The organism is Photorhabdus cinerea (assembly GCF_011189575.1).
In the GTDB taxonomy this organism is placed as follows: Bacteria; Pseudomonadota; Gammaproteobacteria; order Enterobacterales; family Enterobacteriaceae; genus Photorhabdus; species Photorhabdus cinerea.
Map to the genome: position 1 here is coordinate 115,344 of NZ_PUJW01000006.1, position 110,877 is coordinate 226,220.

The 110,877-nt window shown below is 41.5% G+C and carries 106 protein-coding genes and 4 pseudogenes (1 of these 110 cut by a window edge); 57 read left to right on the forward strand and 53 right to left on the reverse strand.

Annotated elements, in window-relative coordinates:
- On the forward strand, window positions 1–607 hold the 3' portion of the coding sequence (gene cysE / locus C5469_RS07535; RefSeq protein ID WP_166304504.1) for a serine O-acetyltransferase. Its footprint begins 215 nt before the window's first position; the window shows 607 of its 822 coding nt (coding positions 216–822); its start codon lies off the left edge, out of view; it ends in the stop codon at window positions 605–607.
- Between the two features lie 108 nt (window positions 608–715).
- On the opposite strand, the gene trmL is transcribed toward cysE, so the two are convergent.
- A complete protein-coding gene (gene trmL / locus C5469_RS07540) occupies window positions 716–1,204 on the reverse strand; it encodes a tRNA (uridine(34)/cytosine(34)/5-carboxymethylaminomethyluridine(34)-2'-O)-methyltransferase TrmL (RefSeq protein ID WP_166304507.1) in 489 nt (162 codons plus the stop codon).
- A 174-nt stretch (window positions 1,205–1,378) separates the two neighbouring features.
- Here trmL and C5469_RS07545 point away from each other — a divergent pair, with 174 nt between their 5' ends.
- Complete coding sequence (locus C5469_RS07545; RefSeq protein ID WP_166304510.1) at window positions 1,379–1,636, forward strand: type II toxin-antitoxin system RelB/DinJ family antitoxin; 258 nt, start codon at window positions 1,379–1,381, stop codon at window positions 1,634–1,636.
- 3 nt (window positions 1,637–1,639) lie between these two features.
- Entirely contained in the window at window positions 1,640–1,906 is a 267-nt protein-coding gene (locus tag C5469_RS07550; RefSeq protein WP_166304513.1) for a type II toxin-antitoxin system RelE/ParE family toxin, read from the forward strand.
- Window positions 1,907–1,941: 35 nt separating this feature from the next.
- On the opposite strand, the gene galE is transcribed toward C5469_RS07550, so the two are convergent.
- The 10 genes and pseudogenes from galE to C5469_RS07600 form a co-directional block, all read right to left on the reverse strand.
- On the reverse strand, window positions 1,942–2,961 hold the full coding sequence (galE, locus tag C5469_RS07555; RefSeq protein ID WP_166304515.1) for a UDP-glucose 4-epimerase GalE: 1,020 nt from the start codon (window positions 2,959–2,961) through the stop codon (window positions 1,942–1,944).
- A gap of 36 nt (window positions 2,962–2,997) precedes the next feature.
- Window positions 2,998–4,878: a polysaccharide biosynthesis protein gene (locus tag C5469_RS07560; RefSeq protein WP_166304518.1), complete on the reverse strand. Its 1,881-nt coding sequence runs from the start codon at window positions 4,876–4,878 to the stop codon at window positions 2,998–3,000.
- An 8-nt stretch (window positions 4,879–4,886) separates the two neighbouring features.
- Window positions 4,887–5,498: a sugar transferase gene (locus tag C5469_RS07565; RefSeq protein WP_166304521.1), complete on the reverse strand. Its 612-nt coding sequence runs from the start codon at window positions 5,496–5,498 to the stop codon at window positions 4,887–4,889.
- Window positions 5,499–6,656 carry a DegT/DnrJ/EryC1/StrS family aminotransferase gene (locus C5469_RS07570; protein ID WP_166304524.1) on the reverse strand — a complete coding sequence of 386 codons (1,158 nt, stop codon included), beginning with the start codon at window positions 6,654–6,656 and terminating at the stop codon, window positions 5,499–5,501. It abuts the gene before it with no gap.
- Window positions 6,657–6,681: 25 nt separating this feature from the next.
- Entirely contained in the window at window positions 6,682–7,449 is a 768-nt protein-coding gene (locus C5469_RS07575) for a glycosyltransferase family 2 protein (RefSeq protein WP_166304527.1), read from the reverse strand.
- Between the two features lie 107 nt (window positions 7,450–7,556).
- Window positions 7,557–8,723: a nucleotide sugar dehydrogenase gene (locus tag C5469_RS07580; RefSeq protein ID WP_166304530.1), complete on the reverse strand. Its 1,167-nt coding sequence runs from the start codon at window positions 8,721–8,723 to the stop codon at window positions 7,557–7,559.
- A 283-nt stretch (window positions 8,724–9,006) separates the two neighbouring features.
- Entirely contained in the window at window positions 9,007–9,789 is a 783-nt protein-coding gene (locus C5469_RS07585) for a glycosyltransferase (protein WP_166304533.1), read from the reverse strand.
- A 586-nt stretch (window positions 9,790–10,375) separates the two neighbouring features.
- Window positions 10,376–11,467 carry an EpsG family protein gene (locus C5469_RS24425; RefSeq protein WP_422615854.1) on the reverse strand — a complete coding sequence of 364 codons (1,092 nt, stop codon included), beginning with the start codon at window positions 11,465–11,467 and terminating at the stop codon, window positions 10,376–10,378.
- 1,008 nt (window positions 11,468–12,475) lie between these two features.
- Window positions 12,476–12,679, reverse strand: a pseudogene (locus C5469_RS07595) (transposase); the annotation flags it as partial.
- 219 nt (window positions 12,680–12,898) lie between these two features.
- Window positions 12,899–14,494 (reverse strand): phosphoethanolamine transferase, encoded by a 1,596-nt coding sequence (locus C5469_RS07600; RefSeq protein WP_166304539.1) that lies wholly within the window; start codon window positions 14,492–14,494, stop codon window positions 12,899–12,901.
- A 425-nt stretch (window positions 14,495–14,919) separates the two neighbouring features.
- Between C5469_RS07600 and C5469_RS07610 the strand changes: the two are divergent.
- A pseudogene (locus C5469_RS07610) lies at window positions 14,920–15,929 on the forward strand (IS630 family transposase).
- 181 nt (window positions 15,930–16,110) lie between these two features.
- Here the strand turns inward: C5469_RS07610 and C5469_RS07615 are convergent.
- From C5469_RS07615 to cpxR, 18 genes and pseudogenes are all read right to left on the reverse strand, one after another.
- Window positions 16,111–17,664, reverse strand: coding sequence for a lipopolysaccharide biosynthesis protein (locus C5469_RS07615; protein WP_166304542.1), 1,554 nt, complete (start codon window positions 17,662–17,664; stop codon window positions 16,111–16,113).
- Window positions 17,665–18,205: 541 nt separating this feature from the next.
- A pseudogene (locus tag C5469_RS07620) lies at window positions 18,206–18,307 on the reverse strand (sugar phosphate nucleotidyltransferase); the annotation flags it as partial.
- Between the two features lie 754 nt (window positions 18,308–19,061).
- On the reverse strand, window positions 19,062–20,021 hold the full coding sequence (locus C5469_RS07625; RefSeq protein ID WP_166304545.1) for a DMT family transporter: 960 nt from the start codon (window positions 20,019–20,021) through the stop codon (window positions 19,062–19,064).
- Window positions 20,022–20,308: 287 nt separating this feature from the next.
- Window positions 20,309–22,183 carry a polysaccharide biosynthesis protein gene (locus tag C5469_RS07630; protein WP_166304548.1) on the reverse strand — a complete coding sequence of 625 codons (1,875 nt, stop codon included), beginning with the start codon at window positions 22,181–22,183 and terminating at the stop codon, window positions 20,309–20,311.
- Between the two features lie 9 nt (window positions 22,184–22,192).
- Window positions 22,193–22,804, reverse strand: a complete 612-nt coding sequence (locus C5469_RS07635; RefSeq protein WP_207628826.1) for a sugar transferase — start codon at window positions 22,802–22,804, stop codon at window positions 22,193–22,195.
- Window positions 22,805–23,962 (reverse strand): DegT/DnrJ/EryC1/StrS family aminotransferase, encoded by a 1,158-nt coding sequence (locus C5469_RS07640; protein ID WP_166304551.1) that lies wholly within the window; start codon window positions 23,960–23,962, stop codon window positions 22,805–22,807.
- Window positions 23,955–25,145 carry a glycosyltransferase family 4 protein gene (locus C5469_RS07645; protein WP_242689412.1) on the reverse strand — a complete coding sequence of 397 codons (1,191 nt, stop codon included), beginning with the start codon at window positions 25,143–25,145 and terminating at the stop codon, window positions 23,955–23,957. Before C5469_RS07645 ends, C5469_RS07640 begins: the two co-directional genes overlap by 8 nt.
- A gap of 44 nt (window positions 25,146–25,189) precedes the next feature.
- Window positions 25,190–26,260: a non-hydrolyzing UDP-N-acetylglucosamine 2-epimerase gene (gene wecB / locus C5469_RS07650; protein WP_166304557.1), complete on the reverse strand. Its 1,071-nt coding sequence runs from the start codon at window positions 26,258–26,260 to the stop codon at window positions 25,190–25,192.
- Window positions 26,261–26,265: 5 nt separating this feature from the next.
- Window positions 26,266–27,354, reverse strand: coding sequence for a glycosyltransferase (locus C5469_RS07655; RefSeq protein WP_242689413.1), 1,089 nt, complete (start codon window positions 27,352–27,354; stop codon window positions 26,266–26,268).
- Between the two features lie 11 nt (window positions 27,355–27,365).
- A complete protein-coding gene (locus C5469_RS07660; protein ID WP_242689414.1) occupies window positions 27,366–28,238 on the reverse strand; it encodes a hypothetical protein in 873 nt (290 codons plus the stop codon).
- 346 nt (window positions 28,239–28,584) lie between these two features.
- The gene (locus tag C5469_RS07665) at window positions 28,585–29,697 is read right to left on the reverse strand and encodes a D-glucuronyl C5-epimerase family protein (RefSeq protein ID WP_166304566.1); all 1,113 of its coding nucleotides are present in this window, start codon (window positions 29,695–29,697) and stop codon (window positions 28,585–28,587) included.
- A 1-nt stretch (window position 29,698) separates the two neighbouring features.
- Window positions 29,699–30,922, reverse strand: a complete 1,224-nt coding sequence (locus tag C5469_RS07670; RefSeq protein WP_166304569.1) for a lipopolysaccharide biosynthesis protein — start codon at window positions 30,920–30,922, stop codon at window positions 29,699–29,701.
- 5 nt (window positions 30,923–30,927) lie between these two features.
- Window positions 30,928–31,998, reverse strand: coding sequence for a DegT/DnrJ/EryC1/StrS family aminotransferase (locus C5469_RS07675; protein ID WP_166304572.1), 1,071 nt, complete (start codon window positions 31,996–31,998; stop codon window positions 30,928–30,930).
- Between the two features lie 14 nt (window positions 31,999–32,012).
- Window positions 32,013–32,600 (reverse strand): acyltransferase, encoded by a 588-nt coding sequence (locus C5469_RS07680; RefSeq protein ID WP_166304575.1) that lies wholly within the window; start codon window positions 32,598–32,600, stop codon window positions 32,013–32,015.
- 18 nt (window positions 32,601–32,618) lie between these two features.
- Window positions 32,619–33,668 (reverse strand): Gfo/Idh/MocA family protein, encoded by a 1,050-nt coding sequence (locus C5469_RS07685; RefSeq protein ID WP_166304577.1) that lies wholly within the window; start codon window positions 33,666–33,668, stop codon window positions 32,619–32,621.
- Window positions 33,669–33,682: 14 nt separating this feature from the next.
- Window positions 33,683–34,993: a nucleotide sugar dehydrogenase gene (locus tag C5469_RS07690; protein ID WP_166304580.1), complete on the reverse strand. Its 1,311-nt coding sequence runs from the start codon at window positions 34,991–34,993 to the stop codon at window positions 33,683–33,685.
- 401 nt (window positions 34,994–35,394) lie between these two features.
- Window positions 35,395–36,765, reverse strand: coding sequence for an envelope stress sensor histidine kinase CpxA (gene cpxA / locus C5469_RS07695; RefSeq protein ID WP_166304583.1), 1,371 nt, complete (start codon window positions 36,763–36,765; stop codon window positions 35,395–35,397).
- The gene (gene cpxR, locus C5469_RS07700) at window positions 36,762–37,457 is read right to left on the reverse strand and encodes an envelope stress response regulator transcription factor CpxR (protein WP_166304586.1); all 696 of its coding nucleotides are present in this window, start codon (window positions 37,455–37,457) and stop codon (window positions 36,762–36,764) included. Before cpxR ends, cpxA begins: the two co-directional genes overlap by 4 nt.
- 157 nt (window positions 37,458–37,614) lie before the next feature.
- Here cpxR and cpxP point away from each other — a divergent pair, with 157 nt between their 5' ends.
- Complete coding sequence (gene cpxP, locus C5469_RS07705) at window positions 37,615–38,106, forward strand: cell-envelope stress modulator CpxP (protein WP_166304589.1); 492 nt, start codon at window positions 37,615–37,617, stop codon at window positions 38,104–38,106.
- A 220-nt stretch (window positions 38,107–38,326) separates the two neighbouring features.
- Here cpxP and C5469_RS07710 read toward each other — a convergent pair whose 3' ends face one another.
- Together C5469_RS07710 and C5469_RS07715 are read right to left on the reverse strand one after the other, a co-directional pair.
- Window positions 38,327–39,310: a phage integrase gene (locus tag C5469_RS07710; protein ID WP_166304592.1), complete on the reverse strand. Its 984-nt coding sequence runs from the start codon at window positions 39,308–39,310 to the stop codon at window positions 38,327–38,329.
- 66 nt (window positions 39,311–39,376) lie between these two features.
- Window positions 39,377–39,670, reverse strand: a complete 294-nt coding sequence (locus C5469_RS07715; protein WP_023043964.1) for a helix-turn-helix domain-containing protein — start codon at window positions 39,668–39,670, stop codon at window positions 39,377–39,379.
- A 131-nt stretch (window positions 39,671–39,801) separates the two neighbouring features.
- On the opposite strand from C5469_RS07715, the gene C5469_RS07720 reads away from it, so the two are divergent.
- The 7 genes from C5469_RS07720 (at window position 39,802) to C5469_RS07750 (ending at window position 44,225) form a co-directional block, all read left to right on the forward strand.
- On the forward strand, window positions 39,802–40,074 hold the full coding sequence (locus C5469_RS07720) for a Cox family DNA-binding protein (protein ID WP_023043965.1): 273 nt from the start codon (window positions 39,802–39,804) through the stop codon (window positions 40,072–40,074).
- Window positions 40,075–40,084: 10 nt separating this feature from the next.
- The gene (locus C5469_RS07725; protein ID WP_023043966.1) at window positions 40,085–40,291 is read left to right on the forward strand and encodes a hypothetical protein; all 207 of its coding nucleotides are present in this window, start codon (window positions 40,085–40,087) and stop codon (window positions 40,289–40,291) included.
- A gap of 143 nt (window positions 40,292–40,434) precedes the next feature.
- Complete coding sequence (locus C5469_RS07730) at window positions 40,435–40,794, forward strand: DUF5347 family protein (RefSeq protein ID WP_023043968.1); 360 nt, start codon at window positions 40,435–40,437, stop codon at window positions 40,792–40,794.
- Window positions 40,795–40,867: 73 nt separating this feature from the next.
- Window positions 40,868–41,062, forward strand: a complete 195-nt coding sequence (locus C5469_RS07735; RefSeq protein WP_166304595.1) for a DUF2732 family protein — start codon at window positions 40,868–40,870, stop codon at window positions 41,060–41,062.
- The gene (locus tag C5469_RS24220; RefSeq protein ID WP_166304597.1) at window positions 41,055–41,276 is read left to right on the forward strand and encodes a TraR/DksA C4-type zinc finger protein; all 222 of its coding nucleotides are present in this window, start codon (window positions 41,055–41,057) and stop codon (window positions 41,274–41,276) included. The genes C5469_RS07735 and C5469_RS24220 overlap by 8 nt, the downstream gene beginning before the upstream one ends.
- A 4-nt stretch (window positions 41,277–41,280) precedes the next feature.
- The gene (locus C5469_RS07745) at window positions 41,281–42,096 is read left to right on the forward strand and encodes a DNA adenine methylase (RefSeq protein ID WP_339413924.1); all 816 of its coding nucleotides are present in this window, start codon (window positions 41,281–41,283) and stop codon (window positions 42,094–42,096) included.
- Window positions 42,093–44,225, forward strand: coding sequence for a replication endonuclease (locus tag C5469_RS07750; RefSeq protein WP_166304603.1), 2,133 nt, complete (start codon window positions 42,093–42,095; stop codon window positions 44,223–44,225). The genes C5469_RS07745 and C5469_RS07750 overlap by 4 nt, the downstream gene beginning before the upstream one ends.
- 404 nt (window positions 44,226–44,629) lie before the next feature.
- Here C5469_RS07750 and C5469_RS07755 read toward each other — a convergent pair whose 3' ends face one another.
- The 3 genes from C5469_RS07755 to C5469_RS07765 form a co-directional block, all read right to left on the reverse strand.
- The gene (locus C5469_RS07755; RefSeq protein WP_146747424.1) at window positions 44,630–46,420 is read right to left on the reverse strand and encodes a P-loop NTPase fold protein; all 1,791 of its coding nucleotides are present in this window, start codon (window positions 46,418–46,420) and stop codon (window positions 44,630–44,632) included.
- Between the two features lie 421 nt (window positions 46,421–46,841).
- The gene (locus C5469_RS07760; protein WP_112895270.1) at window positions 46,842–47,876 is read right to left on the reverse strand and encodes a phage portal protein; all 1,035 of its coding nucleotides are present in this window, start codon (window positions 47,874–47,876) and stop codon (window positions 46,842–46,844) included.
- Window positions 47,876–49,633: a terminase ATPase subunit family protein gene (locus C5469_RS07765; RefSeq protein ID WP_166304605.1), complete on the reverse strand. Its 1,758-nt coding sequence runs from the start codon at window positions 49,631–49,633 to the stop codon at window positions 47,876–47,878. The genes C5469_RS07760 and C5469_RS07765 overlap by 1 nt, the downstream gene beginning before the upstream one ends.
- Before the next feature lie 142 nt (window positions 49,634–49,775).
- Between C5469_RS07765 and C5469_RS07770 the strand changes: the two are divergent.
- The 29 genes and pseudogenes from C5469_RS07770 (at window position 49,776) to C5469_RS07905 (ending at window position 70,420) form a co-directional block, all read left to right on the forward strand.
- A pseudogene (locus C5469_RS07770) lies at window positions 49,776–50,613 on the forward strand (GPO family capsid scaffolding protein).
- Between the two features lie 12 nt (window positions 50,614–50,625).
- Window positions 50,626–51,729 carry a phage major capsid protein, P2 family gene (locus C5469_RS07775; protein WP_112895273.1) on the forward strand — a complete coding sequence of 368 codons (1,104 nt, stop codon included), beginning with the start codon at window positions 50,626–50,628 and terminating at the stop codon, window positions 51,727–51,729.
- On the forward strand, window positions 51,729–52,394 hold the full coding sequence (gene gpM, locus C5469_RS07780) for a phage terminase small subunit (RefSeq protein ID WP_166304608.1): 666 nt from the start codon (window positions 51,729–51,731) through the stop codon (window positions 52,392–52,394). Before C5469_RS07775 ends, gpM begins: the two co-directional genes overlap by 1 nt.
- 82 nt (window positions 52,395–52,476) lie before the next feature.
- The gene (locus C5469_RS07785; RefSeq protein ID WP_166304610.1) at window positions 52,477–52,941 is read left to right on the forward strand and encodes a head completion/stabilization protein; all 465 of its coding nucleotides are present in this window, start codon (window positions 52,477–52,479) and stop codon (window positions 52,939–52,941) included.
- The gene (locus C5469_RS07790; RefSeq protein ID WP_166304613.1) at window positions 52,941–53,144 is read left to right on the forward strand and encodes a tail protein X; all 204 of its coding nucleotides are present in this window, start codon (window positions 52,941–52,943) and stop codon (window positions 53,142–53,144) included. Before C5469_RS07785 ends, C5469_RS07790 begins: the two co-directional genes overlap by 1 nt.
- 3 nt (window positions 53,145–53,147) lie before the next feature.
- Window positions 53,148–53,471, forward strand: a complete 324-nt coding sequence (locus tag C5469_RS07795; protein ID WP_166304616.1) for a phage holin, lambda family — start codon at window positions 53,148–53,150, stop codon at window positions 53,469–53,471.
- Entirely contained in the window at window positions 53,464–53,859 is a 396-nt protein-coding gene (locus tag C5469_RS07800) for a structural protein (RefSeq protein WP_166304619.1), read from the forward strand. Before C5469_RS07795 ends, C5469_RS07800 begins: the two co-directional genes overlap by 8 nt.
- Entirely contained in the window at window positions 53,856–54,236 is a 381-nt protein-coding gene (locus C5469_RS23545; RefSeq protein ID WP_242689415.1) for a hypothetical protein, read from the forward strand. Before C5469_RS07800 ends, C5469_RS23545 begins: the two co-directional genes overlap by 4 nt.
- The gene (gene lysC / locus C5469_RS23550) at window positions 54,208–54,369 is read left to right on the forward strand and encodes an Rz1-like lysis system protein LysC (protein WP_228939934.1); all 162 of its coding nucleotides are present in this window, start codon (window positions 54,208–54,210) and stop codon (window positions 54,367–54,369) included. The genes C5469_RS23545 and lysC overlap by 29 nt, the downstream gene beginning before the upstream one ends.
- Window positions 54,370–54,376: 7 nt before the next feature.
- Window positions 54,377–54,793, forward strand: a complete 417-nt coding sequence (locus C5469_RS07810) for a phage tail protein (protein ID WP_166304621.1) — start codon at window positions 54,377–54,379, stop codon at window positions 54,791–54,793.
- A gap of 1 nt (window position 54,794) precedes the next feature.
- The gene (locus tag C5469_RS07815) at window positions 54,795–55,460 is read left to right on the forward strand and encodes a phage virion morphogenesis protein (RefSeq protein ID WP_112895280.1); all 666 of its coding nucleotides are present in this window, start codon (window positions 54,795–54,797) and stop codon (window positions 55,458–55,460) included.
- Between the two features lie 37 nt (window positions 55,461–55,497).
- Window positions 55,498–56,136 carry a phage baseplate assembly protein V gene (locus tag C5469_RS07820; protein WP_112895281.1) on the forward strand — a complete coding sequence of 213 codons (639 nt, stop codon included), beginning with the start codon at window positions 55,498–55,500 and terminating at the stop codon, window positions 56,134–56,136.
- Complete coding sequence (locus C5469_RS07825) at window positions 56,133–56,474, forward strand: GPW/gp25 family protein (RefSeq protein WP_046974472.1); 342 nt, start codon at window positions 56,133–56,135, stop codon at window positions 56,472–56,474. The genes C5469_RS07820 and C5469_RS07825 overlap by 4 nt, the downstream gene beginning before the upstream one ends.
- A 2-nt stretch (window positions 56,475–56,476) precedes the next feature.
- Window positions 56,477–57,385: a baseplate assembly protein gene (locus C5469_RS07830; protein WP_166304624.1), complete on the forward strand. Its 909-nt coding sequence runs from the start codon at window positions 56,477–56,479 to the stop codon at window positions 57,383–57,385.
- Window positions 57,378–57,986, forward strand: coding sequence for a phage tail protein I (locus C5469_RS07835; protein WP_162120661.1), 609 nt, complete (start codon window positions 57,378–57,380; stop codon window positions 57,984–57,986). The genes C5469_RS07830 and C5469_RS07835 overlap by 8 nt, the downstream gene beginning before the upstream one ends.
- A complete protein-coding gene (locus tag C5469_RS07840; RefSeq protein ID WP_166304627.1) occupies window positions 57,983–59,506 on the forward strand; it encodes a phage tail protein in 1,524 nt (507 codons plus the stop codon). Before C5469_RS07835 ends, C5469_RS07840 begins: the two co-directional genes overlap by 4 nt.
- The gene (locus C5469_RS07845) at window positions 59,507–59,953 is read left to right on the forward strand and encodes a tail fiber assembly protein (RefSeq protein WP_112895285.1); all 447 of its coding nucleotides are present in this window, start codon (window positions 59,507–59,509) and stop codon (window positions 59,951–59,953) included.
- 300 nt (window positions 59,954–60,253) lie between these two features.
- A complete protein-coding gene (locus C5469_RS07850; RefSeq protein ID WP_166304630.1) occupies window positions 60,254–61,426 on the forward strand; it encodes a phage tail sheath protein in 1,173 nt (390 codons plus the stop codon).
- A gap of 10 nt (window positions 61,427–61,436) precedes the next feature.
- Window positions 61,437–61,952, forward strand: coding sequence for a phage major tail tube protein (locus tag C5469_RS07855; protein WP_166304633.1), 516 nt, complete (start codon window positions 61,437–61,439; stop codon window positions 61,950–61,952).
- Between the two features lie 45 nt (window positions 61,953–61,997).
- On the forward strand, window positions 61,998–62,315 hold the full coding sequence (locus C5469_RS07860) for a phage tail assembly protein (RefSeq protein WP_023045653.1): 318 nt from the start codon (window positions 61,998–62,000) through the stop codon (window positions 62,313–62,315).
- A gap of 14 nt (window positions 62,316–62,329) precedes the next feature.
- Entirely contained in the window at window positions 62,330–62,449 is a 120-nt protein-coding gene (locus tag C5469_RS07865; RefSeq protein ID WP_023045652.1) for a GpE family phage tail protein, read from the forward strand.
- The gene (locus C5469_RS07870; RefSeq protein WP_242689416.1) at window positions 62,442–63,791 is read left to right on the forward strand and encodes a phage tail tape measure protein; all 1,350 of its coding nucleotides are present in this window, start codon (window positions 62,442–62,444) and stop codon (window positions 63,789–63,791) included. The genes C5469_RS07865 and C5469_RS07870 overlap by 8 nt, the downstream gene beginning before the upstream one ends.
- A gap of 507 nt (window positions 63,792–64,298) precedes the next feature.
- Complete coding sequence (locus tag C5469_RS07875; protein WP_023045644.1) at window positions 64,299–64,577, forward strand: type II toxin-antitoxin system HicA family toxin; 279 nt, start codon at window positions 64,299–64,301, stop codon at window positions 64,575–64,577.
- Window positions 64,570–64,917 (forward strand): type II toxin-antitoxin system HicB family antitoxin, encoded by a 348-nt coding sequence (locus C5469_RS07880; protein ID WP_036780168.1) that lies wholly within the window; start codon window positions 64,570–64,572, stop codon window positions 64,915–64,917. The genes C5469_RS07875 and C5469_RS07880 overlap by 8 nt, the downstream gene beginning before the upstream one ends.
- Window positions 64,918–65,633: 716 nt before the next feature.
- Window positions 65,634–66,308 carry a CDP-alcohol phosphatidyltransferase family protein gene (locus C5469_RS07885; RefSeq protein ID WP_166304636.1) on the forward strand — a complete coding sequence of 225 codons (675 nt, stop codon included), beginning with the start codon at window positions 65,634–65,636 and terminating at the stop codon, window positions 66,306–66,308.
- Window positions 66,301–66,942, forward strand: a complete 642-nt coding sequence (locus tag C5469_RS07890) for a lysophospholipid acyltransferase family protein (RefSeq protein ID WP_166304639.1) — start codon at window positions 66,301–66,303, stop codon at window positions 66,940–66,942. The genes C5469_RS07885 and C5469_RS07890 overlap by 8 nt, the downstream gene beginning before the upstream one ends.
- Window positions 66,939–67,883 (forward strand): phosphatidate cytidylyltransferase, encoded by a 945-nt coding sequence (locus C5469_RS07895; RefSeq protein WP_172910562.1) that lies wholly within the window; start codon window positions 66,939–66,941, stop codon window positions 67,881–67,883. Before C5469_RS07890 ends, C5469_RS07895 begins: the two co-directional genes overlap by 4 nt.
- A gap of 380 nt (window positions 67,884–68,263) precedes the next feature.
- Complete coding sequence (gene pfkA, locus C5469_RS07900) at window positions 68,264–69,235, forward strand: 6-phosphofructokinase (protein WP_166304642.1); 972 nt, start codon at window positions 68,264–68,266, stop codon at window positions 69,233–69,235.
- Window positions 69,236–69,418: 183 nt separating this feature from the next.
- A complete protein-coding gene (locus tag C5469_RS07905; RefSeq protein WP_166304645.1) occupies window positions 69,419–70,420 on the forward strand; it encodes a sulfate ABC transporter substrate-binding protein in 1,002 nt (333 codons plus the stop codon).
- A 63-nt stretch (window positions 70,421–70,483) separates the two neighbouring features.
- On the opposite strand, the gene tpiA is transcribed toward C5469_RS07905, so the two are convergent.
- Both tpiA and C5469_RS07915 read right to left on the reverse strand, forming a co-directional pair.
- Entirely contained in the window at window positions 70,484–71,251 is a 768-nt protein-coding gene (gene tpiA / locus C5469_RS07910; RefSeq protein WP_166304648.1) for a triose-phosphate isomerase, read from the reverse strand.
- Window positions 71,252–71,385: 134 nt separating this feature from the next.
- The gene (locus C5469_RS07915) at window positions 71,386–71,982 is read right to left on the reverse strand and encodes a DUF1454 family protein (protein ID WP_166304650.1); all 597 of its coding nucleotides are present in this window, start codon (window positions 71,980–71,982) and stop codon (window positions 71,386–71,388) included.
- Between the two features lie 61 nt (window positions 71,983–72,043).
- Between C5469_RS07915 and C5469_RS07920 the strand changes: the two genes are divergently transcribed.
- Window positions 72,044–72,478 (forward strand): DUF805 domain-containing protein, encoded by a 435-nt coding sequence (locus C5469_RS07920; RefSeq protein WP_166304653.1) that lies wholly within the window; start codon window positions 72,044–72,046, stop codon window positions 72,476–72,478.
- A 2-nt stretch (window positions 72,479–72,480) separates the two neighbouring features.
- On the opposite strand, the gene fpr is transcribed toward C5469_RS07920, so the two are convergent.
- A complete protein-coding gene (gene fpr, locus C5469_RS07925) occupies window positions 72,481–73,227 on the reverse strand; it encodes a ferredoxin--NADP(+) reductase (RefSeq protein ID WP_166304656.1) in 747 nt (248 codons plus the stop codon).
- Window positions 73,228–73,545: 318 nt separating this feature from the next.
- On the opposite strand from fpr, the gene emrD reads away from it, so the two are divergent.
- The gene (gene emrD / locus C5469_RS07930) at window positions 73,546–74,730 is read left to right on the forward strand and encodes a multidrug efflux MFS transporter EmrD (protein ID WP_166304660.1); all 1,185 of its coding nucleotides are present in this window, start codon (window positions 73,546–73,548) and stop codon (window positions 74,728–74,730) included.
- Between the two features lie 57 nt (window positions 74,731–74,787).
- On the opposite strand, the gene glpK is transcribed toward emrD, so the two are convergent.
- Window positions 74,788–76,311, reverse strand: a complete 1,524-nt coding sequence (gene glpK / locus C5469_RS07935) for a glycerol kinase GlpK (RefSeq protein WP_166304663.1) — start codon at window positions 76,309–76,311, stop codon at window positions 74,788–74,790.
- Window positions 76,312–76,341: 30 nt separating this feature from the next.
- Window positions 76,342–77,172, reverse strand: coding sequence for an MIP/aquaporin family protein (locus tag C5469_RS07940; RefSeq protein WP_166304666.1), 831 nt, complete (start codon window positions 77,170–77,172; stop codon window positions 76,342–76,344).
- Window positions 77,173–77,476: 304 nt separating this feature from the next.
- On the opposite strand from C5469_RS07940, the gene zapB reads away from it, so the two are divergent.
- On the forward strand, window positions 77,477–77,719 hold the full coding sequence (zapB, locus tag C5469_RS07945; protein ID WP_054477634.1) for a septal ring assembly protein ZapB: 243 nt from the start codon (window positions 77,477–77,479) through the stop codon (window positions 77,717–77,719).
- A gap of 65 nt (window positions 77,720–77,784) precedes the next feature.
- Here zapB and rraA read toward each other — a convergent pair whose 3' ends face one another.
- From rraA to priA, 7 genes are all read right to left on the reverse strand, one after another.
- Window positions 77,785–78,294, reverse strand: a complete 510-nt coding sequence (gene rraA, locus C5469_RS07950; protein WP_166304669.1) for a ribonuclease E activity regulator RraA — start codon at window positions 78,292–78,294, stop codon at window positions 77,785–77,787.
- A gap of 108 nt (window positions 78,295–78,402) precedes the next feature.
- Entirely contained in the window at window positions 78,403–79,320 is a 918-nt protein-coding gene (locus tag C5469_RS07955; protein WP_166304672.1) for a 1,4-dihydroxy-2-naphthoate polyprenyltransferase, read from the reverse strand.
- A gap of 99 nt (window positions 79,321–79,419) precedes the next feature.
- On the reverse strand, window positions 79,420–80,751 hold the full coding sequence (gene hslU / locus C5469_RS07960; RefSeq protein ID WP_166304674.1) for an HslU--HslV peptidase ATPase subunit: 1,332 nt from the start codon (window positions 80,749–80,751) through the stop codon (window positions 79,420–79,422).
- Window positions 80,752–80,762: 11 nt separating this feature from the next.
- The gene (gene hslV, locus C5469_RS07965) at window positions 80,763–81,293 is read right to left on the reverse strand and encodes an ATP-dependent protease subunit HslV (protein WP_166304677.1); all 531 of its coding nucleotides are present in this window, start codon (window positions 81,291–81,293) and stop codon (window positions 80,763–80,765) included.
- Between the two features lie 124 nt (window positions 81,294–81,417).
- Window positions 81,418–82,221: a cell division protein FtsN gene (ftsN, locus tag C5469_RS07970; RefSeq protein ID WP_166304679.1), complete on the reverse strand. Its 804-nt coding sequence runs from the start codon at window positions 82,219–82,221 to the stop codon at window positions 81,418–81,420.
- A 69-nt stretch (window positions 82,222–82,290) separates the two neighbouring features.
- Window positions 82,291–83,319 carry a DNA-binding transcriptional regulator CytR gene (gene cytR / locus C5469_RS07975; protein ID WP_054477643.1) on the reverse strand — a complete coding sequence of 343 codons (1,029 nt, stop codon included), beginning with the start codon at window positions 83,317–83,319 and terminating at the stop codon, window positions 82,291–82,293.
- Window positions 83,320–83,637: 318 nt separating this feature from the next.
- Window positions 83,638–85,836, reverse strand: coding sequence for a primosomal protein N' (gene priA, locus C5469_RS07980; protein WP_166304681.1), 2,199 nt, complete (start codon window positions 85,834–85,836; stop codon window positions 83,638–83,640).
- Between the two features lie 220 nt (window positions 85,837–86,056).
- On the opposite strand from priA, the gene rpmE reads away from it, so the two are divergent.
- The gene (rpmE, locus tag C5469_RS07985) at window positions 86,057–86,272 is read left to right on the forward strand and encodes a 50S ribosomal protein L31 (protein WP_166304683.1); all 216 of its coding nucleotides are present in this window, start codon (window positions 86,057–86,059) and stop codon (window positions 86,270–86,272) included.
- A gap of 137 nt (window positions 86,273–86,409) precedes the next feature.
- Here the strand turns inward: rpmE and metJ are convergent, their stop codons facing one another.
- Window positions 86,410–86,727, reverse strand: coding sequence for a met regulon transcriptional regulator MetJ (gene metJ, locus C5469_RS07990; RefSeq protein ID WP_054477647.1), 318 nt, complete (start codon window positions 86,725–86,727; stop codon window positions 86,410–86,412).
- A 283-nt stretch (window positions 86,728–87,010) separates the two neighbouring features.
- Between metJ and metB the strand changes: the two genes are divergently transcribed.
- The 3 genes from metB (at window position 87,011) to metF (ending at window position 91,834) form a co-directional block, all read left to right on the forward strand.
- Window positions 87,011–88,171: a cystathionine gamma-synthase gene (gene metB / locus C5469_RS07995; protein WP_166304685.1), complete on the forward strand. Its 1,161-nt coding sequence runs from the start codon at window positions 87,011–87,013 to the stop codon at window positions 88,169–88,171.
- Window positions 88,172–88,173: 2 nt separating this feature from the next.
- Window positions 88,174–90,609, forward strand: coding sequence for a bifunctional aspartate kinase/homoserine dehydrogenase II (locus tag C5469_RS08000; protein ID WP_166304687.1), 2,436 nt, complete (start codon window positions 88,174–88,176; stop codon window positions 90,607–90,609).
- A 340-nt stretch (window positions 90,610–90,949) separates the two neighbouring features.
- The gene (metF, locus tag C5469_RS08005) at window positions 90,950–91,834 is read left to right on the forward strand and encodes a methylenetetrahydrofolate reductase (RefSeq protein ID WP_166304689.1); all 885 of its coding nucleotides are present in this window, start codon (window positions 90,950–90,952) and stop codon (window positions 91,832–91,834) included.
- A 451-nt stretch (window positions 91,835–92,285) separates the two neighbouring features.
- Here the strand turns inward: metF and C5469_RS08010 are convergent, their stop codons facing one another.
- The 4 genes from C5469_RS08010 to argE all read right to left on the reverse strand — a co-directional run bounded on the left by C5469_RS08010 (window position 92,286) and on the right by argE (window position 98,156).
- Window positions 92,286–92,870, reverse strand: a complete 585-nt coding sequence (locus C5469_RS08010; RefSeq protein WP_166304691.1) for a YolA family protein — start codon at window positions 92,868–92,870, stop codon at window positions 92,286–92,288.
- Window positions 92,871–93,185: 315 nt separating this feature from the next.
- Window positions 93,186–93,767 (reverse strand): YolA family protein, encoded by a 582-nt coding sequence (locus C5469_RS08015; RefSeq protein ID WP_166304693.1) that lies wholly within the window; start codon window positions 93,765–93,767, stop codon window positions 93,186–93,188.
- Between the two features lie 312 nt (window positions 93,768–94,079).
- Window positions 94,080–96,716, reverse strand: coding sequence for a phosphoenolpyruvate carboxylase (gene ppc, locus C5469_RS08020; RefSeq protein ID WP_166304695.1), 2,637 nt, complete (start codon window positions 96,714–96,716; stop codon window positions 94,080–94,082).
- Between the two features lie 282 nt (window positions 96,717–96,998).
- Entirely contained in the window at window positions 96,999–98,156 is a 1,158-nt protein-coding gene (gene argE / locus C5469_RS08025; protein ID WP_166304698.1) for an acetylornithine deacetylase, read from the reverse strand.
- A 102-nt stretch (window positions 98,157–98,258) separates the two neighbouring features.
- Here argE and argC point away from each other — a divergent pair, with 102 nt between their 5' ends.
- From argC to oxyR, 5 genes are all read left to right on the forward strand, one after another.
- Window positions 98,259–99,263, forward strand: a complete 1,005-nt coding sequence (argC, locus tag C5469_RS08030) for an N-acetyl-gamma-glutamyl-phosphate reductase (protein ID WP_166304701.1) — start codon at window positions 98,259–98,261, stop codon at window positions 99,261–99,263.
- Between the two features lie 25 nt (window positions 99,264–99,288).
- Entirely contained in the window at window positions 99,289–100,062 is a 774-nt protein-coding gene (gene argB / locus C5469_RS08035) for an acetylglutamate kinase (RefSeq protein ID WP_054477662.1), read from the forward strand.
- A 67-nt stretch (window positions 100,063–100,129) separates the two neighbouring features.
- Window positions 100,130–101,344, forward strand: coding sequence for an argininosuccinate synthase (locus tag C5469_RS08040; RefSeq protein ID WP_166304704.1), 1,215 nt, complete (start codon window positions 100,130–100,132; stop codon window positions 101,342–101,344).
- Between the two features lie 151 nt (window positions 101,345–101,495).
- The gene (gene argH, locus C5469_RS08045) at window positions 101,496–102,878 is read left to right on the forward strand and encodes an argininosuccinate lyase (protein ID WP_166304707.1); all 1,383 of its coding nucleotides are present in this window, start codon (window positions 101,496–101,498) and stop codon (window positions 102,876–102,878) included.
- 153 nt (window positions 102,879–103,031) lie between these two features.
- Window positions 103,032–103,937 carry a DNA-binding transcriptional regulator OxyR gene (oxyR, locus tag C5469_RS08050; protein WP_166304710.1) on the forward strand — a complete coding sequence of 302 codons (906 nt, stop codon included), beginning with the start codon at window positions 103,032–103,034 and terminating at the stop codon, window positions 103,935–103,937.
- Here the strand turns inward: oxyR and sthA are convergent.
- On the reverse strand, window positions 103,929–105,326 hold the full coding sequence (sthA, locus tag C5469_RS08055; protein ID WP_166304713.1) for a Si-specific NAD(P)(+) transhydrogenase: 1,398 nt from the start codon (window positions 105,324–105,326) through the stop codon (window positions 103,929–103,931). The genes oxyR and sthA overlap by 9 nt on opposite strands.
- 190 nt (window positions 105,327–105,516) lie before the next feature.
- Here sthA and fabR point away from each other — a divergent pair, with 190 nt between their 5' ends.
- Window positions 105,517–106,152, forward strand: coding sequence for an HTH-type transcriptional repressor FabR (gene fabR / locus C5469_RS08060; RefSeq protein ID WP_166304736.1), 636 nt, complete (start codon window positions 105,517–105,519; stop codon window positions 106,150–106,152).
- Between the two features lie 23 nt (window positions 106,153–106,175).
- Window positions 106,176–106,547 carry a YijD family membrane protein gene (locus tag C5469_RS08065; RefSeq protein ID WP_054477683.1) on the forward strand — a complete coding sequence of 124 codons (372 nt, stop codon included), beginning with the start codon at window positions 106,176–106,178 and terminating at the stop codon, window positions 106,545–106,547.
- Between the two features lie 66 nt (window positions 106,548–106,613).
- Here C5469_RS08065 and trmA read toward each other — a convergent pair whose 3' ends face one another.
- A complete protein-coding gene (trmA, locus tag C5469_RS08070) occupies window positions 106,614–107,714 on the reverse strand; it encodes a tRNA (uridine(54)-C5)-methyltransferase TrmA (protein WP_166304716.1) in 1,101 nt (366 codons plus the stop codon).
- A gap of 184 nt (window positions 107,715–107,898) precedes the next feature.
- Here trmA and btuB point away from each other — a divergent pair, with 184 nt between their 5' ends.
- Window positions 107,899–109,758 (forward strand): TonB-dependent vitamin B12 receptor BtuB, encoded by a 1,860-nt coding sequence (gene btuB, locus C5469_RS08075; protein WP_166304718.1) that lies wholly within the window; start codon window positions 107,899–107,901, stop codon window positions 109,756–109,758.
- Window positions 109,703–110,566 carry a glutamate racemase gene (gene murI / locus C5469_RS08080; RefSeq protein ID WP_166304721.1) on the forward strand — a complete coding sequence of 288 codons (864 nt, stop codon included), beginning with the start codon at window positions 109,703–109,705 and terminating at the stop codon, window positions 110,564–110,566. Before btuB ends, murI begins: the two co-directional genes overlap by 56 nt.
- Window positions 110,567–110,877: the final 311 nt, after the last annotated feature.

The window sequence follows — 110,877 nt, forward strand, 5'->3', positions numbered from 1 at the left end:
TTCAGATAAGCAAATGATTGTCTCGGCTGCTCGTGACATCATAGCAGTACGTTTACGTGATCCTGCGGTAGATAAATACTCGACTCCCTTACTTTACCTCAAAGGATTTCATGCTTTGCAAGCCTATCGTATTGCCCATTGGATATGGGGAGAGGGAAGAAAAGCATTAGCGATTTACCTGCAAAACCAGATTTCAATGTCTTTTAGCGTTGATATTCACCCGGCGGCGAAGATTGGCTGTGGCATCATGCTTGACCATGCTACTGGTATTGTCATTGGTGAAACGGCTGTGGTGGAGAATGATGTTTCTATCCTGCAATCTGTAACCCTTGGTGGTACAGGAAAATCAGAGGGTGATCGTCATCCAAAAGTCAGGGAAGGGGTGATGATTGGTGCAGGTGCGAAAATACTTGGCAATATCGAAATTGGCCGTGGGGCAAAAATTGGCGCAGGTTCAGTTGTACTTCGTTCGGTTCCACCACACACAACAGCCGCTGGTGTGCCTGCCCGTATTGTTGGTAAACCTGAAAGCGAAAAGCCATCATTGGATATGAACCAGCACTTTAATGGAATCAACAATGGCTTTGAGTATGGTGATGGGATTTGATTTTTTGAATCACTGCGTTGAGAAATATACTGTTTATAAAGCTGAATACTCAAAAATGCCGTGTTTTTTAATGGGTCAGATGCACGGCATTAGCCTTAGTAATAACAGCTACTCTTTCAATAAAGCACCTGAATACCCCAATTGCCGCCAGGCTTCAAAAACCACAACTGCGACTGAATTAGAGAGATTCATACTGCGACTGTCTGCCAGCATTGGAATACGGATCTTCTGTTGTGGTGGCATATTATCCAGAACGTAAGGCGGTAGCCCTCTGGTTTCCGGCCCAAACATCAAATAATCCCCATTCTGATAACTTACTGCACTATGTGCCGATGTTCCTTTTGTCGTCAGAGCAAATAAACGGGCAGAAGACCCTCCTGTAAACCCTTCGTTCTCTAAAAAAGCATAATAATCATGATGTTGCTTGATATTGGCAAACTCATGATAATCCAGCCCGGCTCGGCGTAGCCTTTTATCATCCCAGGTAAAACCCAAAGGTTGAATTAGATGCAACTGAAAACCGGTATTGGCACAAAGACGAATAATATTACCGGTATTAGGTGGGATTTCAGGTTCAAATAAGACGATGTTTAGCATATACCCCCCAGAAACAAGGGGCACAGATTAGCAGAAATTGAGTAGGGATGCAGGAGGGATTTCATATCTGGTTTATCTGTTAATCTTTCAGAAATTGCTTATCACTCGGATATATTCATTTGCTTGTGGCTACAATATGGCTATTATATAGACAAAAATTGATGGAGGTTTTTTATGGCTGATACTGTTGTACGTGCCCGTGTTAACCCTAAGTCCAAAGCGGCTGCGATGGCTAATGCGAAAGCTATGGGGCTGAATCTTTCCACTATAATTCGTATGGTGGTTAATCGTCTGGCTGTTGAGCCAGAATTCCCTGCTGAGTTGCTGCAACTTAATCAGGAGACATTACAGGCTATTCGAGATCTGGAAAATGGCGTAGGTGTTCATCGAGTTGATACGGTAGATGAACTAAAACGTGATCTTGGATGGTAAATAATGTTAAAGATTGTTTACCAGAGTCGCTTCAAAAAAGATGCAAAGCGTTATGCTAATAATAAAAAGGCTCAATCTGTTATCTTGAAAGCTATTGAGCTTTTACAGACTGGTGAACCTTTACCAGAGCGTTACCGTGAACATTCATTAGCAGGTCAATATATTGGCTACCTTGAATGTCACGGAACGCCAGATATTTTGCTTATTTATCAGCGTACAAGGACTAAATTAAAACTATATCGGGTGGGGAGTCATTCAGATTTATTCTGAATTTTAAGGAACCAGACAGTATAGAGATATACATCTCAATTAGAGCGAAAACCATTGGGGTTATTTATCTGCCAGTTCCAGCTATCACGCATCATATCATCAATATTACGTGTCGCTTGCCAGCTGAGAATTTCACGGGCTCTTGATGGATCAGACCAACATTCAGCAATATCTCCAGGGCGCCTATCTGTTATCTTGTGCGGAATGGCTTTGCCTGCTGCTTTTTCAAAAGCATGAAGTAATTCAAGTACAGAATAACCGGCCCCGGTTCCTAAATTGAAAACTTCATAGGATGGTTGTTTATCCAAATAGTCAATAGCGGCAATATGGCCTTCAGCCAAATCCATCACATGAATATAATCACGAACACCTGTGCCATCTTTGGTTGGATAATCGTTTCCGTAGACTGATAAACATTCCAGACGACCAATCGCAACCTGAGTGATATAAGGCAACAGATTATTAGGAATACCATTAGGATCTTCGCCAATCATACCTGATGGATGTGCACCAACAGGGTTGAAATATCTTAGACTGGTGATTTTGAAATTTGGCTCGGCAGCGGCAAAATCTTTTAGAATTTGCTCGACCATTAGTTTAGAAGAGCCATAAGGATTAGTTGTACCACCTACTTTGGCATTTTCAGTTAGAGGTACAAACTCAGGATCGCCATAAACCGTTGCAGATGAGCTGAAAATCAGTTGATGTACACCGTTGGCACGCATAGCCTGCAACAGAACTAGGGTGCCAGTAACATTATTCTGATAATACTCAAGTGGTTTTCTGGTGGATTCACCAACTGCTTTTAATCCAGCAAAATGGATGACGGTGTCTATTTTATTTTCTTGGAAAATTTTATTTAATAAATTTAGGTCAAGAATATCACCTTGGTAGAACTTTACTGATTTGCCTGTGAGTTTTTCAACTCGGCGAAGAGATTCTGGTGATGAATTACAGAGATTATCAATAACAACAACATCGGCTCCTTTTTCCAAAAGCGCTAATACTGTATGGGAACCGATGTAACCGGCTCCGCCGGTGATTAATATGGTCATATCATTTCTATTTTAGTAGGTTAGAATGTTTATGTACTATTTTAAAACATCGTAAATATGATCTTTGGGATGAAAATCAATAGGTGCATTAATAAGAATATTCCTAATATTCTCAAAGTCATAATTTTCATAAGATGTTTTTAGGTCATTTAATAATGGATTTAATTTATCCCAGGTCAGAAAGACTTCATTGGCTGTCATGATTCTCGGATGACTTGTGCCAGAAACATTATCACCAATTAATAATTCTTCATAAAGCTTTTCACCGGGCCTTAGCCCGGTAATTTTGATTTCGATATCACCATGAGGGTTGGTTTCGTCTTTCACTGATAAACCGGATAGATTAATCATTTTTCGGGCAAGATCGTATATTTTTACTGACTCTCCCATATCCAGAACAAAAACATCACCATTATTGCCCATCGCTCCAGCCTGGATAACTAACTGGGCAGCTTCCGGGATCGTCATGAAGTAACGGGTAATGTCTTTGTGAGTTAGGGTTATTGGTCCGCCACCTTTTATTTGTTTCTCGAACAGAGGCACAACGGAACCGGATGAACCAAGAACGTTGCCAAAGCGGACCATTGAGAATTTTGTATGAGTGTTTTCTTTAGCAAAGGCTTGTAATATAAGTTCAGCAAATCTTTTTGTTGCTCCCATTGTATTAGTGGGGCGGACAGCCTTATCGGTAGAGATTAATACAAATTTATCAACATTTTGATTGATTGCAGCTTTGGCAAGTGAAAGTGTGCCAAAAATATTATTATTTACACCTTCTATGGTATTAATTTCTACAAGGGGAACGTGTTTATATGCCGCTGCGTGGTATATGGTATTAATATTGAATTTATCTATTATTTTATTTATCTTATCTGAGTCTTTTATATCACCTAAAATTGGAATAATAGTTATATTCAAATTGTTTTCTGAGTTTATCTTTTGTAACTCTTTTTCTATTGAATAAAGGCAGTACTCAGTTAGCTCAAATAATACCACCTTAGAAGGAGACTGATTTATGATTTGTCTACATAATTCTGAACCTATTGAACCACCGGCACCTGTAACGAGAATATTTTTATTCTTAATATTTTTACTGAGCAAATCTTGTAATGGATTAATTTGCTCTCTGCCGAGTAGATCATTAATAGAAACGCGTTTAAGCGAGCTTATTTGAGCTTTTCCTTCAACCAGGTCATTAAAACTTGGGATTGTTAATATTTCACAATACTCTTTTTGAAGTTTTTCAAGGATTTTCTTTCTATTGGATATTGACACACTAGGTATGGCGAGTAATATTTTCTTTATATTATATTTTTCTACTAAGGATGTTATGTCTTCTGGAGAAAAGACGCAAACTCCATGAATAGATAAATTATGTAATTTAGCATTATCATCAACAAAAGCAATGGGGTTAAATTCTCTGTGTTCTTTTAATATGGGCAAAAGTTGTCGGCCGGATTCTCCTGCTCCATAGATAATAACGGGAACTCCTTTATTTTTTAGTAAATTACGTAGTGTTCTATATAAAAATCTTGTACCGCAGAGTGATATAATCAGAAAAGAAAAATAAATAATAGGTACGGTTCTTGGTAAAAATGCCTGTTGATATAAAGAGAATGCCGTTAATAATAAGGTAGACAGAAATGAGCCAACGATAGCCCATTTTAATATGCTCATGTTAACGTATTTTATTATAGATCTATAAAATCCAACTTTTAAGAAGATAAATAGAGTACAAGGTATTGTGAATATGATTGCTAGCCAATGCTTAAAGCTATTAATTGGGATTTCTCTATCTAAACGTAACCACATACTAAGCCAATATGAGGCAATAATCATTAGTATATCAGCTATCAGAAGGATTATAGTTTTTATTAACCTGTCTTTACTTTTATTAAGAATTATTTTTTCATTCATGATTTTGGTTACCTAAAGACCACCTTATAAATTGTTTTAAGAATAATCTTCAGGTCATAGAAAAAGGATTGATTGTTAGTATAGTCTAAATAATATTTTGCTTTTATAGGCATAATAATATCAATATACGCTTGGTGGGGATCTTTATATTTATCTAAGATTTCATTTTCATCGATCATTTCTATGGAAGCTAAATCTGTTATGCCGGGTTTTACCGATAATATTTTATTTCTGACATCATCTGGATATTTGCCCATAAATTGTGGAACTTCAGGTCTTGGCCCGACTAAGCTCATTTTTCCTCGAAGAACATCAATCAATTGAGCTAATTCATCAAGTTTATATTTGCGTATAAATTTTCCAGAGTTGGTAATACGGAGATCATGACCAATAGTAAGTTGTCCTTTTTGCTCTGACCCGGTAGCCATGCTCCTAAATTTATGAATATAGAAATCTTGATTATATTGTCCCACACGTTTTTGTCGGAAAAAAATAGGTCCTTTTGAGTCCATTTTTATCCAGATGGCAATAGTAATTAAAATAGGAAATAATAGGACTAGTCCTATTAAAGAAGAAATGAAATCAAAACTCCTTTTTATAGCTAAATAATATATCGCCATTTAAGCTAGGATCTCTTTAATTGTGTTGATAACGTGGACTTGGTCTCCTTTTGTCATCTTTGTATATAAAGGAATGGATACAATTCTTTTAAAGCCTTCTTCTGCTATAGGAAAATTATTTTTGTCCAGAGAATAGGTATCTTTCCATATTGGTTGTTTATGTAGTGGAATAAAATGGACAGAGCAGCCTATATTTTTCTCTGCCATTTTTATGATAAAGTCATCTCTTGATATTTTGACTTCATCATTTAGTCTAATGGTGTATAAATGCCAGGCGTGCTGACTATTCGGTTCTTTAGGTTTAGTGGGTAAAGTAATTGGCAGATCTTTTAATTCATCATCGTAAAGTTTAGCCATTGCTTCTCTTTTCTTTTGAAAAGCGTCTATTTTCTTCAATTGATGGATACCAATGGCTGCACAAATATCTGGCATATTATATTTATAACCCGATTCAATGACTTCATAATACCAGGTCGGTGTTTTAGATTGGTATCTGTCAAAAGCATCTTTACTAATTCCGTGCAGACGCATGACTTTGGCCCTTTTTATAATGTCTGGATTTTTAGAGACTAGCATACCACCTTCCGCTGTTGTCATGGTCTTATTGGCATAGAAGCTGAATACCGTCACATCCGTGTCTAGAGTGCCAATTTTCTTTCCCTTATATAAAGTTGGGAATGAATGCGCGGCATCTTCAACTATTTTTAGATTAAATTCTTTAGCTATAGCAATGATTTCATCCATGTCGCATGATAAGCCTGCGAAATGTACAGGCATAATCGCTTTAGTTTTGGCTGTAATTGCTTTTCTTATTGCTGCTGGATTAATATTCAGACTGTCAGATAAAGAATCAACAAAAATAGGATGAGCGCCTAGATAACGGACAACTTCTGCTGTTGCGGTGAAGGTATAGGTAGGAACTATGACTTCATCACCGGGTTGAATGCCGATTGCTTCTAAAGCTAAATGCAAGCCAGCAGTTGCTGAATTTACAGCAATGGCTTCAACATCAGAACCCAAATATTCAGCAAAATCGTGTTCAAATCTTCTGGCTTTAGGTCCAGTTGTTATCCAACCTGTTTTAAGTGAATCAATGACTTCATCGATTTCGGATTGTCCAATTTCAGGTAATGCAAAAGGGAGAAATTCTTTATTCATTTTTTTTCCTTTGTAGAGATATATATTATTTAATTAGTCTTTTTAATATTCCGTTTATACTATAATATGTGAAGTTAAATAGTCTATTTTTCCATGGGATTTCTTTAAAAGACCAATATAATTTTAATGTCCTTATGGCCGATTTTAATTTATTGCCGGATATCTGATGTTCTCTTACTCTATATTTAACCAACTCTTCGGGTAAACCCTCTATTTTAAAACCTTGCGTTAATAGACTTATCCATAAGTGAGTATCTTGCCGCAATCTTATTTCACTTAGATAGAAACTGCCGGTAATAGCTCTATTGACCATTGATGTGGAAAAACCAATGCATGTATTTTTCATATAGCTATTAAGGGTGATGATTTTATCGGGAATAATTTTTCCACGGATCGGTTTGTTTTTTTCGTTTATAAATATATAACCAGTACATACAGCAGCTATTTCTTGATTTTCTATCATATAGGTAATTTGATGTTCTAATTTTTTAGGCATCCATAAATCATCAGAATCTATAAAAGCAATATACTTTCCTTTTGCTAATTCAAGGCCAATATTTCTTGCTTTACCTGCACCTACATTTTCTTTTAGAGCAATAAGGCTAATTCTGTTGTCTTTAAATTTCATTACTGATTTGATAGTGTCATCTTTTGAACAGTCGTCAATAATTAATAATTCCCACTTGGAGAATGTTTGTTCTAAAACTGATTCTATAGATTGTTCAATAAAATTGGCAGAATTATAGCTTGGCATAATAATGGAAACTATTACTTCGTTACTATCTTCTTTCATGATATAAGTTATTTACCCTATATGTATTTTATATAATCTATCGTGAATATCATATTAATTTTTCTATAAAAATTAATATGATAACGTATTAGTATAATATGCATTTATTAATCACTACCGAATAGATCTCTAGTGTAGACTTTATCTTTTACATCATTTAGTTCTAAAGTCATTCGATTTGAGATGATAATATCTGAGATATCTTTAAAATAAGATAGATTTTGTATGATTTTTGAATGGAAAAATTCTTCTTCTTTTATTTCTGGTTCAAAAACTACAACTTCAATTCCTTTGGCTTTGATACGTTTCATGATCCCCTGAATGGATGATGCTCTGAAGTTATCTGAACCAGATTTCATGATTAAACGATAAATGCCAACGATTTTAGGGTTCTTATTAAGAATTGAGTCCGCAATAAAATCTTTACGAGTTCTATTAGCATCAACAATTGCACTAATAATGTTATTAGGCACACTTTGATAGTTAGCTAAGAGTTGTTTAGTATCTTTAGGTAAACAATAACCTCCATAACCGAATGAAGGGTTGTTGTAGTGGTTGCCAATACGAGGATCTAAGCAAACACCCTCAATGATTTGGCGAGAATCTAGCTTTTGAGCTTCAGCATAACTATCTAACTCATTGAAGTAAGCAACACGCATAGCTAGATAAGTATTTGAAAATAGTTTTATAGCTTCTGCCTCTGTTGAGTCAGTAAAGAGGATTGGAATATCTTTTTGAACAGCACCTTCAACAAGCAAATTGGCAAAAACCGTTGCTCTTTCTGAGCGTTCGCCAACTACAATTCTTGATGGGTGCAAATTATCATACAATGCGCGACCTTCACGGAGAAATTCTGGAGAGAAAATGATATTTTCTGTTCTGAATTTTTTTCTCATTTGATTTGTGAAACCTACAGGGATTGTAGATTTTATTATCATCACAGCTTCTGGGTTATATTTCAGAACATCTTGAATAACTGCTTCAACAGATGATGTGTTGAAATAGTTATTTTTGGGATCATAATCGGTTGGTGTTGCTATGATGATAAAATCAGTATTATCATAAGCTTCTTTTTTATTCAAGGTTGCCTTAAAATTTAAGTTCTTTTCTTTCAAATAGTGTTCAATTTCTTGATCTATAATAGGGGATATTTTTTTGTTAATAAGGTTAACTTTTTCCTGATTAATATCTAAGGCAATGACTTCGTTATTTTGAGAAAGTAGAATTCCATTTGATAAACCAACATATCCGATTCCTGCGATTGCTATTTTCATTATTAGCCTATATAAAAGAAAAGTATTTTATTCTTGTTTTAGTAAGTTATTGTCTTATTAAGGTGCTTTTTCTAAGTTAATAGATACTTAAAAGGTTATTTAATCTTATATTTGAATTTAATATAACATGGGGCTAAGATATCATTTCTCATAAGTTATTTACTAGTAATTCTTTATAGGAGGACGATTTAAAATATAGAGAGCTTTTATATTTAATTCATATGCTTTATATATGAATTCATTTCTCAGTGAATGAATTATTAGATTAATAGCTTCTTTTTTATTACGGTAATAACATATATTTAATGAAATTAACACCGTATCCAGCTTTATATGCATATTTGAACTTCTTTATTACAAATAATAAAGAAATAAAATAATATTTTTTTCTAAAAACTCTTTTTATCATTTCTCTTTTTGCTCTAATTTTAGGTACTGATGAGTAAAAATCTATTCCTGATGTAATGGGGGAATGGGTACATATTTCAATAGGATAACGGATTAAATTTAAATTCTTATCTAAGCAATCTGAAAGAAATATCATTTCTTCACCAGATGGGAGAGATGTACCTAAGCCAAAATTTTCGTCAAATAATATATTATGTTCAATTATATCACTGCGTCTTAAACATATGTCAATTGAGGATGGATTTCCAATATTGTATTTATTATGGCGGATAATCCCCTTTGACTTTAATGTAGATAATCCATTTGTATACTTATGGTAGAAGGTTCCTACGCTTACATTATCTTTTTTCATATGTTCTACCAAGAGCTTCATTTTCTCCAGATCATATGATACATCATCATCCATAATAAAAATATAATCACTTTCCGATTGTTTAATTGCAATGTTCCTGCTTTTAGTCAAGCCTAATTGTGTATGTTTTATATATAATACATCTTCTCTATCTATTATTTTATTGATTCTATTTATAGCTTCATTGTTTAAGTTTGATATATATTGATGAACTATTATGTAATGAAATCCATGTTTATAATTCGGAATTTCAAGATCTTTGATTCTATTGCCTAGAGTAGATATAGCAATATCTATTGTTTCCATAATTATTTTCTTTCCGATGTGTTTTAAATTCTATATGTTCTCTTATTTTTTAGCAAATGTTTATGGTTAGAAATTTTTCTCATTTCATTATCTGATTCCAATAATTATTTAATATAGCTCAAAATTCACAGCCTATGCCACAATAGGAGCTTGTTATATTAATAAACAATTTTATTTCTTTAAGTTTATTTATATGGATAAAAGTAGATTGTTGAGTATAGATAAAATGATTGTAAAGCTGAATATTATTATCCAACTAATATTGAACAAAAAAGGTTAATTTTCAATGTTATGGAAAATAAAAACGATGTATTTTTTCTTCAGATTATATTTTATTACTCTTATATTATTGTCCCTTGGACTGGCAACCATTGCTATTTGTGTGATGTCTTATAATAATAAAGTTAAGGTCGTTAGGTGCAATGAATCTTGGGATGAATATTCTTATTAATAGTCATTATATTTATTTACTAATGTTAAAATTATTACAAGCTAAAGCTATTCTTTCTAATTTATTCACTGTTATAAATAGTGATTTATTGGTAAGTTTATATTCTGCCATAAGGTGGGGGGTAATAATTTAAAGCTAATTGAATAAGTAACTTTTATATAGGAATTCATTTTTTGCTAAAATTGTAACTTTTATTATGTAGGGTAATGTTATGTATAAGAATAAAAATAAGGTTTTGATATTATTTCTTTTATTAATTGATTCGGCTAAAATATAATAAATGGGGAATATATATAAAAATATAAAATTAGATGATAATCTAGATAATATATTTGCAAATAGACCAATTAGAAAGCTCCAAAATGTAATAGAGAAAATAAAGATACAAAATTGAAAGTATGTAGAGTCTGTTCCGTTTTTTTTGTAACTATCTACTTTCAAGTACCTATAGAAGAAATATAGTATTATTGGGATATAATATATTTTTGTTACAATTATCCAATAGTCATTGCTGTGAAAATATTTAGAGTGAATATAGTGTGTGTATTCATTCGGGAATGATGTTAATATGTCAATTATGTAAAATGGTAGAAAATAATATATAGGGGCTGTTAATATAAAAAATAAGAAAGTTGTTTTTTTATTTATAAATTTATTCAAAAATTGAAATAGAAAAACAATGAAAAACATTATAGAGCTTTTGTGGAATGTTATGGCTACTATAATAGCTATAATGGTTTTTGTTTTTTGTCGGGTATGGCACCAATAGGTAATTAGTGGAAATAGAGTTAATGCAGCATATTGTCTGATTCCATTTAATTGATTATTATATATATTGGTTACAGTAAAGAAAATCAAAAAAAATAACCATATAATAAATAAATTTCTCTTTAGGGTAGCGAAATACCAGAAAATAAAAATCGATTGTATTATTGAAAATACAAAAAAAACTCCTTGAGAAGGGGAATTTATGAATGAAAGTAATTTGTTTATATAATAAAATGTATATTCTCCTTTTATATAATATTTAAGAAGATATTGCTCTTGGTTTTCATATATCGATATATATGATAAATAGTCAGTACCAACAGAGTATTGCAAGCCTGCGACTGATAAGTATAGTATAAGAGGTGGAAGCCATAAAAATAAATGCAATTTATTTCTAGTTGAAACTTTTTCTATTAAATAGAAATAAAAAGTACAATAAAATAAAGTAAATATAAACATATTTTCATATCTTATAAATAAGAGTTTATCCCAATAGGAGTTTTTTCCAGACAATCAACCCACATGCCAAGTGCGGCATCGTTTCATAATTTTCTAGTTTCTTTTCCTAAACGTGCTAACTATTTGACGAAAGAGATTCATCCGACGATACACTTTAAATTCGTCATTCTGCTTTGCTGAGTTATACTCTTTCTGGATTGAATGTGTGTTCGATTCCTTATAACCTTCGTCTGGCTCAACCTTATTTGGACTCCCTGTCTGCCTGTTTGTAAGGAGGACAGAGTTTCTTTTACCAGTCTAATATCATGGGTATTGGCTTCCCATAAGGTGTTTTTTTATCATTTAATAAACAATACATCTATAGATATATACCCAATGGATTTCAAGATGAATCGCGACGGCAAGGGAGCGAATCCCCGGGAGCATAGATAACTACGTGATCGGGGTGAGTGAGTACCGCCAACAAAGAGGCAACTTGAAAGATAACGGGTATATCCCTATTGAGGAACCGGAACCACCGGCTAGAATGATGCTTTTCATAATTATTTTGGTTAATCTATTTATATTATTACTGATTTAGGTTAATTGCATGGTTAACCATTAGATGAGATTATTTAATGGTTTTGCTTAATATGTAGGAATTTCTTTTGTATATGAAGATGAAAAACCTGAGTCAGCATTTTAATAGTCATTAAATAAAGCTACCGCACTGGGTTGTTGGCTCCCAGAATACCTGTAGAATTCTATAACCTTACCCATTTTGTTGATTTTTAGGTGCTTTTTCTATCGTAACAAAAAATAACGGGGGATAAGATTTTGTAACTATTTAGGGGGAGAATAAACTGTAAGCTTCTCTGGGTCAAGCTGAATACTCTGCTTGTTTAATTAATTGATAGAATAAGGCTGCCAATCGGGGATTTTGATGGTTTTTTGTTGGAATCGTTCCTGATGCTGTATTTGAGGTTATTTGCTAAATAACTTTTCATAATTATGATACCCCCTCCCTTTTTATTCTCTGTGAGTCCTGTAGGAGAATGAATTCAAAAATGTTTTCACTTTTTCGAGCAACTGCCACATATACTGACAGCAATGATTTCGTGTCACCGTTTCATGCAGGGATTGCCACAGGCGCTCGATTTTATTCAGCCAGGGGAAATAAACAGGTAAAAACAATAGGTTAAATTTAGGATGACGGGTCAGCCAATCACTGACCATCCGTCATCAGAAATGTCGTAACATGCCACCATTTTATTCCTGCAACCTAGTTATATTGGCGACGACGACATCAGTACCGTGCACAACAATGTCACTACCGTCGCCGGGTAAGCATCTGATTAAAAAACAATTATGGCTGTAGTACTCATATATATTCCCACCTCGGAGTTCCCTCAAAGTGCTCTACTACTATTGCGATTGCGCTAAGCTCCTTAGTTAAATATCTTTACCATAAGGATATACAATCTGGTTAACATGGTATATGTAATAACTTTCATTTCGTTCTATTTTTTTTATTTCTTTGGGTACACTATATCCCATTAATTCAGATAATATTTGGTATGTACTTGATGTATTCAATAAACCTTGTTGACCTCTATAGGATTCAACTAGAGACTTTATATTTTTATTCTGATTATAATTAATAATAACTAATGGTATTTCAACTTGTTGCTTCCCCCCTTTTATAAAACCATGCCCTTTATTCACTATTTCACCATGATCTGAAAGGTAATATACAATTGATGGTGTTTTATTTTTTTCTACTATTGAATCTATCTGTTCTAATACTCTATCTGTGTGATGGATAGTCCTGTCATACTCAACACCGGGATAATTTTTATGCAATGCATTTTTATCTATATTATCAGAACTTAATTTCGAATTATAAGCAGCGTGACTTCCTCTTAAATGTAATATAATGAATTGATATTTTTTCTCATTAATAACATTTTTCAATTCCTTTATTAATTCTAAATCATCTTTCTCACCACTATTTTTAAAATCAACCTTATTGCTTGATTTTGCTATTGCAGTTGTTCCAATATCCCAAGTACTTAGGGGTGTTCCATTATTTGATAACCAAATTGTTTCATAACCCGCATCATTTGCTAGTTCAATTATATTTTTATACTTTAACCATTTTTGAGGATAGTGGGGTGAACTCATTGTTAAGATTTGCTTTAATGCCAAAGCTGTTACTGGTGCTGGTGATATAACGTCATGAATTAATGATTCTTTTTTTTTATTAAGGAATGGTGTCGTATTTTCTTCATACCCATAAGCACTATATCTACTCCTTAATGATGATTCACCAATTACTAATATGATATGTTTTATATCGTTATTTTTAGAACGATTAAAAGGCGTTTCTCGGTTTTGAACTATATAGGAGCTCATACTGTTATGATTTTTAAATTCACTAACTAATACAAAAACAGTTCTAAATCCCATAGAGTAACCACCATTCTTATAATTTTCTAATAATAAATCTGGAAACGATATATAACTTTTTCCATCATCTTTGTTATATAGAGTATAAGCCTTTGTGGCATTGTAACCCCTTGTCGAAATTACCATTAGCAAACATATCAAAGTCAATGAAAAATAAGTGCTTGAAGATAGGTTGTTTGTTGATTTTATTACTAAATAAACAAAAGCTACAAAGAAAAATAAATTTAACAATATTGGCTTCCAGTAACTGATGATAAATTCAAAACTCTCCCTTTTATTTGTACTAAAAAAAGAGGCAATATTTCCACTTTCAATTGTTGATTTAAACGTTGCTATGTATATAAAATCAAAAAAAACAATTATTGTTATTAAGGTTGAAATTGTGAATATAAATTTACTTTTACTCCTCAGACAAGAAATTGCACAAATAATCATAATTGAATTTAAGATGGTCATTGGGATTTGACCTATTAGTTTTCTTTCTGGAGAAATCATCATATTGATATTATAAATTAGAAAGAGAAGTATAATAAATAAAATTGATAATACAGCAATGTCTTTCTTTTTTAACTTTAACATAATGAATCCTGTAGTTTTTCTATATAGATACAAACATAGTAAGATTAACGATGTTGCACTTATTATGTGAATCTACCATAGATTTTTTAAATTTAAGTAAGTGTTTATATTTCTTCACTGTTAGGATAGTTGCCACCCCAAACATAAAAATCCAATATTACAGCCGCACTTCTTTGTCCCAAGAATAGAAGGTACACTTATAGGAAAGCTTTAAATCACGAGGTTTCTCTGCGTCATGAATATCAGAAAAAATGCAGATTTTTAGTTTTTACGGCTATAGTACTAGCAGGGCAAGATCGCGAATGTTTTTTAATCAAAAAAATAAATCGATTGCTTCGAATAAAGCACTATGATCTTATACTCTCTTTTGAGCGTTGAGAGTCAATTCTATGTACCTTGACCGCTTTACCTAGCACTTTTCAGACATTCAAGACCTACGCCAGAGCGCTAAAGTCGTCTATTCCTTATTCGATATCCTGTTTGCGACACTGTGTGCCGTCATTGACGGTGCAGAGGGATAGCGTGATATTCAGGAATACACCGAGGGACATCATGACTGGTTTCTTAAACATGACATGTTCAAAGAAGGTGTCCTCGTTGATGACACCATTGCCCGCCTTATTTTGTGTATCAATCCAGAACAATTTAATCTCTGTTTTATCGATTGGATGCACTCTGTTCATGAACTCACCCAAGGTGGTTTGCCTGCCGGCAGATCCACTGTCTGGAATTTAATCCCACTTTATCTTTTGATTTATTGCAACATTCTTCCCAACAATTGGGTTGCTTGCGTTCTCGTTGGAGTTTTGAACTTTTTATAATTAAAATCAATGAATTATTAAATATAAAATTATCCATCAGCACCTTCGCTTAAATTACTCGATCCCGAATACCCTGAAAAAATGGCGAAAATTACCGAGGCGTTGTCAACATGCTCGGAAAAACATCCCGTTTTTTATGAAGATGAAATCGATATCGAGCTAAATCCAAAAACCGGTGCTGATGGGTATTAAAAGGGCTGCAAAAACGTATCGTGACACTAGGAAAAAACCAAAAACATTACCTTACGGGCTGCTTGAATGTTCAAACAGGGAAAATCATTTATGTTGGCGGATTAAATAAGGATTCTCGATTATTTATCAATGTATTAAAAGAACTTGATCTCCAATATTGTCATGTTGACACCCTCACGTTAATTTTGGATAACTATAGTACTCACAAAAGCTGGATGGTCAGTGATTGGCTGACCCGCCATTCTAAATTTAACCTATTGTTTTTACCTGTTTATTTCCCCTGGCTGAATAAAATCGAGCGCCTGTGGCAATCCCTGCATGAAACGGTGACACGAAATCATTGCTGCCAGTATATGTGGCAGTTGCTCGAAAAAGTGAAAACATTTTTGAATTCATTCTCCTACAGGACTCACAGAGGATAAAAAGGGAGGGGGTATCATAATTATGAAAGGTTATTTATAACTATGATGAAATTAGACTGTATCCGTTTATTTCTTAAGACGATTATTTAATTGAAGGACACAACCTAAATAGCTATTTAGTGTAGTATTGTCTCATTATTTTCAAGTATCTTTTCTCAATGGTATCAGTATTCAGCGAAAGCTATTCATTCAGTTGTGTGTTCTTTGCATTACCCTTAAATACTTTAAGTCTAGCAACCAACATTCTAAACGAATTGTGGAAAATATATAAAAAAATAAATAATATACCAGAATAGATAGATAAACTTATTAATATGTGGTAGATAAAATTGAAAATACCTTTTTCAAAGGTGATTGTTAATGATTTTAATAACATGTTCGCAATGAAAGCAGAAATAATTGCAATTGAAATGAGTTTTGTGTTTTTAATTATAAATATTATATAATTCTCGCCAAATCCAAATGTAAACAAAAAATAACCTTTCCATATGAATACAATAATGAATAGGCTAATACATACACCGATTAACACTCCAGACAATCCAAAATAATAACCTAAAATTATTGACAGAGATAAATTAATAATACCTTCGGTAATGGGAGCCCAAACATCACTAAATAAGCCTTTTGCAGATAAGAATACATCTTGAATACGTGTTGTCATCAAAGCTATGTAAAACGTCATCAATATGATTGGTGTGCCATGAATTTGGCATTCTTCACCCACCCAAATAGCAATAAATTCATTGATATAATTATAAAATCCATAGCAAATGATTGCAGAGATAAAATAAATTAACACATGATATTGCCAATAGAATAACATGGTTTTTTCATGATTTTTCTCTTCTATTAAATTACCAATGCTGGCTAATGCTGCATTATTAAGCATATAGATCATTGCAGAAATAGCCATCATGACAAATACATAATTGCTGTAAATTCCCATTACCTCCAAGGAAGTATAAGCAAGCACTATTAACGGCGTTGCCTGTATCAGTATAAAGCCTGCAATTTTATGGAAAAACAGTTGTTTGGTTTTCTTAACAATATCAGGGTAGTTTCTTCTAACTTTTGATCCTCGTTTAATTGATGTGGTTATATTGTGATATTCATATTTTACTTTTAAGCACAAAATAGTATTAATCATAATGATGTTAATAATTTCTATTATTAACCAATAAACATAACCATGTTCAAAGTAGAGTAAACAAAAAATTTGGAATGTGACTTTTAATACTCTACCAAGCTGAATTATTTTTTGAACTTGGTAGTCTTTTTGATCTGCTGTAAATAAGATTTTTTTATATGCAAAAAGATATTCCGCCAGAACACCGGATAGCAAAACATAAAAGGTGGAGTATATATACCATTTGGGGAATTTGACATCAGAAAACCAAAACGGAAAAAATAGACTAGTGATAACGGAAAGAACTAAAACGATTATTGCGACATTTTTATACATCCAGCCTTGAATGGAAACAATATCTGTGATTTGCGCAGTGTTTCCGTTCTTCAATGGTGCATACAAAGATGAAGAAATTGCAACTGCAATCCCTAGTTCTGTTAAACTTAAAAACCCTACAATATTGACCATTGTTTGATTGAGGCCTAAAACATCTAATCCTAAATGTTCAATGAAGATGGCTCTTGAAAAATAGTTAACGGTGAAATTCAATATGAAAAAAATCAAAGCATATTTAATATTTCTTAAGCTGTTATGTGTTCTTGTCATTTGCATGTTTATGGAGAGTGGAAAGATTATGAAAATCCTTGCCGTGCAAGGTTTTCAAATAGATAGGAAGTATTCGTTATAGTTTTCTTCTACTTTCGTTTCAATTCTGTCTTAAATATTTTCGTATTATTCAATAAGTTCACCACAAATATGTTTCATCCCAAATAACAATCCCACTGCATGGCCGCGTCGGATGCGGCAATCATTTTCATTCATTCTTATATCCAGTATCCAATGCAATGTACCAAGGATCTCTTATTGATTTAATAAATTGTTCAGTATAGGGTAATTGTAATCTACATTCCCTTCTCTGAAGGAAAGGAGATGGTAACCCCTAATGTGGTTAGTTTCAGTCATTCAAACGAAAAATTAACAAAATAATCATAAATCTTGCTAACAACCAGAATATATACCCACAGCTTTTTCCTTAGTATTGAAATATTCGTCTTTCCATTTTTTGTAGATTTTTCGTCAGGAAGTATTTTTTGAAGGCTTTCTCCAGTTTCCTTAGATTTCCTTATTACTGCCAATAGATAATTGGTATCATTGGCTTATCATATACCGGGAGGAGCTGTTTAGATACGCCGATTGTTATAGGGTATAATCTGGTGCCGGAGCCACCGGCTAAAATGATGCCTTTCATATTAATTTTAATTTGACCAAATAATTCATGTTTTTTCTGAATCTAAATTAATTTTACGATAATCATTAAATGAAGTTATTTAATGATTCTTTCTTAGTATATAGGGGGATTCCTGTATAACGGAAAATTTGAACTAATGTTTAAGCATCATTAAACAAAGCTACCGCACTAGGTTGTTGGCTCCCAGAACGCCTGTAATATTCGGTAATCTTATCTATTGCATTGATTTCCCAATACTTTTGTCTGTCCTAACAAAAAGTAATGGGGGATAAGATTTTGTAACTCGTTGGGGGGAGACTAAACTGTAAATTCTGTCGGGTCAAGCTTAACAAGCCACTTGTTTAACTAATTGGTAGAATAAGGTTAGTTAAGATCTGTATTACCGCTCATGAAGTGGTAGCCAGATTCGTTAATAACGTACTATGATGTCTTACTTTTCAACGAGTTTTATTATACTCCTTTCGTTTCGTAGGGAGTATTTCAGCGTTACATTCGTTTTTTTAGATTGGTAACTTTCTTCTTGATATCCATCCGATAACAAAGAATTGTTATTGCTGAAAAAAATTGTTATTTCTAATTCTGCAATCCGTAATCTTTGGAGGTATCGGTGAATCTATCAGTGATTGTTATCTAAATGTTAGAAAATGGGGGAGAGATTGATGTAGGTTATGTTATTGATAGCCAGTAAAGTTTAGTGGTTTTCTTTAATCGTATTATTAAAATGAACTTAAACTTGTTGTGAATAGAATCGCATTCATTTAAGTGTCAGAATCAATTTTTTGATATTAAGTGGATTTACGGCAGTTAGGAATGAACCGGCAGAGACTCCTACGCATAGGAGTAATAGTTTTATAGAGATAGGCTCATCTACCAGCAAATAAGCAAAGATCACTGCCCAGATAGCATAGGTGATATTTAAACTCATAGCACGGATGGGTTGAAGCATGCAGATTGCTTTGTAGTAGAAGAGGTATGATAGGGTGGCTACCAGAGAAGTGAAAAATAATAGGGAGTATAATTCTATGTTTGAAAAGATATGTATGACTCCAGGAAAAGAGCGGACTAATAATATGATGATAATTAAATAACCCACTGAGGATGATAATTGCCTGATAAAATAAGCAATATCAGCAGGTATGTCTTTATTCATCCCATAAGAGCTGATAACAACTTCGGAACTCCAGCCTAGTGCACATATAAAGGCGAAAAGAAAACCTATCCAGCCAGATATTGTCTGAGTTGATGCTGAATAACCGAGTATCATTGTACATACAACGGCTAGTATTAATCCCAATATACCGATAAGGTGAATGCGATCTTTAAGTAGGAAAAAAGAAATGAGCGCGCCAATAGCAGGGTAAGTGGCCGAGATAGTTGCTGTGTAGCTAATGCCAATGTATTGAATCGCTAAAATATAACAAGACATGCCAATTGGGCCACCAAATATAGCTGCCAATACAATTATTCCATTTTTTTTGTTCTTGGGGATAAGGCGTATCGCGCGGTATTTTCCTTTAACTAAAAGATATATAAACATATATCCGCATGAAATCATATCATTCAGGAAAGCGAGTACGATGGGAATGAAGAAACAACAGGAAAGTGCGGTGTTTTTTAGTAATAATGCGAAAAGCACGCCGCTTAGCCCCCAGAAGACACCAGAGGAGAGTCCATAGGCATTGGCTGTTATTTTACTATTAGTGAATATAGCCATTTGAGTACTGTTTCATAAATTTATAGACTCATGCCAAGAGGGGCTGGCCCCATAATTTCCAGATGTTTAACCATTTTCCTTTATTGAGGGAGGAACTGAAGGAAGTATAATGCATATGATATATCTGATAATAAGGTTTTTGTTGGCTTGTTATTTTTATTTTCTGAATTATATGATTTTTAATTGCTCATGTGTTAAAAGTTTCATAGGATTATTGTTTATCCAGAAGGCTAATTTCAGCAATATGAATTTCAGCCAGCTTCATGATATGAATGTATTTATAGATATTATTTTAAAAGGTCATAAATATAATCTTTAGGGTGAAAATCAATAGGTGCATTAATAAGAGTTTTCCTGATATTCTCAAAATCATAACTTTCGCAAGATATTCTTAGATCATTTAATAGTGGGTTTAATTTGTCCCAAGTCAGAAAAACTTCATTAGCTGTCATTATTCTTGGGTGATTAGTGCCAGAAACATTATCACCAATTAATAGTTCTTCGTAAAGTTTTTCACAGGGTCTTAATCCGGTAATTTTAATTTCGATATCACCATGAGGGTTGGTTTCATCTTTAACTGTCAGTCCGGAAAGGTTGATCATTTTCCTGGCAAGATCATAAATTTTTACTGATTCCCCCATATCCAGAACAAAAACATCACCATTATTGCCCAGTGCGCCTGCCTGGATAACTAACTGGGCGGCTTCTGGGATCGTCATGAAGTAACGGGTAATATCTTTGTGGGTGAGGGTTATTGGTCCGCCACTTTTTATTTGTTTTTCGAAGAGAGGGACAACAGAGCCGGATGAGCCAAGAACGTTGCCAAAACGAACCATTGAGAATTTTGTGTGACTGTTTTCTTTGGCAAAAGCTTGTAGTATCAGTTCGGCAAATCTTTTTGTTGCCCCCATGGTATTGGTAGGGCGGACAGCTTTATCTGTAGAGATTAATACGAATTTATCAACTTTTTGATTAACTGCTGCTTTGGCAAGTGAAAGTGTACCAAAGATATTATTGTTCACCCCCTCTATGGTATTCATTTCTACCAGAGGAACGTGTTTATATGCCGCAGCATGGTATATCGTATTAATGTTAAATTTATTTATTATTTTATTAATCTTATCTGAATCTTTTATATCACCTAAAATTGGAATAATAGTTATATTTAAATCGCTTTCTGAATTTATCTTTTGTAACTCTTTTTCTATTGAGTAAAGGCAGTATTCGGTTAACTCAAATAATATCAACTGAGTGGGAGATTGAGTGATGATTTGTCTGCATAACTCTGATCCGATTGAGCCACCGGCGCCTGTAACAAGAATATTTTTGTTTTTAATATTTTTACTGAGCAAATTTTGTAATGGGGCCACTTGCTCTCTGCCGAGTAGATCGTTAATAGAAACGCGTTTGAGTGAGTTTATCTGGGCTTTTCCTTCAACCAGATCATTGAAGCTTGGGATGGTGAGTATTTCACAATGCTCTTTTTGTAGTTTATCAAGTATTTTCTTTCTATTGGATATTGACGCACTAGGTATTGCTAATAATATTTTCTTTATATTATGTTTTTCTACTAAGAGTGTTATTTTCTCTGGAGAAAAGACATAAACCCCATGAATAAATAAATTGTGTAGTTTAGGGTTGTCATCAATAAAAGCAATTGGGTTGAATTCTCTATGCTCTCTTAATATAGGCAAAAGTTGCCGACCAGATTCTCCTGCCCCGTATATGATAACAGGAACACCTTTATATTTTAATAGATTACGCAGTGTTCTATATAAAAATCGGGTGCCGCAGAGTGATATTACCAGAAAAGAGAAGTAAATAATCGGTACGGTTCTGGGCAAAAATGCCTGTTGATATAAGGAGAATGCTGTTAATAATAGCGCAGATGAAAATGAGCCAACGATAGCCCATTTTAATATACTCATATTAACGTATTTTATGATAGATCTATAGAAACCAATTCTTAAGAAAATAAATAGTGTACAAGGTATTGTAAATATAATAACTAGCCAATGTTGTAAACTATAGATTGGCACTTCTCTATCAAGCCGTAGCCACATACTTAACCAGTATGAATTACTGATCATAAGTATATCTACTGCCAGAAGAGTGATGGTCTTTATTAATCTGTCTTGACTAAATATTATTTTTTTGTTCATGATTTTCAATTATCTAAAAACTACTTTATAAATTGTTTTAAAAATAATTTTCAGGTCATAGAAAAGTGACCTGTTATTAATATAGTCTAAGTAGTATTTGGCTTTTATAGGCATAATAATATCAATATAGGCTTGATGAGGATCTTTATATTGACTTAATATCTGATTTTCATCGATCATTTCTATAGAAGCCAAATCTGTTATTCCGGGTTTTACCGATAATATTTTGTGTCTGATATCATCTGGATATTTTTCCATAAACTGTGGGACTTCTGGCCTTGGGCCGACTAAACTCATTTTTCCCTGTATAACATCAATGAGTTGCGCTAATTCATCCAGTTTATATTTGCGTATAAATCTCCCAGAGTTGGTAACACGCAGATCATGACCGATAGTGAGTTGGCCTTTTTGCTCTGACCCGATAGTCATGCTCCTAAATTTGTGAATATAGAAATTTTGATTATATTGGCCTACCCGTTTTTGTCGGAAGAAAATAGATCCTTTTGAGTCTATTTTTATCCAAATAGCTATCACAATTAAAATTGGAGAAAGGATAATTAATCCAATTGAAGATGATGTTAAATCAAAAATTCTTTTTATAATTGAATACGTTATTTTCATTTATTTAAGAATCTCTTTAATTGTGTTAATAACGTAAATCTGATCTCCTTTTGTCATTTTTGTATATAAGGGAATCGATACAATCTTTTTAAAGTTTTCTTCTGCTATAGGAAAATCATTTTTGTCTAGAAAATAGGTATCTTTCCATATTGGCTGTTTATGTAATGGAATAAAATGGACAGAACAGCCTATATTTTTCTCTGCCATTTTTATGATGAAGTCATCTCTGGATATTTTGACTTCATCATTTAGTCTAATGGTGTATAGGTGCCAGGCATGTTGACTATTCGGTTCTTTAGGTTTGGTGGGTAAAGTAATGGGTAGATCTTTTAACTCATCATCGTAGAATCTGGCCATTTCTTCTCTTTTCTTTTGAAAAGCATCTATTTTCTGTAATTGATGTATACCGATGGCTGCACAGATATCTGGCATATTATATTTATAACCCGGTTCAATCACCTCATAATACCAGGCCGGCGTTTTAGATTGGTATCTATCAAAAGCATCTTTACTGATACCGTGAAGACGCATGATTTTTGTTCTTTTTATAATGTCTGGATTTCTGGAGACTAATATGCCCCCTTCCGCTGTTGTCATGGTCTTATTGGCGTAGAAGCTGAATACCGTCACATCTGTGTTGAGTGTGCCAATTTTCTTTCCCTTATATAAAGTCGGGAATGAATGGGCGGCATCTTCAATGATTCTTAGATTACATTCTTTTGCAATGGCAATGATTTCATCCATATCACAGGATAAACCGGCAAAATGTACAGGCATAATCGCTTTGGTTTTAGCGGTGATTGCTTTTTTTATTGCGACTGGATCAATATTCAGGCTGTCAGGTAAAGAATCAACGAAAATAGGATGAGCACCCAGATAACGGACGACTTCTGCTGTTGCCGTAAAGGTATAAGTCGGTACGATAACTTCATCACCGGGCTGAATACCAATGGCTTCCAACGCTAAATGTAATCCAGCCGTTGCTGAATTTACCGCAATGGCTTCAACATCAGAATCTAAATATTGTGCAAAATCTTGTTCAAATTTTCTGGTTTTAGGTCCGGTAGTTATCCAACCTGTTTTAAGTGAGTCAATGACTTCATCAATTTCAGGTTGTCCAATTTCAGGTAATGCAAAAGGAAGGAATTTATTATTCATGATTTTTTATTGCCTTTATGAAATTGTCTGCTAATACGGAATAAGCGTGATTTTCTAAAGCGTAAATTTTACCTCTTTGCCCCATTTTGTTTAATTCGTTAGTTGATAATTCACTGAGCTTTAGTAAGTTCTGTGCAATATCTTCTGGTTTGCCTGATTTAATTGTAATACCGCAATTCGCTTCAGAAACGGGATCATTACCTGCATCAATTGCACATAAAATGGGTTTGCCTGCCATCATATAATCAATCAGTTTATTTGGGCTGATGCCAAATCTGAATAATGATTGCTTTTGTAGTCCGATATAGGCAATGTCAATTTTATTTAATAATTTGGGTATTTGCGTTTTAGGAATCGGATCAAAGAATATCACGTTATTTATTCCCAGTGATTCAGATTCTTCAATTAAATTATCTTTTTCAAGGCCAGTGCCGACCAATAAGAAAGTAATGGGTTTATCATGAAGCAATGAGGCTGTTTGGAGTAATTTTTCTAGCGCATTTGGCCGTCCATGAGCACCGCTATAACATACAATTTTATGCCCTTTATTTTTTTCAGCTGTGATTAACATTTCAAGTAAGCTGTTTAATGGCGTGAGTTGATTCGCCCAATCATCGACAACCACCCCATTAGGAATAATATGTAATTTATTAAGGTCTAACCCATGAGCTTGCATATGCTCTTTTACGTTTGGGAGCATAGAAATTACAATATCGGCATGTTTGTAAGCCGCGTTTTCAGCGAGTTGACATAATTGGATAAATGGATGTTTAGGTGACATTCCACCTAATTCTATAGGTGAAAGGGGCCATAAATCATGCAGTTCAAAAACTAATTTAGCATGAGCTTTTTGAGCAATACGTTTTGCCACCCATATATCCATAGGATATGTACTTGAAGCGATAACAATGTCAGGCCGATATTTTTTGATTAAGTTATTACTGTCGAACCAAATTTGCCGTAAAAAAGAGAAGATGTTTTTGACTCTGGCTAATCCATTTCCGTTATAGCCAGGGGTTGGATACCAGACAAATTCTAATCCGTTAAGATTTTCAGTGGTTTTTTTATTATTGATTAGTTTGGGTTGTGTTGTCCGGGCATGAGAATAAGAGGCTGCGAGTATGGTAATTTTATGTCCCGATTTTATCCATTCTTGACCTAAATGGTATGGACGAAATTCCATACCTAGATCCGGCGAACCCGCATAATGGTTTATATAGATTATATTCATAGTAGTTTTTCTAATTCGTCAGCAATTCTTGTCGCAGCGATACCGCCGCCATACATGGATTGGACAGAACCGATATCAATACTCGTCATGTCATGCACTGATTGGATTATTTTTTTATTTTCAGCTTCTGAAAGTTTGTTCACGCCGGCTTCAATTAGTTCGACCCATTCAGTTTGATCCCTGACGGTTACACATGGTTTTCTGAAGAAGAAAGCCTCTTTTTGTAGTCCGCCGCTGTCTGTAATAATCAGAGCGGTGTTTTTGAGTAGCCAGATCATTTCTAAATATCCCACTGGCTCAATTAAATGAACATCTAAATGCAGGTTGTATTGCTCTAATATTTTTTTAGTTCTTGGGTGAATTGGCATTAAAACAGTAGCAATTCTTTTATGTATATCATTCAATGCATTGACTATTTCAGTTAAACGCTGTGGATTGTCGGTGTTTTCAGCGCGATGGAGGGTTGTTAAGATAAAATGTTGGATAGAATCCAGACCATCAGGTTTTCTTGCCATCTGGCTAAAATATAAAGCGGCATCTTCCATCACATCACCGACTTTCTTTATAGTCACTGGCTTCGAGCTAAAGCCTTCTATTTGTAGATTATTGACAGCGGTGTCTGTTGGACAGAAAAGAATTGAACTCACATTATCTGTTAATATCCTATTTATCTCTTCTGGCATTTTCATGTTAAAACTACGCAAACCGGCTTCAACATGAATAACTGGAATATGTAATTTAGATGCGGCTAATGCACCCGCTAAAGTTGAGTTAGTATCACCATATACCATGACTGCATCGGGCTTTTCTGTGATAAGTACCTTTTCAACCTCGATTAGCATTTTACCGGTCATTTCACCATGAGAGCCGCCATGAATATTGAGCGTATAATCAGGTTTGGGAATGGCTAATTCATTAAAAAATATATCAGACATATTAGTATCAAAATGTTGGCCTGTATGAATGATAATTTCTTTAAATTTATTATGATTTTTTAAAGCGCGGGATACGGGACTTGCTTTAATAAATTGTGGTCTGGCGCCTAATACGGTAATGATTTTTTTCATATCGATTAACGTCCAATTTGTTGATAAAATTTGTTAAGTTTATTTTGTTCAATATCCCAATTGTATTTTTCATTTACTGCCAGAAGCCCATTGTTACCCATTTCTTCCGCTATATCAGCGTTATTTGATAAGTAATCTATCGCATCCGCTATTTCCTTCGGGTTTAATGGGTCGATGCAAATGCCACAATGGTTTCTTACAACAATATCTTTCCATAATGTGAAATTTGAAGCGATGACAGGGATGCCGGCACTCATATATTCGAATATTTTATTGGGTTGGGCATCTATATGATTGGGAAGTGGGTGATATAGCACAATACCCGCAATAGATTTAGATAAAAGTTCTTTGGTTTCTCCTCGATTTAAAAATCCCAGTTCATCTATTTTATGCCAATTTTTCATGCTTTTTATTTTATTCTCTAAACCTTTGTCAGAAAAATTTCCCGCTAATTTCATTGTTGTATTCGTCGTGAGGTGAGAGATGGAGTCGACCATCTCTGCTATACCTCTAATGTCGGAAATGCCTCCGACATAGCAGACTTGTTTTTCTTTTTCATGCCAGTTGGCGTTCTTATTATGTAATTCACCTAATATGGGGTAATTATTAATGTCTATGGTGTTTTTATTGAGTTTTAAGAATTTATTTCTTATTGATGGGGTAGCCGTAATAATTCCATCAAATTTCGCAGCAGCATATTTTTCGTAGAGGGTAAATAATTTAGAGATAATAATTTTGTTAAATTTATTTAAATAAGGTTTACTAAAAATCTGTTTAGGGACATCTTCATGAGCATCAAAAATGACTAGTTTACCTTTCTTTTTGAGTTTTAATCCGATAGGGATGAGTTCTGGATCATGGAAATGATATAAATCAGCGTCTAATTCTAATGCTTTTTTATAAACTTTATCGGTTGTTTTAAAGATTCTATTTAATCGACCTGTTAATATACCGACATCAATGATAGTAATGTTATTCTTTACTTCATTACCTTTACCATCTGCAACAATAAGGGAGACTTCATGTTCTTTTTGTAAGGCAGAACATTCTTTTAGGAAAATACGAATGTCGAAACGCGAATGTACTGAGGTCATATGTGTGATTTTCATAAGGGTATTTTGTTAGTTTTTGTAGGGAATAAAAATAATAGTATGCTTAATGCTAGCAGCCCATATGTTAGTAACAGTGCTGTAATCGCTGAATTTGATATCGTATATACGAAGGGCAAATATAATGTGGTTGAAAACTCAAATGGAACTTTTTTTGAACTCAGGTTCATGGCGAAGATTAATAGATTAAATATAAAAAAATTTATTAATAAACCAAATGTACCATATCGGGCGATACCGTCTCCGATAAAGCCGGTATTAGCCGATCCTGATGTGCCATAATATATTTGAGAAATTATTTGAGGAGCTTCTCTCGTAAATTCACTATTATTGTTGTAGATATAATCATAAAAGTAATAGGTATTTAATGTTGGTGTGAAGAATACTCTACGGAGCCAATGTATAAGTGGATCGTAAAAATCGAAAATAAAATATAATATCCCGGCGGTAAGGAATAAATAGAGAATGATATTTATCACTGAGTTACTTATCGATCTTGTTCCTTTTATATAGAAGAATAGAATAATAACGGCGAGGTTCATGAATGCTATACTTTTTAATCCAGAAGAGCTATAGATTAAATAGGAAATAGCAAAACTTATTGCAATGAGGATATATTTAATAGAGCCTCTTATATAGAGTGAAGCGAGTAATAACAATGGTGAGATAACATATCCCCCATTTGTAATGATGTACATGGTGAGTAGTGGTGTATTTGCTTTAAAGTGTTCTCTTACAGCATAAACGCTAAATATATTTGGCGGTATTATACTGAATCCGGGATTACTAATAACGAATAACAGCACAAGAATACCACATCCTATTATAATTATTTTATATAAATCCCATGGAATTTTCAGTTTCGGCATCGTTACTCTATCTATTATCCGAAAAAACAATATAGATAAGAAGAATAATATGTTTATTGTGAGTATAAAAATTGTTGAGTTGAGGGATGCTGAATTAATTAATGGGAATATAACTGATACGGGTATAATGTAAGTTATATATATTAACCATAGAAAAACCATGACTGGATTTTTTTTGTTATTGAGCAAAATGAGAGGTAAGAAAGATATCCAACAGAGAAAAATGCTCAAGTAACCTTGTGGGGCAATATTATAGCCTCTTACCTCATGGAATGTGTCTAATATAAGCATCGAATTCAGGTAGATAATAATCTGATATATAAATATTTTCAGAGTTATTTTAATTTTATTTTGCATTTTTTCTGATAAGGAAATAAATAGATGATAATACTAAGATAGATAGGAAGTACATTGTAATAAATTGATAATATGCCCAACTAATAGGTCCGTGTTTTATGTAATAATAGCCAATGTTAGCGGTGGATTTACTCCAATTATGATATAAATCCATTATCTCTTTATTTTTAAAATTTTGATTTCTTTCTATCAGATCTTTTAGGAGTAGGGTATGTATTCTATGATATTTGATATTACTTGGATTGCCAATTAAATCATAGCTGGACCATTCATTTCTTATGTCGAACTTAAATATATTATTACTGATCGATTGATATAAACTTTCGGATACCCTTTTACTTTCATCTATATTTAGATGATTTTCGAAGGACTCAATGCCATAAGTGGAGTAAATCATTCCGTTTAATACAAAAGCCAATTGGTCTGAATTAGCCTGAGGATCAACATATTCTTCAATCCAGGGCATATTATTTAATGTTGTTAAACTGCCGCCTTTATGAATAGGTGTTAGTGATGATTGGTATAGTAGTTTCGAGGTTGACAGATATTTATCATCACCAAAATGGTCATAAGCCCTTAATAGGAGAATAATAGCATATGCGTCTGTTAGTCCAGACCACCAGGGGGCAGAGAGTTTGTTGTTTTTATATCCTTTATATGGCCAATCAAAATCATATAAATAGTGATTTTCACCATGAAATAACTTTGTATTGTTTAATAACCAATCCGCTGAAAATTTAAAATTAGAAATTAATTGGTCTTTATTGAATTTAGGTGGTGGTACATTCCATCCAGGTAAGGATGAATCCGTCCTCCATAATATATTGATGTTGTCTTTATTTAGGGCTAAAGAAGAGTATATCATTCCATAGTGAACAACATAAAATGGAGATAAAAATGGCTCAGGAATATGGGGTGAATGTGATAAGGGAAAACCATAGCTATTAAATTCACGTTGAGAAAATTTCCCTTTCATGACCAAGCTTCTTACACTACCATTGAATTCATCTATTTCATAAGCATATTTATTGAATGTATAGCTCACAATCATCACGATAATGATGTAGGGAATTATTTTTATTATGTTTTTATTTCTCTTCATTTTAACCTTCTTTATACATGAAAGATAATTTTAGAATATAAGCAGTACTCATCAGATAGAGAACAAAACTTGTGAGTGAAAATAATAAAAGGGCTAAATAGATATCTCCTAGCATATATCCGACTAAGAGGGCTATAAATCTTAATATGATAGATGTTGTTTGAATGAATAAATTGCTTTTTTGATGTTCAAAAATAGATAAATATATTGATAAAGATGAATATATTATTTGCCCGCATAAATGAGGTATTAAACATAATAGATATTTACCTGATTCATACCATTCTTCACCAAAAATAAAGGTTATGGCGGGTATGCCCGCGAAGTATGTCACTATAGCAAATAAAAGAGAAATTAGCGTTAGAAAATAAAATGTTTTTTTTATCTTTAAAAAAGGTGCTGTAGCCGGGTCTTTTAAATATCCTTGTAATATAGACGAAACGGTTTGGCTTAGTAGTATAATTGGGGCACCTGATATTCTGGATGCGATTAAATAAAATCCGGCTGATTTTAGCCCATATGTGGACATGATAAATAATGGAGGTAGTTCATTACTAAATGTATTAATTGAGGCCGCAGGGAAATCATAAACTGGAAATTTATAATATTTCTTAGCCAGTAGTTTTATTTTTTTGAATTCTTTTCTGTTTGTAATAAAACGATATTGAGATTTTTTACCTAAAAATAGAACACCTAACGATTGACCTAATATCTGACCTAAGATAAGACTGCTTGCGCCTAAACTAGCGATACCCCCAATGATTTGAACGCTAATCATAACAATCGTTTGAGTTATTCTAGTGATAGAGAATTCACGATATTGCCTTTTTCTTATACTATTGAAACTGACGGCTCGATAAAATCCATAAGTTATAATACCCAGCGGGATATAGTATATATAGTTTCCTATAGCTATTTTTTCTGATGGATTGTATATTGCAAAGACAGTGATGACTATCAAGCTAATGGTTATTGGAATGAGACAAGATAATGTGATTAATGAATTAATCTCACGATTTTTTTCTGATGAACTTATCGAAAATTCATAACGAAGACAGGCACCTACTGCAAAAACACTTAAAAGTGATGAAAATGAAGCGTAAATGCCTAATTCTTCAGGTGAGAATAATCTTGTTAATACAGGTGTTGATAGTAATAATAATATCTGGCTGATTAATGATGAGAGTAATAAGCCAGATATATTCCTCAATAGTTTATGGTTCATAGATTTCAAATTGAACCGGTAATTTTATTAATTAAATCTATGGATAAATAAGGATGCATCGGTAAGCTAATCACTTCCTGGGCGATTTCATCACCCACAGGCAGAGTGATATTACTGGCCACCGCAGGTTGTTTATTCAAGGGAATAGGATAATGAATTGCGGTTGGGATGCCTTGTTCTTTTAATTTGCGCTGTAATTCGTCCCGGTTTTTAACCCGGATAGTATATTGCGCATAGGCGGAGAGATTGTGTGGCTCAATATATGGCGTGGTCATGATGCCAATGTTATTCAATGCCTGATTGTAGTTTGTGGCAACTGTCTGACGTAATGCCATTTCTTCATCAAATATGTCCAGTTTCGGTAGCAGAATGGCCGCTTGCAGGGTATCTAAACGGCTATTCACTCCGACTCTGACATGGTGGTATCGCCTGTCTTGCCCATGGCGGGCAATTTGACGAATAATTTTCGCCAGCTCTTCATCGTGGGTGAAAATAGCCCCGCCATCACCGTAACACCCCAAGGGTTTACTGGGGAAGAAACTGGTACAAGAAATTGTGGTCAGGTTACAGGAGCGTTTTCCTTTATATGTTGCACCGAAACTTTGGGCTGCATCTTCTATGACGGTCAGGTTATGTTTTGCTGCAATGGCATTAATTTCGTCAAAATCGGCACATTGTCCATACAAGGAGACCGGAATAATTGCCTTGGTTTTGGAGGTAATCGCGGCTTCGAGTAAAGCCGGGTCTAAGTTGTACGTGGTGGGTTTGACATCCACATAGACCGGTATGCCGCCCAGCAGTGCGACGGTTTCAGCGGTGGCAATGTAGGTAAATCCGGGGGTAATGACCTCGTCACCCGGTTTGATGCCAATCGCCATTAAGGCAATTTGTAACGCATCGGTACCATTCGCGCAGGTAATACAATATGGCGCCCCGGTGTATGCAATCAGCTTTTCTTCTAATTCGGCCACTTCCGGCCCTAAAATATACTTGCCGTGGGTGAGGACTTTTTGGATATTCGCGTCAATGTTATCTTTAATTCTGCGTTGTTGAGCAGCCAGATCGGTAAATTGCATTCTTTTATCCTTGCTTATTTAATTCGCACGACGGTCTGGTTATTGAGCTGATAAATATGGTGAGTGTGTGGACAAATGGTGGTGGCTTGTCCATGTAGCGGTAAATCGAGTTGTTCACCAAATTCACTCATCCAGCCAATCTGTTTGGCCGGTACACCCACCATCAGGGCATAATCGGGGACATCTTTATTAACAACCGCGCCGGCACCAATAAAGGCATAAGCGCCAATGGTGGTGCCACAAATAATGGTGCAGTTGGCGCCTAAGGTGGCGCCTTTTTTTACCCACGTGTTTTGATATTCACTTTTTCTTTCAATCAATGAGCGGGGATTATAGACATTGGTGAACACCATGCTGGGGCCACAGAATACTCCGTCTTCTAGATGAACGTTGTCATAAACAGAGACGTTATTTTGTATTTTGCAGTGATTGCCGAGGGTGACTTGATTACCAATAAAGACATTTTGTCCTAAAGAACAGCCTTCGCCAATTTGAGCGCCAGAACAGACATGGGTGAAATGCCAGATACGGCTGTTTTTCCCGATTTGTGCGCCTTCATCAACGATGGCACTGGGATGTATCATTACGTGTTCGGCTGACATGAAACCTTTTCCATGGATTTAATAGGTTAAAGGTAAAGAGAGGGTTTTATTATCTCTGGCGGATAAATAGGCCGCGATAAGCAGCTCTAAGGATTTTAAGCCTTCCCGGCCATCCGTGATGGGGTGGGCTTCCCCTCTCATCACATCAATGACATTTTTATAATAGAGGGGATGTCCAAATCCATAAACGGACGTAGTTTCATAGTTCGCGGTTTTGACGTGTTGGTCATACTCTTGTTCGTCAGCGAAATGCCATTCCTGGATTTCATTGACGGCCAAACCGCCCACCCGGACGGTGCCTTTTTCCCCGAGAATGGTGATGGAGCCTTCGAGATTCTGCGGATAAGTACACATAGTGACGGCCATCGAGCCTAAGGTGCCATCCCGCCAGCGGATATTGAGTACCCCGGTATCTTCCGTTTCGATATCCAGGTGGGTAGACGTCATGGCCTGAACATCTTTCACCGGGCCGATTAACCATTCAATTAAGTCAACATAGTGGCTGGCCTGATTCATGAAGGCCCCCCCATCAAATTCCCAGGTGCCCCGCCAAGCTGCCTGGTCATAATAGGCTTGGGGGCGGGTCCAGAAAACATTGAGGTGTACCAGATGGATTTTGCCAAAACGTTTTTCACTGACCGCCCGTTTCAGTAATTGCAGGGTGGCATTGAGGCGATTTTGTTTGACCACAAAAAGGCGTTTGCTGGCTTTATCGGCGGCTTTAACCATATTTTCACCATCCGCCAGCCGGGTGGCCATCGGTTTTTCGGTGACGACATGAAAGCCTTTATCGAAGCAGGCTATTGCCTGCTCTGGATGGAGGCCGGATGGGGTGGTCAGGATAATGATATCGGCGATGATAGTCTCCAGCATCGTGTTTAAGTCGATGAACCCCGGGACGCCGGTTTTTTCTACCGCTGCGTTTAATGCGTCTTGATCGTTATCACAGACGGCGACTAATTCGGCCTTTTCTTGATGGATTTCCAGCGCATTGAAATGATTTTTAGCGATCCGCCCACACCCTACTAAAGCAAATCTTATCTTTTTTTCGTTGATAGTGATCAGCATAATCTTATCCTAAGTTAAGCTTTGGTAATGTTTCTTTGGTTGGGAGAGTATTTGCCACGAGTATCGACGACTAATTTGGCGTTATTGATAATTAATTCATAATTAAATTTATCGTGATCGGTGGCTAAAATAACGCAGTCGAAGGTTTGGAGATTATTTTCCGTGATGGGCTGACTAATTAAATTAAAATGATGTTCCCGCATTTTAGGAAAGACCGGGACGTGCGGATCTGAATATTCGATATTTGCCCCTAATTCCTGCAGTTTTTCCATAATATGTACCGACGGGCTTTCTCGCATATCATCCACATTCTTTTTATAGGCGATGCCGAGGATTAATATACGGCTGCCATTAATGGATTTATTCGCCTTGTTGAGGGCTAATACGGTTTTATTGACCACATAATCGGGCATGGATGAATTGACTTCACCGGAGAGTTCAATAAAGCGGGTATTGATACCATATTCTCGGGCTTTCCAGGTTAAATAGAAGGGGTCAATCGGAATACAGTGACCGCCTAATCCCGGGCCGGGGTAATAAGGGACAAAGCCGAAGGGTTTGGTGGCTGCGGCGCGAATAACTTCGTGGATATCAATCCCCATTTTATCGGTAACGAGTTTCATTTCGTTGACTAAGCCGATATTGACTGCCCGGTGTATATTCTCAAGCAGTTTCGTCATCTCGGCGGCTTTCGTTGAACTGACCGGGACAACCTGGTCAATGGCGGGTTGATAAACGGCGATACCGGCTTTTAAGCAGTTTTCCGTGTGGCCGCCAATGACTTTAGGGATAGTTCGGGTCTCGAAATCAGGATTACCGGGGTCTTCCCGTTCGGGTGAATAGACCAGGAAGATATCTTCACCGACGGTTAACCCGCTTTCTTCGACCCGGGGTAATAACTCTTCTTCAGTGGTGCCCGGATAAGTGGTGCTTTCTAAGGAGAGGAGTTGCCCGGCTCTTAAATACGGTTTTACCCGGTCGGTGGTGTTAATGACAAAGCTGATATCGGGTTCGCGGTATTTATTCAACGGCGTTGGGACACAAAGAATAATGGTATCGCATGCAGCGATTTTAGTGAAATCCGTCGTGGCTTCGAAACCGGTATTTATTGCTTTGCTGATTTTGGATGAGGGAATATGTTCGATATAACTTTGGCCTTGATTTAATTTATCTGTTTTTTCTTTATCAATATCAAAACCAATGACTTTAAAACCGATATCGTTATATCGAAGCATTAAAGGTAAGCCAACATAACCCAGGCCAACAATGGCAATAATGGCGGTTTTATTATCAAGTTTCTCGGTGAGAATGTTGAGTGAGGACATATTTTGCCTTTTAAAATGATGATTTAAAAATGAAATCATGAAAATAAGTCACATTTGGTTTTTAATAGAATGCTATCTATTTTCATAAGTTTTATTTGGCAAGTGAAACTTTAACAAACTATTTTAAATAGGTTTTATAAGATATATTATTGGAATAATAAATAATGTAATAACAAAGCTACCGCACTAGGTTATTGGCTCCCAGAATTCCGTGGAATTTTATAATGTTATCTACTATTTTGATTTTTAAATGCTTTTGCCTGCTATAATGGAAAAGCAATAAAATATAAGGGTTTTTAATGAATAACGAAGGAGGTTAAACCGTCATACTCTCCGGGTCAAGCATAATAAAAATTTATTTATTTAATTATTTTGTACAATTAGGCCGGTGGAAATCTGTATCACCGGCCATGAAGTGGTAGCCAAATAACCAAGCGTAAGCCGCCTAGTGGGCTGTCTTCAGCACGTACCCAGCCACGATGCTGGCTGACTGCGGTTTCTACAATGGCTAAACCAAGGCCGGTGCCGCCAGATTCTCGGTCGCGGGCTTCGTCTGTGCGGTAGAAAGGACGGAATATATGTTCGCGGTCTTCTGGGTTGACGCCAGGGCCGTCATCGTCAACGGTGATGGTGATCCCTTGATTATCGGCGTGGAAACCCACGGCAATGTGGTGATGAGAGTAGCGTAAGGCATTGCGTACGATATTTTCAAAAGCACTGCCAAGCGCTGATGGGTTGCAGTAAATTGTCCAGGGACCTGGTGGTGAGGTTGTCTCGAGGATTTTATCCATTTGTTCAGCTTCAAAGCTGGCGTTATCAAGAATATCGTTCCATAAATCTGTCATTTTGATATTTTCTCTCAGCAGCTCATTTTTATGCTGGCTGCGGGAGAGCACTAACAGATCGTTAATCATGCTGTCTAGTCGTTGGGCTTCTGTCTCAATTCTTTCTAGTTCTTTACTTTCACCATGACGGCGGCGAAGTAATGCTGTTGCAAGTTGTAGGCGGGTGAGGGGCGTGCGTAGTTCATGGGAGATGTCGGAGATGAGTCGTTGCTGTGCGGTGACCATGCGCTCCAATACACTGATCATCTGATTGAAGCTGTTACCTGCGGCCAGAAACTCTTGTGGGCCAGCTTCCAATTCTGGATGTTGGCGTAGATTGCCTTTAGCAACATCGTCTGCGGCATTTTTTAATTTACGGGCAGGTTTAGCCAAACTCCATGCCAGCCATAATAGGAGTGGTGCACTGATTAGCATGGTGGCAATTAATAGCAATAGTGGTCGGTCAAACATCAGGTTAATAAAGTCTGACTGTGGGCTGTTTGCTGGGCGAACTAAGTAGAGTTGGTAATGATCTTCTCCGTCCCGGATAGAAAATGGCCCTAACATCTCAGAACGGCCATATTTTTTCTTTTTAGGGTGATCTGCATTATCTGATTGTCCGATAAAATTGCGGACCACTTGCATTTCACTTCTCTGGGCACCAATAACCCGTCCTTCACTGGTGACTAATATCAGGCGTTGCCCTGGTGGCGCCCATTTTTCAATTGCGCGAAATAAACGGCGCCACCAGAGTAAATCATTCGCTGGGTCTTGCGCTAATTCTGCTTCGATATGTTGTTCCAGCATAACTCCTTGCCGATATTCATTTTCCAGCAGAGAGGTCAATTGCCTGGAATCCAGTTTCGGTACCATCAATACCAGCATCAGGACTAACGCGAGAGTAAACCAGAAAATGGCGAAGATGCGTGCCGTTAAGCTGTTTATCATGTTGCAGAAACCATTAAATAGCCCCGGCCACGTAAAGTTTTAAACCAGAGCTGACCATCTTCCCGTTCAGGTAATTTACGGCGCAGGTTAGAGATATGCATATCAATTGCCCGGTCAAATGGGGTCAGCCGTTTACCTAATACTTCCTGGCTTAGATGTTCGCGGGAAACAACTTGCCCCAAATGTTGAGCTAATAAATAGAGCAATGTGAATTCAGTACCTGTTAAATCTAATATTTGATTAGCGAAGCTGGCTTCCTGGCGGCCAGGGTTTAATTGTAGATTATCGACCAGAAGCGTGGGTGGGCCGTTGTCTGTCTGTTGTTGTTCACTCCAATTTGAGCGGCGAAGAATAGCGCGTATACGGGCCACGAGTTCACGATCATTAAATGGTTTGGCAAGATAGTCATCAGCGCCTAATTCCAGTCCCAGAACGCGATCCAAATCGCTTCCGCGTGCTGTCAGCATAATTACCGGGGTTTGGTGATGTAGCCGAAGTTCTTTTAATGTTGAAATACCATTCTTACGCGGCATCATAATGTCGAGTAGTAGTAAATCAATCGAGTCGTCAAGGAATTTTAATGCTTGTTCTCCGTCATGAGCGATAACAACGTTAAATCCTTCCATTTCAAGTAATTCTTTTAATAGTGATGTCAGCTCTCGGTCATCATCAACTAATAGGATTTTATGCATCGATTACTTCCTCCAGGAACAAAAATACGATAACAAACTTTGCTATTCCACGACTTTACGTTCTTTTACAAGCTCTGACGCTAGTTTGCAGCCGCACAGGTATAGTTGTCTACATTGAATCGAATAGCATCGTTCGGGGAAACGAGGAGTTGTTTAAATGCGTAACATAGCAGCGTTGGTTTTGGCGTCAATGTTTGTTGTTATCTCGACAGCGTCTTTAGCTGAAACAGCAAATACAACTCACGCTGCTACAATACCCGATATTTGTGCGTCATGTGGTTATAAGAATACCGAAGGTCATCATTATCGTAATAATGAAACCAGTGACAATGATCATATGTTTAATGGTATCACTTTAACTGAGCAGCAGCGCCAGCAAATGCGTGATTTGATGGCGCAAAAACATCAGCAGCACTCATTGATGTTGATTAATCGCGCAGAACGTGAAGAGATGCGTAAGTTAGTAACGGCGAAGGATTTTGATGAAGCGGCAGTAAAGGCTCAAGCTGAAAAGATGGCCAGATATAATGTTGAACGTCAGGTGGAAATGGCCCGTATCCATCATCAGATGTATCAACTGTTGACTCCTGAGCAGCAAGCACAATTGGAGCAACACCACCGGCAGCATATGTCTCAGTTACCGAACTGATTTTGTAGTATCCATAGCAGTAAGTTAGTAGTAAACGAAAATTTTTCCTTGCCATAGACACCATCCCTGTCTTTCAGGCCCTTTTTAGGGCCTTTTTTTTCAGTCACTTACAACGCATTTCTTTGTAAAACAACAACATAAAAAAGTATAAAGGGGTTAGAAAGTATACGAAAGTTTTTGAGTGTGGACGTTCGGTGGACGCTCGCCACACTCTCTAGCTTTATTCTACTTCTATCCCACCCTTAAGAGGGTTTAATGTAATGGCATGTTGCAGATAGTCCGGGGCAAGGTGTGCATAGACCATTGTTTGGATTATGCTGGCGTGCCCTAATATCTGTTGTAATGCAATTATATTCCCTCCATTCATCATGAAGTGGCTGGCAAAAGTGTGTCTGAGGACATGAGTTGCTTGCCCTTTAGGTAAGTCGGGCTTTACTACATGTAAGATCTTGCAGAAATTTATGTAGTCAACATTGAACAGCTTGCCCATTTTCTTTTTGCCGCGAATTTCTTTCTCTAATTTGTCAGAAATGGGAACGATGCGTTGATCTCCATTTTTGGTATTTAGAAAAATTACACGGCCTTTTGATACCTGTTGAGCCGCCAGACTTTCCGCTTCCCCCCAGCGAGCGCCAGTGCTAAGGCAAAGTAAAGCCAGCTTTTTTTCCTCTTTATTTAGAGAATTAAGCAGTAGTTCTATCTCTGGTGTTGTGAGATAGGTCATAGCAACATTTTTCTCGCTTAATGGTTCTAATCCTTGTAGAGGATTTGTGCCGGTAAATTCCTCAATTTTTATTAAGGTCGAGAACATACCGGATAGTCTGTACATATCTCGATTTACAGTTTTCGCGCTTATTCCATCAGCCAGCCGTTTTCCCCGATGTTCCATGATGACTCTCTTTGTGAGGTGACCTATTGTGGGGTTGTTAAGCTGCCTCATTGTTTTGGTGAGATGTCGCTTCTCTATTGCTCCATTGTCTGTGTTTTGTCCGTAATATAGCCACCAAATATTGATGAAATCACTCAGTTGTGTCTTATCATTCGTGGTGGATGGTTCACTATTGCTAGCCTGTGTGAGCGTGTAACGTTCAAAGGCAACTGCTTCACTTTTTCTATTAAATTTCCTACGGAGTCTTGTTCCTGTGCTGCCGTAGGGTCTTACATCCACTTCGTAGCGTCCATCATTGAGCTTCTTAATTGCCATAAGTAAGCCCTTCGATGAAACTGACAGATTGTGACCACAACTCGTCAGCATACGCATAACCAATATCTAGCCAATTTTCTGGTTTGAGTGGAATGAGGTTTCGTTCTCTGGCCCATTGTGCGCGATAGCCGGCGAGACTTGACCAGCTTCCGGTGCTGTAGTGTCAGTCATTAGCCACAGCGTATATTTTTTGAACTTAGGGTGTTGAGTTAATTTAGAAAGTGTGTTCCAGCCGGGTTCGTTATGTCCTCCCTCTAATTTTTTTAATGTGCTAAGGGGGAGCTGCATGATTTCACAGAATTGTGATTGACTCAGGTTCTCTGCATTACGCATGGCCTTTATTTTTTCTCCTATGTTCATTGACTTAGTTCCGAGTATTGATCTAGTATTCGCTTGGTGGTGTAAAAGTCGGAACCATCAAGCACGAGCAAAACACCTTGTAAACAGAGTTAGAACGGGTTTAAAGGTGTTTGATCTAACGAGGTTAACAAATGAGTGAAGAAGCGTACAAGGTTGAATATCCAGTTGATGCCGTACCGTATCCAAAATTTGCGGCTTTGATCGGTAAAAAAGAAGCGGCTGTTCAAGAAATGGTAAAGCAGAACAAGTTGCCACTTATTGAATGGCGTGATCCGAGTAAACCAAAAGCTAGGGTAGGGGAGAAGTGGATTTATGTTCCTGAGTTTAATCGTGCTATGCGCGAGGCATTCTACAACCGGCCAAAAGAACAGCGTGACGCTTGGCTATTGTGGATTGGGCTATAAGGTGCGTGTTATGACTCAGATCCCAACACCAGAGGAATACAAAAAGGGGCGGGTAAAATTTGGAAAATTACTTATTCAGCCTTTACGCAAGAACGCCGTAGTTCAGATTACTCAATATCAGGTCAGTGATGGCGAATACTCTTATGGTCAATTCGATTCAAAAGAGCAGGCTATCAGTTTTGCAAGGCAGCTTTACGGGAGAGAAATCAATGAATGAATTAATGAAAATTCCGCATAAATATAAATTAACTGGCGATGATTTCAAAAAGACGAATCATTACAAATATTTCATGATTTCGGTAATTGGTTTGGCAACTGTGATATTAACCCCGTTATTAGTTTTTATTTACAGGTGATGAAATGGCAAATACAGAACCGTGCCGTGCTGTTGTCTTAACACTGGATGAGAAAATCGATGGTCTCAATAAAGCCTCTGAGGCGCGTAATCGGTATTTTTGTGATGATAAAGAAAATAATAACAAATTGGCCGATTTCATGGAAACTATGCGTGATCGCACAAATAACCGCGTTAGAAATAATGAACGGGTTTTGCATTTAATTTTTCACTTGGCAGGTTTTGATAAAGAGCGTTATCACGTCAAGTTTAAGGAATTAACAATAGAGGAACAGCGTTCATTAATATTGGCAATTAATCAACTTCGGGCAGTGGCGTCTATATTGCCAGATAAATTGGCATTGCCAAAGCCAACCCAGTATTAATTTAAAGCATAATTTAAGAAATTAATGCGTAAATTCGCAGGGGTTTTTATTGCCTAAAAATAGGAGATAAAAAATGAATATAGAGCAATTAATTAAAAGAAACAGAGAAGACGAACGCAAGATATTAGCCGAACGTTCTTCTTCACGTCTGTTAAAAATCGCGGCGCATATTGTGGCAAAGAAATTGGATTACGCCGCGTCATCTGCATTGTTGAACAGTGAAGCCGAGAAAATAGAACACGAAGCACGGGAGCTGGAGAGTGTCTAGGGAAATCGACCGTGCTTGCCAACATGCTGAGAAAACGCTAGAGCGCAGAATATCAGAGCATGTAAACCGCTCCGTCGGTGTCTCTGCGTTTGAATGTGAAGAGTGCGACCAACCTATCCCCGTGGAACACCGGATGAGTATCGCCGGAGTCATCCGCTGCGTCGCATGTCAGGAAGTTTTTGAACTGAAACAGAAGCATTATCGGAGTATATGAATTGGTGAATAAAACTATTTTGAAATGGGCAGGCTCTAAAATTCGCATTATGGATAAATTGCTGCCCCATCTGCCAGCAGGTCAACGGTTGGTTGAACCGTTCGCAGGTTCATGTTCTGTAATGATGAATACGCAATATGATGCGTATTTAATTGCGGATGCTAATAGCGACTTAATTGATATGTATCAGTGCATCAAAGAGAATTGTGATGGGTTTATAAATGCTGCGCAAGACTGGTTTTCGTATTTTAATAGCGAGCATGGGTTTTATTGTCTGAGAGCTTTATTTAATTCTGATGATAAAAAATATAAATCGCAGATATGGCATGCATCAGTATTTTTATTTCTAAACCGGCATTGCTTTAATGGCCTGTGTCGTTATAACTCAAAAGGTGAATTCAATGTGCCTTTTGGGAACTGTAGAAAACCTTACTTTCCCGAAGTAGAAATATTGGCGTTTGCTGAGAAATCCAAGATTGCTTCTATCCATCGTGCCGATTGGCGCGAAATACTGAAACTGGTTGATTTTGGGGATATGGTTTATTGCGATCCGCCTTATTTCACCAAAGGCGTTAATTTCACGCAGTATTGCAAAAATGGCTTTCTTCATCATGACCATCAGGAGCTTGCTACCTCTCTGAAACAGCTCAATGAATTATTGGGCGTTCCTGTCACAGTTTCCAACTCCATTGAAGCCAAAGAACTTTATGCCGATTTGGGGTTCACTATCCATGAAATCGAAGCACCACGCACCATTGCCGCCAATGGCAATCGTCAGCCAGTAATAGAAATTATTGCGACGCTAGAGGCGAGTGCATGAGTGAGTTAATCGACTTGTTGCAGGAGCACAACAGCGATTACCAGCAGTCAAAACGCCTGCAATATGAGATGTTCAAGCCCGGTTTGCCCGGCGAGTCAACGTTAGCTGAACAGATCATGTGGCAGGTAAACCCTGATGATTATGACTGGCGTCATAAAATTATCGGTGATATGCCCGATTTTTTGGCGCTCTATTTTGCTACCCGGTACAAAAAAATATTTACCCAATCGGGGGGTAATCGTCGTCGTGCTAATACGTTTTTGCGTCAGTTTGGCGAGAACGTATTACCACGGCTGAATAAAGTCACTGAACGCTATCAATTCAAGGATCAGGTATCCGGCGTTGCCCCGTTCCCCTTTATTGAGCAGTTGGAACGATTGGTTACGTTGGAGCGTAAGGATATCAAACAGCTTGCCTGGGGAATTTCCCATTTTATGGCTGAGAACTACGAAAATACATCGGCTCAGTATGTCAATCAACAACCTGCGAGCGAACAAGACGCCAGAGAACGTTTGATCCGTATCTATAAGCTGCTGGCGAATCTGACTCAACAAGCCGGCACAACAGCCCCTTACTGGCAGCAGTTCACCAAAGGTAGAGAAGGCGCCACAGTCGATCAATTGTGTGCCGGCCTCCTGCGCATGATGTCAGATAAATGGTGGTATGCCCGTTTGAAAAGAATGCGTGACATTCGCGCCGAGCATATGGCTATTGCGGTAGGCCAAGTGCAGAAATCGGCATCTCCCTACGTTTCCCGTAGTACGCTGCGTGAATGGTTGGAACAGAAGCGCCGCAATTGGGATTTTATTAAACAGTTTGATGTTGAAAATGAACAGGGCGACAGGGTGCCGCTGGAAGATATGGTACTCGGTAGTGTGGCTAATCCTGCTATCCGCCGTAGTGAATTGATGGTGAGAATGCGCGGTTTTGAAAATCTGGCTGACGAACTCGGCTATGTCGGTGAGTTTTATACCATCACTGCGCCATCAAAATATCACGCTGTCCATAGTGTCGGTGGCTTTGTTTCAAATTGGAATGGGGCCAGTCCCCGTGATACACAAAAATATTTGTGCAACGTCTGGGCGAAAATCAGGGCGGCTTATTCCCGTGCGGGGATCAGCGCCTTCGGTTTTCGTGTAGTTGAACCCCACTATGATGGTACGCCGCATTGGCACATGTTGCTGTTTATGCGTCCTGAACATGTCGATGAAATGCGTGACATCATGTGTTATTACGCCCGGTTGGAAGATTCAGAAGAATTACAGGGACAGAAGGCACTAAAAGCACGATTCCATGTGAAGCCCATCGATAAGGCGAAAGGTTCGGCCACAGGCTATATCGCTAAGTATATTTCCAAGAATATTGACGGTTATGCGCTGGATGGCGAAAAGGATGAGGAAACAGGCCAACTTCTTAAGGATATGTCACGGTCTGTTGCTGCCTGGGCCAGTCGTTGGCGTATCCGGCAGTTTCAACAGATCGGCGGTGCGCCCGTTTCCGTCTGGCGCGAATTGCGTCGTTTGAGTGGTGATGAGCAAATCTTGCCTGATGCAGATATGGATAATGTCCGATTTGCTGCGGATGTCGGGGACTGGTTCGCCTATACCGAGTTCCAAGGTGGGCCTCTGGTTGCACGAAAAGATTTAACCGTGCGGTTGTCCTATGAAATCACCGAACAGGGCAATGCCTACGGCGAAAATGTGTTGCGTATTTCTGGTGTCTATTCACCCAGCTTGGGCGATTCCTCTTCTTTTATTACCCGTACTGTTAAATGGAACATTGTTCCTAAATTTAACGCTGATGTTAAGGGTGTGGGTTTGGGGTTTTCTGGCGGCTCTGCCGCCTCTTGGAGTTCTGTCAATAACTGTACGGGGTGTGACAGTACGGTCAGAGGCGGTGATCTGTTAGTGGAAAAAGTTATCGATTATGCGGATTCAATCGGCATGGATTTTAGCCGGGCTATGGCGAAGTCATTAATCATCGGAGGAAAAATCAACATAGGTGAACAGTTGTTCAAGTTATGGACGGATGGCAGTTTTATTCCGATAGAGACGGAATGTCAGAAAGAAGCCCGTCGCGATTTGTTGTGGCAGCGGATTAAGAATATTGGTGAAATGAGGAATAAATGATGAAAGTTTTTGTGGTAAAGCACAAGTTTATTGATTACTCGAAAATTGTCGGCATTTTTCTATCAGGGGGAGAAATTTAGAGGGTAAAACGTTCCTTAACCCCAGTCGTCAGTGATGTTTTGATGGGAATGAACTGTTAGAATGCAAAATGGGAAGTAAATCGCAATTTATCCCCATTTGTCTGGCAAGCAATATTAAGTGAGGAAGTTAACGAGTTCGCACAGGTCATTTGCATGATGAATATGGCAGTGATCACGCAGGAACGGCATGCGCGGAGATGGTGCTGGTAGCAGCAGTCGCTCTGCAAATGAACTTTAATGCAAATGAGGAAATAAAATAGTACAGAAGAGCACATTAATATGAAATGTGCTCATTGGTTTTCATTAAAATTTTGATGAGTAGTTTTATTCTATTCCCTCATACTGTTTCGATTGTTTATTTTTATGCTTGTCAACAATCTCTTTTAGAGCATGTATCATCCATTTAATTCTAACTTTCTCAAGTCCAATTTTATTATCGTTGGTGGCTTCAATATTTTCAATAATATCTTTAAGCCATTCCATTTCCAGATTAACAACATTATCATGGCAATATCTTGTAAGTAGAGCTTTATTAATTATAGCCTGCTGTTGAGGTGGTTTAGATAACCATTTTTTAACGAATGTTTTAGGAGGTATCTCAGCCAAAATAGCTATACTGGAATACATCCCTTCATATTGATGATTTCTTGTGATTAGATTTCCGAATTCATTGACATTGTTATCTAATTTGCTGATTATATCTTCTGCAAATTTAGGGTATTGCTTTATTAAGCAATCTTCTGTTCTCTTATTAAAGTATTCCTTTAATTCGTTTAATTTTTTCTTATCCACATACTCTTCAAAGAACAAATAACTGTATCCATCATATGAAAAATCATTTCTATAATTATAATCATTTGAAATTAAATTGTTATACGGTAATTCATCTTGTTCATATAAATAATCTATATAATCTTTGCACTTTATAAATGTATCATCAAAATCAATATTGATAACTTTTAAAGTAGAAAACATAAGCATGCAAGAAAACACATGTAGCAAATCTCCCTCATTTTTTTCTAATTTTTCAGAAAAAGTTTTTTGAATATCACTGACAGCATTATTTACAACATTCTGATCTAATTGACTAAGATTATAAATCTTTTTCCATGATTTTATATTAGAACTTCCTTTTGTCATTAATATAATATTATTAACTGACTCTTCTATTTCGTTGGGGTTAAATACACCATTAAATAATATATCAGCCAATATATCATTGGTTAGAACTGGATTGTAAAAATTAATACCATTGTATTTTTCAAGCTTTTTCACAAGTGTCGAATCGAAAATCTCATAAGATGACTTGGCACGTAAATCTTTTTCGACCAGTGAGGATTTTTTCACCTCAATACATATGGCTACAAACATTGATGTCATGTCCAGAATAATTTTCTCATACTCAAGATGTTCGTTTTTTAAACATCTATATAATAAATCTAAATTAATAATAATTTCATTTAAAATTCTAAGTGACTTGCATTCAGACTGTTTGAAAATGCCAGTAATGTGCTCTCTATATTTTTCTAAGGTTTCCTTTGATATTTTATTTTCGATAAAAGAAATAAATGCATTATCTAGATCAGGGTGTAGTTTTACTGTATATCCAAAGACCTTTTCTTTCATCTCTTTGAATTGGTCTTCTAATTTTTCATCATGAGTTATAGCAATAACATGGCATTTATAGTGTTCAACGTACTTATTAATTACACCAAGTAATTCTTTTGAATTAAGCGAAGATCTTTCTAAATCATCAAAAACAATTACTCTATCATTTTTTATATCATCTGAAATAATCTTTTTTATAATGGAATCACCTAAGTCAGATAGTTTTAAATTAATACCACTTATATTTACTGTTGATAAAACTCCACGAGATAATATTTTTGCAACACTTTTAACTGGGTGCATTTTTGCAAATAAATCAGCATGAATTTCATCAGCATTATTTGTACCGAATAAACTCACATAATACATTTCGTTATTCTTTAGGCATTCTTTTATTGAGTGTGTTTTTCCTACCCCCCAATCACCAGTTACGAGGACAGCATAACCGGGTTGTTTTAGGCTTTTATAAGTGTTGATACAGTTTTCAAAATTTTCTTTGGATTTCATATTATCCTCTAATTTATAATTCATAAATGAAACCATCGGTAATTGTTAGATTCTGTGTAGCTGCCTTTTAGCTGCTAGTAATTAGTTTGAACTATTAAATTTACTGATAATTAATAGAATATGTACACACCATCAATCTTAGTAGAAAACCACCCATTTTGCGCACCAATCCGCAAGATCAAACAAGGATCTCATCCCCTGTAAAGCATCAGCACTAGCTTCTTTCAGATTGTCTCTTGCATGTGCATGAAAAACACTACATTTAGTGAGCAGGCGCGGCGGGGTCACGACTGCGCGTGGCAGCGTCTGGTAACTGTGCTGGCCTCAAATTTCATAATATAATCATTCTGTATTGAAACTATATTTCTTCCAGACAAAAAAAAGACCGCTCAGTCGGCGGCCTCTCAATCAATGACGCGGGCTATTTGTCCTCGTTCATATCCAATGAATACTGTTCAAATCGGATCACCTCCTCACCAATCCAGTCATTTAATTGTTTCATTTTACTTTGCAGCGGCATCAGTTCATTACGTACAAACACCTTAGCCGCCTTCTCCACATCACCAAAACCGCCGGTATTCTGTGGAATAATCCCCATCATCTGCGGTGGTACACGGTGCGCGGCCAGTATGTCGTCACGGCTGGCATTCTTGATATTTAAAAATTCATCCTTAGCCGCGGCTTCAGACAGTGGAATGGTCTGGATACCGTCTTTTTTACCGCCCGGCGCATATAAAAATAGATTGCGGAAATTACCCGGCCCCTTGGCATTTTTCAGCGCGTCGCGAATATTATCGATATCGGACAGGTTTTGTGACGCATCACTGATATACAGGATGTAACCCGCATGGGAACCGTTCAGGTAATACTTGCGGCGAAACAGAGTGGCCGACTCATTCAGCAGCGCCGACGGCAAAGCAGCTAAATACTCCGGCAATCCGTAAAGTTCCTGATTAATGTCGGGTTCAATCAGATGAAACACTTGCCCCGTCGGGAACGGGTATGGCTGGCTGTTGTAGCCATATTTCACAAACCAATAGGTTTCCAAGTCTTCGCCGCGTCGGGTGAACTTGGCCGGGCAGTGATTCAGCTTCAAAGGCTGGCCGAGGCGATTCTTGCGTTGTTCAAGATAGGCATTGCCAAACAGTATAAAGTCCAGCGCCCATGAGTCGAATGCCTGTCGGCTAAGTAGACGGTGTGGGATAAAGGTACTGGTCAGGATGTTGCGTTTGACATAAACCGCGCTGCTGTGGTGCGGCGCCGAGCGAAACGACAGCGCCAGCCCGTTAAAACTGATTGGCGGTTCATACCAGTTATCGACCAGTACACACTCCAGATAATCAAACACCTCGCGCCGGTCAAGGACCGGGATCGGATCGCCAAAGGTGAATGCTTCAATCGATGGGCTGGCTGTGGTTTTCACCGTCGGGCTGCGTTTTCTGTTTTTACGGCTCATCAGTAAACCTCAACAATATTTCTATGGTGGGGAGTGTCACCGGTAATCGGTTCATTAAACAGGGCGTGCATGGCGGCCCATGCCAGATCTGCGTGACTGGCTTCTTCGCTACGGCTGGTTTGATAGGTCGGGCGGTTGCCGCTGGCGGTGGTAGAACGGCGGATAGCCATAAAACTTTGTGCAATGTCGGTCTGGCCGGCGTCAAACTCCAACCGACGATGGTTGATAATGTCCCATGCCTTAAGTACCAGCGCGTTTTTAACGGCGGGGTTATAGACAAATTCCCGCACGGATGGGAAAAATTCTTTGACGTTTTGGTAAACCCCATGCCCGACGCCAGTCGAGTCAATGCCGATATATTCGACGTTGTACTGTTCCGTCAGTCGTTTGATGGCGTCAGACTGAGCGCGAAAGTTCATGCCACGCCACTGATGACGTTCAAGGATGCGGAATTTGCCACCCGGTACCTGCGGTGGAGCGACTACGACACAACCGGCACTGTCGCCATTCTCGCCCCCTTTGGCGGGGTCATAACCGATCCAGACAGGGTGATAACCATACGGGCGTAGCATCAGGGGTTGCACATCGTCCCAGATTTCCCAGCTATCGACCATGCAACCCTGCATCAGTTGCAGTGAGAAAATGGATTCGATATCGTCCATAAATTCACACATCAGCAGGTTCTGGTACTCGTCCGGGCTGTATTCCAGCCGTAACTGGTCAATATCAAACAGGTTACAGCCGCCCCTGACGGCATCTTCAACCGTGACAATCTGCCGCCACTGACCATCGGCACATCGTAGGCCGCTGGCTAATGCTTGATGGCTAATATCAATGTCAATACGATTGGCCTTGGCGCGGCCGCGATTAAACAGTTTGCCTGACCAATACGGGTACGCGCTGTGGGTTAAGCTGGACGGGGTAGAAAAGTAAGTCTGGCGCCATTTTTTGTGCATTGCCATACCGGATGCTACCTTGCGCAGTTCCTGAAATTTCGAAATCCAGAAATATTCATCCAGATAGAGATTGCCGTGATAGCTTTGTGCGGTGCGGGCATTGGTGCCGAGAAAATACAGGGTGGCGCCATTATTCAGGGTGATCGGGTCGCCTTTTAGTTCGACGTCCACTTCCCGTGCCATTTCCAGGATGTACTGCTTGAATACGTGGGCCTGTGCTTTACTGGCAGAGAGAAATATCTGATTGCGTCCGGTATTCAACGCATCGATCAGGGCTTCACGGGCAAAAAAGAATGTCGCACCAATCTGACGGGATTTCAGGATATTACGGATACGATGCGCTAATCCGGCGTGATACCAGCCATGTTGATAACCGAACAGGGTCGAGCGGAAAATGTCTTCCAGCTTTTTGACTTGTTCTTCACTGAACACGTTCTTTTCCGGTGGCCGGTGCTCACCTTTGTTGCGGTTGGCAATTTTGGGGTTCAGATCGGTTTCATTACCGCTGCCGCTATATTTCCTGATCCGCGCTTGTCGTTCTAACTGACGGTGCAGCAGGTCAATTTCCTTAAAGTCTTTGCCTTCTTTTTGCTCCTTGGCGATAAGCTGACATAGCCGTGCTTCAAGGGACAATTCGATTCGTTCAAACGGGGTCATCTCATCCCATTTGTCGCGACGTTTCCAGCTATGGATAGTGGCCGCTTTTTCGTTGAGCATTTCCGCAATCCGTGCAATCCGGTACCCGTTAAAATACAGGTGCATTGCGTGCTTACGGGGATCAAAATCAGATGTTGTTTTCATATCACCAGACTACAGACCCGCCCGTCATTTCTCTGTGTCTGCCCTGTGTGTCAGTCCAGACACAACCGCATTTTATTGTTTCCTCGACTTGACGATACAAACTAGTAGGCCATGACTGACCCATTGATAATCAGGGCTTACAATGCCGAAGAAATCCAAACCCTTTCGAATCTGTGTAGAAGGCGCAACCACAGACGGGCGCAAGGTTCAGCGCGAATGGCTGACACAGATTGCCGCCAACTATGACCCGCAGACCTACGGTGCACGCATCAACATGGAGCATTACAATTTTTCGTGGAGTCCTCGCTTTGGTGATGTGGAATCGGTTTTTACCGAAGAAATCAAGGACGGCGCGCTGGCGGGCAAGTTGGGGCTGTATGGGGTACTTTCACCCACCGATGATCTGGTAGAAATGAACCGTAAGCGCCAAAAAGTTTACACCTCTGCTGAAATCAACCTAGATTTTGCCGACTTCGGCGGGGCGTATCTGGTGGGATTGGCCGTTACTGACAGTCCGGCAAGTCTTGGCACCGAAATGTTGCAGTTTAGCGCTAATGCGGACAGCAATTCCTCTCAATTCAAGGAAGCAGCACCCAGACAACCTCTTTACGGCAGCGGAAGAAACCCTGTTTGAGTTTGTGGATGCACTAGAGGAAAGCGAAAAGCCCTCTCTCTTTTCCCGTGTACAGGCATTTTTCCATAAGAAGCAGCAAGCTGACGATGCCCGTTTTAACGATATCCATCAGGCCGTCGAATTATGTGCCCAAGAGCAGCAGGCCACAGTGGAAGCCGTGAGCACACTTTCTCAACAAATAGGCGAAATAACCGCTATCAAACGGAAGCAGACTGAACTTGAAACCCAGCTTCGTGACTTAAAAACTCAGTTGAGTCAGCAAGACAGCCAGAAAACACACCGACCTGTTTCGCTGGGATCGCCGAACGCTGACACTCCAGTCAGTAAACATCTGACCAACTGTTAATGGAACAATCCCATGAAGAATGAAACTCGATTTAAATTTAACGCCTTTCTGATGCGTCTGGGTGAAATTTACGGTGTGGACGCCACGGCATTTACAGGTAAGGTAGACGTCAATCCATCCGTTGCTCAGACGTTGGAAGATGAAATCCAGCAAAGCGCCGATTTCCTGCAAAAAATTAACATGGTTCCCGTCAGTGAGCAGTCGGGCGAAGCGATTGGGCTAGGTGTCGGTTCGACTATTGCAGGGACGACAGACACCGACAGTAAGGAGCGAGAAACTTCCGATCCGACCCGACTCAACGCTATTGAGTACAAATGCGAACAAACCAACTTTGATACTAGCATTCCTTACAAAAAACTTGACTTATGGGCGAAATTTCAAGATTTCCAGTTACGTATCCGTAACGCCATTATCAGACGTCAGGCATTGGACCGCATTATGATCGGCTGGAATGGGGTTAAACGGGCCAAAACCTCAAACCGCGTTCAATATCCACTATTGCAGGATGTAAATATCGGCTGGTTGGAGAAAATCCGACAGGATGCACCGGATCATGTCATGAGCAATATCACTGACGAAGCCGGTAAAGTTATATCTGAAACCATCCGTGTGGGAGAAGGCGGTGATTTCAATAATCTGGACGCACTGGTGATAGATACCGTCAACAATGCTATCGACCCAGAATATCAGGATGATACGGAGCTGATGGTCATCTGTGGCCGTGAACTGTTGGCTGACAAATATTTTCCGTTGGTCAATCAGTCGCAGCCCAACACCGAGAAAATGGCGGCAGATGTGATTATCAGCCAGAAACGTATCGGTAATTTGCCTGCGGTGCGCGTACCGTATTTCCCGCCCAAAGCCTTGCTAATTAGCCGTCTGGATAATCTGTCTATCTATTATCAGGAAGGCACTCGCCGACGTTCTGTGCTGGATAACCCCAAACGTGATCGCATTGAAAACTACGAATCAGTCAATGAAGCGTATGTCGTTGAAGACTATCGTGGTGTGGCCCTGATTGAAAATATCGAGATGTTGGCAGCCAGCAAAAAAGCAGCGTTGCCGCAGCCAGATAATGCCGCATCTGAGCACAACGCCGACACTGAGGAACAATAATGGCTAGCCCGTGGCAGCGTCACCGAATGCGATTACAGGCGACCGAGGCCGCTCAACTGAGTAGCCCCGCGCGGCAAAATCACGGCGGTTATAACCAGATGCTGCTGATGCTGGAGCAAGACCGCCGTCACCTTAAAAAAATCCAGTCTATGGAGCGCAAAGCGCAGCACAAAAGGCAGATATTGCCTAAATATGCGCCGTGGATTACTGGGGTATTACAGGGGGGCATAGGTCATCAAGATGATGTGCTGATGTATGTCCTGCTGTGGCGTATTGATGCCGGTGATTATGATGGTGCGCTGGATATCGCTGAGTACGCGTTACAGCACCGACTCGCTATGCCTGAAAATCATGAGCGGACAACGGGCTGTGCCGTGACAGAAGAGATCGCCGAAGCCGCCCAGCGTTGTTATACCGCTAAATCTCCGATGCCTCTTGCCACGCTGGAACGGGCGGCTAATCTCACCCACGATCAGGATATGCCCGATAAGGTGAGGGCGGAGTTATATAAATGGCTCGGTTATAGCCAGCGGGATAACAACCAGCCGCAGCCTGCCTATTGTTCACTGAGCAGGGTTTTAGAACTGAATAATCATGTTGGCGTGAAAAAAGACTTAGAGCAACTTGCCAGAGCGCTCCGCAGTCAGAAACACGACAACACATAACCGAACGTGCCAACGCGCCGGGGCGGCACGGGGTGGCGAAGTCTCAACGCCCTGTTCACCGCCCACCTATTCAGGGGGCAATATGGACTTTATTTCAACCGCACCCGCAACGGATAAACAGGCCACCATGACCAGTGTCCCGTTTTTTCCTGCTATCGAGATCGGTCGCTACCGTGACGAGATGCGCACAGATGGTACGGTCACCGCGCCGAGATTACATCAAGCAATTTCCAACGCCATTGTTGAGGTGAATCGCGAGCTGAACCATTGGCGGCAGATCCATATCGATGAGGGATACTCATCACTGGCCGACATTCCCGCCGACACTCTCAATGGCGAGAGTGAGTTGGTTTATCTCTATCGTCGTGCGGTGTTTTGCCTGACCAAGGCGAATCTGATCGAACGTTACCGCGATATCGACACTACTCAGACTGGCAGCAAAAAGGCTGAGGCAATGGAAATCACCATTGACGACCTGTGGCGGGATGCGCAATGGGCGATGCGCCGGATACAAGGATATAACCATGTGATAGTGGAGCTGATCTAGTGCAAGTGCGGGCGCAACAGTATGACACCGTGGATTCCTTATGCTGGCGCCACTATGGACGAACACAGGGAGTCACCGAACGGGTATTAGAAGCCAATCCCGGTTTGGCTGATGTTGGGGCCATCCTGCCGCAGGGTATCGAGATTGAACTGCCTGAAATCATTCCCGTTCCTGTAACGCCCATCATTCAATTATGGGATTAGAAAATGGACAAACAACCGGATTTATGGGCTGATTTATTGAATGGCCTGAGAAATTCATGGCCGCAGATATCCGGCTCCTTACTGGCTGTACTGATCTGTTATGGTCGCCTGATTTATGACGGTGTAGAGCGAAAAAAACGCTGGGTTGAACCGTTGCTATGTGGCGCGTTGTCGTGGGGTGTTTCCAGCGGACTGGAATTGTTTGGTATTCCCGGCAGTGTTTCACCGGCTTTGGGGGGCGCCATTGGTTTTATTGGTGTTGAAAAACTGCGTGAATTTGCCCTTCGCGCAATTAATAAACGTTTGGGAGACAAATCACGTGACTAGAGGTGTTCGCAATCATAATCCGGGCAATATTCGCCACGGCGATAAATGGCTGGGATTACACGACATACAAACAGACCCGTCATTTTGTCATTTTGTGTCACCAGAATACGGCATACGGGCCATTATCAAGATTATCCGCAATTATGAACGAAAATATGGATTGAATAGTATCCGGCAGATAATTTCTCGTTGGGCACCCCCGAATGAAAATGATACCGAAAATTACATTGCATATATGAGCCAGACGGTTGGTATTCCCTGTAACGCAGTGATTGATGTTGATAATCCGGTGATCATGACTCGATTGGTTTGCGCCATCATTCAAATGGAGAACGGACAGCAACCATATGCCGATATGATCATTAAACGGGCGTTTGCGCTGTTATGAGGTTTAATCTGCACATATTCACCTTGAGTACGCTGGTGGCAGTGTCTGGCCTGCTCTGGTTCTATTACGGTGAGTATCAGCAAAAAAGCGATGAATACCAAACGCTGAACCAGCGGTATGAGCAACAGCAAACCATTACCGATAACGCATTCCAGACCATCAGGATAATCAATGATATCTCACGGGTTAATAACGAAAATCGGAAGCGATCAGCCGTGGATGCTGCACAAATTCAGGCGGCTATCAACACTGTTGTTGTCGGTAATGATTGCGCCCGTCGTGCTGCTCCTGATAGGGCTGTTGTCCGGTTGCAGCAGCACGCGAACCGAATACGTTCAGGTACCGTTGATGCCGATTCCGATGCATCTACTCGCTGACTGTCTGCCCCCGGTCATATCCGACACAATGACATGGGGTGATAGCTTGTTGCTGAATGCACAGTTACTGGCGGTTATTGAACAGTGCAATCTGGATAAACAGGCCATTCGACAAATAGAACAGATTAGATAGGTGACACATGAATAAGCCTAACGCTTTGCGGAAGGTCCTGACAGAAAAGATCCCCTACTTGCGCGACAACCCTGAATACCTGCATTTGTTTGTTGAAGATGGCGTCGTTTTGGCGACAATGGCACTCTCCTTGTCTTACGAATATGAATACACGCTAAACCTGATTATTGAAGCCTATCCCGGTGATCAGGATGTGCTCATGGTGGTTATCGTGCATTGGATACGCGAGCACCAGCCAGATATTTTCGCTCATCCTGACAATCGCCGCAGCGGCTTTACTTTTGACGTGAATATTCTCAATGATGACACCGCTGATATCAGTATCGATCTGAAACTGACCGAGCGTGTACTGGTCACCCAGCAAGGGCAGGTTAGCACGGTGTGCGCCGTTCCTGAGCCTGAAAACCCGTTTGACAGGTGGTGAGATGAACGGTGACGCATTGCAGCCTTTGGATACCGCACTAACCGCCCTGTTGAATCAACTTTCTCCCGCCAGTCGAAAGCAGCTAGCCCGTGATATCGCACGGGACTTACGACAGAGCCAAATGCAACGTATCCGATCCCAGCGTAACCCTGACGGCAGCCGTTTTACCCAACGCAAGGCACAAACCCGCACTGTACAGCATGGTATAAAATTTATCTGGCGCGGTGAACCTCGCACCTTGAAAAATTGGCAAATCCGCAAGGGCAAGAAGGGTGAAACGATTACCGGTTATGATGCCGAGCGTAAAGGGCAGCGTACTTTTTACAAACGCGATATCCAACGTTTTCTGGACGTCAAAACCGACCGGATAAGTACCCGAAAATCCGATAAAAAGTCCCGCATGTTTAAGAAACTGGCTACTGCGCGTTACTTACGTCTGTCCGCCAGTGAGCGGGAAGCCATTATCTTTTTCGCATCGAAAGTCACTGCGGTTGCTCGTGTGCATCAGTTCGGATTAAAGGAACGTATGAGAGGGAAAAACATTGAAGCCAAATATCCATCGCGGCGACTTTTGGGACTGACACAGAGCGATATTCAACATATCGAAGACCAGATATTTTCCCATCTCATCCACGGATGTGTGCCAGTCAGTACACAAACCTCATGACGTGCAGGTGAGGGTTTGGGGTGACATTGTTGTCTGCATGAACACACAATTAACTGAACTGTTGCGCCGATTGCGCAATCTGATCCGAATCGGTGTCATTACCCAAGTAGATACTACACGGGGCATGTGCCGGGTTATGACAGGCAATCTTGAAACCGACTGGTTGCACTGGTTGACATCCAGAGCGGGAAGTTCCCGAACATGGTGGGCGCCCAGTATTGATGAACAGGTTTTATTGCTATCCCTTGGTGGTGACTTGACCACAGCTTTTATACTGCCTGCGATTTTTTCTGATGAGTTTCCGGCCCCTTCGGCATCACCGGAAGCGGTGTGTATCGCTTTTCCTGATGGTGCCGTGATGGAATATGAACCGCAGACCAGCACCTTAACTGTCACAGGTATTAAGACTGCCATGATCACCGCGTCGGCCTCCGTACATGTTACTGCACCAGAAATCACTTGTGTGGCCGGCAATCAGATCACATTGGATACACCCACCGTCATTTGCACCCACCATCTGACTACGGGCAGTCTGGAAGTGCGAAAAAACGGCACTATGCGCGGCAATATCGTCCATGTAGGGGGTGAATTCAGTTCTAACGGGGTTGTGGTGGATTCGCACCGACACCACGGTGTGCGCTCCGGTGACAGTACATCGGGAGTCCCCATATCATGATGTACCTTGGTATGAATCGACAGACGGGTGAGGCTATCAGCGATATCGCCCATGTTCGCCAGTCAGTTAGCGATATCTTGCTAACGCCGATGGGTAGCCGTATTACTCGCCGCCAATATGGTTCGTTGTTATCCGAACTGATTGATGCGCCCCAAAATCCTGCTTTACGTCTGCAAATTATGGCTGCGTGCTATACCGCCATCCAGCGATGGGAACCCCGCATTACCCTGACCGCTATCACTATCAATCAGGGTGAAGCCGGATACATGACTGTTGATATCAGCGGCCAATATCGGCTATCCAATGTCCCGGTTGCTTTTTCTGTGCCTGTGGGGTGATCATGCCGACCATCGACCTTAGTCAGTTACCGCCGCCGGAGGTTGTCGAACTACTGGATTTCGAAACCCTGCTGGCTGAGCGAAAAGAAAAACTGATTTCACTGTATCCGCCAGAGCATCGCGATGCTATCACCCGCACATTGGCGCTGGAATCCGAACCCATCACCAAACTGTTGCAGGAAAACGCCTATCGGGAATTGCTCTTGCGTCAGCGCGTCAATGAGGCGGCGCGGGCGGCGATGGTGGCGTATGCCACAGGCAGCGACTTAGACCAACTGGGGGCGAATAACAATGTGCAGCGTTTGGTATTACAGCCCGCTGATAATCTCGCCATACCGCCGATCTCTGCGGTGCTGGAATCTGACGCTGATTTTCGGGTACGCATTCCGCAAGCGTTCGAGGGGTTAAGCGTCGCCGGCCCTGTTGCGTCCTATGAATACCATGCGCGTAGTGCTGACGGACGGGTTGCCGATGCATCGGTGATAAGCCCGGCACCTGCCTGTGTCACCGTCAGTATTTTGTCACGTGAGGGGAACGGCGCGGCCAGTGATGAATTGATTGCGGTCGTGAATACTGCTCTGAATGATGAGGACGTTCGTCCCGTGGCGGATCGTCTGACCGTACAGTCTGCGGAGATTGTCGATTATCAAATTGATGCCGTGCTGTACCTGTACCTAACTCCGGAATATGAGCCGATATTGCAGGCTGTGCGTGAACGGCTGGCACGTTACACTGCTGAGCAACACCGGATTGGCTGCGATATCGTGCGCAGTGCCATCTTTGCTGTCTTGCATATGCCTGGTGTTCAGCGTGTTCACCTGAAAGCTCCGGCTCAGGATGTGATTTTGGATAAAACTCAAGCGAGTTTTTGCACACGTGTGCAGGTAGTGATTGGGGGAGCGGATGAATAACCGCTTGTTACCGGTCGGATCATCACTGCTGGAAGTGGCCGCCGCTGAAGCCCTCGCCAGTCTGGCAGATGTACCGGTTCCCCTTCGTGACTTGTGGAGTCCTGAGCGGTGTCCAGTGAAATTGCTCCCCTATCTGGCGTGGGCGTGGTCAGTTGATCGCTGGGATATGGACTGGCCGGAGAATACTAAACGCGAGTCAATTAAGGCGTCGATGTTTGTTCATCAGCACAAGGGAACAATAGGCGCTATCCGCCGTGTGGTGGAACCGTTCGGTTATCTCATCCGTGTTATCGAATGGTGGCAAACCAATGATGCCCCCGGCACTTTCCGATTGGATATTGGCGTCATGGAAACCGGTATCACAGCGGAAACTTATCAAGAACTAGAGCGGTTGATTTTTGATGCCAAACCCGCTTCACGGCATTTGGTCGGTATGTCTATTCAGTTGGAGACCGGCGGCGAAAATTATTGCGCGGTCACTAGTTACAGCGGTGATGTATTAACCGTTTACCCCTATATCCCGGAATTAATTACCGTCACTGGCTCTGATGTAGTAGGGGCTGGAGTGCATATTATTGATGATGTGAGGATTGAGTCATGAGGACCAAATATTTTGCCCTGTTAACTCAATTGGGCGCGGATAAGCTGGCAAATGCTGCCGCGTTGGGTACCAAGATTGAAATCACCCATATGGCTGTTGGTGATGGTGGCGGAAGCTTGCCGACACCAGATACTACACAGACTAAACTGGTTAACGAACGCCGTCGTGCGGCGATTAATGAGCTAAATGTTGATCCCAAGAATACTAACCAGATTATTGCCGAGCAGGTAATCCCCGAAAACGAGGGCGGTTGGTGGATACGGGAAATTGGCCTGTTTGATAAAGACGGTATTTTGATTGCCGTCGGAAACTGCGCGGAGACTTACAAACCGCAGTTACAGGAAGGCGCTGGGCGTACACAGACTATTCGTATGGTCTTGATTGTCAGCAGTACCGACACAGTAACATTGAAAGTTGATCCCTCCGTGGTGCTGGCAACGCGGGAATATGTGGACGAGTCGATTCAAATTCATGTGAAGAACCCTAATCACCCTGACGCTACGCTAAAAGATAAGGGTTTCGTTGTTTTGAGCAGCGCAGTAGATAGTAATAGTGAAATCCACGCGGCAACCCCGAAGGCGGTTAAGGCGGCGTATGACTTGGCAAATGTCGCGGACAATAACGCTAATGGCCGTGTGCCTGCTAATCGTAAAGTGAACGGGAAGGCGCTTTCCTCTGATATTTCACTGAATGCGGGGGATATTGGGGCGTATACCGAAGGGGAAATGGATTCTCGTGTGAATGAAGTCAACATATTGGCAAATAAGGCAAACCAGAATGCGACCGATGCTAATGATAATGCTAATAGTCGATTGTCCAGGAAGGATAACGGCGCTGACATTCCTGACAGAAATGCTTTTGTGAAAAACCTCAATTTGCTGGAAACGGTGGTGTTGGCTAAAGGAGCAGTACCGAGCAACCGGAAAATCAACGGTAAGGCGTTGACCGGGGACCTTAGTTTGAGTGCTGGAGATGTGGGAGCATATACGCGAGCAGAGAGTGATAATACTTTCTTGCGTATTTCTAGCGATAAAACCGCCACCGTTGGTAGTTTACTGATTGATAGCAAAACGCCTTTTCCTGAATTGCGTTTCAAATCGAAAGATGGGTATGTAGTAGGAATTAACGGCTCAGAAGGAAAATTGTTGCATATCTATTCTAACGATTCGAGCAATCGGCGGCGTTACAATATACTAATACCTGAGCGAAGCGGTACTCTTGCGCTACAAAATGCAGCGATAAAATCTGAAAATGGTTGGTGGCAATGCGGGGATACGGGAATAATGATTCAATGGGTTAAAGTTGCATCCAGTCAACAGTCATGGGTAAAAGTCAATTATCCAATTTCTTTTAAAAATAAGTTCCTTGGCTATATTGCCAGTATGTCGAGTGTCAATACATCAACGGGCCACACATTAGTACGTAATGCAACACTATCGACATTTGAATATCAAGCTGGCACTCCTAACAATAATGAGAATCCAGACAGAGTTGTACATATATTATTTTGGGGGGTATAAATGGTTTATTTCTCCAGAAAAGAAGGCGCTTTTTATAATGAAGCTTATGAAGAATGCGTTGAAATAACAGCAGAAAAACACAATGAATTACTCGCCGGGCAATCGCGCGGTTTATCAATTGTCAGTAGTAAAGAGGGTTATCCAGTACTCATTGAACGTGCTCCGTCCGTTTATCATAAATATGATGGTGAAAAATGGATAATATCAGAAAGTGATAAAATAAAGCTTAGACAGGAACAGCAGCAACAAGCAGAACATAAGAAACAGCAACTTATGCTCACGGTAGGTAAACAGATAGCCCCGTTACAAGATGCGGTAGATTTGGGGATGGCGAGTGATGAGGAAAAATCGCTGTTAGCCGATTTGAAAAGATATAGGGTATTACTGAACCGCGTTGATGTTAATTTAATGCCAGATATTCATTGGCCCGAAAACCCCTCAGAATAATGGAATCAGAGCCGCAGTAGTTTAGTTCTTATTTGAGCGGCTCTGACTATTCGATATCGGGAGCCTGTGAGGTATCTACTCTATTTCTGCAACGTCTTCTATTTTAAGTTTCATAGTGCGTAATGTAACGACTGAATATTTTAATTCGATGACGTCTTATTAATTGCTCAGGGGGTAGATGTTCTTGTGACTTTTTTGATATCCTCCACTTTGTGCTATCCCTGATACTTACCCAATCAACTGAATTTTATTGTCACAGCGATCACCATAGTGAAATCATCATTACGGGAGTCTTTCGCTATGGCACAAGATTATCATCATGGCGTCCGCGTGCAGGAAATCAACGAGGGCACGCGCACCATTACCACTGTCAGCACCGCTATTGTCGGGCTAGTCTGCACAGCGGATGATGCTGACACCAAAACTTTTCCCTTGAACATGCCAGTCTTGTTAACCGACGTTCTGACTGCCAGTAGTAAGGCTGGAAAAACGGGCACACTGTCCCATGCTCTGCGAGCGATTGCCGACCAGTCCAAACCCGTGACTGTTGTTGTGCGTGTGGCTCAAGGGGAAACCGAAGTCGAAACCACGTCGAATATCATTGGCGGTGTTACCGACGAAGGCAAAAAAACGGGAATGCAGGCGCTGCTTGCGGCACAAGGTCAGCTCGGCATCAAACCGCGTATTTTGGGGGCGCCCGGTCATGATACCCAACTCGTTGTAACAGCCCTTGCCGACATCGCTCAAAAGCTGCGGGCAATGGCTTATGTCAATGCTTACGGCTGCAAGACCATTGCCGACGCTATCAAATACCGCAACAATTTTAACCAGCGCGAACTGATGTTGATTTGGCCGGACTTCCTCAGTTGGGATACGGTCAAAAATAGTGAGTCTATCGCATACGTAACGGCTCGTGCGCTGGGCCTGCGTGCCAAAATTGACGAGGAAACCGGTTGGCACAAAACCTTGTCCAACGTTGGTGTCAATGGTGTGACAGGGATTTCTGCCGATGTCTTTTGGGATTTGCAGGATGTTGCCACCGATGCCAACCTGCTTAACCAGAACGCCGTTACGACCTTGATCCGCAAGGACGGTTTTCGCTTCTGGGGTTCCCGCACCTGTTCGGATGATCCACTGTTTCAGTTCGAAAGTTACACACGCACGGCGCAGGTACTGGCCGACACGATGGCTGATGCGCATATGTGGGCGACTGACAAGCCACTGACACCTTCTCTGGTACGCGACATTATCGAAGGTATTAATGCCAAGCTGCGCGAACTGAAATCCAATGGTTACCTGATCGACGGTCAGTGCTGGTATGACGACAGTGTTAACACCAAGGACACCCTGAAAGCAGGCAAACTGTTCATTGATTACAACTACACGCCGATCCCGCCATTGGAAAACCTGCTGTTGCGCCAGCGCATCACTGACCAGTACCTGATGAATTTCGCCAACAGCATTAACAGCTAAGGGGCTACTCGTGGCATTACCTCGTAAACTCAAATACCTGAATTTGTTCAATGATGGCAATAATTACATCGGTGTTGTGGAAGAAATGATGCTTCCTAAACTGAGCCGTAAGCTCGAAGCCTATCGCGGCGGTGGCATGAATGGTACCGCCTCGGTGGACTTGGGGCTGGATGATGGCGCACTGGATACCGAATTTACCTTGGGCGGCGTGGAAGCCCAACTTTACCGCCAATGGGGCATTGAGAAAGTGGACGGTGTTTCTCTGCGCTTTAACGGCTCCTTTCAGCGTGATGATACCAGGGAAGTGATTGCGGTCGAAGTCGTGATGCGTGGCCGCTTTTCGGAGTTTGACCACGGCAGCTATAAACAGGGCGACAACAGCCAGACCAAAGTCAGCGCCAAAAACACCTACTTCAAACTGACGTGGGACGGAGAAGTCCTGATCGAAATCGACACCGTTAATATGGTGGAAATCGTTGGTGGTGTTGACCGTCTGGAAGCCCACCGACGCGCCATCGGTTTGTAACAATTGAACGCTTATCATCTATAAATCACTATAGGAACATTCACCATGATTGAACAAACCCCTGTTGCCCAGCCGGAACACGCTACAGTGACACTGGAAGAACCTATTACCCGTGGTGCAACCACCATCAGCGACGTCGTTGTGCGTAAGCCCAACAGTGGCGCACTGCGTGGTGTCCGCTTGCAGGCCCTGATGGAAATGGACGTTGATTCTATGATGTTGGTGTTGCCTCGTGTCACCGCGCCGGCACTGACCAAAAATGATTTGTTGCTGATGTCGCCAGGTGATCTGATTAACCTCAGCATTGAGGTGGTCAATTTTTTGCTGCCGAAGTCGGTGAAGTCCGATTTCCAGCATCAATAACCGTTGATGAACTGGTGGCAGATATTGCCACCGTGTTTCACTGGTCGCCTGCTGTGGCAACTGAGATGGGCCTGCCTGAATTGTTGGCATGGCGTTACCGGGCCATGAAACGGAGTGGGGCCGATAATGAGTGACCGAAACTTACGCCTGCAAGTTATCTTGAATGCCGTTGATAAAATTACCCGTCCTTTTAAGAGTGCGCAGGCTTCTAACAAACGGCTGGCTGAAACCCTTCGCCAGTCGCGCCAGCAACTCCGGGAACTGAACCAGCAGGCCGGACGGATCGATGGTTTTCGCAAGGTAAAGCGCCAATTGCTAGAAACCCGGCAGGCTTACCGCAGCGCTACCGAGCGTGTGGCAGCACTGAACTGTGAAATTAACGCCAGTCAGAACCCGACACAGGCCCAAATCAACCAGCTACAGCGGGCAAAAAACGCAGCTAGGCAGTTCGAGGAAAAAAATCAATCCCTGAGTCAGTCCCTGCAACGTCAGCGTGATGCCTTGTGCGCCAGCAGTATCTCAACTAACCAGCTTGGACAGGCGCAGAGACGGATAAACGCGGACATCAACCACACAACCAGTATGCTCCAGCAACAGGAGCAGCAGCTTGGGCGTTTGAGACAGCAGGAACAACGGTTGGCTAATACCCGCTCTCGCTACCAAAAAATGAAAGATGTGCGTAACCAAATGACGGCAACCGGTGCTGCGGCAACGGCAGCGGGTGTTGGTGCGCTCTATGGCGCTAAACGGGTGATGATGCCGGGTTATGACTTTGACGTGGGGATGTCGAAGGTGCAAGCGCTGACCCGTTTGGATAAGCATTCTCCCGAACTAAAAAAATTGCAGGAGCAGGCGCGGCACTTAGGCGCAACAACGGCATTCTCCGCCAATCAGGTCGCGCAGGGACAGAGTTTTTATGCAATGGCCGGCTTTACTCCAGACCAGATACGATCAGCCATGCCTGGTACATTGGCGATGTCATTGGCGGGTGATACCGATTTGGCCGCGACGGCGGACATTGGTTCCAATATCCTGACGGGTTTTAAGCTGAAATCCGAAGAAATGGAACGGGTGAGTGATGTACTAGTGGGTGCCTTTACTCGTTCTAACACTAATCTGATGATGCTGGGTGACACCATGAAGTATGTTGCCCCTGTAGCGGCAGGCTTAGGGGTTGATATTGAAACCGCCGCTGCGGCGACGGGTAAACTCGGTGATGCCGGTATTCAGGGTAGTATGGCGGGTACCTCCCTAAGATCCATTTTAGGACGACTGGCTGAACCGCCCGCCACCGCAGCGAAAGCGTTGGCAAAACTGAACATTCAGACTAAGGATGCCAAGGGCAATCTCCGCGCTTTGCCGGATATTCTGACTGAGCTGGACAAGAAAACTACCAAAATGGGTAACGCCCAGCGTGCCGGCATTTTCAAAGCTATTGCCGGGGAGGAAGCCTTTTCCGCTCTGTCGGTATTTTAAGGGACATCTCAGGATTCGGAAAATAAAGCACGTTAATTCGGCAACAGTGGTCGTAGTGGTCTATGCTGTTGCGCCAGAGGTAATCCCCAGCTAGGTTGATATGCTCCTACCCCAGCGATAACAGATACTGCAATAGTGACTTATCGAGGGTACTTTCCTGTTCGGCCTTGATAAATGAAGATGGTTCAACCGTAAAGGTGGTCGTCGCCAACTGACGTGGAAAAAGCTGAATCTGATCCTGAAAATGATGGGTTATCCAACGAAATGGAAAACCCGATCAATATTCAGGGCTCGCTGAATATGTGTGGGGGTTCTGATCTGTTGGGAGCCGGATGCGGTAGTTCCGCACGTCCGGTTCTAAGGAGGGGTCCGTCCGGGTAACCGGCGGGTCTACTCAACTCAAGCCCCAATTAACAAACTTAAGAAGCGAAAAACGACGTCATTGTTTGACATCATAATGGGACCAAAATAGAATGATATCATCAAATGACGTCAATGGGATGAAAGATGATTAAGGTTAAAGAGCTGAGTTCAAAGCACCGCAAGACCCTTGCGGATGTGCTGACCATCCCGCCGAAATCCGGCATAAAATGGGATGATGTAGTCAGCCTGATTAACAAACTGGGGGGGAAGATCAAGAACGGCAATGGATCACGCCGGAAGTTTATCCTCATGGGCTCAGTCTATCAGACTCATCAACCTCATCCTGGTAACGTAATGGATAAAGGCGCAGTAAATGGCCTTCGTGAGTGGTTCGAAAATGTAATAGGGGTCGAACATGATTAAAAGCAACAACATTATGACTATCGACGGCCATCCCGCTTCTGTTATCTACGAAGCAGAAATTAGGGCCTTCCGCGGCAAGTTTCTGGATGTCACTGGATATTGTGATTTCGTATCAAACAGTATTGACGGGCTTGAAAAAGAGGGACAAATTTCACTGGCTGAATATATAGAAACGTGCGAGGAAGAGGGAATTAACCCATTCAAGGAAGAGGGCAAGCTAAAATCTTTTACTCTTCGTTATCCTGGCTGGCTGGAAGCTCGCTTGACTGCGGCGACAATATCACACGCAGTCTCAAAGAACCAGTTCATAGTTCAGCTGCTTGAGCGGGAACTTCAATAAAATAGATAATGCCGGACAGTGACAAAACTTGTTTTTATTGCTGTTTGGGGTTGTTGGGGTCTACTCAACCACCCCAGCGATAACAGATACTGCAATAGTGACTTATCGAGGATACTTTCCTGTTCGGCCTTGATAAATGAAAAAGCCTACAGTATGTGGGATTGATAGATCTGTTAAGGTGATGGTTAAATTTTAATTAAGTATTTCTTATGAAAGTAATTTGTGGTGAAAGCCCCGTTTAAGGGGCTTTGTCGTCAATGTGGACATTGGGTGGACGATGATAGAAAAAGTATATTTATTTTCAATATGTTATGGGTTGTATGTAGACACCATTCCTGTCTTTTCCCCCGCCTTCTGGTGGTTTGTTTATCTGGCTAAGATTAATTTATTTTAAAATCAACCAGATAAATATCAAATTATTAGTATTATTCATATCGGAGACCCTTGAACAATTCCGTAGTAAGCGATCTGATGTGGTGATATCTCAGGCTATTTAGTCTTCTTCTTTGTAGTGAGAGTCTTGCTGTTTCATGACGAATGGAGGTTGCTGTGAGTCAGATCTTGCAAAACCCTCAGCCTCTTAATTGGACGATTTTGCCAGAAGGTAGTCTTTTCTGTGGTTTTTTTGTTGTTGTTATTCTGATCAATCCTGTTTATCTTACTTCATTTAACTTAAGTAGATTTAATTATTCATGGTTCTCAGGAAGGGAAATACTATGTCTGGTAACGAAATAAAAGATCGACGTCCGATCAAAATGCGCAATTCAGTATGGGCTGGGAAAGCGGCTAAGTGGCTGCAATATCACGGGGTGACACCAAATAGTATATCTGTTGCTAGTGTTGTTTTTGCTGCATTAGCTGGATTGTGTTTCGCGGCCTGTTTTGAGGGCCAACCCTTCTGGTTAACTTCAGTATTATTGATTATTGGGGCTTTACTTATTCAGGTCAGGTTAGTGTGTAATTTATTGGATGGAATGGTTGCTGTTGAAGGTGGTCTGAGGACATCTGCCGGCACTGTTTTTAATGATCTTCCCGATCGTATCGCTGATTCTTTTATTTTGATTGGATTGGGATACGGTTTAACTCTTTTCCCATTTGCAATTTCCCTTGGTTGTATTGCGGCATTATTGGCCGTTTTGACCGCTTATATTCGCTTATTAGGCGGTACTTGCGGTTTGCCTCAGCGTTTTCTTGGCCCAATGGCGAAACAACATCGTATGGCATTAATTACTGTTGGTTCAATTGTCGCGGCTTTTTTGCCTCAGTTATGGGGCCAGTATCTTTTGTTTGTGGTATTAGTCGCTATCACCTTGGGTTGTCTCTGGACATGTATTCGTCGAACTAGAGTCATATTAAATGAATTGCAAGAGAAGGATGCTTGTAATGAATAAGTCCCAAAAGGTGACACTGGTAAGTAAAGGCATGGGTTCTTTTCTGTCCGGGCTTTGCCGTTTGTTAACCGGTGTGAGAATTCGTTGGATTGGATGTAAGCCATCAGTGGCTTCCCGAATTTATTATGCTAATCATACCAGTCATCTGGATGGGTTAGTTATCTGGGCTGGGTTTCCTCGGGCATTACGTTATCGGGTGCATCCGGTCGCTGCTCGTGATTATTGGAGTAAAACTCGTCTGCGCAGGTATTTTATCAATAAAGTTTTTCGGGCAGTGCTTATTGATCGTAGAGGAGAGGATTGTTTAAAGGGAAATACTCTTACGCCAATGGAGGATGTATTAAAACGAGGGGAGTCTTTAATTTTGTTCCCAGAGGGGACACGAGGAAGTGGGGAGCAAATTAATAAGTTTAAAGGCGGTCTATATTATTTAGCGAAGAAATATCCTGATGTTGAGCTTATTCCTGTTTATCTGGAAAATTTAAACAGGGTTTTGCCAAAAGGTTCGGCACTTGTTGTTCCTGTTATTTGTTCGGCAACATTTGGTCAGCCTTTGGAGAAATTAGGCGAAAAAGAGGAGAAAGCTGATTTTCTCCAGCGGGCTCGTCTGGCATTGGAGGTGTTAATATTATGACTATGCTTAATAATAAACTACTCCTGTTGCTGGGTGGTATGTTCGTGCCGTTAATTATTGCCAGTATTGTTGGCGCAATACTATCTTTCAAATATTCAAAGGATAACAGTAATGCGACAATCGATAATCTGAATGCCCGCATCCGTGGCTGGTGGGGAATGTGTGTTGTTTGTTTGTTATCAGTGATTATTGGGCCAATCGGTTCAGTTTTATTATTTGCAAGTATGTCATTTTTCGCTTTACGGGAATTTTTTACTCTGACACCAACACGACGAAGTGACCATGAAGCCATGTTTTGGTGTTTCTTTATTTTTATGCCATTGCAATATATTGCCGTTGGTATTCAGTGGTATGGTGTGTTTTCTATTTTTATCCCTGTTTATGTTGTCCTGTTTTTACCTGCCCGTATTGCATTGGCTGGTGATACGACTAATTTTCTAGAGCGGACGGCTAAAATACAGTGGGGAATGTTAGTTGCTGTATTCTGTATTAGTCATGCACCTGCGTTATTGATGTTGAATATTCCTGGTTATGAAGGGGAAAATGTCGAATTACTCCTGTTTTTGATGATTGTGGTGCAGATGTCGGATGTTTTGCAGTACGTGTTTGGTAAATTATTTGGCAAACATCCTATTGTGCCTAAATTGAGTCCTAATAAGACAGTTGAAGGTTTTGTCGGCGGCATTTTGGCGTCGGTTTTATTAGGCATGTCGCTTTATTGGGTAACGCCATTTTCTCCGTGGGAGGCAGGTTTGATGTCGTTAGCGATTACGCTGATGGGCTTTATTGGTGGCTTGTGTATGTCGGCGATAAAACGCGATAGTGGCATTAAAGATTTTGGTGAAATGATTGAAGGTCACGGCGGCATGTTAGACCGAATCGATTCTTTGTGTTTTTCTGCCCCAGTATTTTTTCACCTGACACGTTATTTTTATACATAGTGGAGTGGAAAGATACTAACGTAATGAATGAGGATTATAGGTGTGAGCACTGTGGCGTTGGTTACCGCAGTGCTGGTTTCTGTTTTGTTGGTGACTTGTGACAATCTGCTGGTAAGGTGTATTTTTGGTGAGTATGTGAAATGTGGGACTGTAATTAAATTATTTTCAGTTAAATTGATCTCAAAAAGGGACTCATTGTTAATGCAGACTTGGTTTTTTACCGTATTATATGTAGGGTTGAATCAATTCAGCATGATTGTCTCAGTGCGTTAGGCAATAACAGGTTAAAAAGGCAGATTTCTGTTTCAGGCAAAGTGATAGCATACGAAGCCCGCTGTTAGCGGGTTTGCAAATATTACATCTACAAGTCAGAGGTCATCATGGTCAATGAGATCAAAAGAATCGGTGTCTTAACGAGTGGCGGTGATGCGCCGGGTATGAATGCGGCTATTCGCGGTGTGGTTCGTGCAGGATTAACCGAAGGGTTAGAAGTTTTCGGTATTTATGATGGTTATCTTGGCTTGTATAAGAACCGCATGAAGAAACTCGACCGTTTCAGCGTATCCGATATGATTAACCGTGGTGGTACTTTCCTGGGCTCAGCTCGTTTCCCTGAGTTTAGAGATGAGAAGGTGCGGGCTATCGCTATTGAGAATATGAGAAATAATGGCCTTGATGCACTGGTCGTCATTGGTGGTGATGGTTCTTATCTTGGGGCGAAGAAGCTGACAGAAGCGGGTTTCCCATGTATTGGTCTGCCAGGCACTATTGATAATGATGTGGCGGGTACAGATTATACTATCGGCTATTTCACTGCGCTGGAAACGGTTGTTGAAGCCATTGACCGGCTGCGTGATACTTCGACTTCCCACAAACGTATTTCTATCGTTGAAGTGATGGGGCGTTATTGTGGTGATCTGACTTTGTCAGCTGCAATTGCGGGGGGATGTGAGTTTATCGTGTTGCCCGAAGTCTCATTTAGCCGTGATGAACTGGTTGCTGAAATTAAAGCAGGTATTGATAAAGGTAAACGCCATGCGATCGTTGCGATTACTGAACACGTTTGTGATGTGTATGAACTGGCGAGACATATTGAAAAAGAGACTTATCATGAAACTCGTGCAACGGTTTTAGGCCATATTCAGCGTGGTGGTTCCCCGGTTGCTTATGATCGTATTCTGGCTTCTCGCATGGGAGCATATTCTATTCAATTGCTGCTGGAAGGTTATGGTGGTCGTTGTGTTGGTATCCAGAACGAGAAACTTGTTCACCATGACATCATTGATGCAGTGCAGAATATGAAACGTGTGTTTAAACAGGATTGGCTGGAAACCGCGAAAAAACTGTATTAATTATTCCCTGTTGCCTGTAAATGCAGGAAAATTTGTATCTGTTGCAGCCTCGTTGGAGGCTGTAATTTTTCCTCAGTATATTCCTCTGGCGTATAAGTGAATGCTTTTAATTATTTCTGAGAGATAACGCTTTCTGTCAGCCTTGAATTTCATAACAGTTAAAACCGTTTGGGAGAAATCCAGATGAAAGTCAGATGGCATGTGGGATTGGCGTTACTGTTTGTTGCTAGTAGCAGCCTGTGGGCAAAAGATCTTCAGCTTCTTAATGTTTCCTATGATCCAACCAGAGAGTTTTATCAGCAATATAATCAGGAATTTAGTCATTATTGGCAGCAGAAGACTGGGGATAAAGTGATAATCCGGCAATCTCATGGCGGTTCCGGTAAGCAGGCAACTTCTGTTATCAATGGCCTTGATGCGGATGTTGTGACGCTGGCTTTGGCCTATGATGTGGATGCGATTGCCGAGCGCGGTCGGATAGATAAAGCATGGATTAAGCGGTTGCGAGATAACTCAGCACCTTATACTTCAACAATTGTTTTTCTGGTGCGGAAAGGCAATCCGAAACAGATTAAAGACTGGTCAGATTTAATTCGTACAGGTGTATCTGTTGTGACACCCAATCCAAAAACATCAGGTGGAGCGCGCTGGAACTATCTGGCTGCATGGGGTTATGGGTTGGCTCATAACAATCAGGATCAGGATAAAGCGAAAGCGTTTGTGAAAGCACTTTACCAAAATGTTGAAGTGTTAGATTCAGGTGCAAGGGGAGCGACCAATACTTTTGTCGAACGTGGCCTTGGAGATGTATTAATTGCCTGGGAGAATGAGGCGTTATTGGTTATCAATGAGCTTGATAAAGACAAATTCGAAATTGTGACACCAAGTTCTTCAATTCTTGCTGAGCCAACAGTTTCTGTTGTTGATAAAGTGGTTGATAAACGTGGTAGTCGTGAGCTGGCAACGGAATATCTACAATACCTTTACTCTCCTGCTGGGCAAGAGATAGCCGCTAAAAACTATTATCGTCCACGTGATAAAGCGGTTGCCGATAAATACCGGTCTGTTTTTCCTGAATTGGAATTATTTACTGTCGACGAAGTATTTGGTGGTTGGGGAAAAGCTCAGAAGGTACATTTTGTGACAGGTGGTGTGTTTGATGAGATTATTCAGCGCCAGAAATAAATAGCCGCCGTAGTTATACGGCGGCCAATGACTATTTTATGGTCATATTGATAAAACGATGAATTATACTTTTTTCGCTGTTACCGCGGCTTTTACGATAACAGCGAAAGTGTCAGCTTTCAGGGAAGCACCACCAACCAGAGCACCGTCAATGTCTGGTTGAGCGAATAGTTCAGCTGCGTTATTTGCATTCACAGAACCGCCGTACTGGATAATGACTTGTTCTGCGATTGCTGCGTCTTTCTTCGCAATATGATCACGAATAAATTTGTGCACAGCTTGAGCTTGTGCTGGTGTTGCTGATTTACCGGTACCGATCGCCCAGACAGGTTCGTAAGCGATTACTGCTTCTTGGAATGCTTCCACTCCCAGTAAGTTCAGCACAGCATCAATTTGCCTTGCACATACAGTTTCAGTCTGACCGGCTTCGTTTTCCTGTTCCGTTTCACCGATGCACAGAACTGGGATCAGATCTTGTTGTTTAAGAACAGCAAATTTTTTCGCAATGAATTCGTCGCTTTCTTTGTGGTAAGTACGGCGTTCGGAGTGGCCGATGATAATGTATTCTGCGCCAATGTCTTTCAGCATTTTGGCAGAAGTTTCACCAGTAAATGCGCCAGACAAGTTTACATCGACGTCTTGTGCGCCCAAAGCAATGTGACTGCCAACCAGCGCTTGTTTAGCCTGAAAGAGATAAAGTGCTGGTGGCGCGATAGCAATTTCACAGCCAGCAACATGGTTCAGTTCTTTACGCAGGCCAGTAATAAGTTCGTTAACCATGTGGGTACTGCCGTTTAATTTCCAGTTACCCATAACCAGTGGATGCCGCATGTTTTTTCCTCCAACCAGAGAATTTTTAAGTAGTGGATTGAATGAAATTCATTCTTGGAATAGATTCGGTAGTCAGGGTCCACAGTATAGTGATCATTACAAACAATAGCTTTGTTTTTTATCACTAATCTTGATTAGTTGTCAGGTTCAGATAGTGATAGCTTAATCGGTTCAATAGCGAAAGTTAGTATCTTTTCGCTACTACTTATCACAATATAGCGAATTGCCCCAATATTTTGGCTATAAAATGGCGATTTTTTGCCGTTTTTCAATAAATTATCAATATTCTCTTTGCCTTGCTCCGGTGAAAGGGTCGGGTTAAAGTGGCGCATCAGAGCTATCATATATTGCTCTATCAAAGTTTGATTTTTTTGAGTTTCTATTTCATCTTCTGATGGTAACAACGTGAGTTGTAGGCTTTTGATTTTTTCATTTCCCCGTTCCAGAACGGCGGAAGAGTAAAGTTTCTCATTGATTTTGCTGGCTGCCCGTGTCAGTGGCAGAAGAATGTCTTTGCCGGTGATTACGCGATACTCATGTAGTGGTAATGCCGGATTGCGGCGATTATATTTTTCACGAAACAGCGGGATGGTTTCATCAAAGGATGGTGCATTTGGTAGAAGATAAATTGCCTGAGTTGCTGTTGATCTATCAGTATTGGCTACCAACGGCAGGTTGACGCTGATTGTTACTAATATCATAGCCAGAAATTTATTGATGCTGATTTTCATGTTGCCACTCGCTTAGGTTAAACTGCACTGAAAAACAGAATACACGATTGGAAAAGAATAAATGACATTACAACAATGGGGTTTTTCATTCAAAGGGCGAATTGGGCGACGTGAATTCTGGATTGGTATCGGTATTTGCCTGGCTCTGATGTTGGTTATCTTTACTATTCAGGGAATGAGTGATTTGCCCATGCATTATGCGGTTTTTGCCGTTGTTTTGGTGATGTATCCAGCAGCAGCGATAATGGCTAAGCGTTTGCATGACCGAAACAAACGGGGAGGCTGGTCGCTGCTTTTATTACTGGCATGGTTGCTGATCGCTGTTGATTGGGGTGGCATGGAACCATTCTGGCAATGGGGGATTGGACGTTTTATCCCCACATTGATAATCGTTATGATGGTGCTTGATTGTGGTGTATTTCGTGGCACCGATGGGCCAAACCAATTCGGTAAGGTGGCAGAAAAAGTCGATTTTGTTTCTGCCAAAGATGACTGAAATCACCAATATTGCTCGCTAGTGATATGCCCAGGTTTGCGGCGCAGGTGTTTTGTCATTCCACGCTGTTCTTTCAGCAGGTTTTGGGTGTCTTTCACCATTTGAGGATTACCGCATAACATAATATGGCTGTTGTCGCTGTTCATAGGAAGCCCGATAGCCGCTTCAAGTTCGCCATTTTCGATTAATGCAGGGATACGGCCAGTCAGTGAAGTGGGGTTTTGCTCGCGGCTGACGATAGTCTGAATCTGTAACTTGCCATTGAAACGCTGAACCAGTTGCTGCATTAGGGGGAGATAGCTCAAATCTTGTATGAGTCTGACCGCATGTACCAATACGATGTTCTCGAATCTATCTAGATAATCTCCTTGCTGGAGGATTGACAGATAAGGACCAATGGCTGTCCCCGTTGAAAGCATCCATAATGTTTTACAATCAGGTATTTCATCAAGAATGAAAAATCCCGCAGCTTGTTCTGTGACTAATAAATCATCACCGGGTTGTAATGCAGCTAACCGTGGGCTGAGTTTACCTTCAGGAACCGTGACTAGATAGAATTCAAGATTATTATCTGTCGGGGCATTAACATAAGAGTATGCACGCTGAATTCGTTCATCATCTATTTCCATAGCCAGTTTCGCAAACTGACCAGCGGTGAACTCTTCAACCGGTGCATGCACTTTGATACTGAATAAAGTATCCGTCCAGTGAATAACTTGTGTGACTTTTCCTGTAACCCAGTTGGCCATTGAAACTCATCTCCTATCCTGAAATCCCGGAACAATTTTTTACGCTGTTATTCTAATCTATGGATACCAATACCATTATCGATTCTGTGTCATAGGGAAATTGACTGGTTTTTTCTTAATATCTGGTTTTGTATGTACAAAATTGTTGCCATTTAAGGCGTAATTAACTGTCATTTTTTCTGAAAATAAAATTGGGTACTATCTCGAAAAAATTTTTAAATTTGTTAAGTTAGTCACATTGATGGAGTAAGAGACTACAGCTGTTTTCTAATCGCTGGGTAATTCTGTTGTTAATTATATGAACTTGTTGTGAATTCGATGAGAAAATTAGATAACTTTAATTTATTGCTAATATTGATTGCATTGGCTGCTGTGGGGCAGATGACACAGACAATCTATGTGCCTGTTATTGCAGATATTGCTAAAGACTTTAATATGCCAACCGGTTCTGTACAACGTGTGATGGCGGCATATCTGTTTTCTTACGGGCTTTCACAGCTTTTTTATGGCCCTCTTTCAGATCAGATTGGCCGTCGTCCGGTAATTCTGGCCGGTATGGTGATTTTCTTGTTTGCTACTGTTTGCGCTTTATTTTCTCCCAATCTGGATGTATTGGTTGTTGCCAGTGCCTTACAGGGGTTAGGGACGGGGGTTGCTGGCGTCATGTCCAGAACGATGCCGCGGGATTTGTATACGGGTACTGCGCTACGTTATGCCAACAGTTTGCTAAATATGGGGATTTTAGTAAGTCCGTTATTAGCGCCAATGATTGGTGGTGTTATCGCGCATTTTTTTGGCTGGCGTTCTTGTTATCTGTTTTTGCTGATTCTATGCGCGGGTGTCGTTTATTATGTGTTTTGTAAGCTACCAGAAACCCGGCCACAGCAAATTGAAAAACGAAAAATGTTCACTTCTTTTCGTCATCTTTTATCGAACGGGTCATTCACTTCTTATTTGATGATGTTAATTGGTGGTCTGTCAGGTATTACTGTCTTTGAAGCCAGTAGTGGCGTGCTGATGGGGGGAGTGCTTGGATTGAACAGTATTACTGTCAGCATCTTATTTATTCTGCCAATTCCAGCAGCTTTCTTTGGGGCGTGGTATGCAGGACGGGAAAGAAAACCTTTTTATAACCTGATGTGGCATTCGGTGATTTGCTGTTTACTGGCTGGGGTGCTGATGTGGTTGCCGGGATGGTTCGGTGTTATGAATATCTGGACGTTATTGGTTCCCGCTGCGCTCTTTTTCTTCGGTGCCGGGATGTTATTCCCACTGGCAACAACGGGGGCAATGGAACCATTTCCTTATCTGGCCGGTGCAGCTGGTGCGTTGGTTGGCGGTTTACAGAATGTTGGTTCTGGTGTAGCGACCTGGTTATCAGCAATGTTGCCACAAAACGGCCAATTCAGTGTGGGTATGCTGATGTTTTTTATGTCAATTTTGATCCTGCTTTGCTGGTTACCTTTGGCGCATAGGATGCAGCATCAGGAACATGTAGCCTAATATGTGTTCATGTAGTAAGACAAGGGTGGAAGATTCCACCCTTTTATCTAAGGAAACTTAGCTTTTATCTTCCCAATCTTGCGCGCGGGCAACCGCCTTTTTCCAGCCATTATATTTGTAATTACGTTCAGTGGTTTCAATGCCTGGACGGAATTCTTTTTCAATGGTGGCTTTGCTTTTCACTTCATCCAGATCTTGCCAGTAGCCTACAGCTAATCCTGCGAGGAAGGCAGCTCCCAATGCCGTGCTTTCACGCACAACAGGGCGTTCTACGCGGGTGCCAAGAATATCTGACTGGAATTGCATCAGGAAGTTATTGGCAACTGCACCACCATCTACACGCAGTGCTTGCAGTCTGGTCCCTGCATCAGCCTGCATTGCATCCAGTACATCACGAGTTTGATAGGCAATTGATTCTAGTGTCGCACGAATGATGTGATTACTGTTGGTACCGCGGGTCACGCCGAAGATTGCACCACGGGCGTAAGGGTCCCAATAGGGTGCGCCAAGGCCGGTAAAAGCCGGAACCACATATACGCCGTTACTATTTTTAACTTTAGTGGCAAAGTATTCGGAATCAGCAGCATCTGCAATGAGTTTTAGTTCATCACGCAGCCACTGAATAGAGGCTCCACCAACGAAAACTGCACCTTCAAGTGCATAGTTTACTTCGCCGCGGGGGCCGCAAGCAATGGTGGTTAATAATCCATGGTTGGAACGTACAGCATCTTTACCTGTGTTCATCAACAGGAAACAGCCTGTCCCATAGGTGTTTTTCGCCATACCGGGCTGAACACAAAGCTGACCATATAGTGCAGCTTGCTGGTCACCCGCGATTCCTGCAATAGGAATACGGGTGCCGCCTTTACCGCCAATGTTGGTTTGACCATAAATTTCAGAAGATGAGCAAACCGTTGGCAGTAAGGTGCATGGGATTTGTAATTCATCAAGAATGTGCTGATCCCAATCCAGATTGTGAATATTGAATAACATGGTACGAGATGCATTCGTGAAATCCGTAACGTGAACACGGCCTTGAGTCATTTTCCATACTAACCAAGTGTCCACAGTACCGAATAGCAGTTCGCCTTTTTCGGCCCGTTCACGTGCGCCTTCGACATGATCCAAAATCCATTTTACTTTGGTACCGGAGAAGTAAGGGTCCACAACTAGCCCTGTATTCTGGCGAATATATTCTTCCAGCCCCTCTTTCTGCTTCAGTTTAGTACAGACATCCGCAGTACGGCGACATTGCCACACAATAGCATTATAGATAGGTTTGCCAGTTTCTTTTTCCCAGATAATGGTTGTTTCACGCTGGTTAGTAATACCGATGCCTGCAATCTGATCAGAGCTAATATCCGCTTTCGCTAATACTTCTACCAGCGTTGAGCTTTGGGTTGCCCAGATTTCCATTGGATCATGCTCGACCCAGCCGGGCTTCGGATAAATCTGGGTAAATTCTCTTTGTGAAATAGAGATAATATTAGCATTGTGATCAAGAATGACAGCTCGTGAGCTGGTTGTTCCCTGATCAAGGGCAACGATATATTTTTCCTCAATCATATTCTTTGTTGTCATGATAATAACCTGTTCTGGAGATCCTCTACTTTAAGCTTTCTTTTTGTTCTGGTTTTCAGTTTTACCAACACTAGTTGGCAGATTGCGGCCAATAAGTTTACGGTAGCCAAATGCCCCGATAATGCCGCCGATAATTGGGGCGGTCAGAGTAACCAGGCAGTAAGGAATTTCACGTCCACCAGTTAGCGCAATATCTCCCCAGCCAGCCAGATAAGCAACTAATTTAGGGCTAAAGTCACGGGCTGGATTCAGGGCGAAGCCTGTTAGTGGGCCAAATGCACCACCGATAACGGCAATCAGAATACCAATCAGTAATGGAGCCAGAGGACCACGGGGAACGCCGTTACCATCGTCAGTCAGCGCCATAATCAGACATAGTAAAACGGCGGCAATGATGGCTTCTATCATAAATGCCTGAGGAATAGAAAGTGATGCCATTGGATAAGTAGAGAATACGCCCGCAGTAAACAGACTTTCAGAGGTACCACGAACGATATTATGTACCTGCTCGTAATCAAGGAATATATTGTAATACATCGTATAGACGATAGCCGCAGCGACAAAACCACCAATCATCTGGGCAATAATAAAAGGAATAACTTTTTTGCCGCTAAAACGGGCAAACAGCCATAAGGCAATGGTTACGGCTGGGTTAAGGTGACCGCCGGAAACACCTGCGGTAAGATAAACAGCTAAAGCAACTCCCAGACCCCAAATAATACTGATTTCCCACAAACCCAGTTGTGCGCCGGCAATGCGGGCAGCGGCAACGCAACCCAGACCAAAGAAGACCAGTAGTGCGGTACCAAGAAACTCAGCGATACATTGCCCGGTTAATGTCGTGCTAGTAGTTTGGCTCATATGTTCTATCCTACTAAGAAGATTTTAGAGTGATAATTATTCTTTTCGCCTTTCAGACATTGAAAGGTGGATTATGTAAATTTATCGTTAATGCGCGTAAACGAGAAATAGCGCAATTGAAATGTGTGTGTTGTGTCAACAAAATGAGCGAATTCGCATCTTTCTATGATTTTGCTAAAAATTAAAGTATGAGCCGCTTTGTGCTTTTATTTGAATAGTTATTTTACTTGTACTGGGGATGTTGCTAGACAGGGGCGCTTTGGCTACATACAATCAGAAGATTGCTTATAAGGGGGAACCGAGAATGTCATTTGAAGTTTTTGAAAAGCTGGAAGCCAAGGTTCAGCAGGCGGTTGATACTATTACCCTGCTACAAATGGAAATTGAAGAATTAAAAGAAAAAAACAGATCTTTATCTCAGGAAATTCAGAATGCAACCAGTAGCAATGAGTCTTTGGCTCGTGAAAATGAGCAATTGAAGCAAGAGCAGCAGGGTTGGCAGGAGCGTCTTCGTGCCTTATTAGGCAAAATGGAAGATGTTCAGTAACTACAATTTCCAGCAGACAAAAAAGGGCGATTCAAAAAAATCGCCCTTAATTTTATACATTGCTGTCAGATGATCTCATCTTCTTCGCTATCATCAAGCCCAAGCGGCTCTTCGGATAGGATGATACCAGTATTATCAGCATACAGATAATCACCAGAGAAGAAAGTTACACCACCGAAATTTACCCGGATATCGCTTGTTCCGGTACCTTCATCACGACAGCCAGCCGGAATAGCCGCTATAGCCTGAATACCAAGGTCAAGCTCTGCCAGTTGATCAACTTGACGTACAGCACCGTAAACGACAATGCCTTCCCATTCATTTTGCACAGCGAGTTGTGCAAGTTCTGCATCAATCAATGCTTGGCGTACAGAACCACCACCATCTACCAGCAAAATGCGGGCACGACCGTTTTCTTCAAGCAGGTCATAAAGTAACCCGTTATCTTCAAAGCATTTAACTGTGATGATTTGACCACCAAATGAAGTACGTCCACCAAAATTGGAGAACATAGGCTCTACCACATTTATTTCTTCCTGATAGGTATCACAAAGCTCGGAAGTATCATATTTCATAGGATTTACGTCTGGTTAAGGTATGGAACGATAAGTATATCCCTTCCAGGCTGGTGTTAGCAAAATCATCAATTGATAAAATGGTACAAAAGATCAAATTCTGCCTGGTTAATTAAGAATAAGACCGACAGAAAAAAGAATGTTAGTCAGTAGTGCTGTTTTGACCATCTGTTCTAGCATTGGACGCATTCCTTCTGGTGTGGGTTCATTAAGTACATACCACATGTGCTTGAGTAATAAGGGTAGAGCGAGCAGGAATAGCCAACCGGTCCAGCCAGGCAAATTTCGTATGGTAAATAATACCAAGCAGAATATTGCTCCGATGATCAGACTGACATGATAGTAACGGGCTTTTTTAGGGCCGAGACGGACAGCCAAGGTGTTTTTGCCATGTCGTTTGTCATCTTCGATATCGCGCAAGTTATTAATATTCAAAACAGCAGTAGACAGAAAACCGCAGGCCGTTGCCGGCAACATAACAATTGAGTCAAAAAAACTAGCTTGAAGATAGTAAGTCCCGGCAACACTTAACCAGCCAAAGAAAATCATTACTGAAATATCACCGAGTCCCATATAACCATAAGGTTTTGTACCGACTGTATAGGTAATTGCGGCAACAATTGCTAGCAAACCAAGTACCAAGAAACCTAATATGTCCCTGGGTTCTTCACAGGCAATAGCAATCAGGGTTGCACCAGATAGGCTAGCCAGCAGCACCATAATCTTCAGTGCCCTTTTCATCTGTGAAGCAGTAATAATTCCTTTTTGCATACCGCGCAGTGGTCCGATACGTTTTTCGGTATCACTTCCTTTAACAACATCACCGTAGTCATTGGCGAGATTGGATAAAATTTGCAGTATGGCGGCTGTTAATAGAGCGAGTAAGGCAACAGGGAGCTTGAAATGCCCGTTCCAGGCAGCAAGGGCTGATCCGGTCATGATAGCGGCAACTGCCAGAGGAAGCGTTTTAGGACGCAAACTTTCCAGCCATGCTTGGGTTTGACTAATGGAAGTTGATGAGTTCATTTCTGCGTTAACTCGCTCCTTTGGGGGTTATAAAAAAGCGATGGGAGGCAAGCCTCCCATCATTAATTCTATAGCGAATCAAGGAATTATATATCCCAATTATAGAATAAATCGGCTCAGATCTTCATCTGCAACCAGCTCATCTAAATGTTCTTTAACGTAGTCAGCATTGATGTCGACTGACTGACCATGACGTTCGCTGGCTTCAAAAGAGATATCTTCCATCAGTCGCTCAAGAACAGTATGTAAGCGACGAGCGCCGATATTTTCGGTTGATTCGTTTACCTGCCATGCTGCTTCAGCGATTCTGCGGATTCCGTCAGTGGTGAAACTGATGTCCATTCCTTCTGTTGCCATCAGTGCTTTGTACTGTTCAGTCAAAGATGCACTAGGTTCAGTCAGAATGCGTTCAAAATCTTCTGTGGTTAATGCTTGCAGTTCCACGCGGATTGGCAAACGCCCTTGTAATTCAGGGATCAGATCAGAAGGACTGGAAACCTGGAATGCACCGGATGCGATAAACAGGATATGGTCTGTTTTTACCATGCCATGTTTAGTGGATACAGTACAACCTTCCACCAGTGGCAGTAGGTCACGTTGAACGCCTTCACGGGAAACATCAGGGCCTGAAGTCTGACCGCGTTTACAGATCTTGTCGATTTCATCAATGAAGACAATGCCGTGTTGTTCAACTGAATCAATTGCCTGCTGTTTCAATTCTTCCGGGTTAACCAGTTTAGCGGCTTCTTCTTCTACCAACAGTTTGAAGGCATCTTTGATTTTCAGCTTACGTGATTTGTGTTTCTGACCGGCAAGGTTCTGGAACATGGATTGTAACTGATTGGTCATCTCTTCCATGCCAGGAGGAGCCATGATTTCCACACCCACGGGTGCGGTAGCGACGTCGATCTCGATTTCTTTATCATCAAGCTGACCTTCACGTAATTTCTTACGGAATGCTTGGCGTGCTGCTGATGGTTCAGACTGAATTTCTGTTTGCCCCCAGTTATTTTTTGCTGGTGGGATCAACACATCCAGAATATGCTCTTCTGCCAGTTCTTCAGCCCGGTAACGGTTTTTTTCAATGGATTGCAGACGAACCATTTTAACCGCAGCGTCTGTTAGATCACGGATGATAGAATCGACTTCTTTACCAACGTAGCCAACTTCTGTGAATTTTGTTGCTTCAACTTTGATGAATGGTGCATTTGCCAGTTTTGCCAGCCGACGTGCGATCTCGGTTTTACCTACACCAGTCGGGCCAATCATCAGAATATTTTTAGGAGTCACTTCGTAACGCAGCATTTCATTCAACTGCATACGACGCCAGCGGTTACGGAGTGCGATAGCTACAGCGCGTTTCGCTTTGTCCTGACCAATAATATAGTTGTCAAGTTCACTGACAATTTCGCGTGGAGTCATTTCAGACATACTATCTATCCTTACGCTTTTGAAGGAAGTTCTTCGAAGTTGTGATTATGGTTGGTGTAAATACAGATATCACCGGCAATTGTCAGCGCTTTCTCTGCAATTTTTCTGGCACTAAGATCAGTATTTTCCAGCATTGCCCGTGCAGCGGCCTGCGCGTATGGGCCACCAGAACCAATAGCAATCAAGTCATTTTCTGGCTGAATAACATCGCCGTTGCCTGTGATGATCAGGGAGCTGTTTTCATCTGCTACTGCCAGTAATGCTTCCAGTTTGCGCAACATACGGTCAGTTCGCCAATCTTTGGCAAGTTCAACAGCTGCCTTTGTCAGGTGGCCTTGATGCATTTCAAGTTTACGTTCAAACAGCTCAAACAGAGTAAAAGCGTCTGCTGTACCGCCGGCAAAACCCGCGATTACTTTGTCATTATAGAGGCGGCGAACTTTACGGACATTGCCTTTCATGACGGTATTACCCATCGTTGCCTGTCCATCACCACCGATTACGACCTGGCCATTACGGCGAACACTTACGATTGTAGTCACGAGTAAGCCCTTGGTTACAAAAATAGATAAATGTGACGCACGGTATTTTCGACAGTGTATATGGCTATCGAAAATACCGTGTGTACGGTGCTAGGAGTTATAAATGGGGGAGGATTATAATTTTTCAACCCCCTATTACACGGAGAATACAACCGGGTACCCCGGCATCTTTCAGACGTTCCTGCATTTTTTCAGCGAGGCTTTTACTGTAAGGGCCAAGAACAACACGATGCCAGCCGCCTCCCGTTGTGATTTGGCTTTCAATACCGGCAAATGCCAGTCTGGCGCGTACTGATTCAGCCTGATCCATATTACGGAATGAACCACACTGTAAAATCATGCGTTGTGCGCTTTCTGCTGGTTTAGGTTTACTGGTTTCAACTGGTGGTGTTTGCGGTTGAACTGTTTGAGCTTGTACTTGTTGCTGCGGTTGTGGCTTTGCTTCCAGCGGTTGTTGCGTTTCTGCTGGTGGCTTGATGATAACTTGTGAGCGTGGCACTTGAACGCCATTGTATGGAACTTCTGGCAATGAAGTTGCTGGCTGTTGCATATCTGCTTGCATCTGTTCAAGTAGCTGCCGTTGTTCTGCGGTTAACTGGGTTTGTGAATTTATTTGCCCGCTAGATGATGGATCACGCGGAGTCGCTATGCCGACAGGACGATTTTCCAACTCTTTGATGTAGCGCCAGCGCTCTTCCGGTTTTGGCGGCAAGCCATGACTTTGCGGAGGATGTTTTGGTCGTGTGTCTGGAGCGCTTTCCTGTTTATTTTGGGTGATAAAGTAAAGACCACCAATAAAGATAACCACCAATGCTATTGCTACTGCCATTGTTGTTTTTGGCAGACCTTGAGTTTGGTGCTTTTTCTTATCGGTATTTTTACGGCGGGGGGTTGAACGCCCGCGGCTCACATAATCTCGTTGTGCCACTGTCTAATTCGCTGAGTTATTTAAATAAAAGAAAATAAACAATATATTACTTAACCTGCGGTTATTTGCCTAGCTTTTAGGCGAACAGGCGCTTTGTCGAATGATGAGTTCAGATTCTAATAATTGAGAACCGCCAGATGTTGTGTGACCTTGGATTTGATCGAGTAACAGCAACATTGCTTTGTGACCAATCTGATAACGAGGTTGGCCAACAGTGGTCAGAGGTGGATCGCTGTACGTGGCTAAATTTAAGTTATCGAACCCAATAATTGATAAATCTTCCGGTATTTTTAAGCCCATTCTTTTAGCCTGCCACATAACGCCAATCGCCATCACATCGCTGTGGCAGAAAATAGCGGTAGGAGGCTCTGGTAGAGACATCAATTGTTCGGTCAGCTTTGCACCGCTTTCATGGGTAAAATTACCCTGGACAATATAATCTTCACGAATTGTCCCACCAGAACGACGCAATGCTTGTATATATCCCTGAAGGCGATAACGGCAAAGTAGCATATCTTCCGGCCCGGAAATGCAAGCAATATGTTTATGGCCTAGTGTTTGTAGGTAATGGGTGGCGTTGAATGCTGCGGTCAGGTTATCAATATGAATAGTCGGAAGTTCCAGATCAGGTGCAAATTCATTTGCCATCACCATTGGTGGCAGGTTTTTTTGTTCTTCTTTACTGGCATCAAATGGAATGTTAGAACCGAGCAGCAACATACCATCGATCTGTTTAGTGATAATTAGGTTGAGAAATGCATGTTCTTGTTTATGCTGATGTTGACAATCACCGATTAACACTAGATAACCATGTTGCGTGGCTGTCTCTTCGATACCACAAATCACATCTGTGAAAAAAGGGTCACTGATATTCGGCACTATTACCAGGATCGTTTTCGACTCACTGCGTTTGAGATTGCGGGATAAGTTATTAGGATAATAGCCCACAGCCAGTACAGCTTGTTCCACTTTTTGTCGTGTCTGGGAGGAAACCTTTTCCGGATTCATGAGTGTTCTTGATACTGTTGCGGTAGAAACGCCAGCCACTTCAGCGACATCTTTCATCGTTGCGGAGGTGCCATTCTTTTTCTGCTCCAAAACTCACTCCTCATTTCCTGACTGATTAGTTAAACGATTGTCATTTTTGGGTTGCCGGAAGCCATCAGTCATTTTAAGTAAAATAATGACATTTGGTTTAGGATTATGACAATGTTATTAAGGGATCATTCTAAACAGTTTGGCAAATTCGTTTGTTCCTTAGTTTGCAAAAAAAGGTGATATAAATCATTTATTCGATGTGGCTCGCAAATTAGTAAATAATTTTTCATTGATTGCGTTTATCAAGTGTGATTTTTCCGAGTAGTTAATAGAAGAATGTTTTATTTGATAAACTTATATGCTTAAAAATAAAGGTCATTAACCATCCGTTGGGTCCACATCAATACTCCATTTCACTTTTCGAGTTTGCGGCAACGCGGTTATTTGTGGGTAGACCATTGCCATTATTTTCTGTAGAGAAATTCTAGATGGATGTTGAATGAGTAGCTGCCAGCGATAACGACCGCTTCTTTTTGCCTGTAATGCAGGTACTGGTCCCATGATCCATAAGTTATCATCGCGCAGAGGATGATTTTCAAAAAGCAAACGTAATTGCTGTAAAAAGGCGGGTGACTGCTGATTATCATGATCTTCTGACCGCAAGATAATATGGCTAGTAAATGGCGGCAAAAATACGTTTTGTCGTTCATCCATAGCTTGGGCCGCGAATGCGTCGTAGCCTTTATTCAACAGAATTTGCAATAACGGATGATCAGGATGATGGGTCTGGAGAACTACTTCTCCCTGTTTACCTGCCCGACCAGCACGGCCAGATACTTGCGTATAAAGCTGTGCGAAGCGTTCCGCTGCCCGGAAGTCTGCAGAAAATAGGGCACCATCAACATCCAGCAAGGAGACTAGCGTGACGTTAGGGAAATGGTGACCTTTTGCCAGCATTTGTGTGCCAATTAATATACGGGCACCTCCGGCATGAATATCAGTCAATCGTTGCTCCAGTGTTCCTTTACGACTGGTGGTATCTTTGTCAATGCGGGTAATAGGCACACCGGGAAACAGGTCTGAAATACCACTTTCAAGCTGTTCTGTGCCAAGGCCAACAGGTTGAAGATGGGTAGAGCCGCATTGTGGGCATTGGTGAGGAACTGAGCGTTGGCTGTCACAATGATGGCAACGCAACTGACGATGGTGCTGATGTAGCGTGTAATAATGGTCACAGCGTTGGCATTCTGCAATCCAACCACACTCATGACAAAGTAAGGCCGGTGAATAACCACGGCGGTTGAGGAACAGCATTATCTGGTTGCCCGCTTTTAGATGTTCCTCAATACGCTTTATAAGTGGCTGAGATAATCCGACTCTTATCGGCAAACCTTTTAAATCCAGTAAATGTTGAGTAGCGGGTTGGGCATGACCTGCACGTTTGGATAATGTTAGCTGGCGGTATTTGCCTTGTTGCACATTATAAAGTGTTTCCAGTGCTGGAGTAGCAGAACCCATGATAACCGGGATATTTTCTTTTTTTGACCTGAATACTGCTAAATCACGGGCATGGTAACGCCAGCCTTCCTGTTGTTTATAAGAGCTATCGTGTTCTTCATCGATAATGATGACACCCAAACAGGCAAATGGTGTAAATAGGGCTGAGCGTGTACCGATGATAATCGCATTCTCACCGCGTTGTGCTCGCAGCCATACAGCCAGGCGTTCACTGTCATTCAAGGCTGAATGGAGAACGTCAACCGGTGCATTGAAGCGTTTTCTGAAACGGCGGATTGTCTGTGGTGTCAGGCCAATTTCCGGTACAAGGATCAGCGCTTGTTTACCTTGTGCCAAAATATTCTCCAGTACGCTAAGATAAATTTCTGTTTTACCTGAGCCGGTGACTCCAGCCAGTAACCAGGGAGAAAACTGCTGATCTTCTGCACGAATAGCACCAACGGCTGTGGCCTGCTCTGTATTCAATTTCAGACGTTCGCCGGTGATTTGAAAATGGTTTCTCCAGTCTTTAGACTCAGGTTGCACAGGGTGTAAATCGATAAGTTCCTTCTTTTTAAGTGATTGAAGGGCACTTTCGCTCAATCCCAGTTCTGTAATCTGATGGCGATATATCGCTTTCTGACGCAGTGCTGCCAGCGCTTGCTGTTGTTTTGATGATCGTTTCAATTGTGCCAGCGGTATTTCAGCTCCTGTCGGAGTCACTTGCCATTGCCAGAGCGGGGTTGATTCAGCTGGTTTTCCCTGACGAAGCAATACCGGCAATGCATGAAACAGGACTTCACCTAGCGGATAATGGTAATAGTTGGCAGCCCAGAGTAATAATTGCCAGAGATCTGCTGAAAATAAGGAGCGAGTATCGAGAATAGACTCTATCGGTTTCAGTTGTTCCGCTGGAATATCACTACTATCGGTTGTTCCCGTGACGATACCAATCGCTTTGCGTTTGCCAAAAGGTACTGTTACCCGCATCCCTGCAATGGGTAATTGGTTGCTTGTGGGCAACAGATAGTCAAAAGAGCGAGTAAGAGGGACAGGTAGAGCAACCTGAACAACAGCCATAAAATTATTCCGTAAAATCAATGAGTAAATCAGAATGTAATCAAAAATTGATTATAGAATATCATAGACAACGAGCGGATTTCATTGCGAGATAAGCAGATATTCTGTATGATCCGCCGCCTTTGGTACGGAAGATGCCAAACTTATTTTATCAACGCGACGTGTGGTGTCTGGCGGCAACAAGGCTGGATAGCGACACGGCCTTAACAGAGGTTATCCCATGAAAAAAGATATTCATCCTAAATATGAAGCAGTTACTGCAACTTGTTCTTGCGGTAATGTAATGCAAATCAGATCTACCGTTGGTCACTCCCTGAATCTGGACGTATGTGGTCAATGTCACCCATTCTATACTGGTAAACAACGTGATGTTGCTACCGGTGGTCGTGTTGATCGCTTCAACAAACGTTTCAACGTTCCAGGTGTTGGCAAGTAATTGCGGATTTGTGTCTGCTTATAGAGCAGTCCACTGGTACGAACAAACGCCCGGTGCTTTGCATCGGGCGTTTTGCATTTAAAATGAACATAACAACAAAACCCCTGAATTTTGCAGCGGGCTTTGTTGTGCCACCATCAATATTCCCAGGTATCGGGATCAATACCTAATTCCCGCATGATTTCTTTTGCAGCTTCTGGGATTTCATCGTTACGCTCTTTGCGTAAGTCATTATCATCAGGAAGTGGTTGCCCGGTAAATGCATGCAGGAATGCTTCACACAGCAATTCACTGTTGGTTGCGTGACGCAGGTTATTTACCTGACGGCGGGTACGCTCATCAGTGAGAATCCTCAACACTTTCAAAGGAATTGAAACTGTGATTTTCTTCACTTGTTCACTTTTTTTGCCATGTTCAGCATAAGGGCTGACATATTCACCGTTCCATTCAGCCATGGGGTACCTTAAATAGTCGTATAGTCATAAAGTTAAGCCAGATAACAGAGGCAGCTTTCATTGTGAAATATTGCCATTTTATCGTGATTTCCTTATCAATTATACAGTTATAGTATATTCGATAAACTAATCGCTACTAATAAAAGTATCATAATTATGATGGATAATTATCCCATCGCTTAATCTAACCGTAAAGAGGTTTAGATGTCTAGATGTGTTGACGTCTATTGTGGTAGGGGATATTCTTCCTTGACTCAATTTATGGCAGACAGTGGTAACTGATATGACACGCAAACAGGCAACGATAGCAGTTCGCAGTGGGCTGAATAATGATGAGCAATACGGCTGCGTTGTTCCACCTATTTATCTTTCCAGTACTTATAATTTTACTGATTTCAATCAGCCGAGGACACATGATTATTCCCGAAGGAGCAATCCTGGTCGTGATATGGTGCAGCGAGCATTGGCTGAATTGGAGGGAGGGGTAGATGCTGTAATGACCAGCAGTGGCATGTCAGCGATTCACCTATTATGCACTGTTTTTCTAAAGCCTGGCGATCTGTTGGTTGCTCCTCATGACTGTTATGGCGGTAGCTACCGATTGTTTGACAGTCAGAGTAAACGTGGTGCTTATGAAGTCGCTTTTGTCGATCAGGGAGATGAACAGGCGTTAAAGCGAGTATTGTCCAGAAAGCCAAAGTTGGTATTGATTGAAACGCCGAGTAATCCTTTATTACGTATCGTAGATATTGCTCGTATATGTCAGCTTTCCCATGAAGTGGGTGCGACAGTCATTGCTGATAATACTTTTCTGAGCCCAGTATTACAGAAACCTCTGGAATTAGGAGCGGACCTGGTTGTTCATTCCTGTACTAAATACCTTAACGGGCATTCTGATGTCATTGCCGGAGCGATTATTGCAAAGGATAAAGATATAGCCACGGAGCTTGCTTGGTGGGCAAATAATATTGGTGTAACTGGTGCAGCGTTTGATAGTTATCTGCTGCTGCGAGGAATACGTACCTTATCGCCACGGGTACTTTTACAGCAAAATAATGCGCTGGAGATTGTGAATTATCTTCAACAGCAACCGTTGGTGAAAAAGCTTTTTTACCCTTCTTTGAAAGATCATCCAGGACATGAAATTGCTTGTAAGCAGCAATCTGGTTTTGGCTCAATGATAAGTTTTGAGTTAGATGGTAGTGAACAGGCGATACGCTGTTTTCTGTCTGAGTTAAAATTATTTACTTTGGCGGAATCATTAGGCGGTGTGGAAACTTTAATTTCCCATACGGCAACAATGACTCATGCGGGAATGTCAGCCCAGGCAAGGGCGGAAGCGGGGATTACGGATTCACTATTGCGTGTTTCTGTGGGTATCGAAGATAGTCAGGATTTAATCACTGATTTAGAAAATGCATTTCAGGCAGTAGTAAAGGAGTGACCATGAGTGCACTGGCAGTAGCAGGGGCGGAAAATGGCCGCCAATTACATAAGTTTGGTGGCAGTAGTCTTGCGGATGTGAAATGTTATCAACGGGTAGCTAAGATTATGGTTAATTACAGCCAACCCGGTGATTTAATGGTGGTATCCGCGGCAGGCAGCACAACTAACCAGTTAATTAACTGGCTTAAGCTCAGTCAGAACGACCGTATTTCTGCCCATCAGGTACAGCAGATTCTGCGCCGTTATCAGCAGGATCTTATCAAGGGGTTGCTACCTGAAACTGTTGCTGAAGAATTGGTGAAGAGTTTTATTGCTGATCTTGAAAGATTGAGTGCATTACTGGATAAGCCGGTTAGTGATGTGACTTATGCGGAAGTTGTTGGTCATGGGGAGATTTGGTCTGCTCGTCTGATGTCAGCTGTGCTAGAAGCTCAGGGGATTCCTAGCGCTTGGGTGGATGCCCGTCAGTTTTTACGCGCCGAGCGGACAGCTCAGCCACAAATTGATGTTGCACTTTCTCAGCCATTGTTGGGTCAGTTGTTAACTCAAAATCCAAATAAGAGACTGGTTGTAACGGGTTTTATCTCCAGTAATCATGATGGAGAAACGGTTCTGTTGGGACGTAATGGCAGTGACTACTCTGCAACTCAGGTTGGTGCTTTGGCTGGGGCGAAACGAGTGACTATCTGGAGTGATGTTGCTGGTGTTTACAGTGCTGATCCAAGAAGAGTGAAAGATGCTTGCCTGTTACCTTTATTGCGTTTGGATGAAGCTAGCGAGCTGGCCCGTCTTGCTGCACCTGTGTTGCATACTCGTACTTTGCAGCCTGTTTCCGCCAGTGATATTGATCTGCTATTGCGTTGCAGCTACCAACCAGAGCAGGGTTCTACCCGTATTGAAAGAGTGCTGGCAACTGGGACTGGGGCAAAAATTGTTACCAGTCATGATGATGTTTGCCTGATTGAGCTGCATGTGGCTGTACATCATGATTTTAAACAGATCCATAAAGATATCGATTTGTTGTTAAAACAGGGACAAATTCGTCCGTTGGCAACAGGTATTCATCATGACTGTAATCTGATTCAGCTTTGTTACACTGCCGAAGTGGTGAATAGCGCTCTGAATGTTCTGGAAGATGCTGCGTTGCCTGGGAAACTCTCCCTGAGAAAAGGTCTGGCGCTGGTGGCTCTGGTTGGTGCAGGTGTATGTAAGAATCCATTGCATTGCCATCGTTTTTATCAACAACTTAAAGATCAGCCAGTAGAATTTATCTGGCATGCAGAGGATGGCATTAGCCTTGTTGCTGTGCTGCGAACCAATCAGACTGAACATGTAATTCAGGGGTTGCACCAGAGTTTGTTCCGTGCTGAAAAGCGGATTGGTCTGATTTTGTTCGGTAAAGGAAATATCGGCTCTCGTTGGTTGGAGCTATTCACCCGCGAGCAGAAAAATATTTCTGCTCGCAGTGATTTTGAATTTATTCTGACGGGGGTGGTAGATAGTCGCCGAAGTTTGCTTGATTATCAGGGGATTGATGCCAGTCGGGCATTAGCTTTCTTTGATAATGAGGCGATAGAGCATGATGTTGATGAGCTGTTCTTGTGGATGCGAGCGCATCCTTATGATGATTTAGTGATCTTGGATGTGACGGCTAGTGAAGAGTTGGCTCAATGTTACACCGATTTTGCCAGCTACGGTTTCCATGTTATCAGTGCTAATAAAATTGCTGGTTCTTCCAGTAGTAATGATTATCGTCTTATCCGTGATGCATTCGCTAAAACAGGTCGTCACTGGTTTTATAATGCGACAGTGGGTGCTGGCTTACCGATCAACCATACCGTGAGAGATTTACGAGAAAGTGGCGATACCATTCTGTCGATCAGCGGGATTTTCTCCGGTACATTATCCTGGCTGTTTCTACAATTTGATGGCTCCGTGCCATTCAGTGACTTAGTTGAGCAAGCGTGGCAGCAGGGATTGACAGAACCTGATCCACGTATTGATCTATCTGGTCAGGATGTGATGCGTAAATTAATTATCCTCGCGCGTGAAGCGGGGTATGAGATTGAACCAGAGCAAGTACGTGTTGAGTCACTCGTCCCGAAAGAAGCAGAATCAGGTTCTATTGAGCAATTCTTTGATAACAGCGGTGTTATTAATGAGCAGATGGTACAGCGATTGGCCGCAGCACAGGAAATGGGTATGGTGTTGCGTTATGTTGCTCGTTTTAATGCGAACGGTAAGGCAAAAGTAGGTGTTGAGGCGGTATGTCCTGATCACCCGCTGGCTTCCTTGTTACCATGTGACAATCTATTTGCAATTGAGAGCCGCTGGTATCGTGATAATCCGTTGGTGATCCGCGGACCAGGTGCGGGTCGTGATGTGACAGCAGGCGCGATTCAATCTGATCTTAACCGTTTGTCACAGCTGCTTTGAGTTGCAAAACTTTCACTTTATCTGATGTGATTTCCTTCGCTTGATATTCGAGGAAACGTGAGGAAGGTTGCTCTGAGAAGGGAGCTCTTCCTCATTGTTGTCTTGGGCATTTTGATCTGCCAAATCGATGTAAACATAACCAAATATCTATTGATGAATTTTTTTCCTGTTCAGGATGAATATTACTCACTCGCTTAACCCAAATTTGTTGTTGACTAAAAAATGCCAATCCTTCATCTTATTTAGACGTCTAAACGTATAGGTGTTTAGATGTTTAAATGAGAGTGGCTGGCAGATTATAAGATAGAAAATTATTCCGTTTGTTAACGAGGTGCAGGGTATGAGTTTTTTTCACGCTAATCAGCGAGAGGCGCTGAATCAGAATCTGGCTGAACTGGAAGGGCAGATCCGTGTTTCATTTGAATTCTTTCCACCGCGTACAGTAGAGATGGAAAAAACCCTGTGGAAATCCATTGGCCGACTGAGCACCCTTAAGCCTAAATTTGTTTCCGTTACTTATGGTGCTAACTCTGGTGAACGTGATCGAACCCATAGCATTATCAAGGGAATAAAAGAAAAAACGGGTCTTGAGGCGGCCCCACACCTTACTTGCATTGATGCCAGCCGTGATGAATTGCGCAAAATAGCCCGTGATTACTGGAATAATGGTATTCGTCATATTGTGGCTTTACGTGGTGATTTACCGGATAACAGTGAAAAACCCAAAATGTACGGGGTTGATCTGGTTGAGTTACTTAAGGAAGAAGCTGATTTTGATATTTCAGTTGCTGCATATCCTGAAGTTCATCCTGAAGCGAAAAGTTCCCAAGCTGATTTGATTAGCCTGAAACGGAAAATTGATGCTGGTGCAAGCCGTGCTATTACTCAATTCTTCTTTGATGTGGAGAGTTATCTGCGTTTTCGTGACCGTTGTGTTGCTGCCGGGATTGATGTGGAAATTGTTCCAGGAATTCTGCCGGTATCTAACTTCCGTCAGCTTCAGCGTTTTGCTGTAATGACCAATGTTCGTATTCCGAGCTGGATGACCAGAATGTTTGATGGGTTAGATTATGATCCTGAAAGTTCTAATCTGGTTGGTGCTTCTATTGCAATGGATATGGTGAAGATTTTAAGCCGTGAAGGTGTGAAAGATTTCCACTTTTATACCTTGAACCGTGCGGAACTGAGTTATGCAATCTGTCATACTTTGGGTGTTCGTCCTTAATAGTTAATCGTTAATCGTTGGCTCTTACTAAGAAAAACGCTTAGTAAGAGCATCTTTTTTGCGGCCTTACTTCGATAAAGGATAAACTTTCATTTGTTTATAGGACAATAAGATTAATATATTTAAATATAATGTGTTTATGTTTCTGATGATCTGAATTCCTTTCAGAGTTCATCGGAGATTAGTTATTGGTCGCGAATAGTTTTTTCATTAGCGAAATAAAGCGTTATACCTATCTATTTATAGACCATTACCTTTGGGATAGGTTCTTATTTGCTTAATAGAGCGTCATTGAATTATCGCGGCATGCAATGATGAAGAAGAGATGCTCAAGATACTTGAATTTGTCATGCAGAGTCACTGAGGATAAACCATCGGCGTCAATATCTGTGCGTAAAAATGAACAAGGGCGGTTTTCCGGCCCTTGCAGATTTAAGTGAATTTCAGCAGGTTAAAGAATGCTAATCTGTACTGACATGGTATTTTGAGGCCAATTAGCAGAAGTGTTCTGGTATCTGAAGATACCATTCTGGTAACCGTCTAGGATGTATTCCTTAAGGAAGCCAGCCACAATTTGGCCTCCAGCACACGGCCAAGTGTAGTACCCGTTTGTAATGCAAACTGGCGTAGAAGAGTACAGCGAGTATGGCAGCATACCGCTGTTCATCCAAGCAAAGGAATTGTATCCGTAGCCAATTTCCAGAACGGCGGCGCGGAGCTGTTGCCCTCCGTGATTGCAGTTCGTTACCGGCAAGTTGGAAGTGTATTCCCATCCGCAATTCGTCGAGCCAACGGCATAGACCCACATATTGGTGAGCGGAGGTGCTGGGATGTAAGCTAGCTCAGATTTAGTGTTGAGCTCTTTCTCTTCGACCCGGATGGGATTCTCAGGGTTAGGCAGCAGCGGTGATTGCGCTGTCAGAGCATTTTGAGCAGCAGGGACCTCCTTCAGTTGTTCTGTTTGGGTTTGGGCATAGGCATTAACGCCAAACAAGGAAGCAAGAGATAACAAAATGGCAAATTTATTTTTCTTCATGATTTAATCCTCTTAGAAATGGAAGAGCACAATTCTAGGGAAGTGAGCAAAAATCACATTATCAAATTTTATTTATGTAATTAGAGGGGGTTAGTCTGTCATGGGCGCGTCTTTGCTTATCTCATCGCGGAACAGGGCTGGGTAAATTATAAGGAATTATTCTTTAACAAAACTGTGGAATTTTCTCCCTAAATTCTCATTTAGAGCGAAGCAAACTTTTAGGATTAGGGAAAGATAGATAGCCAATAACCCATAGGGCTGACAATGAAAAGGGCGGTTTTCCGCCCCTTACAGATTTAAGCTAATTTCAGCAGGTTAAAGAATGTTAATCTGCACGGACATGGTATTCCAAGGCGAATTAGTGGAAGTGTTCTGGTACCTGAAGGTACCATTCTGGTTGCCGTCGAGGTTGTATTCATTAAGGAAACCAACCACAGTTTGGCCAGCAGTGCACGGCCAAGTGTAGTATCCGTTCGTAATACAAACTGTTTGAGAAGAGTACGTCGCTGATTTAGGCAGTATACCCCCATTCATCCAAGCAATGGGGTTGACCCCGTAGCCAATTTCCAGAACGGCGGCACGGAGCTGCTGTCCTCCGTGATCGCAGGTCGTCGCAAACAAGTTGGAAGTGTATTCCCATCCGCAATTCGTTGAACCAACGGCATAGACCCACATATTGGTTAGCGCAGGTGCGGGAGCATGAACAGACCCATCCTCGATTTTGAGATTCTGCTCTTCGGCTCGGATGGGACTTTTAGCGTTAGGCAGTAGCTGGGATTGCTCTATTAGGACTTTTTGAGCAGCCGGGACTGCTGGCAGTTGCTCTGTTTGGGCATAAGCATTAACACCAAACAAGGAAGCAAGAGATAGCAAAATGGCAAGTTTATTTTTCTTCATGATTTAACCCTCTTAGAAATGGAAAAATACAATTCTAGGGAAGTGAGAAAAAATCACATCATCAAACTTTATTTATGTAATTGGTGAGAATTAATCTGGCGTTATTGCATATTTTCTTGCCCTGTTGCGGAAAAAGGGTTGGATAAATGATAAGAGATTTTTCTCAAATCAGGCTTGGACGGGTGAGAAATAGTTTCTTTTTCGTTGTCTATTGAGCACATTTTATATGAGATTGCCTGGGGAAAAAGATACCAGTACTGTGCTCAATAATGTCATTATCGTTGCGCGGAGATTGCCTACTACTGACTGTTACTAACCTGTATTGCGCATTCCTGCTGCTATACCAGCAATAGTTACCATCAACGCCTGTTCGAGCTGTGGATCAGGATATTGTTGTTGACGGGAACGTAGTAATAGTTCTGCCTGTAGGACGTTTAATGGATCGGTATAAACATTACGCAGAGCGATTGATTCTGCAATCCACGGTAAATCTGCCATCAGGTGTTCATCCTTGGAAATGGCTAATACTATCTTAATATCCGCAGAAAGTTGCTCGCGTAGCCTCTGGCCTAACGGCCATAAGCTCTTATCTACCAAACGATGATCGTAATATTCCGTCAACCACAAATCAGCTTTGGCGAAGACCATTTCTAGCATACCAATGCGAGTGGTAAAGAAAGGCCAATCATGGCTCATTTCTGCCAGTACATCCTGTTTACCATCATTCACCACTTTTTGTAGCGCAGTGCCTGCACCTAACCAGGCTGGTAACATCAAGCGGTTCTGTGTCCAGGCGAAGATCCACGGGATAGCGCGTAGACTTTCTACCCCTCCTGTAGGACGGCGTTTGGCAGGGCGAGAGCCCAAAGGCAGTTTAGCTAATTCCTGTTCTGGTGTTGCCGCGCGGAAATAAGGCACAAAATCGGGCTGTTCACGCACATAATCACGATACATCTGGCAAGAAACATCAGACAGGGTATCCATCACCTGATGCCATTCCGGTTTAGGTTCCGGTGGTGGCAGTAGGTTTGCTTCCAGAATGGCACTGGCATACAACGCTAAGCTACTGATAGTGACCTGTGGAAGACCGAATTTAAAGCGGATCATTTCACCTTGTTCGGTTACACGTAGACCTCCTTTCAGACTTCCTGGTGGTTGAGAAAGCAGCGCTGCATGTGCTGGTGCACCGCCGCGGCCAATAGTACCGCCACGACCGTGAAACAAAGTCAGTGTGACGCCCTCTTTTTCACAGACTTTGATTAAGGCATCCTGCGCTCGGTATTGCGCCCATGCAGCAGCCATGACTCCGGCATCTTTTGCTGAGTCAGAATAACCAATCATCACCATCTGTTTATCCTGAATCAGTGAGCGATACCACTTAATATTCATCAATTGCTGAATGACATTGTCGGCATTATTCAGGTCATCTAGGGTTTCGAACAGTGGGGCAACGGGGAAGGTGAATGGGCAACCGGCTTCTTTCAATAGCAAGTGAACAGCTAATACATCAGAAGGTGCTTTAGCCATTGAAATAACGTAAGCCGCGATGGCATCTTGAGGGGATTCCGCAATGACTTTACAGGTTGAGAAAACTTCTTGAGTTTCATGGCTTGGTTGCCAGTTATGTGGAAATAGTGGACGTTTGGAATGCAGCTCATGCAGTAGGAAAGCCTGTTTCTCTTCTTCTGACCAACTGGTGTAGTCACCTAGTTCCAAATATTGTGTCAATTCAGAAATGGCGGTTGTATGGCGGGCGCTTTCTTGACGCACATCAAGGCGTACCAGAGATAGGCCAAAACAACGGATGCGGCGCAAGATATCTAATAATTGACCATTGGCAATGATTTCCATCCCACAGGTTCTTAATGACTGATAACAGGCGTAAAGTGGTTGCCAGAGCTGTTCATTATCCACCAGCAAATCAGTTGGTGGCAGAACTTGCTCTCCTGTCAGTTGTTTCTCTAAATAGGTCAGCGTATTGCTGAGTTGTGTCCGCAGTTTTTTAGCGATTTCTCGATAAGGTTCCAGAACTTCATCACCACCTGCCAGTTTACGAACTTCTGGTGTACATTCGGACATGGATAGTTCAGAAACCAGAACCTGAATATCTTTCAGGAATAGATCGGCTGCTTTCCAGCGGCTAAGTAGTAACACATGGCGAGTCACTTCAGCCGTTACGTTTGGATTACCATCTCGGTCGCCGCCCATCCAGGAAGTAAAGCGGATAGGTACCGCTTCGACCGGTAGGCTATAATTGATTGACTCTTCCAGTTGTTCATTGAATTCACGTAGGAATGCTGGAACACCCTCCCACAAACTGTTTTCCACCATCGCGAATCCCCATTTAGCTTCATCAATTGGGGTAGGACGGATTTTGCGGATTTCATCGGTATGCCATGACTGAGCAACTAACTGGCGCAGACGGCGCATAATGTTGTTACGTTCATAATCCGCCAGATCATCGTGGTCTAATTGCGACAGACAGGTGTTAACTGCTACCAGCTTATGGATCAATGTACGACGTGCGATTTCAGTTGGGTGAGCGGTGAGAACTAGTTCAATAGACAGTTCATTTACTGCTTTTTTCAGGTCGTCGTTATTGAAGTTTTTTTCTTTTAAGTGAGTGAATAATTTCGCTAATGCAACCGGGTTGCTGGCAGCTTCACCGTGTGGGGAGATGCTGTGATACTGTTCTGCGACGTTTGTCAGGTTGAGAAATTGGTTGAAAGCGCGGGCCACTGGCAACAGTTCATCATTAGATAGGTTTTGTAATGTAGATAATAGCTGCTGGCGGTGTTCTTCATTGCCGGCGCGGGATGATTTGGATAATTTACGGATATTCTCGACTTTGTCGAGAATATCTTCCCCTAGCGCTTCTTTGATCGTGTCTCCGAGCAGCTTACCTAGCATGCTGACATTACTGCGCATTGCGGAATATTGTTGGTTCATGTGAATCTTGGCCTTTATTGCTGGCAGAATGTTGATTCTGTTCCTGTAGAAAAATTTTAGTAAAGTGGCGTAAAATTGTTTTTGTGACGCCACAGTTTTGCACTTACCCTAAGCATGATATTCATATCAGAAAATAATCAGTTTGGGAGAAATTTCTAAAATTTAATGACCGGTTATGTTCTATAAGTATTACTTATATGCCAGAAAGCTTAGGAAACGTGCTTTTGTTGCTTGCTCTAATGTTTGAGTCCCCCTGATTTTTAGGGGGACACGTTGAAACAATTAATTATTGTTCAGACAAAAATGATCGACTAATTGAGAAATTATCTTTCTGGTAGGTTCAATGAATGACATATCAATAAATTCATCTGGCTGGTGTGCCTGCTCAATAGAGCCTGGGCCAAGGACTAAAGTTGGACATAATTCTTGAATGAATGGCGCTTCGGTACAGTAGTTCACTGTTTCAGCTCTACGGCCTAGCAGTTTTTCTATTACATCGACCATCTTGTGGTCTGTTGGGCATTCATAACCAGGAATGGGGGGATGTAATTCATTGATAGTCAGACGGCCAGGCCACCGTTGTTTCACTGGTTCCAAGGCTTCATTTAACAGTCCATTCAAATCTTGTAACGTCAGCCCTGGCAACGGGCGAATATCCATATGCAATTCACAATGTGCACAAATACGGTTCACCGCGTCACCTCCATGAATATAGCCGAAGTTCATTGTCGGGTATGGAATGGCAAATGCTGGATTGTTGTAACGCTCTTTGAGCGTATTGCGTAACTCAATCAGATGACCAATAGATTCATGCATCAAATCAATGGCGTTTATCCCACGGGCTGGATCACTAGAGTGTCCTGATTGGCCGATAATGCGGATAGCGTTCGATAAGTGTCCTTTGTGTGCACAGATAGGCTGCAATGATGTTGGTTCGCCGATAATGGCGAAATCTGGCTGGATAGTTGCACTTGCTGCAAAATAACGAGCACCAGCCATTGTTGTTTCTTCATCTGCGGTAGCTAGAATGTACAGTGGACGGGTCATCTTACTGACATCAATATCTCGCAAGGCATCAATGATAAAAGCGAAAAAGCCTTTCATATCTGCTGTACCCAACCCGTACAGTTTGTTATCGCGTTCTGTTAGGGTGAAAGGATCTTTAGTCCAGAGTCCTTCGTCAAAAGGTACGGTATCAGTGTGTCCACACAGCAGTAACCCACCTGGGCCACTTCCCAGAGTCGCCAGTAAATTATATTTTCCGTGGATTTCGGGTACGGGCTGTATCTCAATCTCGAAACCAATTTCCTTTAACCAGCTTGCCAGAAGGTTGATTAAAGGCTCATTACTTTGATCAATGCTGGCATCGCTAGCACTGATAGATGGAGTAGCGATTATCTGCCGAAATATCTCAATAAATGGAGGTAATTTAATGTTCACTGTTGACAGCCTTTATTCATGATAGTATCAATATTCATGCATTTTTTTTGAATAAAAATACATTATCCCGTTTAAATACTGAACACAAGGTAAAGATATCTTATGTTGAATACGCTGGTTGTTGGTGCAAGTGGTTATACCGGAGCAGAACTGGCAGCATATCTGCATCGTCACCCGCATACAAATCTGATTGGACTGATGGTTTCTGCCCAAAGTGTTGATGCTGATAAATGCTTCTCAGATTTACATCCACAGTATAAAGGCATCATTGATCTGCCATTGCAACCACTTACTGACATCACTGATGTTGCTAAAGGAGTTGATGTGGTTTTCCTTGCCACTGCCCATGAGGTCAGTCATGACATTGTGCCTGTGTTTCTGGCAGCTGGTTGCATAGTGTTCGATCTTTCCGGTGCCTATCGCGTACAAAACACGCAGATTTATCAACAATACTATGGATTTAAACATAAACATATTCAATGGTTAGAACAAGCTGTATATGGACTTGCTGAATGGCAGGCTGAAAAAGTCAAACAGGCCCAGTTGATTGCCATTCCGGGGTGCTATCCAACGGTTTCTCAACTTTCCCTGAAGCCACTACTGGAAAATGGCTTGCTAGATACCAACTACTGGCCGGTGATTAATGCCACTAGTGGCGTGAGTGGGGCAGGGCGGAAGGCTACCATGACTAACAGTTTCTGTGAGGTTAGCTTGCAACCTTATGGGATATTTACCCATCGTCATCAACCAGAGATTGAAGAACATCTGGGTACCAGAGTGATTTTTACTCCACATCTTGGGAATTTCGTGCGGGGTATTTTGGCCACAATTACCTGTAAATTGAAGCCAGGTGTTACCTCTGGGCAGATTAATGAGGCTTATCAACAGGCATATAAAGATAAGCCATTAGTGCGGCTCTACAGTAAAGGGGTGCCGGCGCTGAAATCGGTTGTTGGATTGCCGTTCTGTGATATCGGTTTTGTTGTACAGGGTGATCACCTGGTTATTGTGGGTACTGAGGATAATCTCTTGAAAGGTGCATCAGCTCAGGCAGTTCAGTGTATGAATATACGTTTTGGGTTTGAAGAAACTCAGGCATTACTTTAATTATTGGCGTGAGGGAGTAGAGCAGATGGAACCTTTAGTCATAAAGTTAGGTGGCGTGTTACTGGATAATGAAGAAGCACTGGAACGTGTGTTTACTGCATTACAAGAGTATCGGAAAACACACAAACGTCAGTTGGTTATTGTTCATGGTGGTGGTTATCTGGTAGATGAAATGATGCAGAAGTTGCAACTGCCCGTGGTGAAAGAGCTAGGATTGCGGGTGACACCGTCCGATCAAATTGGGATTATCACTGGTGCACTGGCAGGTACAGCCAATAAAACTCTGCTGTCGTGGGCGACTAAATATCAGTTGGCATCAGTTGGATTATATTTAGGCGATGGTAATGTAGTCACAGTTTCCCAACTGAGTGAAGAGCTAGGGCATGTAGGAAAAGCGATGCCAGGTGATGCTAACTTGCTGAAAATTTTGCTGGATGCTGGCTATATGCCGATTATCAGTTCAATTGGTGTGACTGATAAAGGGGAACTGATGAATGTGAATGCAGATCAAGCAGCGACGGCGATAGCTCAAACGTTGTCTGCTGATTTGGTACTGCTGTCTGATGTTAGTGGGATTCTGGATGGTAAAGGGCAGAAGATATCTGACATGAATGCTCAAAAAGCAGAGCAACTTATTATACAAGGCATCATTACTAACGGCATGATTGTGAAGGTGAATGCAGCTCTAGATGCAGCTAGGACATTAGGTCGCCCAGTAGATATCGCCAGTTGGCGTCATGCGGACCAACTGACTGCTTTATTTAACGGTATTCCCGTCGGTACTCGTATTCTGGCTTAAATCAGTTTGATTAATTTTCGGCAAGGCTTTGCTGATGAACAACAACGGAATTTCAAAGGGTAACTTCATGCATACTAAAGACATTAAGAAAATAGTTCTCGCATATTCTGGTGGTCTGGATACTTCTGCCATTATTCCTTGGTTAAAAGAGCATTATGACAACTGTGAAGTTGTCGCTTTTGTCGCAGATGTAGGCCAAAGCCGTGAAGACTTGGAGGGGGTGGAGCAGAAAGCTCTGCGCTCTGGTGCATCGGCTTGTCACGTTGTCGATCTACGTGAAGAGTTCATCAAAGATTATGTTTATCCGGTACTGAAAACCGGCGCGCTGTATGAAGGTAGCTATTTGCTGGGAACTTCAATGGCGCGGCCAATTATTGCTAAAGCACAGGTTGAACTAGCGCTGCAAGTGGGAGCAGATGCACTGGCTCATGGTGCAACAGGTAAGGGCAACGATCAAGTTCGATTTGAAAGTACTTATACTGCATTAGCCCCCCAGTTGAAAGTGGTAGCACCTTGGAGAGAGTGGGATTTACGTTCTCGTGAAGCATTGTTGGATTATTTGAAAGAGCGGGATATTCCGACTACAGCAACACTTGAGAAGATTTACAGTCGTGATGAGAATGCATGGCATATTTCTACAGAAGGTGGAGTATTGGAAAGTACCTGGAATGCATCTAATAAAGATTGCTGGGTATGGACGGCAGAGCCAGAAGAAGCACCAAATGAAGCTGAGCTGGTAAACGTCACTATTGAGAAAGGCGAAGTGATTGGGATTAATGGTAAGGTATTACCTCCATATCAATGCCTTGAAGAGTTGAATATTTTAGGTGCAAAACATGGTATCGGTCGGATCGATATTGTGGAAAACCGCTTGGTAGGTATGAAATCCCGCGGCTGTTATGAAACTCCAGGAGGAACGATCATGATGGCTGCGTTGCGTGGTGTCGAACAATTGGTTTTAGACCGTGATAGTTTTAAATGGCGTCAACAACTTGGATTGGAAATGTCTTATGTCGTTTATGACGGACGTTGGTTTGCTCCGTTGCGTCAGTCTATTCAAGCAGCTGCTGAGGTTTTGGCAACAGATGTTAGCGGTGAAGTGGTACTGAAACTTTATAAAGGTCAGGTGACAGCTATCCAGAAGAAATCAGCAAACAGCCTTTATTCTGAAGAATTTGCAACGTTTGGTGAAGATGAAGTCTATGATCACAGCCATGCAGAAGGGTTTATACGTCTGTATTCTCTCCCTTCACGTATTAGGGCATTAAATAGTAAGAAGTAATTTCATCGTCCATGGTAACGGGAATAATGGCCAGATTGTGAATCCATCCTTGGGTTGACTCTTCTGGCCTATTATTTCCACTTTGTGAATAAAATTGCGGTTTATAAAAAGGCAATAATCACTCAGACATCAGATAATCAGGAACGAAAATATGGCACTTTGGGGTGGACGTTTCAGTCAGGAAGCAGATCAACAGTTCAAACAGTTTAACGATTCATTACGTTTTGATTACCGGCTGGTGGAACAGGATATTACGGGGTCAGTTGCATGGTCAAAAGCGTTGGTGACGGTTGATGTACTGACGGCTGAGGAACAACAAAAACTAGAGCTGGCATTAAATGAGCTACTAAACGAAGTGCAAGCTAATCCACGAGCCATCTTGCAAAGTAATGCAGAAGATATTCATAGTTGGGTGGAAGAGCAGTTGATCAGCAAAGTCGGTGATTTGGGTAAAAAGCTCCATACTGGCCGTAGCCGTAATGATCAGGTGGCGGCAGATCTCAAACTTTGGTGTAAAAAGCAAATTACACATATTCATCAGGCAATTGTGGCATTACAGCAGGCATTGGTTATTACCGCAGAGAACAATCAAGATGCGGTGATGCCTGGCTATACTCATCTGCAAAGAGCACAGCCTGTCACATTTGCTCATTGGTGCCTGGCTTATACAGAAATGTTGGCTCGTGATGAAAGCCGGTTACAGGATGCGTTAAGACGACTGGATATTAGTCCGCTTGGATGTGGTGCATTGGCAGGAACTGCTTATGATATTGACCGTGAACAACTTGCATCGTGGTTGGGTTTTGCTTCTGCAACCCGTAACAGCCTGGATAGTGTTTCAGATCGTGACCATGTATTGGAATTGTTATCTGATGCTAGCATCAGCATGATCCACCTCTCTCGTTTCGCTGAAGACCTAATTTTCTTTAACAGTGGCGAAGCAGGGTTTATCGAACTGTCCGATCGGGTAACTTCCGGTTCTTCTCTGATGCCCCAGAAGAAAAACCCAGATGCATTGGAGTTAATTCGTGGGAAATGTGGCCGGGTCCAAGGTGCGTTGACCGGTATGATGATGACTTTGAAGGGCTTACCACTTGCCTATAATAAAGATATGCAGGAGGACAAAGAAGGGTTGTTCGATGCGTTAGACACTTGGTTGGATTGCTTGCATATGGCAGCGCTGGTGTTGGATGGAATACAGGTGAGGCGTTCACGTTGTGAAGAAGCAGCTAAACAAGGCTATGCCAATGCAACCGAACTGGCTGATTATCTGGTTGTAAAAGGTGTTCCATTCCGTGAAGCTCACCATCTTGTCGGGGAAATCGTAGTTATGGCGCTTGCTCAGGGTAAGGCATTGGAAGCGTTGTCATTAGCAGAGTTGCAGAAATTCAGCCGTACAATTACTGAAGATGTATACGATATTTTGTCTCTGCAATCTTGTTTGGATAAGCGCCTTTCAAAAGGTGGCGTATCACGAAAACAGGTCATGAAAGCGATTTCAGATGCTAAACAGAGATTGAAACTAGATCAGTAATAGTCAGCAGGGGGTATGAATATATCTCCTGTAAAAATAAATAAGATCTTTACATATAAGTTTTTAAGGATTATTTGATAGTTTTTTCCTCACATTGATATAATTATTTATTGGTAGTTTCTATCACTTATATTAAATATGTTGAGGTTGGGAATGAATATCCGCGATCTGGAATATCTTGTGGCTCTTGCGGAGCATAGGCACTTTCGCCATGCTGCCGATTTTTGCCACGTCAGCCAGCCTACGTTGAGCGGGCAAATTCGTAAGCTTGAGGATGAGCTAGGTGTAATGCTATTGGAGCGTACCAGCCGTAAGGTTTTGTTCACTCAGCAAGGGATGTTATTAGTGGAACAAGCTAAAACAGTTCTCCGTGAGGTTAGGATCTTGCAGGAAATGGCGTCACTTCAGGGGGAAAATATGTCTGGCCCTCTGCATATTGGTTTGATCCCGACAATTGGCCCATATCTGTTACCGCATATTATTCCTGAGCTGCATTATTTGTTCCCTAAGCTGGAAATGTATCTGCATGAAGCTCAGACGCAAAGCCTGTTAGGCCAGTTGCATAGTGGCAAATTGGATTGTGCGATTCTGGCTATGGTCAAGGAGACGGAAGCGTTCATTGAAGTTCCGCTGTTTGAAGAACCTATGAAATTAGCAATCTATGATGATCATCTCTGGGCAGATCGGGAAAAAGTCTCTATGGATGAATTGGCCGGTGAGAAATTGTTGATGCTGGAAGATGGTCATTGCTTGCGCGATCAGGCAATGGGTTTCTGTTTTCAGGCTGGAGCGAAAGAAGATACACATTTCCGTGCAACTAGCTTGGAAACTCTGCGTAATATGGTTGCTGCTGGTAGTGGAATAACGTTATTGCCTGACTTAGCAGTGCCGCAGGAGAGAAAACGTGATGGTGTCTGTTATCTGAAATGTAGCAACCCTGAACCTAAACGGTCTGTCATTTTGATTTATCGCCCTGGTTCACCTCTGCGTAGTCGCTATGAGCAATTGGCAGAGGCGATTAAAGCTAAAATGAATGCTTATTACGGGCAATCAAAATAGCCGGTTCAGGCCATTCAAGGCCGCGACACGATAGGCTTCAGCCATGGTTGGATAGTTGAAAGTAGTATTGACGAAATATTCGATAGTATTACTTTCACCTTTTTGTTCCATAATAGCTTGACCGATATGAATGATTTCAGCGGCCCGCTCCCCGAAGCAGTGAATTCCAAGAATCTCTTTTGTTTCTCTGTGAAACAATATTTTCAAACTTCCTACGTTCATCCCTGCAATTTGAGCGCGCGCAAGGTGTTTAAATTGTGCGCGACCAACTTCGTAAGGCACTTTCATCGCAGTTAATTGTTGTTCTGTTTTTCCCACAGAACTGATTTCAGGAATGGTATAGATACCTGTTGGAATATCTTCAATTAGATGAACTTCTGCGCTGCCCTTGGTCATCGCTTGAGCGGCAATTCGGCCTTGATCATAAGCAGCGGATGCCAGGCTTGGATAACCGATAACATCTCCTACGGCATAGATATTTTCGTTGTTGGTTTGATAGATCTTATTGACCTTTAATAAACCGCGGCTATCTGCTTCCAGACCCACATTTTTCAGTCCTAAAGTATCGGTATTGCCTGTTCGACCGTTAGCATAAAGTAGACAGTCAGCTTTGACTTTTTTACCGGATTTGAGATGAACAATCACGCCATCATCAACACCTTCAATTTTAGAATATTCTTCATTGTGACGTATCACGACACCGCTATTCCAGAAATGGTAGGAAAGTGCGTCTGACATCTCTTGATCAAGGAAAGCCAGCAAGTGGTCACGGGTATTGATTAAATCAACTTTCACGCCTAATCCACGGAAAATTGAAGCATATTCACAACCAATCACCCCAGCGCCATAAATAATGACATGCCGTGGTTCATGATCCAGTTTCAGAATTGAATCACTGTTATAAATACGTGAATGTGTGAAATCAACATCCGGCGGGCAATAGGGGCGGGAACCTGTTGCGATAATAATCTTATCTGCACTTAAGATATCGTAGTTATCATCGGCATAACGCACACTTACCCGATGTTCATCAATAAAAGTGGCTTCCCCGGAAAACATACGGCACCCGTTGCGCTCGTAAAATCCCTGGCGCATTTTAGTTTGCTGATTGATGACAATTTCGGCACGGCGTAAGATTTCGGCAAATGAAGAACGAAGAATGCGGGAGTTATCACTGTACAGAGGATTTTGGTTAAATTCTATAATACGGCTGACAGCGTGGCGGAGGGCTTTGGACGGGATAGTACCCCAATGAGTACAACCACCTCCGACATTATTATAGCGTTCGATAACTGCAACGCTTTTACCCTGTTTCACCAGTCCCATTGCTGCTCCTTCCCCTCCGGGGCCGGAGCCAATGACAATGGCGTCAAAATGAATATGTTGCATAGAGGAAAGACCTGTTTTTACACAAAGTTACAACGCCATATTAACATTGGTTGACTTAATAACCCAAACGCCATAAAGATTTAGTGTCGCAGTTTCATGGTGAAACAGATCAGTATCAGTGACATGATAGGAGCATCATCATAAAATTTGGTTATATTCAGACAGAGATATCAGGATTCGTGTGAGTAACATTACTGGCGTCAGAGCGAAACAGAAAGAAAAAACCCGTCGTTCATTGATCGAGGCTGCATTCAGCCAACTGAGTGCTGAAAGGAGTTTTACCAGTCTTAGCTTGCGTGAAGTTGCCCGTGAAGCAGGTATTGCGCCAACTTCATTTTATCGTCATTTCCGTGACGTTGATGAATTGGGACTTACTATGGTTGATGAGAGTGGCTTGATGCTGCGTCAGTTAATGAGGCAAGCCCGGCAACGTATTGCGAAAGGTGGCAGTGTTATCCGTACTTCTGTTTCAACTTTTATGGAATTTATTGGTAATAATCCAAACGCATTCCGATTATTATTACGTGAACGCTCAGGTACTTCTGCTGAATTCCGTGCTGCTGTAGCACGGGAAATCCAACATTTTATTGCTGAGCTGGCAGACTATTTGGAGCAAGAAAGTCATATGCCGAGACATTTTACTGAAGTACAGGCAGAGGCAATGGTAACAATAGTATTCAGTGCAGGTGCAGAAGCACTGGATATTGATTTGGAGAAAAGACAGCGTTTGGAAGAACGTTTAGTCTTGCAACTACGGATGATTGCTAAAGGTGCATATTATTGGTATCGCAGAGAAATGAATCCACCGGACCCTAAACTTAAATAACTATGAAGAAGGAGAACGAAATGATGGAACAATACCGCCAGGACAAAAGTACATTGTTACTTGCTTTGATTGTCGGATTAGCAACTAATGGAACGTTTTCAGCAGTTTTTAGCTCAGTTGTTTCTTTTTCAGTTTTCCCACTGATAACACTGGTTTTATCAATTTACTGTCTCCATCAGCGCTATTTGAATTACTCAATGCCAGATGGCATGCCTAAGTTGGTTGTCGCCTGCTTCCTGTTAGGATTATTTAGTTATAGTGCAATTATCAGGGTTGAATATCCTGAAATTGGTTCTAATTTTCTACCTGCGGTAATTGGTACCGTATTGGTGTTCTGGATTTATAGAAAAGTCAAAATCCGTAAAAACCAAGCAATTGTAGAAGGTTGCGATTAGTTGGTCAAAAGCGCCGCAAGGATAAAAAATATTTGCGGCGCTTTTGTTTTATATAGCGGTTCAATATTAACTTAATTTTTCCAAAAGTACGCCACATTCCATATGATGTGTATACGGGAACTGGTCGAATAGAGCTAGGCGACTGATTTTATGCGTTTGGGTTAATGTTTCTAAGTTGTGGCAAAGAGTTTCTAGGTTGCAGGAAATATAAAGAATTCGTGGATATGCCTGGACCATTTCAACAGTTTTTTTATCAAGGCCGCTACGTGGTGGATCGACAAAAATGGTTTCACATTGATAGCTTTTCAAATCGATTCCTTGAAGACGATTAAATTCGCGTTCGCCATTCATTGCTTGAGTAAATTCTTCGGCTGACATGCGGATAATTTGCACATTATCAATATTGTTGGCCGCGATATTATATTGAGCGGCTGCAACAGATGGCTTAGCAATTTCTGTTGCTAGTACTCTTTCAAAATTTTGAGCTAGCGCCAGAGAAAAATTACCATTACCGCAGTAAAGTTCAAGTAAATCGCCTTTTGAACCTTTGGTAATATCAATTGCCCATTCGAGCATATGAATATTGACGCTAGCATTTGGCTGGGTGAAACTGTTTTCCACTTGGCGGTAGATCATTTTCCGGCCTGCAACAGGCAAAACTTCATCAATATAATCATGATCCAACATGATTTTAGTTTTAGCTGCTCTGCCAATGAGTTCAACATCAAATCCTTTATTTCTTAACTGATTACGTAGTTTTAATGCTTGTTGTGTCCATTCGTCACTCAATTTTTTGTGATAAAGCAGAGAAACGAGGATTTTATTACTGCAAGTGGATAGATAATCAATCTGAAATAGCTTATGGCGCAGGGTCTGTTCAGATCTAATGGAGTCAATTAGTACTTCCATCATTTTGTTGATTAAGTTACTAGCAACGGGGAATTGAGTAATGCGAATACGCTGTTTCGTTTGTTGCTCAAACATAATGTGGTACAAATCATCCTGCTCATGCCAAATACGAAATTCTGCCCGCATTCTGTAATGAGATACTGGTGAGCGGAAAACCTCTGGCTCCGGGGTCTGGAAAGACGCCATCATGCTTTTTAAGCGGCTTACTTTCTCTGTAAGTTGTTGTTGATAACTTTCCGTTGGCAGGGGATTTTGCATTATGTTTGTTCTCTTATATCTGTAGTAAGAAAAATTTTCGTGCGAAATTGTAGGGAAAGAACAAAGGATGTCCAGTTTTCTTATTACTCATGCATGATCTTGTCTATGCTTACTATTATGAATAGGCTCAATGCTTCGTCGTAGCGTGTCCTTCTAACAATAAATTGTGGGATGTTTTCTCTACATGATAAATAAAAACCGATTTTTATTATCCGTTGTTTCAATCGTGGTGATCTCCGGTTGGAATTATTCCTCTGTTGCGGAGGGGCGGCAGGATTCATTGGTTGTTACGGCAAGTAGGTTTAAACAGCCTGTCTCAAGCATACTGGCTCCTTATACTGTTGTAACACGAGATGAAATTGAGCGTTGGCAATCAAATAGTGTAGCTGATATTTTACGCCGCCTGCCTGGTGTTGATATTGCGCGAAATGGTGGTATTGGACAGTTTAGTTCTCTGTTTATCCGTGGTACTGACTCTCGTCATGTATTGGTGCTGATGGACGGAATACGTTTAAATCAGGCAGGTGTCAGTGGTTCCTCTGATTTAAGCCAAATACCTATATCATTGGTTCAGAAAGTTGAGTATATCCGCGGACCACGTTCAGCTGTTTATGGCTCTGATGCGATTGGCGGTGTTATCAATATCATTACGACCAGAGAGAAACTGGGAACTAACCTCAACGTAGGTATCGGCTCACATGGTTACCAGATTTATGAGGGCGCAACCCAGCGAAAGTTGGCCGAAAATACTGTCATGACAGCAGCAGCTAGCTATACTTACACTAAAGGATATGATGTTGTTTCTGCTGGTAATACTGGTGGTTTCAGACAACCTGACCGTGATGGTTTTATGAGTAAAATGCTCTGGTTGGGAATAGATCAAAAATTTAATGAGCAATTCAGCGGATTTGCCCGTGCTTATGGCTATGATAATAGAACATCTTATGATGCCGATGTTAACTGGAATTATCCATATGCCAGGCCGGATACCCGTGAACTTTATAGCCGTCACTATGACGCAGGAATCCGATTTAACCAAGGGAGTTACTCGTCCCAACTAATCACAAGTTATAGTTATATAAAAGACTATGACTTTGATCCTAAATATGGACGCTATGACAAGTCCGCTACTCTGGGTGATTCTGAACAATATAACCTGCAATGGGGAAATACTTTTCAGTTATATCAGGGAATGGTGAGTACTGGTGTAGATTTTCAAAAACAGTCCATAGACGCAGGAACAAATTATATTCCGACGAATGAAACGGTACGTAATACAGGAATATATCTGACAGCACAGCAGCAATTAAAAGATTTGATTCTAGAAGGTGCCATTCGTTCAGATAAACATTCAGAAGCTGGCTGGAATACTACATGGCAAACCAGTGCAGGCTGGGAGTTTATTGAAGGTTATCGTTTGATTGTTTCTTATGGTACGGCGTTTAAAGCGCCGACGCTAAGTCAGATGTATGGTTTTGGTGGAAATTACGATTTGAAGCCCGAAGAAAGTAAACAATGGGAAGGTGGTATTGAAAGTGTAGCTGGCTTGCTGAATTGGCGTCTTTCTGTATATCGTAATGATATTGAGCAATTGATCGATTATACAAATAGTCACTACTACAATATTGGCAAAGTAAAAATTAAAGGTGTTGAGTGGACTGGCTCAATGGATACCGGCATATTCCAGCATCAACTGACATTACAATATATTGAGCCACGTAATAGTGAAACTAATGAAGTTTTAACTCGTCGTGCGAAGCAACAAGTGAAATATCAACTTGACTGGCAGTTATATGATTTTGATTGGGGGTTAACTTATCAATATCTGGGGCAGCGTTATGATAACGATTTCAGTACATATCCCGCTCAAAAAGTGAAATTAGGTGGTGTTAGCTTCTGGGATTTAGCTGTTTCATATCCGGTCACCTCTCACTTAACAATTCGTGGTAGAATAGCCAACCTGCTTGATAAAGATTACGAGACAGTTTATGGCTATCGCACTCCAGGACGTGAATACTACCTCACTGGGAGCTATAACTTCTGATTTGAATAAATTCGCTTGTCCGACAGTTTTAATATTTGACTCTGGTGTAGGTGGTTTATCTGTTTACCAAGAGATCCGGCAATTACTACCGGATCTCCACTATATGTATATTTTTGATAATGAAGCATTTCCTTACGGTGAGAAATCGGAAGAATTTATTGTTGAACGAATCGTTAAAATTGTTGACGCTGTTCAGCAAAAACATCCACTGGCAATAGTCGTTATTGCATGCAACACAGCAAGTACAGTTAGTTTGCCAGCTCTGCGCGAACGGTTCGGTTTCCCTGTGGTTGGAGTAGTTCCGGCAATAAAACCCGCCGCAAAGTTAACCCGTAATGGAATTATTGGATTGTTGGCCACCAGAGCGACAGTTAACCGCGCCTATACAAAAGAATTGATCGAAAGATTCGCGACAGATTGCCGGATTGAATCTATAGGCTCTGCTGAATTGGTAGAGTTGGCTGAAGTTAAATTGCATGGTGGTGAGGTCTCTTTCGACGCTTTAAAAAGAATATTGAGACCTTGGCTCAGAATGAAAGAACCGCCTGACACGATAGTATTGGGTTGTACTCATTTTCCACTATTGGCAGAAGAACTAATTCAGGTATTACCTAATGGTACACGCTTAATTGACTCCGGTGCAGCTATTGCCAGAAGAATAGCTTGGTTGGTTAGAAATCAGGAGAATCTTGTTTGTACCGCAGCAGATAGCCTTGCTTATTGTATGAAACAGGATGCTGATACTGATGCATTAATCCCCATTTTGCAGGAATATGGATTCTCAAAATTGAAAAAACTAGTAACTTAAATGAAATTGGATGAAATAATCGGCAGTCGTTGGTTTTTTTCAAATAAACACTTGCCAGCGCCGAAGAACGCCCTATAATGCGCCTCCACTGACCGACACCCCGCTGAGAAAAAAGCTGGTGGGGTCAGGCAGAGCAACGTGAATAAGCGCTTGACTCTGCGGGCGAACAGTGTAATATACGCAGCCCGGCTGACCGGGAACATGCGATTTTATGGCAGCCTGCTCTTTAACAATTAATCAGACAATCTGTGTGGGCACTCACAAGACGGTATCACAAAAAAATACTGACAAGTCTTGAAGAGTGAACAACA

What these genes read in the sequence shown, in the direction of transcription:
- C5469_RS07665 (WP_166304566.1), bottom strand. Translation starts at nt 29,697, where the DNA reads ATGAAGAGAAATAAAAACATAATAAAAATAATTCCCTACATCATTATC.
- C5469_RS07905 (WP_166304645.1), top strand. Translation starts at nt 69,419, where the DNA reads ATGAAAGTCAGATGGCATGTGGGATTGGCGTTACTGTTTGTTGCTAGT.
- C5469_RS07575 (WP_166304527.1), bottom strand. Translation starts at nt 7,449, where the DNA reads ATGAAAGAAGATAGTAACGAAGTAATAGTTTCCATTATTATGCCAAGC.
- C5469_RS07640 (WP_166304551.1), bottom strand. Translation starts at nt 23,962, where the DNA reads ATGAATAATAAATTCCTTCCTTTTGCATTACCTGAAATTGGACAACCT.
- cpxR (WP_166304586.1), bottom strand. Translation starts at nt 37,457, where the DNA reads ATGCATAAAATCCTATTAGTTGATGATGACCGAGAGCTGACATCACTA.
- C5469_RS07955 (WP_166304672.1), bottom strand. Translation starts at nt 79,320, where the DNA reads ATGAACTCATCAACTTCCATTAGTCAAACCCAAGCATGGCTGGAAAGT.
- C5469_RS07795 (WP_166304616.1), top strand. Translation starts at nt 53,148, where the DNA reads ATGGACAAACAACCGGATTTATGGGCTGATTTATTGAATGGCCTGAGA.
- C5469_RS07625 (WP_166304545.1), bottom strand. Translation starts at nt 20,021, where the DNA reads ATGGCTATATTCACTAATAGTAAAATAACAGCCAATGCCTATGGACTC.
- cpxP (WP_166304589.1), top strand. Translation starts at nt 37,615, where the DNA reads ATGCGTAACATAGCAGCGTTGGTTTTGGCGTCAATGTTTGTTGTTATC.
- galE (WP_166304515.1), bottom strand. Translation starts at nt 2,961, where the DNA reads ATGACCATATTAATCACCGGCGGAGCCGGTTACATCGGTTCCCATACA.
- C5469_RS07630 (WP_166304548.1), bottom strand. Translation starts at nt 22,183, where the DNA reads ATGAACAAAAAAATAATATTTAGTCAAGACAGATTAATAAAGACCATC.
- btuB (WP_166304718.1), top strand. Translation starts at nt 107,899, where the DNA reads ATGATAAATAAAAACCGATTTTTATTATCCGTTGTTTCAATCGTGGTG.
- hslU (WP_166304674.1), bottom strand. Translation starts at nt 80,751, where the DNA reads ATGTCTGAAATGACTCCACGCGAAATTGTCAGTGAACTTGACAACTAT.
- C5469_RS23545 (WP_242689415.1), top strand. Translation starts at nt 53,856, where the DNA reads ATGAGGTTTAATCTGCACATATTCACCTTGAGTACGCTGGTGGCAGTG.
- C5469_RS07580 (WP_166304530.1), bottom strand. Translation starts at nt 8,723, where the DNA reads ATGAAAATAGCAATCGCAGGAATCGGATATGTTGGTTTATCAAATGGA.
- C5469_RS07810 (WP_166304621.1), top strand. Translation starts at nt 54,377, where the DNA reads ATGAATAAGCCTAACGCTTTGCGGAAGGTCCTGACAGAAAAGATCCCC.
- C5469_RS07825 (WP_046974472.1), top strand. Translation starts at nt 56,133, where the DNA reads ATGATGTACCTTGGTATGAATCGACAGACGGGTGAGGCTATCAGCGAT.
- C5469_RS08010 (WP_166304691.1), bottom strand. Translation starts at nt 92,870, where the DNA reads ATGAAGAAAAATAAATTTGCCATTTTGTTATCTCTTGCTTCCTTGTTT.
- C5469_RS07785 (WP_166304610.1), top strand. Translation starts at nt 52,477, where the DNA reads ATGGACTTTATTTCAACCGCACCCGCAACGGATAAACAGGCCACCATG.
- C5469_RS07680 (WP_166304575.1), bottom strand. Translation starts at nt 32,600, where the DNA reads ATGTCAGCCGAACACGTAATGATACATCCCAGTGCCATCGTTGATGAA.
- C5469_RS07585 (WP_166304533.1), bottom strand. Translation starts at nt 9,789, where the DNA reads ATGGAAACAATAGATATTGCTATATCTACTCTAGGCAATAGAATCAAA.
- C5469_RS07725 (WP_023043966.1), top strand. Translation starts at nt 40,085, where the DNA reads ATGACTCAGATCCCAACACCAGAGGAATACAAAAAGGGGCGGGTAAAA.
- C5469_RS08065 (WP_054477683.1), top strand. Translation starts at nt 106,176, where the DNA reads ATGGAACAATACCGCCAGGACAAAAGTACATTGTTACTTGCTTTGATT.
- C5469_RS07885 (WP_166304636.1), top strand. Translation starts at nt 65,634, where the DNA reads ATGTCTGGTAACGAAATAAAAGATCGACGTCCGATCAAAATGCGCAAT.
- metJ (WP_054477647.1), bottom strand. Translation starts at nt 86,727, where the DNA reads ATGGCTGAATGGAACGGTGAATATGTCAGCCCTTATGCTGAACATGGC.
- C5469_RS07600 (WP_166304539.1), bottom strand. Translation starts at nt 14,494, where the DNA reads ATGTTAAAGTTAAAAAAGAAAGACATTGCTGTATTATCAATTTTATTT.
- C5469_RS07835 (WP_162120661.1), top strand. Translation starts at nt 57,378, where the DNA reads ATGAATAACCGCTTGTTACCGGTCGGATCATCACTGCTGGAAGTGGCC.
- C5469_RS07710 (WP_166304592.1), bottom strand. Translation starts at nt 39,310, where the DNA reads ATGGCAATTAAGAAGCTCAATGATGGACGCTACGAAGTGGATGTAAGA.
- C5469_RS07660 (WP_242689414.1), bottom strand. Translation starts at nt 28,238, where the DNA reads ATGCCGAAACTGAAAATTCCATGGGATTTATATAAAATAATTATAATA.
- C5469_RS07860 (WP_023045653.1), top strand. Translation starts at nt 61,998, where the DNA reads ATGATTGAACAAACCCCTGTTGCCCAGCCGGAACACGCTACAGTGACA.
- argC (WP_166304701.1), top strand. Translation starts at nt 98,259, where the DNA reads ATGTTGAATACGCTGGTTGTTGGTGCAAGTGGTTATACCGGAGCAGAA.
- metB (WP_166304685.1), top strand. Translation starts at nt 87,011, where the DNA reads ATGACACGCAAACAGGCAACGATAGCAGTTCGCAGTGGGCTGAATAAT.
- C5469_RS07820 (WP_112895281.1), top strand. Translation starts at nt 55,498, where the DNA reads ATGAACACACAATTAACTGAACTGTTGCGCCGATTGCGCAATCTGATC.
- emrD (WP_166304660.1), top strand. Translation starts at nt 73,546, where the DNA reads ATGAGAAAATTAGATAACTTTAATTTATTGCTAATATTGATTGCATTG.
- C5469_RS07760 (WP_112895270.1), bottom strand. Translation starts at nt 47,876, where the DNA reads ATGAGCCGTAAAAACAGAAAACGCAGCCCGACGGTGAAAACCACAGCC.
- C5469_RS07720 (WP_023043965.1), top strand. Translation starts at nt 39,802, where the DNA reads ATGAGTGAAGAAGCGTACAAGGTTGAATATCCAGTTGATGCCGTACCG.
- C5469_RS24425 (WP_422615854.1), bottom strand. Translation starts at nt 11,467, where the DNA reads ATGTTTATATTTACTTTATTTTATTGTACTTTTTATTTCTATTTAATA.
- C5469_RS07560 (WP_166304518.1), bottom strand. Translation starts at nt 4,878, where the DNA reads ATGAATGAAAAAATAATTCTTAATAAAAGTAAAGACAGGTTAATAAAA.
- C5469_RS07655 (WP_242689413.1), bottom strand. Translation starts at nt 27,354, where the DNA reads ATGACCTCAGTACATTCGCGTTTCGACATTCGTATTTTCCTAAAAGAA.
- C5469_RS07735 (WP_166304595.1), top strand. Translation starts at nt 40,868, where the DNA reads ATGAATATAGAGCAATTAATTAAAAGAAACAGAGAAGACGAACGCAAG.
- gpM (WP_166304608.1), top strand. Translation starts at nt 51,729, where the DNA reads ATGGCTAGCCCGTGGCAGCGTCACCGAATGCGATTACAGGCGACCGAG.
- C5469_RS07635 (WP_207628826.1), bottom strand. Translation starts at nt 22,804, where the DNA reads ATGAAAATAACGTATTCAATTATAAAAAGAATTTTTGATTTAACATCA.
- C5469_RS07840 (WP_166304627.1), top strand. Translation starts at nt 57,983, where the DNA reads ATGAGGACCAAATATTTTGCCCTGTTAACTCAATTGGGCGCGGATAAG.
- C5469_RS07880 (WP_036780168.1), top strand. Translation starts at nt 64,570, where the DNA reads ATGATTAAAAGCAACAACATTATGACTATCGACGGCCATCCCGCTTCT.
- C5469_RS07875 (WP_023045644.1), top strand. Translation starts at nt 64,299, where the DNA reads ATGATTAAGGTTAAAGAGCTGAGTTCAAAGCACCGCAAGACCCTTGCG.
- C5469_RS07645 (WP_242689412.1), bottom strand. Translation starts at nt 25,145, where the DNA reads ATGGAATTTCGTCCATACCATTTAGGTCAAGAATGGATAAAATCGGGA.
- tpiA (WP_166304648.1), bottom strand. Translation starts at nt 71,251, where the DNA reads ATGCGGCATCCACTGGTTATGGGTAACTGGAAATTAAACGGCAGTACC.
- C5469_RS07730 (WP_023043968.1), top strand. Translation starts at nt 40,435, where the DNA reads ATGGCAAATACAGAACCGTGCCGTGCTGTTGTCTTAACACTGGATGAG.
- C5469_RS07775 (WP_112895273.1), top strand. Translation starts at nt 50,626, where the DNA reads ATGAAGAATGAAACTCGATTTAAATTTAACGCCTTTCTGATGCGTCTG.
- C5469_RS07870 (WP_242689416.1), top strand. Translation starts at nt 62,442, where the DNA reads ATGAGTGACCGAAACTTACGCCTGCAAGTTATCTTGAATGCCGTTGAT.
- zapB (WP_054477634.1), top strand. Translation starts at nt 77,477, where the DNA reads ATGTCATTTGAAGTTTTTGAAAAGCTGGAAGCCAAGGTTCAGCAGGCG.
- C5469_RS07715 (WP_023043964.1), bottom strand. Translation starts at nt 39,670, where the DNA reads ATGAACATAGGAGAAAAAATAAAGGCCATGCGTAATGCAGAGAACCTG.
- wecB (WP_166304557.1), bottom strand. Translation starts at nt 26,260, where the DNA reads ATGAAAAAAATCATTACCGTATTAGGCGCCAGACCACAATTTATTAAA.
- pfkA (WP_166304642.1), top strand. Translation starts at nt 68,264, where the DNA reads ATGGTCAATGAGATCAAAAGAATCGGTGTCTTAACGAGTGGCGGTGAT.
- metF (WP_166304689.1), top strand. Translation starts at nt 90,950, where the DNA reads ATGAGTTTTTTTCACGCTAATCAGCGAGAGGCGCTGAATCAGAATCTG.
- C5469_RS07565 (WP_166304521.1), bottom strand. Translation starts at nt 5,498, where the DNA reads ATGGCGATATATTATTTAGCTATAAAAAGGAGTTTTGATTTCATTTCT.
- C5469_RS07615 (WP_166304542.1), bottom strand. Translation starts at nt 17,664, where the DNA reads ATGACAAGAACACATAACAGCTTAAGAAATATTAAATATGCTTTGATT.
- C5469_RS08015 (WP_166304693.1), bottom strand. Translation starts at nt 93,767, where the DNA reads ATGAAGAAAAATAAACTTGCCATTTTGCTATCTCTTGCTTCCTTGTTT.
- C5469_RS07830 (WP_166304624.1), top strand. Translation starts at nt 56,477, where the DNA reads ATGCCGACCATCGACCTTAGTCAGTTACCGCCGCCGGAGGTTGTCGAA.
- C5469_RS07755 (WP_146747424.1), bottom strand. Translation starts at nt 46,420, where the DNA reads ATGAAATCCAAAGAAAATTTTGAAAACTGTATCAACACTTATAAAAGC.
- trmL (WP_166304507.1), bottom strand. Translation starts at nt 1,204, where the DNA reads ATGCTAAACATCGTCTTATTTGAACCTGAAATCCCACCTAATACCGGT.
- glpK (WP_166304663.1), bottom strand. Translation starts at nt 76,311, where the DNA reads ATGACAACAAAGAATATGATTGAGGAAAAATATATCGTTGCCCTTGAT.
- C5469_RS07570 (WP_166304524.1), bottom strand. Translation starts at nt 6,656, where the DNA reads ATGAATAAAGAATTTCTCCCTTTTGCATTACCTGAAATTGGACAATCC.
- cpxA (WP_166304583.1), bottom strand. Translation starts at nt 36,765, where the DNA reads ATGATAAACAGCTTAACGGCACGCATCTTCGCCATTTTCTGGTTTACT.
- C5469_RS07765 (WP_166304605.1), bottom strand. Translation starts at nt 49,633, where the DNA reads ATGAAAACAACATCTGATTTTGATCCCCGTAAGCACGCAATGCACCTG.
- C5469_RS07545 (WP_166304510.1), top strand. Translation starts at nt 1,379, where the DNA reads ATGGCTGATACTGTTGTACGTGCCCGTGTTAACCCTAAGTCCAAAGCG.
- C5469_RS08000 (WP_166304687.1), top strand. Translation starts at nt 88,174, where the DNA reads ATGAGTGCACTGGCAGTAGCAGGGGCGGAAAATGGCCGCCAATTACAT.
- C5469_RS07920 (WP_166304653.1), top strand. Translation starts at nt 72,044, where the DNA reads ATGACATTACAACAATGGGGTTTTTCATTCAAAGGGCGAATTGGGCGA.
- sthA (WP_166304713.1), bottom strand. Translation starts at nt 105,326, where the DNA reads ATGCAACATATTCATTTTGACGCCATTGTCATTGGCTCCGGCCCCGGA.
- C5469_RS07690 (WP_166304580.1), bottom strand. Translation starts at nt 34,993, where the DNA reads ATGTCCTCACTCAACATTCTCACCGAGAAACTTGATAATAAAACCGCC.
- rpmE (WP_166304683.1), top strand. Translation starts at nt 86,057, where the DNA reads ATGAAAAAAGATATTCATCCTAAATATGAAGCAGTTACTGCAACTTGT.
- ppc (WP_166304695.1), bottom strand. Translation starts at nt 96,716, where the DNA reads ATGAACCAACAATATTCCGCAATGCGCAGTAATGTCAGCATGCTAGGT.
- murI (WP_166304721.1), top strand. Translation starts at nt 109,703, where the DNA reads ATGGCTATCGCACTCCAGGACGTGAATACTACCTCACTGGGAGCTATA.
- oxyR (WP_166304710.1), top strand. Translation starts at nt 103,032, where the DNA reads ATGAATATCCGCGATCTGGAATATCTTGTGGCTCTTGCGGAGCATAGG.
- argH (WP_166304707.1), top strand. Translation starts at nt 101,496, where the DNA reads ATGGCACTTTGGGGTGGACGTTTCAGTCAGGAAGCAGATCAACAGTTC.
- C5469_RS07850 (WP_166304630.1), top strand. Translation starts at nt 60,254, where the DNA reads ATGGCACAAGATTATCATCATGGCGTCCGCGTGCAGGAAATCAACGAG.
- C5469_RS07915 (WP_166304650.1), bottom strand. Translation starts at nt 71,982, where the DNA reads ATGAAAATCAGCATCAATAAATTTCTGGCTATGATATTAGTAACAATC.
- lysC (WP_228939934.1), top strand. Translation starts at nt 54,208, where the DNA reads ATGCCGATTCCGATGCATCTACTCGCTGACTGTCTGCCCCCGGTCATA.
- C5469_RS07670 (WP_166304569.1), bottom strand. Translation starts at nt 30,922, where the DNA reads ATGAACCATAAACTATTGAGGAATATATCTGGCTTATTACTCTCATCA.
- fpr (WP_166304656.1), bottom strand. Translation starts at nt 73,227, where the DNA reads ATGGCCAACTGGGTTACAGGAAAAGTCACACAAGTTATTCACTGGACG.
- C5469_RS07675 (WP_166304572.1), bottom strand. Translation starts at nt 31,998, where the DNA reads ATGCAATTTACCGATCTGGCTGCTCAACAACGCAGAATTAAAGATAAC.
- C5469_RS07550 (WP_166304513.1), top strand. Translation starts at nt 1,640, where the DNA reads ATGTTAAAGATTGTTTACCAGAGTCGCTTCAAAAAAGATGCAAAGCGT.
- C5469_RS07685 (WP_166304577.1), bottom strand. Translation starts at nt 33,668, where the DNA reads ATGCTGATCACTATCAACGAAAAAAAGATAAGATTTGCTTTAGTAGGG.
- C5469_RS07940 (WP_166304666.1), bottom strand. Translation starts at nt 77,172, where the DNA reads ATGAGCCAAACTACTAGCACGACATTAACCGGGCAATGTATCGCTGAG.
- C5469_RS07815 (WP_112895280.1), top strand. Translation starts at nt 54,795, where the DNA reads ATGAACGGTGACGCATTGCAGCCTTTGGATACCGCACTAACCGCCCTG.
- rraA (WP_166304669.1), bottom strand. Translation starts at nt 78,294, where the DNA reads ATGAAATATGATACTTCCGAGCTTTGTGATACCTATCAGGAAGAAATA.
- C5469_RS07750 (WP_166304603.1), top strand. Translation starts at nt 42,093, where the DNA reads ATGAGTGAGTTAATCGACTTGTTGCAGGAGCACAACAGCGATTACCAG.
- priA (WP_166304681.1), bottom strand. Translation starts at nt 85,836, where the DNA reads ATGGCTGTTGTTCAGGTTGCTCTACCTGTCCCTCTTACTCGCTCTTTT.
- C5469_RS07845 (WP_112895285.1), top strand. Translation starts at nt 59,507, where the DNA reads ATGGTTTATTTCTCCAGAAAAGAAGGCGCTTTTTATAATGAAGCTTAT.
- C5469_RS08040 (WP_166304704.1), top strand. Translation starts at nt 100,130, where the DNA reads ATGCATACTAAAGACATTAAGAAAATAGTTCTCGCATATTCTGGTGGT.
- argB (WP_054477662.1), top strand. Translation starts at nt 99,289, where the DNA reads ATGGAACCTTTAGTCATAAAGTTAGGTGGCGTGTTACTGGATAATGAA.
- C5469_RS07890 (WP_166304639.1), top strand. Translation starts at nt 66,301, where the DNA reads ATGAATAAGTCCCAAAAGGTGACACTGGTAAGTAAAGGCATGGGTTCT.
- trmA (WP_166304716.1), bottom strand. Translation starts at nt 107,714, where the DNA reads ATGCAAAATCCCCTGCCAACGGAAAGTTATCAACAACAACTTACAGAG.
- C5469_RS07895 (WP_172910562.1), top strand. Translation starts at nt 66,939, where the DNA reads ATGACTATGCTTAATAATAAACTACTCCTGTTGCTGGGTGGTATGTTC.